Below are 115,343 nucleotides of genomic sequence, written 5' to 3'. Positions count from 1 at the left end.
TATAGGATGCTAAACTAAAATACTCATTTATGATTCGGTAAACAAGATTTTCATATACTTTAACGCCCTTTTTGGTTAAAAATAACATCTCTTTATCGATGATCTGCACTAAGCTATTTCTTTCCTCCAAATAACTTTTTAAGCTAGTTAAAACCGAAGGTAACAATGGTACAAAGCGCTCTTTATTTCTTTTCCCCAAAACCTTAAGAAGTTGATTGGAGGTATCTATGTTATGTAATTTAATATTGATCAGTTCAATTCTTCTTATTCCTGTAGAATAAAACAGCTCAATCATCAATTTATCCCTTAAGCTTTCAAAATCATCCCCAAACTCAAAATCATCTAGCACAACTCCCACCTCCTTTTCTGAAAAAGGGACTTGAATTTTTTTACTTGTTTTTAAAGCTTTGTGTTTGGCCAATGGATTCACTTCTAAATCCCCAACCTTAATTAAAAACTTGTAATAGGTATTTAATGCTGAAATTTTGCGGTTGACACTTCTATTCGAAATACCACTTTCAACCATAAAAACAATCCAACTCCTAATTTGAGAATAATGAATATCTGAAATGTCGGTTGTTTGGTATTCCTTTTCAGTAAATTCTAAGAAACTATTTAAATCCCGATGATAGGCATCAACAGTGTGTTTGGAATAATTCTTTTCCAGAAGTAGGTAGTCTAAAAAGAATTTAAAAGGCATTTAGTTGGGTTTTAGGTAACATTAAATATACTAAATTCTTTCCAACAATCTTTAATGAAATAAAAAATCCCGCAAGTAACTTGCGGGATTTTCAAATATTATCTAACTCAAATTAGATATTCTCCTGATCTCTCAATCTTTGAATATACTGAGCTTTTTGTACTTGAGATCTTTTCTCTACAGAAGGTTTAGTAAACTGCTTACGTTCTTGCAACGCACGTTTAACTCCAGTTCTATCAAACTTTCGTTTGTAACGCTTTAAAGCTCTATCGATATTTTCTCCTTCTTTTACTGGTATAATTAACATAGAAACATCACCTCCTCTCTTTTAGTCATTTCGGTGCGCAAATATACTAACTAAATCTAGTTGCACAACAAAAAAAATATTTTTTTTAGCGCTGACCGCTAACTAGTTACAATTCAAGGCTATTGTTATATTCCTACTCTTTATATAAGGAGTACTTTTGGGTTAAATCTTCTATAAGTTTTTCCTCCTCTTCGCTTTCTAATAAGGTGTTGTAACTTTTCCAAAATGACTTATCATAAGGTTTCGGTGAAAACATATCGGCATCCCAAGATTTACCAACAATTTGTTCTTGCACCTCTTCAGGATCTACAACTATCTCTGTAAACAAGACCTCCTGAACCGTATAATAATAGCGTTCATCATTATTAGCGTTGTCTTGATTTGACTTATCACCCACATTAACCAATTTTGGTGTTTCATAATATATGTAATTGAGATACATTCTTTCGTCATACTCCATATAAGATAATTCCAACTTGTGATTTACATACGTATCAAAAAGCGTTTTACTTCTACTTTTTTGTGCATCTGAGGCAGCAACCAATTCATACTCTATTTTTTTTATAGCATAGTTGTCCCAGTAAACATAGATCCAACCTTGAGCTTGAAACCCGTTATTAAAAATGCCTTTGGTATGGAGGTCTACAAAATCATTCCCTTCCTCTATTTTAATCTTATAGATCTTTCTTTCATTATCTACCAAAATAGTATCTAATTCAAACTGGTGACTTTCCAACATATTTTCACCGAACAATGCCTTGGGATCATGTGAGTTTCGAACCAAATTCAATTTACCTTTAAACAGGTTTTCCAATCCATTCACGCGACCGTCATTCCAGCGAATGGCTTTTACCAATGACGATGTCCTGATGGTGTCTCTTTTTAGGTTCCTTGATTTCATTTTGAAATTCCTAACATGATTTTTCAAGTATGAAGTATAAACCAATAGACTGTCAACATCTCTTAAATCATAGCTCTTTCTTACTTGATCTACATTTATTTTGATGTTCTCATTAGCCGCAGATGGAAAACTGGAATCATACAACGTAATGGCACTTTCAATGAGCCATTTAAATTCCCTCTTATTTCGTTCCTTGTGTCTAATAAAACCCTTTTGAAGATATGGAGATTCTGGCAAATTACGCGGAAGGCGCTCTAGCGCTCTTTCAATAATTTCGTTAGCTGTTTCTGGCCTCGTATCGGCAACCAGCAAGACCTCATTCAAGGAAGCAATATCCTCCTCCAGAATAATTTCCATGGAGTCATCAAATTCGTTTACCGGAATTTTATAACTTTTATAACCGATATTGGAGACAATCAACGTATCAGTCTGATGCCTTTCTGGTATCAATAAAACAAACTTACCATCCTCATTAGTCACAGTTCCTATGGTAGTATTCTTCACATATACACTACAGTTTTCCAATGGAAGGAAGGACTGGAAATCCACCACTTTGTTTTTAATTTCAATTTGGGAATGACCAATAAACCCTATCATTCCTATTACCAAAAAGAGAATCAGTCTTTTCATATTATTTTGGGGCGTGTTCTAAAGCAGGTTTATATTCTATCTTATCGATAATCATTTTTGACAAAACTTCTTTTAGAATTTCGGCAGTTCCTCCACCAATAGGTCCCAACCTACTATCTCTAAACAAGCGAGCCATAGGGTACTCTTCCATATAGCCATATCCACCTAAAAATTGAATACATTCGTAAGCCACTTCATCAGCCATTTTTGTGGATTTTAATTTAGCCATAGTCGCTTCTTTAACCACATACTCTCCTTGATTCATTCTGTAAGCGATACCATAATTAAACTCTTTACAGAAGGTCATGTCAGTATATAGGTCAACAAACTTATGTCTCAACGCCTGAAACTCGGTAAGGGATTTACCGAAAGCCCTTCTGTTATTCATATAATCAAGAGCATATTCCAGAGCAAATTCAGCCCTTGCATGTGCATTGATCCCCATAATTAAACGTTCCAATGCAAAATGCTGCATGATATAAGAAAAGCCCTTGCCTTCCTCACCCATTAGATGGGATACGGGCACCTTCACATTATCAAATGCAATTTCTGCTGTATCTGATGCACGCCAACCTAATTTATCCAATTTGGTTGCTGAAATACCTGGAGTATCTCTATCGATTAAGATGATACTAATACCTTTGTGACCTAAATCGGGGTTCGTTTTTGCTGCAACTACCAAATAATCACTATAAACACCGTTGGTAATAAACGTTTTGGAGCCATTTATGATATAATGATCACCGTCACGAACAGCCGTCGTTCTCATTCCAGCCACATCACTACCTCCAAAAGGTTCTGAAATACAAAGACATCCAATCAAATCTCCATGAATACTACCCGACAAGTATTTTGCCTTTAACTCCGGACTTGCTTCTGCATTTACGTGTGTCATCGCTAAATAGGCATGTGCCCAAATATTGGCTGCAAATCCTCCAGAATTTATTTTCTGCAATTCTTCCAGTAGAATAACAGTATAGAAAAAGTCTAAATTCAATCCGCCGTATTCCTCTGGGGATGCTAACCCCAAATACCCCATATCACCAAATTTCTTCCAGATAAACCTCTCTACGGTTCCTGACTTTTCCCATTTATCTATATGAGGAACCACTTCTTTTTTAAGAAAATCCTTCAGGCTTTCTCTAAATAAATGATGTTCCTCTCCAAAATATAAATTGTTCATTAATTTCTAAGTCTTATTTTTTGTGTTTTTCTAATCTAAAGTCAAATACAATTTAATTATTTCCAATTTCACAATCGGAAAATCTTTAATTTTTAACAATTCATTAAAATTTTTAAACCCATCTCGCAAGGTTCTTTCTTCTATTATTTCATGAGCAATTTCATAATCAATATACTTGATTTGTACCAACTCATTTACCGAGGCCGAATTTAAGGCTATTTTGTCAATATGCCTTGGGGTTTTTATGGTAAAGTGCTTCCCTATTTCCTCAATAACTTCTGAAGATAGACCATAAACCTCAGACAGTTCAACCTGATCGGCAAAGCCATTTATCTTTGTACGGAATTTTATAATCCTTTCTGAAAGCGTTGGCCCAATACCGCGCACCTTTTGTAAATCACCTGCAGTGGCTAGATTCAAATCCTTTTTTTCTGAAGGGTAATTACTATTGTTCGAAAACGAATTGGTCTTTTGTTTATTGTTAGAGCTTTTTGTCCATTCAGGAAACTTGAAATAGGGCGATATTTCTTTTAACAGGGAATCTGAAACTAAGGTTACTTTTTGAAATTCGCTAACAGAATTCACCCATTTATTTTGCTCTCGATACTTTAACAACCGATCTATTTCTTCATTGGTCATCCCCAACACATAGCCTTTGTAATCTGTGATATAATTGGGATTGAAAGGATAAATTTTAGGCTTGCTGTTTTCCTCATAAACCTTAACCAAAGAATCCCTTTCTTTCAAAAAAGCATCAATCTCCTCTTGATTTCCAAAATCAATAGGCTTTGTAAAATCTGACACATAATAAATTGCCTGAACAGCCAACACCACAAGGATCAATAAAAAAATCCCATTTCGTTGTCTTCTTGTAAACAGGAAATGGGATTTCATCATATCTTATTTTAAAAAAATTACATGTGCTTAGTCAAATCTTCAGCCCCTTCATCCAAGGCCTCATGTTTCACATTAATAGCCTTCATATATTTCCTTAATTCTTTGCTAATGATTGGAGATAAAATGACAACCCCAATAATATTAGGTACTACCATGGCAAAAATCATAGCATCTGAAAAGTCAATAACCGCTCCTAAACTAATTGAGGAACCTAATACCACGAATATCAAGAAAAGTATTTTATAAACTAGATCACTTACTTTTCCTTTTCCGAATAAATATACCCATCCTTGCATTCCATAATAAGACCATGAAATCATAGTTGAAAAGGCAAATAAAATAACTGCAATGGTCAAAATAATAGAGAAATGCGGGATAACAGAATCAAACGCAGTTGCTGTTAGCTCTACCCCTTCCTTAATAGGAACACCATATTCCATAAATCCGCCTTCATAATTGGTGATAATGATTACCAATGCTGTCATAGTACAAATCACTACAGTATCAACAAAAGGCTCTAATAACGCTACTATTCCTTCAGATGCTGGGTATTTGGTACGAACAGCAGAGTGAGCAATTGCAGCAGAACCAACGCCTGCTTCATTAGAGAATGCCCCTCTTCTAATACCTTGAATCATAACTCCTACTAAACCTCCCGCAATTCCTAATCCTGAAAAAGCACCTTCAAAAATCAATCCGAAAGCATCACCAATATGCTTGTAGTTAGCTCCTAAAATAATTAGTGAAGCCAAAACGTAAATTCCAGCCATAAAAGGAACTATTTTCTCAGTAACCGAAGCAATCCTTTTAATACCACCTATAATTACCACGGCTACGATAACCGCCATAACCATACCGAAATACATTCCAGCATTATCACTTTGAAAATCAAATAATTTGGTGAATTGTGCTGCAGCTTGATTGGCTTGGAACATATTACCTCCTCCAAAAGAGCCTCCAATCACAAAAATGGCAAAAATAACGGCCAGCACTTTTCCTATTCCCCCCATTCCTTTCTCTCTGAATCCTTTTGTTAGGTAGTACATTGGTCCTCCATAGACTGTTCCGTCTTCACCTACATCTCTATACTTGACACCAAGGGTACATTCAGCAAACTTAGAAGCCATACCTAAAAGTCCGGCAACAATCATCCAAAAAGTAGCCCCAGGACCACCAATCGATAATGCTACGGCAACACCAGCAATATTTCCCAATCCAACGGTTGCGGAAAGAGCAGCTGTTAAAGCTTGAAAGTGAGAAACCTCACCATGGGCACTATCATCTCGTAAGGTCTCAATGATATTATGATCTTCATTTGGTGTTTGATCACCATATAGTGTATCGGCACCATGCTTTTCAATATCCTCATATTTCCCTTGCACCACACGTAAAGCCGTTCTAAACCCAGTAATGTTGATGAACTTAAAATAAATAGTAAAGAATATTGCACCTCCTATCAAAACAATTAAAACCCATGGAATTTGGTAATTTTCAGAAAAAGGAATTTCATAAAAAATACCTTCAACAAACCAGCCAGTATACTCCTTGAAAATTCTATCAAATTTTTCAGAGGCCGATTCTTGGGCAAAGGTGATAAGGGGTAAAATCAAAGTAAAAATTGTAAGAAGATATCTTCTCATGCTATTTTAAGTTTTAGTTAGATTTATATTTCTTTTTTGTAAAGGGCGACAAGATGCAAAAAAAAATGCAGTTATTAAAACATTGATTGTTAAAAACCCTTAGCTCAAGTTGAATTCAGAATTGAGCTTTTGGATCTGCTCTGGCCTTCCCAAAACGATAATTTTTGAGTTGGGAACTAGATTAATATCAGCATCTGGATTAACTATATATTCTCCTTCTGGACTTTTAAAACCAATCACATTACATCCTGTCTTTTTCCTTAGGTCTAAATCTCGAATGGTTTTTACAGTACTGGTATCATAAAGTTTTTCAACCTCTACTTCCTCGATGTTGATATTGGACTTTCCTACAATAGAAAGGTTATCTATAAATTCTATTAAATCTGGAATAACTACTAAAGAAGCCATATGGTCGCCACCAATTCGGTCTGGTAAAATAACGTTATTAGCACCCGCAAATTTCAACTTTTCATAGGAAGTTTCTTGGGACGCTCTACTAATAATTGTCAACTTACTGTTTATTTGTCTAGCAGAAAGAACCACAAATACATTATCTGCATCATTTGGCAAAGCGGAAATCAATGTGCTCGCTCTTTCAATTCCAGCTTCCTTTAATACATCATCTTCATTGGCATTTCCATTGACATACAAAATGTTCTCTTCATCCAATTTCTGTAAAAGTTCCTTATTTCTCTCAACCACCACAAACTGCTTTTTATAAGCCTTTAATTTTCGTGCTGCCTGACTCCCATTGCGACCATATCCACAAATGATAATATGGTTATTAAGCGCTTCCATTTCCTTTTGCATCTTTTTGATCTTTAAATCTTCATAGTTATTTCTACTTAAAATGTATTCCGTAATCACGCTTATGGCATAACCCACAATAATGACACTCGTTAAAATTAAAATGATGGTGAAAATTTTCGAGGCATCATCCAAAGGCTGGACTTCACTGAAACCTACTGTGGTCATAGTAATGACCGTCATGTAAAGGGCGTTTATCCAAGAATAACCGGACAGAATTTTAAACCCTACCACCCCAGTCCCGACCAATAATGCTAGCAGGAACATCGCTGTGTAGATTTTAGATCTAAAAATTCTAAAAAAAGCTACTCTGGAAATCATAGATCGAAAACAGATGAACGCTTTGTATAAACCAAATCTTTAATACGCATCCAAAATGCGATGAACAAATACAAAGCAAAACCAAACCCTAAGGTTACAAATGTCAAGTACATAAAGGAAGTCCTAACCACCTTAGCCCTAATCCCCAATCTATCTGCAATTCGCTGACATACATGATACCCCCGTTTCTGGAAATAAAGTAAGCTATTGTAAAATATATTCATACCGCAAGATAAACATTTATTTGTACTATGAAATGTTGGTTTGCTCAAGATATCCTGAACCAAACCTTAATAAATCATTTAACTATCAATGCATTTCCTATGGCACATTGAAGGCATTTATTTTTATCACAATATTCTGTTTTCAGCTGCAGTAACCCTTGGGTTTGCAAAGAAGAAAAACCCACTTTTTTTAGTTGATCAAAAGCTTGGACTATATGATTTTTTTCAGGTTTAATTTCATGGGCCAATTGAAACAAATCCTCGGAAGGATCTTTTCCTAAAGATTGGTAATATGCAAATTTAAGAGGGATTATAGTATTGATCAAAAGCAAGTCAACAAACGACTTGCTCATTATCTTTTTGGACGTTTTGGATTCCTTTCCAAAACTATAATGAGAGTCCCAATAAGGAGAGGTCGATTTACGCAACAATTTATAAAATACCTCCTTTTTGTTAAGGTCCATCAATTGAGAAAACAAATGTTCCTCTTCATGATATAACGTGGCTAGCTGTGACAATCGCAAAGTTGGAAAATTTTGAGGTCTCAATCGAAAAAACTGAATGGGCAAAACTCCTTGATTAGACAACTGAAACTTTTGTTTCAAAAATTGATATTCCTTATTAAGGCTTTTAAAATAACCATCCTCCTGTTCGCCATCCAATAAACCAGCTTGCCCAAACAGTAATGCTTCAGTGGCCATTTGATTGGATCGTACCTTTCTTACCACATTAAAATCCAATGATTCTGCTAAACTTTGAAAAGCCTCTCCATTAACCTTAAGGCCAAAGTTCTTTGCTAGTAAAACAAATAAAACGGCCTCCCAATTGTTCTTTGTCTTTTCTAGAAGTTTAAATACGGTTTGAGATTTTCTATCCAACCTTTCAACAAACAAGCGCTCCAACCAATTATTAATTGTAAATCCATGAACCTCGGAAAAATGGGTTTCACAATTAATCCATTTATCCTGCTTTGAAAAAAGCTCACGATATCCTGCTACAGTTCTTTCATCTAAGTAAGGTTTCAACTCCACGGTTGGTAACGTTGAATTATCACTACGGAAGACCTCAGTGTCATGTTGATAAACCACATGCAGAATCACATTATTATAGGCGGGGTCATTTTCATGATTATGCTGAAACCAGTCACTGGAATTCATATGAATTTCCACATTTCCAGCCCAAAGCTGGTCCCCTATTTTAATTTGAGCATTAAAAAAATCTGGACCAGAATTATGGTTATGGGTTCCTACATTCCAAATTTCAACAGGCTCATATTGGGTTGTTTCCAATTGCTCCTGATGAAATTTTTTATGTTTCCAGATAAAATGTAGAAAATCCTCTTGCATGGATTAAATTTAGCAGATATTAATCTCAAATGCAATAAATTAAAAATCCTCTTTTAGGATTGCAGTTATATTAAACTGTAAACTTGTCTAGCAATTTCCAATTCTTCATTTGTTGGGACAACCAGAATAGAAACTCGAGAATCTTGACCATGAATTGTCCTAACCTCTCTAGATCTTTTTTCATTCTTATCCAAATCCAATTGAATTCCCAGATAATCCATATCCCTACAAACCAAAGACCTCAACATAGAACTGTTTTCACCTATTCCCGCTGTAAACACAATGGCATCGAGACCGTTCATAGCAGCTGCATAACTACCTATGTACTTTTTAATTCGATACGCATTCATTTCTAATGCCAATTGACAATTTTTATTTCCTTTTTCAGCCTCGGATTCTATATCTCTCAAATCACTAAACCCTGTCAGACCCAACATGCCACTCTTTTTGTTGAGTAATTCATTAATTTCTTTAGAGGAATACCCATACTTATCAATCAAATAGAATATTACCGATTGGTCAATATCTCCAGAGCGTGTCCCCATGATCAACCCATTCATAGGTCCAAAACCTAATGAATGATCGATACAGATTCCATCTTTCACGGCTGATATGCTACAGCCATTTCCTAAGTGCACGGTTACCAATTTGGAGTTTTTTAGTTCCAACACTTCATTTGCTTTCTCTGAAACATATTTATGGCTCGTTCCATGGAACCCATAAAGTCTGATTTTTTTCTCGTAAAACTCGTTGGGAATGGCATATTTGTGTGCCTTTTCAGGAATAGTGGTATGAAAAGCGGTATCGAAAATAGCCAATTGTTTCGCGGATGGGAAAATTTCCTCTGCTACCTCAATTCCTTTAAAATTGGGAACATTATGCAAGGGAGCCAATGAAAATAGATCTTTTATTTTATCCTTTACCTCTTGATTCACAAAGGTTGTTTTGGTGAAATTTGCTCCACCATGAACCACCCTGTGTCCAACAGCATCTATATCATCCTTATTTTCAACGACTCCATTTTCCTTATCCAATAATAGTTGGGAAAGAATATTTAAGGCTTGGGTATGATCAGAAACATTTTCTTCCTTTTCGATAGAAAACGATTCCGATTCATATTTTATATTTGATTGCTCCAGTCCTATTCTATCTACCATTCCAGAAGCTAAAACCTCTTCGTTAGGCATTTGCAATAATTGAAATTTGATTGAAGAACTTCCGGAGTTTATTACTAAAATTTGTTTCATTTGATATCCATCAACAATATTAATACTATAGTTTTAGATCTTGGCAAAACCAATTATAATTGAGCCTGAATAGCAGTTATAATAATGGTATTGTATACATCATCAACTGTACATCCTCTACTTAAATCGTTTACAGGTTTATTTAGACCTTGAAGCATGGGACCTATTGCCAGCGCACCTGTTTCTCTTTGTACCGCTTTATAGGTATTATTCCCTGTATTTAAATCAGGAAATATCAATACATTGGCTTGACCAGCCACCTCAGAATCTGGCATTTTGCTTTTTCCAACAGCCATATCTACTGCGGCATCATATTGAATAGGGCCTTCTATTTTTAGATCTGGTCTTTGTTTTTTCACTATTTCGGTCGCTTCGCGCACTCGGTCCACATCTTCTCCTTTCCCTGAAGTACCTGAAGAATAGGACAACATGGCAATCTTCGGTTCAATACCAAATGTTTTACTACTTTCTGCCGATGTAATAGCAATTTCAGCTAATTCAGCAGCAGTAGGATTTGGGTTAATGGCACAATCTCCAAAAATGGAAACTCGATCTTCCAAACACATAAAGAAAATGGAAGATACCACAGAAACACCAGGCTTAGTTTTAATAAATTGAAGTGCTGGCCTAATGGTATGCTGTGTAGTATGTGCTGCTCCAGATACCATACCGTCGGCATGTCCTTTGTAAATCATCATGGTTCCAAAATAGGAAACATCACTCATCCAATCCCTGGCGATATCCATATTGACATTTTTATGCTTTCTCAATTCATAAAACGTAGAAACATAATCTTCAAAATAATCGCTTTCAACTGGATTGATAATAGAAACTGTATTTAAATCCAATGGAATTCCATGGAGCATGACTAATTCTTCAATTTTATCCTTTTCTCCCAACAAGGTTAAATCAACCAAGTTTAAACCTGATAGTCTTGCCGCCGCTTGAAGAATACGTACGTCATTACCCTCAGGTAAAACAATATGTTTTTTCGTTTTTTGGGCTCTTTGCAACAATCCATATTGGAACATTCTAGGTGTCATTCCTATAGGCTTGAAATTGATTAATTTTTCAACCATGGGATCTATGGGAACATATTTTTCAAAGGCATTAAGACAAGTCTCTATCTTTTGAGAACTACTGGCATAAATTCTTGATTTTATTTGACCTATTTTATTCGTCACAGAAAATGTTCCTCCTTTAACAGAAATGATGGGAACAATTTGAGACAATCCCTCTATTAATTTCAAAATAGGCTCTTCAGGAATCAACCCTCCAGTCAACACGATTCCGGAAACTCTCGGGTAACTAGCAGAAATATTGGCTTGAAGTGCGCCCAAAATTATATCTGCACGATCCCCCGGAGTGATCACCAAGGCATCTTCCCTGAGAAATGTCAAATAATTTCTTAATTGCATTGCCCCAACCGCATAACTTCCTGTTTGATTATTAAGATATCCTTCTCCAAACAACACCGTTCCTTCTAGCTCATCTATTACCTCTTTAATTGTTGGGTTGGCCAAAGTTGGAATTTCTGGGATGGCATAAACTGCTACATCACTACCAAAAAATGCCTGAAGTTCCTTCTTTGTAGGTTTTAAATTGTCCTGCGAAACTTTATTGGCAATTACTCCCAGCACAGGCACCTCTTTTTGAGAGAATGATTGAAAGGCCATTTCCAAACCGTTTAACATCTCAGCTTGCGATTTATCTTGACCACTCCCAATTATAATAGCAGGAATTCTAAGATTTTTAGCCATTAACACATTAAAATCAAACTCAAACACCGTACCGTCAACCAAAAAGTCACTGCCCTCGACCAAAACGAAGTCAAAATCGTTTTCAAGTTGCTTGTATTTGTGAATGATTAAATCTAAAACCTGTCCAGACTTTCCTTGGTTAAGCATTTGTACCAATTGCGGTCTGGTGTAAGCATAAGCCTGCTCATAATCCAATTTTAAGTCAAAATTGGACAAAACCGTATCAAGATGGTTATCAACTCCGGTTTTATGGGTATCTATAATCGGTCTGAAATAAGCAACTCTAGCTACTTTTCCCAAAAGCGAATTCATTAGACCTAATGTAATCAGCGACTTACCACTATGAGATTCCATAGTGGCAACATATAGTCCTTTATTCATGATTAATTTTGTTGTATTAATTTTCAGATACTTCTGATAATGAACGAGTAAAGGTAGAACTTTAATAGTTAAATTTACTGATGTTTGTCATACTTTTGCTTGTAAAATTTGATAAGCAAGTAGGAAAAATTGCAACTTTTCAGGTATTTTCCTTCAAAAAAAAACCACTCCAAAATTTTGGAATGGCCTTAAAATTAAAACGACTGATCACACCATTACTGCCAACCGCCACCTAAATTTCTATATAGGGTAACTCGAGCCAATAATTGTTCTTTTTTGGTTTCTACCAGTTCAATTCTAGATTCCAATGCATCTCTTTGAGTTAACAGAACTTCCATATAATCTGCCCTTGCTGATTTAAACAGTTTATTGGTAATATCTATAGATTGGTTTAAAGCATCTACTTGATTCTCTTTGAGCTCATAGCTCTTTTTTAAATTGTCGATTTTAGACATTTCAGTCACCACTTCTATATAGGCATTTAAAATGGTCCTTTCATACTCAAAAATGGCTTGAATTTGCTTGTCGTTGGCATTGAAATATTCAGCTTTAATAGCATTTCTATTGATTACAGGTGCCACCATATCACCCACCACTGAATACAATAGAGAAGCCGGGGATGTAGTCAAATATTTTAGGTTAAAAGACTCAAATCCCACACCTGCTTTAATAGTGAAAGAAGGATAAAAATTAGCTTTAGCCACTTTGACATCCAACTTGGCTGCAGCCAATTCATATTCCGCCTTTCTAATATCGGGTCTATTATTGAGTAATTGCGAAGGCACACCCGAGAACAAAGTATCCAATTCCTTTTCTACAAACACATCAGAATTTCGAGCAATGTGTTGTGGCGTTCTTCCTATGAGAAAGTTGATTCTATTTTCGGTCTCTACAATTTCTTGTTTGACTGAAAATAGTTCACTTCGGTTCTTATAAACCTCGGCCTGCAATCTTTGCACTCCCAATTCTGTAGCCCGAGCCGCCTGTTTTTGAAGCTCAACTGTTTTTAAGGCGTCGTTTTGAAGTTTTAGGTTTTGCTGAATAATCCCAAGCTTATTGTCCAGAGCTTCCAACTCGTAATAGGAGTCAGCGATTTCGGAAATCAAATTGGTAACCATAAAGTTTTTTCCTTCAACAGTGGCCAAATAATCCATCATAGCGGCCTTTTTGGAATTTCGTAGCTTTTTCCACACATCCAATTCCCATGTAGCAAACGCACCAACTTGATAATTTGGAAGTGGTTCTGGAAATTCCTCACCCGGTCTAATGTCGGTATTGGCATCATTAGCTCCTTGACTTGTGTATCTACCAACTTTCTCAACCTCTCCGGCTGCCTGAATTCCAACAAAAGGTAAGTACTCTCCTTTCCTAGCTCTAATTTCATTTTTAGACATATCCACCTGCATCATTAATATATTTAACTCTTGGTTGTTCACCAAGGCTGTATCAATAAGTGCTATTAATTGATCGTCATTAAAAAAGCTTTTCCAATTAATGGTAGCTACATTTGTGGTATCTCCAGAAATTTCTTCCTGATAACTTTGGGGAAGTGAGGTGTTCTCTTCCCTTAATTCCTTTGTAGGAACACAACTATAAAATAATAGTATCGCTAACCCCAAAAGACTCCAAGATTGAGGTATATTATATTTAAAGATTAAGTTACTTTTCATTTTTTCGATTCTTCATTAATTTTTTCAATTGCTTATTCATCTCATTTAATTTCTGTCTTAAGCCACTTTGCTCCTCTCCATGTCTCATAAATTCCTCTGACATAGGCTCAAGATTTTCGTCCTTGATTAAGCTTCTGCCTTCAGCCATTTTTCCAAAAATGAAATACAATCCAGGAATTACCAAAACCCCAAATACGGTTCCAATCAACATGCCTCCTAAAGATGAACCTCCAATGGTTCTATTTCCAATAGCTCCTGCACCTGAGGCTAGAACCAAAGGAATCAAACCGGCAATGAAAGCAAATGAGGTCATTAAAATAGGTCTGAACCTCATCTTTGCTCCTGCAATTGCTGACTCAAGGATGCTAGCTCCTTGCCTATTTTTTTGCACCGCAAACTCGACAATCAACACCGCATTCTTACTTAATAATCCCACCAGCATAATCATCCCAATCTGGGCATAGACATCATTGGAAAGTCCCATAAGTTTTAGCATTAAAAAGGAACCAAAAACCCCAATGGGTAAGGATAAAAGCACCGCAAAAGGCAACAAAAAACTTTCGTATTGGGCAGCCAAAACAAAATAAACAAAAATGAGAACCACTATAAAGACATAAAGGGCATCATTACCTCGTTGTGCTTCATCATAGGACAATCCTTCCCAAGCAATATCATAACCTCTTGGTAATGTTTCCTTCGCTACTTCTTGAATCGCCTTTATCGCATCATCACTCGTATAACCTTTGGCTGGCAACCCTCTAATTGCAGCCGAATTGTATAAATTATAACGCGTTATTTCGTTAGGTCCCAGCTTTTTTTCCAAAGTCATAAAAGAAGAATAAGGCACCATTTGTCCTTCTTCGTTTTTCACAAAGAGTTTTTCAAGGTCGGTAGGAAGGCTTCTGTATTCTGGAGCTGCTTGGGTATATACCTTAAAGAAGCGACCAAATTTGATAAAACCTTGCTCATAGGTACTACCAATTAAAATGTTCAAATTTTCCATGGCTTTCCCTATTGAAACACCTTTTTGCATAGCCGCCTTATTATTAATCTTCAAATCGTACTGCGGATAATTGGCTGCAAAAAAGGTAAACAGACCGCTCAACTCTTTGCGTTCTCCCAAGGCTTCCAAAAATTCGTTATTGATTCTTTCAAACTCATGGTAATCAGTGCCATTGGTTTTATCAAGCAGTCTCATAGAAAAACCTCCCGAAGACCCAAATCCAGGAACTGCAGGAGGTTCGAAATATTCAATAACCGCCCCAAGATTCTTACCTTCTTCTTCCAATTCCTCCATAATCTCATGAACCGAATGCTTCCGGTCAGACCAAGGTTTTAAGTTGATCAAACAAGTACCTGCATTAGATCCACGTCCTTCTGTCATAATCTCATAACCAGCCAAAGATGACACAGATTCCACGCCTTCTATTTCCTCACAAATGGCTTGAAGTTTACGTGCCACATCATTGGTACGTTCCAAAGTTGCACCTGGTGGGGTTTGGATAATGGCGTAGATCATCCCTTGATCTTCACTTGGGATAAATCCGGAAGGCAATATTTTATTCACCAATCCTGTTCCTACACAAAATGCAATTAGAACTCCAAAAGTAATTACCCTTCTATGCACTATATGCTTCAAAACGCCTACATAGCGCCCCGTCAACCTTTCAAAAAGTCTGTTAAAACTATCGATGAAACGATTCATTAAGGACTTTTTCCTAGGCTGCCCATGAGTATTCTTTAAAATCATAGCACACAACACAGGAGTCAAAGTCAAGGCCACAATAGCCGAAATCACTATTGAACCGGCCATAGTTATGGAAAACTGTCGATAGAATACCCCTACCGGTCCTGTCAAGAAAGAAATAGGAATAAACACGGAAACCATGACCAATGTAATAGCGATAATAGCACCACCTATTTCACCCAAAACCGCCTGAGAGGCCTTATAAGGACTAAGATGTTCTTCTTCCATTTTTATGTGGACCGCCTCCACGACCACAATGGCATCATCCACAACAATACCAATGGCCAAAACCAAGGCAAATAGGGTAATCAAATTGATGGAGAGTCCGAAAATTTGCATGATAAAAAATGCCCCTACCAAGGATACTGGAACTGCAATTATCGGGATCAGGGTCGAGCGCCAATCTCCTAAAAATAGAAATACAACAATGGCCACTAAAATAAAGGCATCCCTTAAAGTATGAAGTACCTGTTCGATGGAAGCATCGAGGAAATTTGACACATCATAACTTATCTTATAGTCAATTCCTGGAGGCAAGTCTTCTTTGAGTTCCTTGAGCTTCTCCTTGACAGCATCTATGACATCACTACCATTACTTCCAAAGGTTTGCTTTAGCACAATTGATGCCGAAGGTTTTCCATCCAAATTAGAATAAATATCAAAAAACTCACTTCCCAATTCCACATCGGCAATATCTCCAAGGGTTATCATCTCCCCTTCCGCATTTGCTCTAATGATAATGTCCTTATACTGTTGTGGTTCACTATACCTATCTTGATAGGTCAACACATACTCCAAGGCCTGGGATTTTTTACCGGAACTTCGACCAATTCTACCGGGACGTGCCAAAATACTTTGGTCCTGCATTGCTTCCAGAACTTCTTCGGCTGAAATATTATAGGCTCGCATTCTGTCTGGCTTCAGCCATACCCTCATGGCAAACTTACGGCTACCTAAAATCTGGGCACTGGCAATACCGTTTATCCTCTGGATTTCAGGTACAATTCTGGTGTAAGCATAATTATAAAGGAATTTTTCATCGGTATTATCCTTCTTGCTATAAAGGTTGACATACATCAACATACTGGGCTGCACAGGAGTTATGATAACCCCTTCCCTTTGAACCAATTCAGGTAGCAAAGGCATCACCTGATCAACCCTAGTTTTCACCCGGACTACCGCATCGTTGGGATCGGTCCCTGGATCAAAAATAATTCTCACTGTTCCTTCTCCTGCACTGGTGGCATCGGAAGCGATATATCTCATACCTTGAACACCATTGATAGCCGTTTCTAACGGAATCAAGGTTGATTTCACCAACACATCGGCACTAGAACCTGGGTAGGCTATAAAAATATTTACCGTGGTTGGTGCAATTTGCGGAAACTGCGAAATGGGCAGTTGTTTTATGGCCAAGAATCCCGTAAAAACAATAATTACAGAGATGACAATGGCCAATACTGGTCTTTGGATAAACTTTTTAAACATTGTCTGATAGTTTTGGGATTTCTACTCGGCGTATATGTCTAAATGAGCTAAAACGTCATCTGCCTTTTCCAGCTGAAATTTTATTTTCTGACCATCCTTTACAAGTCGGATCCCTTCTAACAAAACTTTATCGTTTTCCTCAAGACCTTGAGTGACTTCAAACAAATTGGATAATTCGGCGCCAACCTTGACTTCTCGTTGCCTAACTACATTATCCTGATCAACAACAAAAACGAAATGTTTATCCAACACCTCAAATGTGGCTTTCTGAGGAATCAACAAGGCATGATTCAAAGCCGTTTTCATAAGAACTGTTCCTGTTTCTCCATGTCGTAAAATGCCATCAGGATTGGGGAAAGTGGCCCTAAAAGCTATATTCCCGGTCTCATTATTGAACTCACCTTCAATGGTTTCTACAATACCATTTTGATTGAACTTTTTATTGTTGGCCATGAGCAAGCTTACTTCCTTTTTTTCCTCTTTCTTGGCGCTCATGATATAATCTAAATATTCAGCTTCAGGAACATTAAAATATACCCACATCTGACTGTTATCTGAAAGGGTCGTAAGTAATTCTCCTTCTTCAAGCATACTTCCTTCTCTTACATGCAAATGATCCATGATCCCGTCAAAAGGCGCTTTAATATTGGTAAAACCTAAATGTGTTTCTGCCAGTTTCACTTCAGCTTTCGATTTTTCAAAATTGGCTTTTGCAAGTGCTAACTCATTGGGAGAAACCACTTCATTATCTGCCAAAAGCTTGGTGTTTTGATATTCAATGGAAGCCGCATCGTTTTCTGCTTTCGCTTTTTGAAGTTCAGCTTGATATATGTTTGGCATGATTTGGAACATCATCTGTCCCTTTTGGACTTTTTGTCCTTCATCTACCTTAATTTCTTGAAGGTAGCCCTTTTCCATAGCTCTCAGTTCTATATTCCTGATGGAGTGAACCTGACAAACATATTCTTTGGTGATAGATGTATCTTTGTAAATGGGATTGGTTACTTGAAAAGTGCGTTCTTCGTGCTTCTCCTCTTTGTGGGATTCGCAACCAATACTAGTAATAAACATGACCAACAGGCCCATGTAAATTGGGTATTTTTTCATAGTACAATGAAATTTAAAATGAATAAATGTTGATAAGTAGTAGCCTGACTTATTTCTAGGACAGGCTCATTTTGGGTAATGAAACGGATTCAAAAAATGGTAAATGAGATTTTACCATTGAAGATTTTCAGATTCTAAAAACTTGAAATTGGATATACTTCTTGTATACAGTCCTTGATAAGGATTCTTTTCGATCAAAAAGCGGGTTAGAATGTGCTTCTAATGTTCTTAAACAAGAAAAAGCATATAAAAAGGCAATACTTACCTGGTGGTGAAAAGAAATGGAATTGCCATTTTGATCATGACTACCTTCAACCTCCTCACTTTCCGTGATTTCAGTAAAAAACTTTTCGAAATCGAAATGACCCTGATTGTCTTTTGAAGATAAGGTCAACTGATTTGTATTGGAAGCTTCGGAAACATTTCCTATGATATCCTCTACAGAATCAACATTAAAATTGGAAGTTGCAAACAATTGGGCTATACCTCCTAAAAGGATAGCGATACCAAGCAGATATTTTGCAAAAGTTTGCCTCATGATTTCGCACAAAAGTATTTTGGGGTTTTAATATGCACAAGAAAAATTTGTTAAATTCATGATAAACCTTCGACTTAACAATATAAAGGTTAACATTTCATTTATATGACAATTTAGGGCCCTAATATTTGAATAATTACCAACAAAAATTCTCCAAAAGAGGACTTAACCCACTGACAAAGTTGATTGCTTTTATTTTTTTTAGTATCTTTAAAGGAAATAGTATTCACTTCCTGAAGAGCAATCCGTAGCATGGAATTGTATGATTTGGATTCCTTTTTGAAATTCAAACATTAGTTTTTTTATCTATCCCTAAAATTGGCCCCTAGGTTATTTGTCCCACTTCGATAATTAATGACATATTGAAGACCAATTTCTAACCTTAATTCAAACATTATGAAACGACTAGGGATTTTAATTGTACTCATTTTCGGATTTGAAATGAGTGCTATATCACAAGAAACCAGTAATACCGATCAATTACAAATTAAAGAAGCTATCGACACCTATTTTGTAACTATGTGGGAATTAGATAATGTTACCTATGTAGAAGAATTTAATCACAAAGGCCCCAACAGTTCCTCTTATTTTGAATCAGAAGTTTTAAAAAATTATAGCAAATACCATATTGACAAAATTAACCTCTTGTCTTCTAATAACGTAATAAGTAATTCACAATTGGATCAAGAAAAGGCAGAAGTCAAAGTCTATTTCGACACCTACGAAAGTGGGGGATTCTCTCATTGTGGCATGAAAATATTCAAACTCTCAAAAAGTTTAGGAGATTGGCGAATCAAATCTGTTGAATCTTTTGTACACCCAGAGGTGTGTCCTGAAATTGTAGATTAAAACATTTTTTTATTTCATAGAATTGAAAAATTAAAATGTCTATTAAGGATTTTAGCTGCTTATTGTTCTAGCTTATTCAGTCGTTGATTTTTATTAAACTGCACCATGGCCAATAAATTAAAATGATTATATTTAGCTGAATAACAACCTGCTATTAATCTAAATGCAATACATAAAACAACTTGACAGCTTACGAGCTATAGCTGTACTCTTTGTTATATTTCATCATTGGAAACCTGCCCAACATGTTAATAGATTCTCTTTAGGAGCTATGGGTGTCTATATATTTTTTGTAATTAGTGGATTTCTTATTTCCTCCATTCTTCTATTTGCCAAAAAAGATCACGAAACCAATCATACCTCAAAAAAGACCATTTTAAAAAGTTTCTACCTAAGAAGGGTTTTAAGAATATTCCCTCTATATTATTTTGCAATTACCTTAGGTTATATACTACAAAATCATATCAATCTGTATGTTGATTTTGAAAAGCTTCTTCCCTATCTCGCTACCTTTACTACCAATTATTACTTTTTATTCAACGAAACTTGGGGAGGTTTGTTCTCTCATTTTTGGTCTCTCGCTGTCGAAGAACAATTCTATTTAATTTGGCCTTGGATTTTGGTCTATTGCCACAAAAAATACCTGCCGGTGGTGATCATTATTTTCATCTTTATAGGAATTGGACACCAATATCTTTCTAATTATAAAATTGAACAAGTCGGTATCTCAACCCTTTCTTGTTTTGATGCCTTGGGTTTGGGGTCATTACTAGCCTTTTACTATGTATATCACCCTCCTACATTAATTAAATTTCAAAAAGTACTTGCTCCTTTGGGTATTATTATACTTGTATTATTCTTAATGAAATACCTATTCTTATATGGCGTAATTTTTATCCCAAATTTACCCTTAGGAACCTCAATGACCATTATGACCACTGCTCTAATCAACCACTTCATAGTTAATCATCAGAACAATAATTTTATAGAAGCTTTCTTCTTTAAAAATAAGATTCTAATTTGGATGGGGAAACTGAGTTATGGTCTGTATGTGTACCATTACTTTATTCCAGAAATATTTGGCCCTATTATTTTTGGCCAAAACACACAAACATTCAAAAATCAAAATTTTAGTTTAAATCATTCGCTGCAGTTTGTTACCTACCTCCTTATTTCTTTGTTTATTTCATTCATTTCTTATAGATTCTTAGAGCAAAGATTTTTAAAACTTAAAAACCTATTTAAATATTAGTTCTATTCTATCAAACTACTGAAGTACAAGCAAATATTAACTTTTCAAATTTATATTTAAAGTAAAAAACTTGTATCTTTATTAACATCTTATGATACCTATAAATCATTTTAAATTCATACATCATGTTTGCGGTTATCTATTCTTTCAAAGTAAAACCTGGATTGGAGTCAACCTTTGAAAGAGCATGGAATGAAGTCACAAGATTAATTAAGATGCATGAAGGGGGATTAGGTGCCGTACTGCACAAAAAATGTCAACAACACTATATTGCTTATATGCAATGGCCAGATGAGGATACTTGGCAGCTGGCTGGTAAAAACCTGCCTTTAACTTCCAATAAAATAAGGAAGTTTATGAAAGATTCTTGCAATTCCATTGAAACCTTATTCAAATTAGAGGTTTTAGATGGCGTACAAGGTTCCTTTATTCAACAACATTAATTTTAAGTAAACTCTCATTCTCATTTTCTTTCAATCCATAGGTATCGGCATATACCTTAGTGAATTGCGCTCCAAAAAAGAAAATTAAGGATGCGTAACTAGCCCATAAGAGAACTAAAACCAGTCCTCCTGCAGCTCCATAAGTAGACCCAGGATCTGATTTCCCAAAGTATAGCCCGAGTAAAAATTGGCCCAAAACAAACAAAACTGCTGTAAAAAATGCACCTATCCATACATTTTTCCATTCAATTTTACGGTCTGGCATATATCTAAACATCAAGCCAAACAAAAGAAAAATAATAGCTGATGATAGGATTCCGTCCAAGCCGTAAGCCAAATAAACCACCAAATCTGGAAAAAGAGTTCCCAAATAATCAGTAGTTGCTGATAAAACTGCCGTCAAAGCAAAACTAATCAGTAATAAAAAACCAATGACCAAAATGAACGCAAAGCTTCTTGCTCTATCTGTAATCAATTCCCAAATTTGGTTTTTAAAATGTTTTTTCGTGGATTCGACACGCCACAATTTATTCAATGAAATTTGTAGTTGATAAAAAACACCGGTAGATCCATAAATCAAGGTGGCTGACCCAATCACGGTAGACCAAATACTTTTCTTTTGATCTTGAGTATCTTCTACAATAGCCACAATTGTTTGGGCAGCATCGGCCCCCAAAGCTGATTTTATTTCATTGATCAACCCACCTCTAATTAATTCTGCACCCCAAATCCCACCAATGACATTGATAATAACTACCAACAAGCCAGGTAAAGACAATACAGCGTAATAAGCCACAACCGCACTCATTCTCCAAGGGTCTGAAGCCATCCAAGCCTTAAAGGTTTTGGCAGTTAATTTTGGTAAATGCTTGAATTTAAATTTTTGCTCAGTCATGTTAAAAGGTTGAATAGGATTCCCACTCAAACCTTGAAGCTAATCATTTTGATTTGTAAAGGAAAATTTACTCTTGTTTTTTAAAGATTCATTCAATTCAAGCCTATTCCTCCAAAAAACCCATTTTTTTCATCCAATCATTATTGAACATCTTGCCAACATACCGGCTACCGTGGTCATGAAACAATACCACCACAACATCATCTTTTGAGAAATGTTCCTTTAGCTGTAATACCCCTTTAATGGCGGCACCAGCAGAATTTCCTAAAAACATACCTTCTTCCTTAGCCAATTTTTGCGTAAAAATGGCAGCATCCTTATCGGTTACTTTGGTGAAACCATCAATGATATTGAAATCAACATTCTTTGGAAGAATATCTTCACCTATACCTTCAGTAATGTAAGGATAGATTTCATTTTCATCAAAAACCCCAGTTTCGTGATACTTTTTAAATACACTACCATAGGTATCCACTCCCCATATTTTAATATCTGGATTTTGCTCTTTTAAATATTTTCCAACACCAGAAATGGTTCCCCCAGTTCCTACACCCACCACAAAATGAGTAATTTTACCTTCTGTTTGTTTCCAAATTTCTGGACCTGTACTTTCATAATGTGCCAAAGCATTACTAGGATTATCATATTGATTGACATACCAGGAGTTAGGTGTCTCCTCAGCTAGTCTTTTAGATACTGAATAGTAACTACGAGGATCATCCGGTGCCACAGCGGTAGGGCAGACCACCACTTCTGCTCCCATAGCTCTGAGTACATCCATTTTTTCCTTGGACTGTTTATCGTTTATTACAAAAACACATTTATATCCTTTTACAATGGCAGCTAAAGCTAATCCCATACCTGTATTTCCAGAAGTACCTTCAATAATTGTTCCTCCCGGTTTTAACCTCCCATCCGCCTCAGCATCTTCAATCATCTTTAAGGCCATTCGGTCCTTAACAGAGTTTCCTGGATTAAACGTTTCATATTTGGCTAATACCAAACAAGGTAATTCCTTGGTGAGTTTATTAATTTTCACCAAAGGTGTATTACCTATGGTTTCCAAGATATTTTTAGCGTATTCCATAATGCGGTTTTGGTTGGCAAAAATAGGGAAAAGAAAAAAGTTTCATAAAAATCCATTCTTAAATCCTTGAACTATTCAAATCTAATTGCCTTGACGGGAGAAATTTTAGTGATGATTATCGAAGGTATTAAAAGCATTGCAAGACATAATAGAAATGTCCCCAAGTTAAGGGCTAAAATATATCCCAAACTCATATAAACAGGGGCTTCTGTCACATAATAGACTTCTGGATTTAAAGGAAATAGTTTTAAGTACTTTTGAGCAAATAACAATCCCAACCCAATCAGATTCCCCCAAAACAACCCTAAGACAATTAAATAGGATGCATTGTATAGAAAGATTTTACGGATGCTCCAGTTATCACTTCCCAAAGCTTTTAAAATTCCAATCATTTGTGTTCTTTCTAGAATTAGTACCAATAGAGCCGTTATCATATTAATCCCGGCAACAATAATCATAATACCAATAATTCCATAGATGTTTTTATCAAAAATCTTTATCCATTCAAAAATAGAGGGGAATTTTTCCTCAACACTATAAGTATTCAACATAGAAGGTGTGTTCTGATAGACTTCCATCATTTTCTCATTTATTTGGCTATAGTCATCCAAATAAATTTCAAAATTCCCTACTTCATTTGGCCCCCATCCATTCAATCTTTGTAAGTGACGAATATCACCAACGATATAAGTTTCATCAAATTCCTTAAATCCAGAGTTGTAAATTCCAACCACATTATAAGTAATCATGCTTGGTGGTTTATTAGGATCTTCCTTTCTGAACAGAGTTGTAATCCGGTCCCCCACTTTAAAATGCATTCTATTTGCCAAATAATCTGAAATCAACACCTCTTCATTTCTTCCCTTTGAATAATCAGGGAGACGCCCTTCAAGAAGAAACTCTTTAAAATAGTTCCAATGATAATCCTGCCCAACTCCTTTCACTATGATGGCTTCAAAGTCATCCTCTGTCCTTATAACACCAAATTTGGAAGCCACTCCTTGAATATGTTTGATACCAGAAACCGATTTGAACTCCGGATAAAAATCTTGATCTAGAGAAACAGGGACACCACTTTCTTGGGAATTGTTACTATCAAAATTGGAAATAATAAGGTGCCCATTAAACGCTGAAACCTTTTCTCTTATTTTTTGCTGAAGCCCTATCCCCGTTGCTATAGCAACAAGCATAACGATAATTCCAATGGCAATTGCCGTGATTCCTATTTTTATAATTGGAGCCGAAACGCTACTTTTATACGTTTTACTATCAATTATACGTTTAGCTGTAAAATATTCGAAATTCAAATTATGATTCACGGTTTAAAGATTCTCAAAAATACCATTTTATTCTTTGTCTTGATACTCATTTCCTGTGGAAACATTTCTAGACCAAAAGATTCTTTAAATAATCGAGAAATGTCTTCGTCTAATAACGAAATAGCGGACAAACCTATTATAGTTGGTGCCAACAGAACCGAAATTTATTTACCGGAATTAAAAGGAAAGAAAGTTGGTATAGTAGCCAACCAAACCAGTGTCATTTTTAAAAACGACCAAAGCCATACCCACCTTGTTGATTCTCTTGTTTCCTTGAACGTCTCTATTAAAGCTGTTTTTGCTCCAGAACATGGATTTAGAGGTAAGGCTGATGCAGGTGAACATATAAAAGACGGCATGGATTCAAAAACAGGCTTACCAATCATTTCTCTTTATGGCAACAATAAAAAACCAAAAGCTGAACAACTTGAAGACATTGACGTTCTTGTTTTTGACATTCAGGATGTAGGTGCTCGGTTTTACACATATATATCGACCTTACACTATGTTATGGAAGCTTGTGCTGAACTGAACATTTCTATAATTATCTTAGACCGTCCTAACCCAAACGGACATTATGTTGATGGTCCTATTTTAGAGCCCGAATTTCAAAGTTTTGTTGGAATGCATCCCATTCCAGTAGTTCATGGTATGACTATAGGTGAATATGCCCAAATGATTAATGCTGAGGGTTGGTTAAAAGATAAAATCACCTGTGATTTACTGGTAGTCCCTATGGATAATTACAATCATAAAAAATCTTATGATTTGCCAATAAAACCTTCTCCAAACCTTCCAAATGCACACGCTATTAATTTATATCCCAGCTTGTGCTTTTTTGAGGGCACTAATGTAAACGCAGGAAGAGGAACTGAAAAGCAATTTCAGGTTTTTGGTAGTCCGGATTTAAGCGCTTCCACTTTTTCCTATTCTTATACTCCTGAGCCTAATGAAGGGGCCAAACACCCCAAGCATGAAGGCAAGCTTTGCTATGGTATGGACTTATCCAATATAGAACCTTTAAATCAACTAGATTTATCTTATATCATTAAAGCCTACCAACATACAACTAATCAAGAAGCGTTTTTCAATTCTTTCTTTGATAAATTGGCTGGAACCAAAAAGTTAAAACAACAAATAATGGATGGCCTTTCAAATGAAGAAATAAGAGCCTCTTGGAAAGAAGGATTGGAAGTCTTCAGAATGAAAAGAGAAAGGTATTTGATATATCCGTAAATGAAAAAGGATGGCATCTGCCATCCTTTTTTAAAATATTATTCTACTAATTAAAGCTGTAAGACACTCTTGCATTAAAGGTATTCAACCCTGTTCTGTCTGCAAAGTTTAAAACTTTGGTATTTGCTATATATCTAATTCCAAAATTGAATTGTGATATATCAACACCCACTCCTAATTGCAGACCATAAATTACATCTCTTGCATCAAATACATAATGGTTCTCTACTTCAACATTATCCTTGCGTTGGTCAACCTCTAAAGAACCTGATAACGCATAATTAAAGCTTGGACCAGCCTCCAAGAAAGGAACAATTTTTTGATTATTAGTATTGAAACGGTATCGTACTATTAAATTTAAATAGATTGTAGATAAATCAAATTCCAGGTTTTGGTGGCTTTTATAATCTAAAGCGGGACTATAAACAAAGGAATATTCATACGAATCTTGAACAGAAAAATATCCCAACTCACCTAAAACAGACCACTTTTCAAGACTATTATTTATAAATAACTCATAAAATCCGCCTACGGTATAACTCACGGCATACTCTGGTTCAAATCCTTCAAAAACCCCACTTGTTCTTTCAAATTTTAATTTAGTCAATCCCACACCTGCAAAAACTCCGTAATTACTTTTTACTTTATTCTGCTTTTGATATGTATATTCAGTTTCTCCACAATGATTGTATTTTTCAACCACCTCAATTAAATCATCTCTTTTGTAATCCAGTGAATTACTCACTTTCAAACTTTTACAATCTGAAAACAGCAAGTTCAATTGTCCGATAAAATTTTTCTGTGGCCTCAATTTTGAATCCTTCGTCAACATTTGCCTATAATTCAACTCTCTAAAATCGTCTCCTTTCTCGACAAAATAATGACTTCTACTATCAAAATACTCATAAAGATTTATGGTCCCGCTAACAATTTGTTTCATAAAAATGTGCACATCCATGAACTCGACTGGCGTATCTGCATGCATTTTATCTAAGTTTTGTTCGGTCACATCCAATGATGTATATCGAGAAATATAGGTTTCCTGATTTACAGTAAATTCCTGAAGTAAATCTGGAGTATAAATGATATTTTCATCACCAATACGAAACTCAATTTGCTTGGGAGATCGTTTCCAGTCTTGAAAATTAATTTCCCCATTCCTAGTGGTTCCGTCCATAGTGGTTATACTTCCTGGAATAAAATTATTTTGTGCATGCAATAGCACAGTAATAAATAAAAAGCTTAAAAATGAAATTTTTGTTCTCATGTTGATTTAAAATATAAATAAGTGATTAATTAAAATTGTAGTAAGCTCTAAGCATGAAAGTTTGTATGTCACTGGAATCAGAAAAACTAAAAACTTTAGAAACAAACCCATACCTTAATTCTAGGGCAAATTTGGATATTTCCAAACCAGCTCCAAGAGATAAACCAAAGTTCATCTTCCTAGGCTCAAACTTGTAATGATTTGTTCCTTCAGACCCATCTTTTGTCTGAAATACTTCTAAATTTCCTGTTGTGAAATTTACACCAACACCTCCCCCTACAAATGGAATCAATTTTTGATTATTTGTATTGAAACGATATCTAATTAATAAATTAAGGTCTACAGAAGAAATTTGATAATCAAACTTTTGACGGTTATAATATTCAAACAATTCAAAATATATGTTTGAATATTCTCTTTTACCCTTAACAGAGAAAAATCCCAATTCTCCTAAAACCGACCATTTCTTTAAATCTTTATTGATGAATAATTCATAGAACCCGCCAAAATTGATCGACATATCATTTTCTGCATTATAATTAACAAAAGCTGATTCTGAATCATCTGTATTCAAATTTAGTTTTGTGGCTCCAACCCCAATAAATCCGCCGTAGCCGTTTTCAATTTCTCTCTTTTTTTTGTAAACATAGGTTTGGTCTCCACAATGGTTGTACTCATTTATCAATTTGACCAATTGTTCCTTTTTATAGCTCATTGATTCCTTGATACCAACATCTTTGCAATCAGAAAGCAATAAATTCAATTGGCCAATAAAGGTTTTCTGAGGTTTTAACTTCAAATTATCAGTTAACATTTCTCGATAATTCAACTCTCTAAAAACGTCATCTTTTTCAAAAAAATAGTGAGACCGATAATCAAAATATTCATAAAGATTAATGGTGCCTGCAACCAGTTGTTTTAAAAATATATGAACATCCATAAACTCAACAGGAGTTGAAGGATGCATTTTATTCAAATTTTGTTCGGTAACATCCAATGAGGTTAATCTCGAGATATAAGTTTCGTCCCCTACTGTAAATCCTAGTAATCTCTCAGGGCTAAAAGTAATGGTACCATCACCGTTTCGAAATTCTATTTGTTTTGGAGATCGTTTCCAATCTTGAAAATTAATATCTCCCTTAAGGATAGTTCCATCTAATTTTGTGATACTACCGGGAATAAAATTGTTTTGTCCATGCATAAGCACAGAAAGAAAAAATAAAAATAAAATGGTTCCTGTTTTTCTCATTCTTGTTAAAAAATATATAGTGATTAATTAAAGTTTGCTTATCTATTTGGCAAAAGATTGCCTGTTCAAATAATCTTTGAACACTGTATCTTAAAAAACTCGTAATGAATTAATTAATAAATTTTTCTAGTAAATCTCCCTGTAATGATTGCTGAGATCATATTGATGGGATAAAGTTGAAAGTTGAATCATGTAGGTTAAATATTTTTGGTTTTTTTAATTTATTAGGGCTATTAATCTATCTGGGTAATCGGTAATTATACTATTCACTTCATAAGCTATCATCCGTTCCATGTCCTCTGGATCATTAACGGTCCAGGGAATTACTAAAAATCCTTGATTTTGGTAGGCACTCACAGTTTCTTTGGACAATAGTTCAAAGTAAGGACTTAAAATTTTTGGCGTAAAACTTAGTTCTTTCAGCTTGTCTTCAATTGATTCCTTTTCATCTATCAACAGGGCGACAACCATATCAGGATCTTGTTTTTTGATTTCCTCTAGAACTCTGACATCAAAAGATTGCAAATTACAACGAGAAGCCACACCATATCTTCTAACCTCATCCAAAACTAGGCTAACAAACTCATGTGGTTTAGGAGTATATAGGTCATCAAAATCTGGTTTTGATTTGATTTCAATATTATATTTAATATTTGGATTTAAGGAATCTGATAATTTAAAGACCTCTCCTAACAATGGTTTATGGGTCTTAAAATTCCTTTGATCTGGAAACCTAGGGTGCTGTTTACTGCCGCAGTCAAATTGTTTAATTGAATCATAGGTCATTTGAAAAAAATTGTACTTCATATCCAATCTTCTTGGAATAACCTCTCCATATGAATCCAAGCAATAATAACGACTAATAAAAGGTTCGTGAGACACTACAACTTGCCGGTCTTTTGAAATGGCTAAATCTAGTTCAAGCGTGTTCACTCCCAACTCTATGGCCTTTTGAAACGCGGGCAATGTGTTTTCTGGTAGCAATCCGCGACATCCTCTATGTCCCTGAACACCGATATTTGGATTTGATTCACAACTCATAATAACCAGGGTTGTTAAAATGAAAACAAAGGATTTAATGAGATTCATTCGTTGGTAAAACCGTTGGCTTTTTATATTTCTGAAAGGGCTGAGTCAATAGATTGACTAAATTCCCATTTTCCTTTTCATTAGGGAACACATCTACCCCATAGACTAATTCATCTCTATTTAGCTCCATGTATGTACCAAAGATACGATCCCAAATGGAGAAAATATTTCCATAATTAGAATCGGTATAAGGCAACACATGGTGATGATGTACTTTATGCATATCTGGGGATACAAAAAAATAACTAATCATTTTATCCAATTTGGGCGGCATCTTTATGTTGGCATGTGTTAACTGAGTAAAAACAACTGATAGGGATTGATACATAAAAACTAGCGCTATAGGTGTTCCTACCACCAATACCCCCAATGTTGTAAACGCAAATCTAATAACACTTTCGATAGGATGGTGACGGTTTCCCGTAGTGGTATCCACATGATGGTCTGTATGATGTACTAAATGGACCATCCATAAAGGTTTAATCTTATGCTCCACAAAATGAGCCAGATAAGCTCCAAAAAAGTCCAAAAGCATTACCCCTAATAAAGCATATAACCACAAAGGCATATCGGGCAACCAATTGATTATTCCAAAGTTATTGGCTTTAACCCAATCGGCTGTTTTCAATAAAACGAAAGCCAAACTGAAATTAATCAAGATGGTTGTAAAGGTGAAAAAGAAATTTGGAAAGGCATGACGCCATTTTTTATACTTAAAATGGAATAGTGGGACGGCACTTTCCATAAGCCAAAAACAGGTAATCCCCCCAACCAGAATAAGGCTCCTGTGTAAAGATGGAATGGTTTCGAAGTAGGAAATGATTGATTCCAAACTAATTGCCTGTATGATTAATTAATTGCATGATTTTTTTTAAGTCTAACATCGACATCTTCGAGCGCCATTGAGAAGCATTATCTTCATCATTCAACATTCTGTAAGCCGAAAAGTACAAAAAAGCGAGCAATTTTTCATTGGCTTTATCCAATTCAGTTGTATCAATTCTATTCAACTGCCTTAACACCTTTTTAGGTTTATTTGTCAGTAATGAGGATTGTATTTCAAGTAGCTCAATTCGTTCCAGCATGACTTTTTTATCTTCTTCCTCGGGAATTCCGTTCAAAAATTCCAGAGCCTCCTCCAGATAAATCAAAGATAAATCGGTTACTTCTGGTCTGATATCTTCCTTAAGAAAAAAGGCAAAATCCATATACTTGGCTGCCAAATAAAATGCAGAATAAAAGTTTTTTTCCTGTCTGTAATTAATGTATTCATTTTTTATGAGTGACACATCCAACCCATATTTTCCAATGAACTTGGAAAGATTAGTCAAATAAACGTCTTCATCCATTTTGTTAAGGATGTTGCCATTGACATCCATAATTTTCATACTATCATCATTGAATTTCTGAATATAATCATAGGATCGATCCTTAATCTTGGCATACAAATCTGGGTATGCATCTTCACTTAAAACAACAGGTACAAAATGGGCCCACACAAGACTATCTATAACGGGAGAATTGTAACTGTCTTCAATAAGAACCTCTTTCCCTTGCTCGTTATAAAGTATGGCAGGTGTCTTTTGATAAAAGGCATTTTCCCAAACAACCAACAACAATTTATTCTGAAATAAGGCCAATCGTTCTGCAATCTCTAAGTTGGTCATCCAATCTTGTGATTGTCCAACAAAGCAAACCAAGAACATCAAAATTGTCAATACCTTTCTCATGGTTTTATCATTTACTTTATTCGCTTTTTCATTTCTTCAACAATATTAAAAGCTGCAGGACAAATGGCCACATTCTTTAAAGTCAAATTAGATATTTGCTGAAACTTTTTCCGATCGGTATGTGGATACTCTCTACAAGCCTTTGGTCTTACCTCATAAATTGAGCAATAATTATCTGCCCCCAAAAAGGTACAGGGAACCTGTTGCAGTACATAATCCTGATCTTCATCAATACGCAAATAGGTATCAATGAACTGCTGGGGTTTCATTTTGAAATGCTTTGAAATACGCTCCACATCTTTATCTGTAAACAAAGGTCCCGTGGTTTTACAGCAATTAGCACACTTCAGACAGTCCGTTCGCTCAAACTCTTCTTCATGCAATTCCTGCATGATATAATCCAGATCCTTTGGAGGCTTCTTTTTAAGCTTCTGAAAGAATGATTTATTTTCCTTATGCTTATCTTTGGCCAATTCTGGCAGATGTTTAATGACCTCTTCCATAACACAAAAATAGTGTTTTAATATACAACCTTGACAAGGCCTAAAAACCTGATTCTTTAATAACCATGAAAGATATTTTTGGACTAGCCCTTTTAGATTTTCAAAACGGAAATTATACAGAAGATTTGATTACTTGGACTAACATTTCTGACGAAGATGAACTCCCACTTCCCTATTTGTTCAGAAGCTTTAAAGACATGCCTGCTTTAGAGCAAAAGGCCTTGAAACTATCTAAAGGGACTGTTTTAGATGTGGGTTGTGGAGCAGGTAGCCATAGTCTTTACCTTCAAAAAAAGGGAATTCAGGTCAAAGCCATTGACATTTCTCCAGGAGCTGTCAAGGTTGCCAAGGCCCGAGGTGTCATCTCAGTTGAGAAATTAGATATATTGGCTGAAACCGGAACCTATGACACCATCTTATTGCTCATGAACGGAACCGGAATTTTTAAGGAACTTTCACAAGTGGCCACTTACTTGAAACATTTAAAAAGCCTATTAAAACCCAATGGACAAATCCTTATTGACTCATCAGACATTCAATATATGTATGAAGACGAAGATGGTGGTCTGTGGATAGACACGCACGCCAACTACTACGGTGAATTGGATTATTTCTTGAGCTACAAAGGACAGGAAGAAATTCCCATGACCTGGTTGTATCTGGATTTCAATACACTTTATACGGCGTGTACTGCTCTAGGTTTAACATGTGAATTGGTAGCTGAAGGTGACCATTATGACTATTTAGCCAAACTTTCACTTTCGTAAACTACCTCACCACCAATAACAGTCTGTAAAACCTTAGTCTGCGGAATCTTCGCAACTTCTTCAGTCATCAAATCTTGATCAAGAATGACAAAGTCGGCCAATTTCCCTATTTCAATACTTCCTTTTTCGTTTTCTTCAAAGTTTGAATAAGCTGCCCAAATGGTCATCCCTTTAAGTGTCTCCTCTCGACTCAAGTGGTTTTCCATTTGAAATCCTCCTTCTGGAAAACCTTTTAAATCTTGGCGTCCAACAGCAGCATAAAATGTTAAGAAGGGGTTCACTTGCTCAACAGGAAAATCGGTCCCTAAGGCTATCTTGCCATAAGCATCCAAAAGTTCTTTGTAAGCATAAGCCCCTTTAATTCGCTCCTCACCCAACCGTTCCTCTGCCCAATACATATCACTTGTTGCATGCGTAGGCTGGACAGAGGGCAAAATGTTATTGAATTTAGAAAAATCATCTGGGGCTATTACTTGGGCATGCTCCATTCTCCAACGTCTATCATTTTGTCCCTCCAGGGCCTTCTCATAGGTATTTAAAAGTAAGTGATTGGCAGAATCCCCAATGGCATGGGTATTCATCTGGAAATCAGATTTGGCTAATCGACCGGCAATTTCAGTTAATTCTGAAACTGGAGTTAATAACAACCCAAAATGATTGTCTTTATCCTGATAAGGCGCCCTCAACAAAGCACCTCTAGACCCAAGCGCTCCGTCGGCATAAACCTTAAAGGAACGTACATTAAGACGGTCTGTTTTATAAATGCCTTTGTTTAAATAAAGATCCAAATTCTTTGGACTATTAGACACCATGGCATAAACTCTTGTTTTAAGGCTTCCCTCCTTTTGCATTTGGTCAATCATATCAATAATTGCTGGTTCCAAACCTGCGTCATCCACGGTTGTCAATCCAAATTTTGAACAAATGGCTTGCGCATCCAACAAACCTTTTGAAATTTCCTTTTCGGTTGGCCGTGGCCATTGGTCTAAAACCAAACTTACCGCATTGTCAATTAAAATTCCCGTTAGCTTTCCATCCTTCACTTCAATCTCACCACCATCAACTTTGGTATTGACCGTGATCTTACCCAGGTCTAAAGCAGCTTGATTACAAATAGCTGCATGTCCATCAACACGCCTAAGTATAACTGGCATATCAGGAAATAATCTATTTAAAAGCATATTGCTTGGAAGTGTTTTATCTTCCCAGTCGGTTTCATCCCATCCTCTTGCTTCAATTTGTCGCGGTTGCGTTTGGTTATTGAAATCCAAAACCCGTTTCATGACATCATCAAAATTTCGTGTTCCTACCAGATCAACGGTTTGCTGATTCATCCCCATACCATAGAAATGGCAATGGGCATCAAATAACCCAGGAAAAACAGGTTTCCCTTTAAGATCTATGGTGTTTTGCGACTGGTATGTTTCGTTTATCTTTTTGGTGGTTCCCACATCAACAAACTTACCATCCTTGATTGCAAAAGCCTCTGCAATGGCAAAATCTTGGTTAACCGTATATACTTGGGCATTGAAAATTATGGTATCTACTTCTTCCTTATTTTGGCAGGATAGTGCCAAAATAAGAACAAACAAAAGGGCGATTTTTTTCATTGGGTTGTTAGTTTTATGGAGCATAAAAATAAAAATTATGAATGAATTGGAATTCGGTAAGGCCAAGGAATTAAATGCTCCCTACTTTCAGCAAACCTACCACTTTAATAAATTCAAACTAAAACATTAATTATAAGCAACTTAAAACATCACCTACTTTTTGGATGTTTTGTTCGAGAGTTCTCCGGGAGTTCTTCGAGAGCGCTTTTTAAAAAAGCCGTTTTCACATATAATGAACCAGAATCGAGCACCCCCAGAGTAAAGGGTCTAAAATTGCTTAATACCCCATGGGGAATTATGATAAAAGAGTATATTTGGCACATACAAAGCGTTGTAAACAAGCTTAAAAACGAAAACTATGATACATTTAATTTGGTCAATAATAAACGGAATAATTGTTATTTACTTTCTTTATCTGATTGTTGGATTTATCGCAAAAGGAAGGAAAATATTTAAACCACAATTTAAAGTTGTCTCAATCTTCATAATGGTAATTGGAATTGTTCAAATAATTTCAGCTTCAAATTCTGAGAAAAATTCAAACCGAATTTCAATAGCTAAAGATTACAACAGAAAAGGCAACGCAGCAATAAAACAAGTAAAATTGGAAGAAAATTGGACTTTTGATATAAATATGCTTTTAAAATATTCGATTGAACAAAACCAATATATCCCAATTGAAAGTAACAGTTTTTTGACTGGACTTGTGAGCGGTTATGTGTGGGAATTTAATTCGATTGACACAAGCAACTTGAACTCGAATGGAAAGGCTGAATTTATAGCCGACGGAATATTAAAGTGGAATCTTTTTGGAATCACTGTTTATAGTGAATCCAAAACATTTAATGGAACAATTGAATAAAAGCCATTTTACAACATTGTATCCTGTAAAAAGACCTAGCCCAGTTCTTTAAACAAATCTTTACAATTCTAAAAGCATACAAAAAACCGCCCATAAGGCGGTTTTTATATTAATATCATATTTTTTAAAGACTTTTAAAAATTAAACTTATAGGTCACGCCTCCCAAAACTTGAATGCCTTGAACGGGAAAGTTCATCCATCTTTGGTAGTTTTGACTCGCTAGGTTATTACCTTTTAAAAACACCGACCAACGATCATTAATGTGGTAACCTGCATGCAGGTTCAAATCAAAATAACCATCCAAAGAAACTACCGAAGACTCCATGGGCACTAAGGAATTGGCAAATACCAACTCATCCTTTCTTTCTCCAACAAAAAACATGCTCGCACCTGCAAACCAATGTTCGTCTATTTGGAAATCCCCAAACAATGAGCCTTTAAAATTAGGCAAGTTCCACGCCTCGGTTTGATCATCTGTACCATAGATAAAGTAATCGGCTTTCACTCCCACTGTAATGTTTCTATTTAAATCCACGCTCAGCTCACCTCCAATATTGAACGTATTGACATCGTCATAAACCACATTAAAGGAATTTCCGTTTTGGTAAACTTCCTCGGCGCCCACGACCAAAACTTCATTGCTTTTGAATAACGCTTTACCTCTATCGGCCATATAGCCTCCAGAAATGGTATAACTCATGGTATTGCTTACCTTTCCTCGTAACCCTACATAGGCATTATACTGCTGATCGGTCGGCATAATATTCAACGTTGGTGATATAAATGGGTTCTCTTGGGCAAAATCATAATAAGAGTTCTGGATCAAGCCTCCTTTAATTCCTCCATAAGCAATTAGTACGTCGTTTACAATACGATAGGAAGCTTCAATATTCGGGTAGATATAGAACTTGTTACCGCCATTTTCAAAGTCATTTAAATAATAGGTGCTCACCCCTAAATCAAGGGTTAAATCATCTTGAATCAATCGGTAAGAAGGCGCCAGTCCGATATTGAAATTCCCATATTTAATTTCATCGGAAGTCCAATAATTTCTATCAAAAGAACCTCCTACATAATCAAACATAATATCTGCCGTGATAGCTGCCTCACCAATAGTCACATCTCCTGAAACTTTGGCATTGAATCTATTTTCTCCAGAACCGTTATTATCTCCAAAATGCCTTAACAACACCTTCGCGGTTTTAATATATCCATCTTCAAAGCCTATATCTCCTCCTATATTCCCACCATAAAATGTGTGACTCACGCCAAGAGAACTTTGCTCAGATAGTGGTGTGAAGAATGGTTGTGGCAATCCATACCAATTATAAACTTGATGGATAAATCCAGCATCTACATTCCAAGTTAAATCCCGTAAATATCTCGAATAATTCAAATCAATTTTAGAATCATAAAAATAATGATCCAATAAGGCTTCGTCAATACCGGTTTGGGATGAATGATGGCTTACAGAAGCACCCACATGATCTGTCCTGCTTAAGGCATAATTTAAATACACATCACCTACAAGGGTTGTATAGCTTCCACCTGCTAGTGTGGCATAATTATCAAACAATTTGGCAGGGGTTGTTTTTTCCAAAGTAGCGGCTTTTCCCTTTGCTGGTGTAAACGTAGAAGCTACTGGAACTGATAAAATATTGTATTGTACATCCTTTTTGGTTGTATTGACATCGTCATCCAAATTAGGCGTTTCCTTGACCTTAAAAGCGTCTGAAATAGATGGCGTGTATGGTTTGACAACATTAATGACCCCTGTTTGTAAAGTATCATTGTCTTTATCTTGAGCCCATAGGCTCCCTACCGTTACAAATAAAAATATGTATAAAATATAAATGTGCTTGCGCATAGAATCGTTTTAAAAATGATGAAATTAATTACCTGCCTCTGGTTGAATAGATGAATTTGTTTTAGCTTGCTCTTTCTTGATTTTTGAAAGTTCGGCTTGAGCTTCCTCTACCACGTCTTCAAAATCCTTGAAATTTTCAATAACACTTTCGAGAATATAGGTTGCTTGAAAAGCATCTCCCAATTCATTGAAGTTTTTGGCCATGACAACCAAACCTTTGGCACTGTAATATTTATATCCTGAATAATCCTTAACTAATTTTTGAATGGACTCATTGGAAGCTTCATAGGCTCCTTCCTTATTTTTGAAGAAAGCATTATAAAACAATGCTTCTGCAGCAGCCTCACCTATGGCAGTTTTTTCTACTTCGGCATAAGCCGCCTTGGCTCTTTGCTCATTTCCAGTCTTTATGGCCGAACGTGCTATGATGATTTGAGCATCGCTTTTTATTTTATTATCGATACTGGTTTGGGCCAATACTTTTTCGGCATAGTTTACCGCTTCGTTATACTTATTCAGCTGGTAATTGGCCTTCATAAGGTTTGACTGTGCAAAAACAATATTCTGAGGGAAACTCGATTCGTTTTCAAGTCTTTTTAATACCGGTATGGCCTCCACCCAATTCTTTTTTTCCAAATAAATTTGGGAAACCCTAGATAATGATTCCTCGGTAAACTCACTAGGTGTTGCCTCCAGAACAAATTGGTAATGTGGTAAGGCGTTTTCGCCTAATTCCTTTTTGGTGTACAATTGCGCCAAATAGAAATGGGCCGACAAAGCATTCATTCCGCGAGGAAACTCATTAAGATACTTATTGAACTGACGGATGGCGTCATCTGTTTTGTTATCCAAGTATTTTTTCTCGGCAGATTCATAAGTCGCATTATCCAAATCGGCATCAGTAACATCCACATAATCCAAGGTTCTTACCCACGATGCATAGTCCTCAACTTTACCCATATCGATATAGATCAAACGGGCTGTCGATACAGCTTGATTTGCTTCTGGTGTACCAGGATAATCAGTTGCCACTTCCTTAAACTTCACAAGGGCATAGTCATTTTTCCCTGCATTGTAATGAATCAAACCTTGACGCAGCAACGCCTTAGGAACAAAGGCACTCATTTGATACTCGACTCTTAAGCGGTCATAAATTTTTATTGCGTTTACATCTTCTCCAGCCTTCACATAGGAATTACCCAACTCGTACATGGCATCATCCCTAAGCGGGGAATCTGGATACTTTTGAATAAAGGTTTCCATTTCAGATATTTTTTTAGAAGCATTCCCCATATAACCATAACTGATAGACTTCTGGAAAAAAGCATACCCTGGATCGACATTGTTCATAGCAATGGCTTCAGAATACGCATCGATGGCTTTGTTGTATTCACTAGAAACAAAATAGGCATCACCCAACCTTAAATAGGCATCATTTAACCTGATGTCATCACTAGGATTACTTTGAATATACTGATTGAAAAAAGATAAGGCTTGCGAATAATTTTTTTGTTTAAAATAGGTATAGCCCAAATTGTAATCAATGTTTTGGCTTTCTGGAACTGAAATTCCCGAAGACATACTCTTGAATTGCTTTAATACAATCAAAGCCTCTTCAAAATTGGATAAGTGATAATCGGTTTCTGCCTTCCAGAAGATAGCTCTTGCTGTAAAAGTTTCATCAATGGCCTCTTTGGCAGATTTTTCAAATAAGGCTTGTGCCTCTTTATAATTCCCATCATTATAAAGCTCCAATCCTCTGTAAAAGGCAACCTTCTGGTAAGCCTTTTTATTTTCAAAACTTCTTCTTCCTTCCAACAACAATAAAGCCTCTTCATAATTCTTTGAAGTGATATAAGAATCAATAAGTAAAGTTTCAACTTCTTCCCGATGTGCCGATTCTGGGTAGGATTTCAAATAGCCATCCAAAACTTGTGGAACCGATTGATACGGATTCCCTATCTCATAACTGATTTTTGCATAATTTAAAAGGGCATCTTCCTTTATTTGAGCATCATATTCCATTTGAGAGGCGTTTCTAAAAGCATTCAATGCCTCTTGCTTCTTACCTTGCTCTACATAACTTTCCCCTAAATGATAATAGGCATTCTGGGCAACGAAGTCGTTACCTCCAATGATTTTATTGAATTCAGAAATGGCTTTTTCAAAGTCATTTTGTTTATAGTAAGCATAGCCCAATTGGTAATAATCGGTATTGCTCCATTTACCACGCTTACCTTGGTATTGGGTTAGATAAGGGAGTGCCTGATCATACTGCTCTAAATTGAAATAACTTTCACCTATAATTTTATTAAGCTCTGAAACTTCATTTCTATCGCTTTTTGGAAGTTGTTCCTTTGCTAATTTGATGGCTTCTTCAAACTTCCCCAATTTGAAATTCAAATCGGCTTGATAGTAAGAAAGCTTCTCTTTGTATTTCTCATTATCTCCAACCTGCTCAAAATATTGATTGGCTTGTTGATAATCATCGCCCTGGTAGGCCATATAGCCAATATAATATTTGGCTTGAGCACCATATTTTTTAGAGTTTTCTACCTTACTCAAGTATGATTTGGCATCGTTATAATTTTTTGTAGAAAATGCTACATACCCATTATTAAAATTGAATTTTTCCCTTTCATTAATAGCTAGAGAACCCTCATCTACCTTATCATACCATTTCTTGGCATATGCATATTTGGCATTATTGAAATAATATTCTGCCACATCCACATAAGCAGTATTGCGCTTGGGACTGGTGGGGTATTCCTCCACAAATCGTTCCATTAATTGATCGGCATTCTGCTGATTTAACCTCACAGCACAATTGGCTATGTAAAAAGCGCAATCAGATTTCACCACATCTGTAGAAGCTTGATTTTTAACCTCTTTAAACAATGATTGAGCAGCCAAATATTGATCATTGTTGTACAAGGACAATGCTTTTTGGAAATCTACCAAGTCACTGGTATATGCTGCTGTTTGTTGTGAATATATATGTAGGGAAATACTTAATGTTAGAATGAAAAAAAGGATGCTTTTTCGCGTCATATAACTTGTTTTTATCACCATCAAAGATAATTTAATCTAACTTCTATAACGTAGAATTAGTAGGATAATTATAAACACATTTATTAAAGTTTTGCTTTTGTCTTCAAAGGAGAACAGACAGTCATGCTTTTTAGCTTTTGGTTTTTCTAATTTGGTTTTTAGTGATACATTTACAAATGAAAATTAAAGTTTAGCACATGTCAAATCCCGTATTAAAGTTGAAGGACGTTTCTATTTTTCAAGGAGACAATCTCGTATTATCTGATGTCAATGTAGAAGTCAACAAAGGAGATTTCGTTTATTTGATTGGTAAGACAGGAACGGGTAAAAGTAGTTTGATGAAAACTTTATATGGTGATTTACCTTTGACCAAAGGTGAAGGTCACATTGTAGATTATGACTTGAGCCAACTGAAGGAAAAAGAAATTCCTTTTTTAAGACGAAAATTGGGAGTCGTTTTTCAAGATTTCCAACTTTTATCTGATAGGACGGTAAACGGCAATTTGGAATTTGTATTGAAAGCAACAGGCTGGAAAGACAAAAAAGAAATTTCTGCTAGAATTGAAACGGTACTTGCCAAAGTTGGAATGAAAACCAAGGGTTTTAAATTCCCTCATGAACTTTCTGGGGGTGAACAACAACGTGTCGCTATCGCGCGTGCCTTATTGAATAACCCAGAACTCATTTTGGCCGATGAGCCCACTGGTAATCTAGACCCACAAACCAGTATTGAAGTGATGGAAGTGCTGCAGGATATTAACAAAAATGGTAACACCATTTTGATGGCAACCCATGATTATGCCCTGTTATTAAAATATCCCAGTAAGACACTAAAATGTGATGAAGGACAAGTTTTTGAAGTGGTTCAACGTAAGGCGTCAGCTGGTTAAAAGCATACCTTTGTTTTTGAATTTAGACCAGAGACAAATTCCTCAAGAATACGACATTTAAATTCAGATAAGATGCATTCATGCTTTCCATCTTAATCCCTACATATCATTATAATGCCTTCCCATTGGCTTCTAATGTTGTTTCTCAAGCGGAAAAGGAACAAATTCCCTTTGAGTTATTATGTATTGACGATGGCTCAAATTCTGAGTTAAATAGTGAGAATCATAAAATAAATGATTTAAAAAACAGCTCCTTCATTTCTTTGAAAGAGAATGTAGGTAGATCTTCAGTAAGGCGAATACTTGCTGAAAAAGCCAAATTTGATTGGTTACTATTTTTGGACGCAGACGTTATTCCCAAGTCCAACGACTTTTTAAAAAATTACATCCAATTAATAAATGGAGATTTTGAGGCCATATTCGGTGGATTTGCATATACAAGCAATTATGAAAGTTCGGGTAAAGAACTTCGGATTACTTTTGGAAAAAATCGTGAAGAAGTACCTGGATCAATAAGGAATAAAACGCCCTACAAAGTCATTATTTCTGCCAACTTTTTGATAAAAAGGAATATTTACACAGACGGTTTAAATATCAGTCAAGACAACCTTTACGGCATGGATTATTTATTTGGTGCCCTACTTAAAAAACATCAAATAAAAATAAAACATATTGACAATGAGGTTTATCATCTAGGAATAGATTCCAATGACCTTTTTTTAGAGAAGACCAAGAAAGCGGTAGAAACATTGGCATATTTGGTGCGCGCTGATAAAATGAAAGAACATCAGAATTCACTTTTAAAAACATATAAATTTCTAAAATCCATGCATTTTGACACTTTGTATGGTAAATTGAGTAAAATGATTAACCCCCAATTGGAGAAAAATTTGAGGGGATCCAATCCAAATTTATTTGTATTTGACTTATATCGATTAGGCTATTTGTGCCAAATTATGAATTAAACCTCTTTTGATTTCAAAAAGTTATTAAAATCCCTAATATAATCTCCCTCTTCAAACACATCTGACGCAAGTACCAAACATACAGCGCCAGAAGAAAAATTATCCAATTCTCTCCAGATACCTGTGGGTATTAGCAATCCTTTATTAGGTTTGTTGAGAGTCACACGCCTAGAGCCCATACCATCATTTAAAATCACATCAAAACTACCGCTAACCGCAATCAAAAATTCCAATTGTTCTTTATGAGCATGCCCACCTCTATAAGCGTCACTGGGGACATCATATAAGTAATACACCCGATTAATTTTAAAAGGAATGGTATCCTTTTCTATAACCGAAAGGTTCCCACGAGTATCTGCTATTTTTGGAACCTCCATTATTTTAATATCCTCAAGTGATGTTTTCATACCAAATAAAACTATTAAAAAGACAATTTATTTCTTTTCCAATCCTTTAAAATCTCTGATTCCTTTAAATCCCATGCTCACCTTATTATAAAATTCGTTGGCCTCAATCTCTCCTTTCCTCCAAACTAAATACAAATATTTCAATATCCTTACGTAACCTAAATACCCAGAATATTTATAAAATAAAGCTCCTCGAGCATAAACTATTCGATCACTACCTGCATCTTGACCCGAACTCATTTTAGGATGAGACAAAATAACTTTGGGTTGATAGTAAATTTGAAGGTTGGCAGAGAGGGCGTTCCGTAAAAAAACATATTCATTTGCGGTTTGGAAGGTTGATCCAATACCAAAATGCTCATCAAATTTAACTTCTTTATTTTTGACTGCTTTCAAAAAAAAACTAATCACTACAGAATTAGCTGTGCTTATGCTTTTTTTGTCGTGTTTGCTTTTATTTGGATAATCCCTGAACAAATTCCCCTCATCATCCTCCATTTGAAAAGTTATCATTTCTGCCCTCTCATTTTCCTGATAGGATTCTAAAATACTCTTTTCAAAATCTTTAGCATATATGACGTCGTCATCAGCAATTAAACAGATATCCCCTAAGGCATGCTTCAAGGCTAAGTTCCTGCTGGTCGGCAACCCTTTTTCAAATGTATTTACTACCCTAATTTTTTCGATTTCGGAAATCAATAAATTATCCGGTGAGGTCTGGTTAATAATTAAAATATTATAATCCTTACCTTGATTATTAATAAACATGTCATCCAAGAAGCTCAAAGAACTTCTATTCATTGTAGAAATTAGAATTTCTAAATTGAATGCTTCTATGTTTGGATTAATCATTAACAACTATATTTATGGCAAAAATAAGATAATGAAGATTCTTTTAATAGGAGAATTTAGCCGATTACATAATTCATTGAAAGAAGGTCTAATATCATTGGGCCATGAAGTTACTTTAGCAGGCACTTCTGATGGTTTTAAAAATTTCCCAGTGGATTTAGATTATGGCGTAAAAATTCTATCCAAACCAATCTTCAAACCTCTAGTCAAAGTAACACACAAGTTTTTTGGTTTTGATCTATTTGCACTTGAACCCTATTGTAGATTTAAAAGTTTTCTCCCTGATTTAAAAAACTTTGACGTGGTTCAAATCATCAATGAAAATAGCATTAAAACCACACCTACTTTAGAAAAAAAGCTTCTTCATTCCATATTCAGTAACAATAGAAAAGTATTTCTTCTTTCCTGCGGCACAGATTATATCAGTGTAAAATATGCCCATGACCAAAAGTTTAAATATTCCATTTTGACTCCTTATTTTGAAAATCCTGAATTAAAAAATTATTATCAATTTATCTTAAAAAAAATATCTAAAAAGCAATATCAATTACATCAATACATTTATAACCATATCGCAGGAGTTATTGCTTCAGACATGGATTACCACATACCTCTTTTAGGGCATCCTAAATACCTCGGCATGATTCCAAACCCCATTAACTCTGAATCAATAAAAAAAACCGAATTAGACGTATCTCATAAAATAATTATTTTTCACGGAGTTAATAGAAGCAACTATTTTAAAAAAGGAAATGACATTTTCGAAAATGCTCTCGAGCTACTAAGGGAAAAATATGCTTCCCAAATTGAAATTATTCAAACCGAAGATGTTCCTTATCAAAAGTATATTGAAAGCTACAACAAAGCTCATATCATCTTAGACCAAGTATATGCCTATGACCAAGGTTATAATGCCTTAGAAGCCATGGCTAAAGGCAAAGTAGTTTTTACTGGCGCCGAGGAAGAATGGTTAAATTACTACCAATTAGAAGAAGATACAGTTGCAATTAATGCTTTACCTGACAGCCAACTAATTTTCAAAAAATTAGAATGGTTGGTTACGCATCCAGATAAAATTTTAGAAATTTCGAAGAATGCCAGAAATTTCATAGTTAGTCATCACGATTATAAAAAAATTGCTCAAAACTATGTTGCTATATGGAATTCTAATTAAGCAAATCACTTAACTTGACCAATAACCCTTGCTGGGTTTCCTGCAATAATAACATCATTTGGAAAACTTTTGGTCACCACAGAATTTGACCCGATCACAGAATTCGCTCCAATAACAACACCTTTTAGAATAGTCACATCATTACCTATAAATACATTTCTATCAATGATTACTTCTTGTGGGCTAGGATCTGTTTGGTTTCTTTTTTCAGCATTCAAATCGTGAAAGTTACTATCTGTTATCTTACAATTCAACCCAATAAGTACGTGGTCATTTATGGTAATTCTCTTTTCTGAAACTGCTGAAAAATTGTTGTTAACACTAATATTGTTACCAAAAACAACCTTTGCTTCCTTGTCTCTTGCTTCTAAATAGGCATAACTATTATGATAAAAAGGCGAATTCACCACGCCCATTTGTACATTTTCTCCTATGATGATTTCTCCCTGACCTCTGAAGACAACAGGATACTTACCCTTAAATCTTCCCGACACAAACTTATTGTTGGACCAAAAGGAATATTTTAATTTCCTAAATTTTAAACATAAATCCCTAATCATTTTCATGGTCTAAATCCTCATTATCATTTTGTAATAGTTCCTCTTCTGGTAACACTCCAAAAAGTGAATGATTAAAAATGAATAAAATAAGTGCAAAATGCAAGACTTGGGTTACAAAATGCCCTATCACTGCTCCTTGAACGCCAAAAATATCAACAAACAAAATACTCGAAATATATAGGATTGAAACAGAAAAAGCCTCCACTATCAAATAATGCCAAACCATATTTTTTGCCAAAAATTGATATGCTATGACTATAGATAACACATTAATAAAATCTCCTAAAAGTTGCCATAGAAACAAGCTTTCAACTGGTTTAAACTCACTTGAAAAAATAACAGCTATCAGTATATGCCTCATTAAATAGATAGCCAACAAACCTAAACCAAAAATAGGGAGAACGGTTTTGTAGAAATTAAAAACCTCAGTTCTAAATTCCTTGATGGTATTAATTTCAGAAAATCTAGGAAGGATATAAAGAGACATTAATGAGCTGATGAACATTAAATAATATTTAGAAATCCGGTTCATCGCTTCCCAAAAACCAGCTTCTTTAAAACCTACATGATCTATTAAATAAGTTCTGATTGCTATAGCGACTAAAGGCAGCGCCATAGCCGAAAATATTTTCATTATTGAAAAAGAACTTAACTTTTTTACGAAATCTAATCTGAAATGACTCAACTTTAAAAGAGGCGCCAAAGACCTTTGATTAGAAATACCAACTAGCGTAATTAGAAAAATAAGGGATTCAGAAATAGCTACTGAAATGAGGGCCCCATCTATTCTTTCCTGATAAATCAATAATAATGTAATAGAAGCAGCTAAAATCTGCCCAATTATATTGATGATAATAAGAATCTTAAACTTTGAAAAACCATTTAAAATAGAATATGTAAACATATTCAAAGAATAAAATGGCAAAGCCAAGGCAAAGATTCTTATGATATAGGCGTAATCATTATAAGTTGGAAAAAGGTAATTATTGATTTCATTTGAAAAGAAATAACACAAAAACCCACAAAGCACAGTGGAAATAAAACCCATATAGTAGGCCGTAGACAACATTTTACTGAGTTCCTTGGTGCTATTCTTAAACTCAGCGACATACTTCACTACACCATTATAAAGCCCTAAAATAGAGAAGGATTGCAACGTCCCAACAAAATTTCTAAAATTACCTATCAAAGCCAAACCTTCAGCTCCTACAAACAAGGCAATGGCTTTAGAAGTAAGAAAACCAGCAATAATTCGAGTAATTACCGAGGCAGAATTTAATGAGGCAACCCTTACCAATACATTGTTATTAATGTACTCTACAAACTTTTTCAACTAGTAATGGTTTATGGTTTGAATAACATAATCAATTTCATTCTTTTCAAGAACCGGACTTATAGGCAAACTTACCACTCTCTCATGAATGGATTTGGTAATAGGCAATTCCAATTCTTGAAATTGTAGAAAAGCTTCCTGTTCTGAAGGGGAAATAGGATAATGGATTAAGGATTCAATATTACTATTTTTTAAATACTCAATGAAATTTTTTCGATGATCTACCATCACCACAAACACATGAAACACATGATTTTCAGAACCATCGTATTGGGGGAGCACTAGTTTTTCATTATTTATTTCGTTAAGATACCTTTTTGCAATCTGCCTTCTTCTCATGTTATCTGCATCCAAAGTGGCCAATTTAATATTTAAAATACCAGCTTGAAATTCGTCCAAACGGTTATTGAATCCAGCATATTGATTGATGTACTTTTCTTTATTTCCGTAATTACGAAGTTTTCCTATGACCTCTTTCAACTCCAAATCATTGGTTGTTACCGCTCCAGCATCACCTAATGCTCCTAAATTTTTAGACGGGTAAAAACTGAATCCGGACGCATATCCAAAATTACCAGCTCTAACACCTAAATTATTTTGTGCTCCATGTGCTTGAGCCGCATCCTCTATGACCAATAATCCATTGGCTTCTGCAATGGGCCCTATTTGATTCATATCAGCTAATTGACCATACAAATGAACAACTAGAATAGCCTTTGTTTTAGAAGTTATTTTATCAAGAATATGATTGGGAGAAATGTTATAAGTATGCAAATCTGGCTCAATAAAAATAGGATTTAAACCGGCATGTAAAACGCTTAAGATACTCGCTATATAAGTATTTGCAGGAACTAAAACCTCATCCCCTTCCTTCAGCTTTCCCAATTGTTTTAATGCCTCAAATATTAGGATTAAAGCATCTAGACCATTACTTGTACCCACACAATATTTAGTTCCACAGTAAGACGCAAAGTCTTCTTCAAATTTTAATACTTCTTTACCAAGGATATAATGTCCCGAATCTAAAAAAGACTTGAATTTTTCCTGAAATTCCGTTTCAAAACGAGTATTCAGTTTATGAAGATCTAAAAACTTGATCATATAAAAACTTGTTTCAGTTTAGAATGGTTTGTCACATCAACCCTGTAAAAATCCTGAGTAATGGTTCTAGCCCCAAAACCTTCTTTCCAATATTGCAAACCTTGGTTGACATGTCTTCCTTGACTTTCATTTGAAATTCCAAAGTCAAAATAGGATTTGTTTTGGAATACGTTTTTCAATAAATAATCATGTAAAAAGTCCAAACTACCCAAACTATTTTTATCTGGATTCCCCGAAATATACTGAGAATGAGCGACAAGTTTCGATATAAAAATAGTGGTTCCTGCAACCAATTTATTATTATGGTATACATTGAACTGTTTAATTTGAGCAGGAAATTTTTTCTTTAAGGACTTTATTTCATTCAAGGTGTGCACCGGTTTCGCTTGATGTTTTCCTTTCAGGTTTGGGATAAGTATGGTGTTCCAAAAGTCATCAAACACATCATCTTCCACTATTTGAAGTTCATTTTTAAAACCTCGTTTAATGCCATCTCTTCTATCTTTAGAGTATTTATATGGAATCTGTAAATTCAGAACAGATAAAGAATCCCTTCTTAGCAATTGAGCGTCCAATAAAAACATCAAGTACGAAAGTTCTTCATTCGGGTATTCAGGATAAATAGGAGGAAGCATTTTAAGTTCCAAAAATTTAATTCTTTTAGTTTCACAATACTGCAATACAGAAGCAAATATGTCTAAAACCTGATGAAACTTTAATTTATGATGGTAAATTAAACCACCGTAGGTGAGCCCCTGATGAGAATAAAGCACATCACCCAAAATATTGGCTGGAAGGAGAGCAATTAGAATATCCCCTTTAAAAATCATTAGGGAGTGGTCTTTAAATCTATCCTGATGATAATCCATAAAGTCTCGATAAAACAAAAAAGTACTATTTTTTGCTTTCGAAACGAATTGATCCCATGTTTTCTGGAATCTTGAATTATAAATTACAACTGAAAAAATAGAATTTAGTTTTTAGAGAATTCAACGTAAAAATAAAGTTAATATTTATTTTCGACCAACATTTTTGTTTTTAGATCAATTAGATCCTTGTCTTTACGCATTCGACAAAGCCCTTTCAAGTTATAAATTAGAAAAATGCAAATACCGTTTCGTTTTATTTTTCAGCTTCTCTCTTAATATTCTAGAACTTAGAACGTAAAAATAAGACATTGCCCTTTTAAGAATTCAAATTAACAAAGAAGAAGTCCTTAATAAAAAAGCCAACTCTAAGGAGTTGGCTTTTTTAAATTTATATCGCTTTACTTCGTTTTCTATCAACATCCTTTAATAGGATTTTTCTAATACGTAAGTGGTTTGGTGTCACCTCTACATATTCATCTTTCTGAATGTATTCCAAAGCTTCTTCCAATGAAAATTTAATAGCAGGAACAATTCGAGCCTTATCATCGGCACCAGAACTACGCACGTTACTTAATTTTTTGGTTTTAGTCACATTGACAACCATATCATCTTGACGGGAATTCTCTCCTATTACCTGTCCTTCATAAATATCCTCTCCCGGATCAACAAAGAATTTACCTCTATCTTGAAGTTTATCTATAGAATAAGGAATCGCTGTACCTGTTTCCATAGAAACCAAAGAACCATTTTGTCTTTCTGGAATACCACCTTTTATTGGTTGATATTCCTTAAATCTGTGCGCCATAATAGCTTCTCCGGCGGTAGCTGTCAAAATTTGATTTCTCAAACCAATGATACCTCTTGAAGGAATGATAAACTCACAAACCATACGTTCTCCTTTGGCCTCCATACTTAGCATCTCCCCTTTTCTCATAGTCACCAATTCGATGGCTTTCCCAGATACAACCTCTGGCAAATCAATAGTCATTTCTTCAACGGGCTCACACTTAACACCATCAATCTCCTTGATAATTACCTGCGGTTGACCAATTTGAAGTTCGTAGCCTTCACGTCTCATAGTTTCAATCAAAACAGATAAGTGTAATACACCACGTCCGAAAACCATAAACTTATCGGCGCTATCTGTTTCTTGAACTCTCAAGGCTAAATTTTTCTCTAATTCCTTAGTCAAACGATCCTTAATATGACGAGAGGTCACAAACTTTCCATCTTTTCCAAAGAAAGGCGAATCATTAATAGTGAATAACATGCTCATTGTTGGTTCATCTATGGCAATAGATTTCAATCCTTCAGGATTTTCAAAATCGGCAATCGTATCACCAATTTCAAAACCTTCCAAACCAACCACAGCACAAATATCTCCAGCAGTCACTTCCTCAACCTTAAGTCTTCCAAGACCTTCAAATGTAAACAGCTCCTTGATACGTGATTTGGCAATACTTCCATCACGCTTCACCAAAGAAACAGGCATTCCCGCTTTAAGAATTCCACGTTGAAGTCTACCAATAGCAATTCGTCCTGTAAATGAAGAGAAATCCAAAGAAGTAATCAACATTTGCGGTGAACCTTCAACATCTACTTTTGGTTCTGGGATATGCTCCACTACCATATCTAACAACGGTTCAATGTTTGAGGTTTGATTTTTCCAATCTTCACTCATCCAATTGTTCTTGGCCGATCCATATACAGTTGGGAAATCCAACTGCCATTCTTCTGCCCCTAATTCAAACATCAAATCAAAAACGGCTTCATGTACTTCATCTGGCGTACAGTTTTCCTTGTCAACCTTATTAACGACTACACAAGGCTTTAATCCTAGACTAATGGCTTTTTGCAAAACAAAACGTGTTTGTGGCATTGGCCCCTCAAAGGCATCAACCAACAAAAGCACACCATCTGCCATGTTAAGAACACGTTCTACCTCACCCCCAAAATCGGCGTGACCAGGAGTATCAATAATATTGATTTTGGTTCCTTTGTAAACAACAGAAACGTTCTTTGAAGTAATGGTAATTCCTCTTTCACGCTCCAAGTCGTTGTTATCCAGAATCAAATCCCCGGTATTTTCATTTTCACGGAACAGTTGACAGTGATACATAATTTTATCTACCAAAGTTGTTTTACCGTGATCTACGTGTGCAATAATTGCAATGTTTCTCATATTAGCCATAAGTGAAGCCTTGTTTTAAGCGCGCAAAGGTAAGCTATATTTTAACATCTTGGACAGGTATTTACTAATTTTTAGTTAATTATATGTTAGACCCTTTCCCCTTGAAAATATGGATTGTTATATTTCGTTCACATAAAAAGTGTTTACTAATCAACCAAATCATGTAAACCTTTAAACAAACCCTTATGAATTTAATTAGCAAATACGCCAAGTTCATCCCCTATCTCTATTATATAACGGTTATTGCCTTTTGGTTCACCTCCATCAATAGAGCTGAAGGATTGATAGCTTATCCCATCCTTTTAGCAGGGGTACCTTTTTTATGGCAATTGGTTAAGCCAAATAAAAAACTAAATGCTTTATTGGGTATCACATTTGCCTGTCTTTCATCCTACATGATTATTGCATATGTTTCAGATAAAATACATGTCATACACCTTTCTTATGGTCTTAAGGAATATTTCTTCTACGGAGGTTTCTTTGTCCTGACCAATTTTGTGATGGCTGTTTGGATGATTAAAAATGCTTTAAGGCAAAGCTTTTAATGTCTATCTTTGTGCTTTAAATAAAAGCAAATGACACTTACTGATATACCTCAAATAAAACATACCCAATCCGACAATTTCTTTTTATTGGCAGGCCCATGCGCCATTGAAGGCGAGGAGATGGCGTTAAGAATTGCCGAAAAAATTGTTGAAATAACCAACAAGCTTGAGATTCCTTACGTTTTTAAGGGTAGCTTTAAGAAAGCAAATAGAAGTCGTATTGATAGTTTTACAGGTATTGGTGATGAGAAAGCTTTGAAAATTTTAAGAAAGGTTTCTGAAACCTTTGATATACCAACCATTACAGATATCCATGAAAATAGTGATGCCCAAATGGCTGCTGAATATGTGGATGTCCTTCAAATACCAGCTTTTTTAGTTCGCCAAACAGACTTGGTGGTAGCTGCGGCGGAAACAGCCAAAGTTGTCAACCTTAAAAAGGGACAATTCATGAGTCCTGAAGCGATGAAACATGCCGTTCAAAAAGTAAAGGATACGGGCAGTGATAAAGCATGGATCACCGACCGAGGAACTATGTTTGGCTATCAAGATATGATTGTTGATTTTAGGGGTATTCCAACTATGAAAACCTATGCCCCGGTAGTTATGGACGTTACACATTCCTTGCAACAGCCCAACCAGACTAAAGGTGTTACTGGGGGCAGACCAGATATGATTGAGACAATAGCAAGAGCTGCTGTTGTAAATCATGTGGATGGCTTATTTATTGAAACCCATTTTGATCCGGCAAACGCCAAAAGCGATGGAGCAAATATGTTGCATTTAGACAATTTGGAAGGCCTGCTTACCCGCTTGGTAGCTATTAGAAAAACAATTACTTCCTTCTAAAAATTTAGACAAGAAAAATTTTATATGCTATTGGAAAACTGAAATATAATTACTTACTTTGTTTTTCAAAGTACTTTATATGGAATCATCAAAAGACTATTTGAAAGACATTTCTGAGATCAAAAACCTCATGAACAAATCCTCGCGATTTATCTCACTGAGTGGACTTTCAGGTATTATGGCTGGTATTTATGCCATAGTTGGGGCGGTAATAGCCTACTACCTTGTCATCAATTACAGTAATGGCACCCTATTACTGGATGGAAAAATATTCAGATGGGTCATGTTCGATTTGTTTATGATTGCCTTTTTAAGTGCTGTAACTGCCATAGTCTTGACTACCAGAAAAGCTAAAAAAAATGGAGCCAGCATGTGGGATCCTTCATCAAAACGCTTGATCATAAACTTTTTAATTCCCATGGCTGTAGGAGGCATATACATATTAACCATATTGAGTCAACAAAAGTATGGACAAACAGGAGCCCTCATGTTGATATTTTATGGTTTGGCTTTGGTCAACGCATCAAAATATAGTTTGGGAGATATCAGGTATTTAGGATATTGTGAAATTGTTTTAGGCCTTATTTGTGCCATTTACCCAGGATTTGGATTTTGGTTATGGGTATTAGGTTTTGGCATTTTGCACATAGTATATGGCACTGTGATGTACCTAAAATATGACAGACAATAGTTTTGAGCATTATAAACAATATAAATAAAGCATTTGACCACCGCATCAGACTAGGCATTATGTCTGTTTTGATGGTCAATGAGTATGCCGATTTCTCTACTTTAAAAGAGCTTCTAGGTGCTACAGATGGCAATTTGGCCAGTCACGCCAAAGCCTTGGAAAAAGAAGGATATATTAAAGTTGAAAAGCAGTTTATAGGTCGAAAGCCAAATACTAGATACTCAACAACCAAATCTGGAAGGGAGGCTTTTCAAAAGCACATAGATGCTTTGGAAAAATTAATAGGCAAACCATAATTTTTTTATCAATTCACTTTGAATTTCAAAGTAAAAAAAGATAACATGACACATAAATTAATCTTCAATAAAGCATTAGATTTCAAACGCTTATTAAAACGAACCAAAATTTCGTGGCTTGTGGCCACATCACTTCTAGTTCTATTCTTAATACAAATTTCTTTCAAAGTAGGAAAAATAGAATCATGGATGTGGGTACCTATAGTAACTGTATCAGTTGGCAGTATTGCCGCGGGAATTTTATACTATTTCCTAGTTGACCACCTAGCTTCAACACCTAAAATCAAGTTTCTGATGACATTTGTTTCCGTTTTGGGTTTTATTGTAGCCTGTTGGTTGTCTTTTATTTTCGCCCTTGATCAGGTTGGTTTGTGGCATTAATCAAATAACAATTTACCTATGAAACCTTTTGTAAACAAAAATTCCATCGTTCGAGAAATTTGGGGGAAAAGTGATACCATTCTTTTCGTCTTCGCTGGAGCATCTGCAGAATTCGCCTTAAATAAAGCAGTGGATTGGCTCTATTATACTGGTAAACTTCCTAAAGATCCTCTAGGTCGTTTGTTCTCAACCGTTGCTTATGCCCGTCATATTGTTTTTTCGGATGAGTCTACCGCATATCAATCCATAGATATGATTAATAAAATCCATCAGAATGTAGAATACAGTCGGCAAATGAACATTCCAGATTGGGCCTATAAAGATGTTCTCTTTATGTTGATTGATTACTCTATCAGATCCTATGAAATGTTGGAACGAAAACTGAGTTTGAAGGAAAAAGAAGATGTTCTTGAAGTATTTAACAGGGTTGGAACTAGAATGAACATCAAAGACCTCCCCCCTACCTTTGAAAAGTTTGAAAAAATGCGTCTGCAGCATATGGAATCCGATCTTCAATTTGCTGTATACACACAAGATCTTTACAACCAATACCGAAAACATCTAGGTTGGTTGAGATACAAATTACTATTGGAAGTCCAAATTAAGTTGCTCCCAACCCCAGTACGCTCCAAATTGAACCTAAGAAAACATTCATTTATTGAAATACCTTTAATCGCCTATAAATGGAGCCGATTATTACGAATCGATTGGTTTATAAAAGAGCTCATTTTACCATCAGAATACAAACCTAATATCAAAGCCTTAGATAAAATGGCTGCCTAAAACAAAAATTTTTAACTATACACTTTGTATTTCAAAGCACTTTAACAATTAAAAAAACATTATGGAACATTCATCACCTCAAAACAGCAACAAATTTGGAAACTGGTTTAAAACTTCAATCACTGCACGAATGCTTATGGTTGGTTTTTTAGTCTTAATTTTATTAATCCCTTTAGCTTTTATTGACAACCTAATCTTAGAACGCTCTCACCGACAGGATGAAGTTGTTGATGAAATTAATGATAAATGGGGTAGCGATGTTTTGGTATACGGTCCCATGGTAAAATTGCCTTATAAAACTTATTCTGAAACAAAAACTTATCATGAACCCACAAAAACATACATTAAAGAAATTCAAACCCATATCAACTATGCCTATATTTTTCCTGAGGAACTGGCAGTAGACACCAAGGTTACTTCCAAATCCTTAAAACGAAACAATTATGAATCGGCCGTATTTACTACAAACATGTCTTTTAGCGGCCAATTTTCTCAGATCGATTTATTAAAAAAGGATATAAAAAATGAAGATATTATTTGGGATAAGGCCAAACTACTAATCAAAACTTCTAACTTAAAAGGTATTAAAAATGAAATCATTGCTTCTATCAATGACCATCCCTATCCTTTTGAAACAATTGCAGACAATTCTAATGAATACTCTGGTTCTCTAGATGGTTTGGAAACTTCATTCTTAACCGAAAAAGATTTCTCTAAAGAGTTAATAACCTCTTTTAAGTTAGAAATGAACTTTAATGGTTCTAAAAGCATAAAAATAATCCCAGTGGGCAAAACCACCAAAATGTCCATGACCTCCAATTGGGCCAACCCTAGTTTCACAGGAAACTATTTACCAGATGACGAAACCAAAGAGATTACCCCTCAAGGTTTTAAAGCCAATTGGAAAATTCTACATATCAATAGACCCTTCTCACAAGAATATTTGAATAAAGTTCCTGTACTTAAAAAGTTTGCTTTTGGCACTGACTTTATAGTATTAGTTGATCAATATCAAAAAAGTCAACGGTCTTCAAAATATGGCTTTTTGGTTATCGGATTAACCTTTTTAATTTTCTTTTTAATTCAAACATTAAGTAAAATTTCAATTCATCCGTTCCAATATCTCATGATTGGATTAGCATTAACCATGTTTTACACCCTATTGATTTCAATTTCGGAACATAGTACGTTTCTAAAGGCATATCTAATAGCAGGCATATCAGTCATAGGCTTAATTACCCTTTACTCTAAAACAATTTTAAAGTCCACCAAATTTTCAATTTTTATCGGATTATCTTTAACCTTGCTTTACACCTTTATTTATGTCATTATCCAATTGGAGAATTATGCTTTATTAGTAGGAAGTATAGGCTTATTTTTAATCTTGGCTTCCGTTATGTTTATTTCTAGAAAAATAGACTGGAACCATGATTAATAATATCATCCTCCTTAATGAATTCATTGGGGAGGATATCATTTAATCCAGATTCAATAATAAAACTCACCTAAGATTCCCTAAAAACATGAACCTCACTTTCAACCTAAAATATTTCATGGCATTTTTGGTGCTTTTTATTACAGAGGCTCTCATCGCCTATTTCCTAAAGTCTGGTTTTATAAGGCACACTTTTGGAGACTTTTTGATTGTCATTTTGATGTATTGCTTTTTTAAAAGCTTCTTAATCATAACTCCAAAGAAGGCTGCATTGCTAGTATTAGTAATTTCATTTGCTATAGAAACTTTACAATACTTCAACCAGAATCATTTTTTGGGACTACAAGATTCCCATTTAGCCAAACTCATCTTAGGAAGTACTTTCCAGTGGTCCGACCTGTTGGCCTATTGCCTAGGTGTCCTATTTGTTTTAATACTAGAATCTCTATCAACCAAAACGTCAAAATCATGAAATCTTTCTTATTTAAACATTACTCTATATTATCTCAACTATTCCTATCCATGGGTTTTAGCATTTTCCTATTGATGGTTCGCATGAAACTCAATCAATCCTTTTTCCTATTATTTATGGTCTGGAATTTGTTTTTGGCAATCATTCCTTATGCCATTTCCAGCTACCTACTTAGCAAAAAACAACCGTCAAAATTAACCGTACTAACAGGATTGACTTTGTGGTTGTTGTTTTTACCCAATGCCCCCTACATGATTACTGATTTATTACATTTAAAACACAATGCCACTTCCCTAATTTGGTTAGATATTTTGGTAATTACATCTTTTGCCTTAAACGGACTCGCTCTCTTCTTTATATCAATTTTTGATGTCAAAAAACTTCTTTCCTCCATTCTAAAACCTGTTTGGGTACAGATATTAAGTATTACCATTTTAATTGCTACAGCTTTCGGCATTTACTTGGGAAGGTTTTTAAGATACAACTCATGGGAAATACTCCATAAACCGGGAGAACTGTTACTTGACATCGGAAATATTCTTTTGTTCCCCAAGCAACATACAACCGCATGGTTGTTTACCTTTTGTTTCTCCACTTTTCTTTGGTTTGGGTATAAATTTGCTGGACATTTTCTTATAATTAACAGAAAATACTGACAAAAATAAATGATAGTTTTCTATATTTGACTGAATGTGAACCATTAGCACTTTTAATGTTTTAATCAAATCTCAATCTTTCCATGAAAAATCCAATTATTTATTTAGCCATTTTATGTACCATATTATCTTGTAAAAAGGACGAAAAAGAGGTGGTACTTAAAAAGCAAACATTAGGTCATTTCACCCTATCTAAGGACAAAATACAACCGGGTGACACCCTACAAATATCCTATAACGGAGAAGACTCAGACATGTCTGCCATCTATTATTATATGGTTAATAATACTTATTTCCCTGAAGATATCGAGTTTAAAGAAAAGGAATCTCAAATTATAGTTCCTGATTCGGCTACGGGATTGGCATTCAATTTTAAGGAAAATGGACAATATGATTCCAATAACAAGAAAGGTTATTTACTTCCATTATATACTGAAGATGGAGAAATGCTCCCAGCTAGTCAACCATCTTTATATTATTACACTTTAAACGAAGGAAAAAACTATGATATTGAATTTGAGAAGGAAAGCATCTTAGATTCCTTAAATAAAGCTGTTTCAACCAATTCTGAGTTAAAAGAATTGTGGGGAGATAACTACATATACTTTCTTTATAGACAAGACAAAGAGGCTGGGAAAACGCTTATGGAAGATGAAGTAGTAGCATTAAATGCTAACGATGACCTCACCGAAGATGATGCCATTAGACTCTACGGTTTTAAGAATGCCTTAGGAGAAAAAGAATATGCAGATTCTCTAAAAACTGTGATTTTAGAAAAGTATCCCAATGGAAGTTTTGCCAATAGGCAAATCGTCATGGAGTATAGTAAGGAAAAAGATTTCAACAAGAAATTAGAACTCTACAATTCATACCAAAGCCCAGTTGAAGGAGAGGATAATAAGAAAAATTACATGTTAAGCCAAATCGCCAATTACTATGCTGGTCAAGGAGATTTTGAAAATTTTAAAAAATATGCTCAGCAAATGGATAGCAATTCTTCTAAAGCATCTTTATTTAACAGTGTTGCTTGGGACAATGCTGAAAAGGGACAATATCTAGAAGAGATGTCAGTGATTTCAAAGCAATCCTTAGATCTAATTAAAGGGTTGGAAAACGCCCCAGAAAACAAACCAAATTACCTTACTATATCTCAGTACAAAAAGAATCTTGAAAGAAGCTATGGTATGTATGCGGACACCTATGCCTACATTCTTTATAAAACGGGCAACTTAAAAGAGGCTCTTGAATTCCAAAAAGTGGCTTATGAACAATATGAGGATGTGGAAATTGCCGAGAGATATCTAGAATACCTTGTAGAAGATAAGCAATATGAAAAAACGGAGAAAGAAGCTTCAAACATGATTGAAAATAGTATTTCTTCTGATAAGATTATCAATCTTTTTGAAACAGCTTACAAAGAGACCAAACCTAACGATACTAATTTTAGTGAAACCGTATCCAAACTTGAAAAAATAGCCTTTGACAAAGAAACTGAAGAGATCCGAAATAAGATGGTTGACAAATCTGCTTATGACTTTACACTAAAAGATATATCAGGCAAAGAGGTTTCTTTAGCAAGTTTGAAAGGCAAAACTGTGGTTTTAGATTTCTGGGCCACTTGGTGCGGTCCCTGTAAAGCATCGTTCCCTGGTATGCAACAAGTAGTTAATAAGTATAAAGATGATGAAAACATAGAAATATTGTTTATTGACACTTTTGAAAATGGACCCAAGCGCGAACAGCAAGTAGCTGAATTTATTAAAAACAATAAATATACCTTCCATGTTCTTTTTGATAAATCTGAAGAAAAATCAAATGGTTTTGAAGTAGCAGAAGCCTATGGAGTAACTGGTATTCCCACTAAAATAATCATAGGCCCTGATGGCAAAATAAAATATGAACAGGTTGGTTTTTCGGGAACTGAAAAGTTGGTTCAAGAATTGGAAATCCTTTTTGAAATCTTGAAAAATTCTTAGTTATAAGATAAAATAAATTAGAAAGCCAAAGAAAATTCTTTGGCTTTCTTTTATTGGTTATTTACCATCCACATAATCCTGAAGATAACTAAAACGCTCGGTTAATTTACCATTTTCGGTGATTTTGGCCCTTTCTAAAACACCATCTTTATCACCATTAAAAAAGGCCGGGATGACATGCTCTAAAAACATTTCCCCAAAACCTTCACTGGCATCCTTAGGCAATTCACATGGTAAATTATCCACAGCCATGACTACAATGGCGTGTTCATCCATAAAATCAACTTCGCTTTCAGTTTGTGGATCATATCCATAAACGGGTTCCGCAATAGTAGAAGGCCTGATAGTAGAAGCAACTGGCCCATCTATATCACAACTGATATCAGCCACCAGTTTAATATTAAAATCGTCTGACTTGGCATCTTCCCTAGTAAATAAATAGGGTGAGCCATCTCCATAAAAATGGCCAGCGATAAACATATCAGACACTTTGGCAAAACGCATAAAGTTTGATTCATAAGCCTCAGGATGCTCATAAAAATCTTGATTATCCAAACTTCTTCCATCTTTCCTTTGGTTGTAATCCAACACATCAATCAAACAATATACAGGCTCATTGAAAGATTCCTTTAAATACGCTTCAACAGAAACCTGTCTCACGTTCATGGCATCCAACATTTCTTTGGCTCCAAAGGCCACCTTTCCACTTCCAGTCAATAGCACCTTAATTGGTGGTACTTCACATTGTTTTAATTCTTTAATCAATGCTTGTTGATCCGCCAATGTTTCCGCCTTTGGTAATTTCCAAGATTGGTATTTCAAACCCCAAGCCCGAAAACCATTATAAGCACCCACAATACCAGCGTACCTTCCAAAACCAATCAATCGAGCGCCGTTTGCCTTAACAATGGTTTCATGATCATATAGCTCAATGTTCTTCTCTAAAATGGTTTTTAGCAATTCCCGATTATAGGGCTGTTTTTTAATAGTATGCGAAAAGAAAAAATATTTTTTATTCGGAATGAGTGCCTCTTTAGGCACCTCTTTCACTCCCAACATGACATCACATGAACTCACATCAACTGAAACATGAAACCCTTTTTCCTGATAACTAGCATCAGAAAACACTCTAATATCAGATGATTCCACCTCAAATTCAGCGTCAGGAAATTGCTCCCTAGCTTTCACTAATTCGTCTGGAGAAAATACCACACGTCTATCAGGTGGATTCTTGCGTTCTTTAATGATGGCAAACTTCATGTAAATATCATTTTTATTGAAACCTGACACCGCCAGGTTGGTATGGAATTTGCACGAAAATACATAGAATTGGAAGGTTGCACAACATTTTTTAGTAACTTCGCCATCCATTTAAAAATGGTCTTTGAATTAATGGGGTCGACTGGTTTTGACAGCGAGACTTATTGAACTGTAAGCATGCCGTGTAATGAAATTGAAACACGTTAAAGGCTATTTCAACAGTTAAACGGCGAGAATAACTACGCTTTAGCTGCTTAATAACTGAATTACAGTAAGTTATAGCCTTTGTCCCGCGAGGCGGGAAAGCTAAATGTTCCTGAAAAGCCTTGGTTAGCGGCGTTTCGCCAAGGAGCATCGTAAAAGTTAACATAGAACGGTTCTTGTTTCGATAACCGTTTGAAATTTAAGAAACTAAGCTGGAGGTGGGTTGTTTTTTGCCAGCCTATAGCCGACAATTAAGTTAAAACTAAGCATGTAGAAAGCACTTTGATGGCTTGTTTGGACGAGGGTTCGAACCCCTCCGACTCCACACGAAAAAACCTTGTAAACAAAAAGTTTACAAGGTTTTTTATTTAGAATGGAACTTTCAAATTTAATTCCTACACATCATCTGAAGAATTTACCCAGCTTGTATAAATTTGGTGCATTATTGCCAAGACTACGGTCCCTACAAACAATCCAATAATACCATGAAGCATAACACCTCCTATGGCTCCCAAAAATATTATAACCGTAGGCGTTTTTAGACCTTTAGACAGCATAATAGGCTTTAAGAAGTTATCCAATAAAGAAACCACAACAATATAAATGGTGAAAATAATCGCATGTGTGGTATTATCCATAAGAGAAAAAGCCAAAGCTATTGGAGGGATAACTGCCAATGTTACCGGAACCTGAATAATAGCACAGAAAAGAACTAATAGAGTGAATAATCCAGCCAATGGAATGCCAGCTATTTTAAGGCCAATAAAGCTCAACAGGGCCTGTATAATGGCCACCAACAAAATACCTTTTACAACACTACGAATGGTATTCCTCGAAATTATAACAAAATCCTCGCCATCTTTACCAATGACTTTTTTTGCAAATTTTAGAGCTGTTCCATAGGAGGAATCAGCATTAGACATGAAAACAACTGCTATAATGAATGACACGATAAATAAGAGAAGGGTTCCCATAAGCCCTAGCAAGCTTCCAAAAATATTTTTCCCTTTTTCAAGTAGATATTCTCTATGATCTATAGCATATTCCTTGGTATCTATTGACAATTGATGCCATTCCCGATACAATTTTTCTCCAAATAAAGGCAGCGTTTTCACCTTTTCGGAAGGAGGTGAAATTTCAAAAGTACCAGCCTTTAGGTCCTTTAAAACTTCGGTAGTACTTTCAATAGCAGAACTAAAGACCATATATGACGGCACAGCCATAATAGCTATTACCACAATTGAAAAAATGAAACTTTTCAACTTAGACCCTTCAATCCTTTTTTTATAAAAAGGATAAATCGAAACGGCTAAAATAACAGCCCAAGCAAGTACCCCAATGAATGGCGACAACAATTTAAAGGTCCAAATCAGCAATAGAGAAACAAGGGCAATCCTGATAAAAATGGTTAATGTAGACTTATTCATAAGATTACTTTTTAATTGATTATTATGATTGATTCAAACTCCAACCACCTCCTAAAGCCAGATATAATTTAACAATAGAATGTAATTGCAGTTTATAGCTTTCCGATGCATTTAACTGCGCTTCAAATAGCGAATTTTGAAGGTTTAAAAATTCTAAAAAAGACGAAACTCCTTCATTGTACCTTACCCAAGATAGATTTAAGGCTTCTTCAGACAGCAACAATTGTTCATTACGAATGTCTACCTCCATCTTATAGGTATTGATGGCAATTAAGGCATCCTCTATTTCTTGAAGAGCGACTAAATAAGCCTGTTTATATTCATTCTCCAATTGTTTATAAACTTCTCCCTGTAAAGCAATGGCATTTTTGATTTTATGGCTGTTAAAAATAGGGCCGACTAATTCACCAATTATTGAGGAAAACAACATAGAAGGGTTTGTTAATTGACCTCCCAAATCAAATGAAAGAGTAATATTTGGATATTGTAACGCCTCTGTGGCTCCTACCGTTGCCAGTTGTGATTTCAATCGATGTTCTAATACCATAATTGAAGGGCGACGTTGTAATAATTGAGATGAGACACCAACCGGTAATTCTGAAGGAAAAACTTGTTCTTGCAACAACAATCCTCTTGGGATAGATTTTGGTTCACTACCCAAAGCAATGCTAATAGCATTCTCTAATTGCTTTCTAGCCCGTAAAAGAGTTTGCAGTGCAATTTCAACATCCTTTATTTCAATGGTAATTTGATTTACATCTACCTTAGAAATAAACCCGCCATCATAACGAGCATCTATAATGTTTTTGTAGTCATTCATGGAACTCACCATATTCTCTGCAACTATAATTTTGTTATCCACATCTCGCAACGAAAAATAGAGCGTAGCAATTTGGGTTACTAAAGTTGCTTGCACCTGATAATATGCCATTTCAGTAGTAAGATAGGCTTCAAAAGCAGCAAGGTTTTCATTTTTTATCCTACCCCAAAGATCTATAGTATATGAAACATTGGCAGCTATTAATGCTTGATCTGTAATGTCTGAAGTGATGGAATTGGTGGAAGCTTGGTATGAGGCACCATAATTAATGGCTGGAAATAAATCGGCACGCGCGATGTTATATTGCAGCTGTGATTGTTTAAGAGCAATAATGGTATTTTGTAGTGACAGGTTATTTTCTAAGCCTTCTTCAATAAGCTGGGTTAATGTTGGGTCATTGAATATGTCCCACCATTTTGTATCTGCAAAACTGATTGAATCTGAAGTTTTATCACCTATGACATACGAATCTGCCACTTCAGGTGATACATAGCTTTTTTGAACGGAACACGACATGAATGTTGTCATCCAACCAAAAACACCCAACAAATATGCAGCCCTAAGCAGTTTCATTTTCAAGAAAAGGATTATTTAATGTGTTAACTGTTTTGAAAGCCACTATGAGATATAAGATAGCAAGCCCCAACTGTAATAACCTGTCGGAAATAGTACTGGCTGCTGATGTATCTGAAACGGAAACAGAACCCATAACCACAAAAAAAGTTTTAAAAGCGAGGTCATAAATAGCAGCTGTTTGCTGGCCAGAAAATATTTTTTGCACAAAATAACCTCCTATGGAAATGATTAATAAAATATAAATCAAATAATTTGGTGCAATAACCAATATATTATAGGCCAAAAGCCCTAAAGCACCACCAAGCACATTACCTATAAGCATAACTTTTCCTTTGTTAGAGCGGTACATAAAAGGATCAAATCCCAAAATAACTATAAACACCAGGGTTATTGGAAGAATGTTAAGGTTATAAATTAAGAATATAGCCACTACAGGTAGCATGACCAACATACCATTGAGAGCAAGTTTGTCTAAATTAAGTTTTGGCTTTTCTAATGGCTTTTTCTGTTTTTCAGTTTGGATTGGAGTCGATACGGGAAAAAGAAGGAATGAAAACTGAATGACAGCCAAAGCAATTGCTAAATGCAGCAATAAAAGTTTCACAACAAATGTCCCTAAAAAATTTCCTTGAACATTTACAAATGTCAATAAAACAGCAAGCATTAAAAATAATAACCTAACGGCTGCAGGTATTTTGTCTAGGCGATAGCTCCAAAAAATAATGAGTCCAAGAATGGGAAGAACAACTAATGGCATATCAATTAGATACTTACCAATGGAATTGCCAATAACGCCCAATAGACCAAATGCAATCAAAATTAAGATTGATTTCTTAATTGTTGGTCTTTCCCCTTCCTTTCCCAAAAACATGAGGGTTAGAATAGGAGTTATGTGGGGTGTAAATAAATTAATAGAAGTTGTCAAAATGAGGGATAAACTGACACCGAATAGACATCTTAGTAATGCATTGTCCGTTTTTATTTGGAGCCTTATGTAATTTATCCTATCTAACATAAGAGAGTTTTGAAAGTAGCCATATTCTAAAGGCAGCTAAACCGTTAAGCACAAAGTTATTCCCAGTGTAAACAACAACCTCAGCTTGACTTCCCTGTCGTAGTTCTTTAATGATTTCACTATTTTCTATTTGAATAATTACTGGAAATCGCTGTGGATCTCGCAACCAACCCTGAGACGAGTTTACAGTCGGCAAATCACTGGAATTCGTTCTATCTGTACTGACGCCATAAGCTACGCTACTAACAGCACCCTTATAAACCTTTCCAGGTCGTATATCAAATACAATTGAAACTTCATCCCCAATTTCAATATTCCCAAGATTATTCTCTTTGAGATTAGCTTGGATCCAAATATTCTGATTTGATACCAGAGTTACTAGTGAATTTCCAGCTCTTGCAAAATAACCCTTCTCTATATTAAAGCTTTCAATAATCCCATCAGATGGAGCAACTATGGCAGTATTGGATAAATCCCATTGTGCTTTCTCAATTTGATTCAAAACCGCTTTAATGTTTGGATTGTTTTCATCAGTTGGCCCCAAAGCCGCACGTTGTTGGTCCAAAGCTGCTTGAGCTGAAACCACTTGTTCTACAGCATTTAAATAAGAAGCTTCAGAACGATCTTTGTCTGCCTCAGACAAGGCACCAACATGTTTTGTAATCACTCGCTGGGTGCGTTCCCAGTTCTTGGATGCTCTATCTAAATTAACCTTAGCTCGATTTAAACGAGCCACAGCGGACTTGATTGCAGAGGTTCCCGCATCTACAGATTGGGTTGCGTTTTCTAAGTTACTTTCGGCAATCCTCAGAGCAATTTCAAAAGGTTCTTTATCTATAAGGAAAAGAGTGTCTCCTTGCTTTACCTCACTGTGAAGTCCTACATTTACTTGGGTAACATAGCCGCTCACCATGGGCGCCATAGGTAAAATTAAACCTTTTACTCGAGCCTGATCTGTACTAGGAGTAAGTCTATCTGAGAATATATTCCAAATGAATATCAAAACCGTAAACAACAAAGTATAACGGGTAATAGCCTTGGTGGCACTTCCTTTTTTGGGAGATTTTGTCATCTTTCGGAGTATTTTTTTGTGAATTTTTGTAATAATGAATACATCATTGCTGTTGTCCAACCAATCAGCATAATACCATTAATAGCCTCAAAACCTGATAACAACCGCCAATTACTATTTAAAGTAATATCTCCATAACCTAAGGTTGTAAAAGTGACCATAGAAAAATAAAGTGCCTCAAAATAATCATTAAAACTGGAGGTCGTTAATGGGTTATAGTAATAACCCAACGCCCAAATGGCCGTTTGAACAAAGTGCAAAAGAGAAAAAACCAAAAAAGAAAGAATTAAAAGTTTTAAAACCTCATGCGTATTTAATCTTCTTTCATTTAAATACTTAGAAACTTTTTTTAGCCAAAAAAGGGTACAATAAGCTTGTAGCAAAACACTTATAGCGACCAGAATACATCCAATTAACAGCAGACTAATCATTTAAATTATGTTATTCATAGCAGAATTAAACTTACTTAAAATCGAAGATCGGAAGAAACGCATACAACAGTCTAAACTTCAATTCTATAACTAATGTAAGAAATAAAATACTTAATTCGCCTCTACTTAATAAAAGTTGTTCTTTCTAGAAGAATAATAGGGTTCACTACTATTAATTTCTTTGTAATTATAATCGCAAACATCCTTATTTCTTATTCTAAAATTCGAAATAGAAACCCCTTGATAGTATATTTGAAAAGAAATTACAGATTTAACACACCTCCAATTCACTTTTCTCAAATAGCACTAAACTTTAATTTTTAAGGTTCTACTAATTAAAATTCAGAGGTTTTCTCTATTCTGCTCTAATTCCTTTAGCCTGTATTCCATTTTAAATTGCGGTTCGGCGACCATGGTTTCTGGATCAAACTGATCAAGAATCTCTAACTGAATGGCGGTATTGGGTACGACTGTAGCTAGATAGGTTTTCATTTGACGCATAAGTGCCTCTCCATATTGATTGACCAAAGAATCAGATGTGGCAGTCATTTCTGAAGGGATAGTCAATTCATTAATAGGCCTGCCCTCTACATTTTCTTCTCTAGAAGCATTGTTTTGCTCCTGCACTGTAGATGCCTGAGAGGTTTGCAATATCAGCTTTTTTAGTTCTAGTGGGTCAACAGCATAACTCATTGTAATTTGCAATTCGGGCTTGAGTTGTTCCAGTTCCAAAATCTTTTTGAGCTGTTTTTTATGACCCTCTGTCAGTAAGGTATCGGGGTATTGGAATACCAATTGTTGCAATTCCTCGGGTTTAGCATCTACCAACTTGGCCAATCTTTTGGTAGGGTTATCTGTAGCTCCAAAAATGATCTTTTTTAAGGTAGTGCCCACCAAAGACCATACGTCCACCTCGGGTTCGTTTAAGTTACCTCTTACGGGTACTTCCAACTCTATATCGCCGTTTTTATCCTTCAGCAGAAAAATGGCAAATTTCAACGGCAAAGACATCAAACCATTTTTATTGTTCTCTACAGACACATCCTTGATCAACAGTTGGTTTTCACTTTCAATATTTCCCTGCTCAAACTCAGTCTGCGAAAAATAATACATGTCTCCCTGCAAGATGGAATGCCCGGTATAGTAATTGGAATAAATATTCAGGTCAGACAACACAAAGTCTTTAATGGCAATATCGATTTTGGCATTTAAAGGATCAACTGGGTTGACACCAACCTTGGCTTTTAAAGTTCCCCTATTGTTCAATAACATATCAGAGGTGACATCTACCCACTGGCTATCGCTAGTGATGCTATCGGTGTCCACCTTGATGTCAATGAGGTGATAACTGAAAGGCTTCCCAGTTAAATTATCGGTATAATCCATCACGCCTCCCGTGACTTTTAGATTGTTAATTGCATAGTAAAAAGCACTGCTATCAGCCACCTGTGCATTTGCAGCACCTACTTCCTCGGTATCACTTTCGGTATCAATATTAAAAATACGGAACCAATTGTTGGAAACCGAATCCAGCTGAAACTCTATAAAAGGTTGTTCTACAAGCACCTTCTTGATGTTGACTGCTTGCTTTAAGGCTTTGATCTCACCATACTCGGCATACATTCGTTCTGCGGCATAAAATTTGGCGTCACTTTGGTCAGTCATTGAGAAATTGAGCACTTCGGTATCTCCGGTAATCACCATGTCTTCCAGCTTATCCATATTCCCAGAGAGATTGATATGGGCATTTAAGGAACCCGCCACACTATTTATGTTGGCATAAGAAGCCACGTGTTTGATAAAGGATGATAGACCTATTTTATTTAGAACAAACTGGCCTTCAAAATTCAAAGTCTTGGGATGGGCATTAAAAGCGGCTTGCAGGCTGCCGCCTCTTTCAAAATTTAAGGTCATGTCTGCCTTACTATCATTTTCTTGATCCCAAGCCACATAGGGAATAGCAAAAGAGATATTTTGCAATCTGGTGGTGTTGTCTATATCGGCCTCATAGAGATTGATGGCCGCTTCTTTTAATTCGATATTTTGCAACAGGTATTTAAATTCCTCGGCTTTTTCTGGATCTTCTGGAATGGAATCCGCCTGGGTATAAAACCGAACCAAATCATCAAAATTGTATGTGCTGTCCTTTTTTATAATTTGAACTTGAAGCCCTTTGAGGTAGCATTGATCAAGTGCTTTTGTATTTGAAAAATATTTATAGGGAATGGTATTTACAAGCAAGGTATCAAAGGAAGTAAACACGTCTGTTTCATTGCTTTCATACATTTTAAATCCAGTAAGCTGTATGGAGCTGCGCCAGTAATTGATAGAAATGTCGTCTATATGGAGCTTGCGGCCCGTTAGTTCTTTTCCGTGCTTGATTAGATAGTTTTTTGATATCCCCGGAAGCAACACCATGGCTAGAACAACCAATAAAATTATTGTTCCCCCTATAAAAAACAGCCATCTTTTTTTTTTTCAAATTCACTAGTTACATTATTTTGAGAACTAAAATTAAAGAAAAATAATTAGTTGATTTCAAGGGCTTACCCAGATTATTTTCATTGTTAACCTAAAAATAAAACGGCTTTATTTTAATTGATATTGACTCACCATTTTTGTTATCTTCAATCAATAATTCTTAAAAGCACTTAAATGTTCACAACAGAAGTAAAAAATAATAAATCGTCTTCAACAAATTTTTTTTACTTGACACTTCAAATTTTAGGGGTTGCTTTTTCACTCCTATTTACTACTTCTTGCAATCAAAAAGGATACAACAAAATCCCTCAAAAGCCCTCTGAAACTTCTCCCCAAGCAAACAACCCAGAATTCGCTCCCTTCCCAGACTATGCAGAGAAAACAAAAAAGCATGCGACTTTTAATGGTAAAGTAAGTGAGTTTATTTGGCAAATTTTCCAAGACAAAAACGCACATTATTGGTTTGGAACAAACCATGATGGCATCTTATTCTATGATAATAACTCACTAAAACACTACACATCAAAAGATGGCATAGGTGGAAATGCCGTAAGAGCCATTTTAGAAGATCAAGAAGGCAACTTATGGTTTGGAACCTCTAATGGCCTGACCAATTACAACGGTAATATCTTTAAAAATTATACTGTAGCAGACGGCTTGATAGATAATGAAATTTGGTCCTTATCAATTGATAGAAATGGGCTGATTTGGATTGGAACAGTTGGCGGTGTCAGCGCCTTTAATGGTAAAACCTTTAAAACATTTGAGGTGCCAAAGCCTCAAATATACAATGCAGAACCCATGCTATCACAAAATAGAGTTAGTGATATTTTAATTGATAAAGACAATAAGATATGGTTCGTAAATGATGGTTATGGGGTGACCAAATACAATGGTCATACTTTTGAATTTTACAGCGAAGAAAATGGACTAACAGACAATAGTGTAGCTGACCTATTTGAAGACAGTAATGGTACCATTTGGATTGGCACGTATTATGGTGGGGTTAGCACTTATGACGGCAATGACTTTAGCAACTTCACCGAAAAAGGTATCATTAAAGGAAACGAAACCTATAATTTTTTTGAAGACAAGCAAGGTGACATTTGGTTTTCAGCTGAAAATCTAGGGGTCTATTGTTACAATGGTAACGAATTCAAACTATATACAATGGCAGACGGATTGGCAACCAATGGCATTCAAAGCATCTTCCAGGATCATAAGGGGCAAGTGTGGTTTAGCACCTGGGATGGTTTAAGCCTTTTTGATGGCAACCAAATAGTTAATGCTTCTGAAAGAGAGCCTTGGACAGATTAATAAATCATTTGTTTTTGATTTTTCTATCAGAAGTGTGAAAGCATTTTAATAGTATCTACAAAAAACCCTGCAACATAGTTACAGGGTTTGAGTATCATAATTCCTTTCAGTTTTATTAATCATCATCAGTCATATATGTAACAGCTCCTTTGGGTTCCAAGATTCCGTCCACAACTAGCCAATATATAATCATTCTTCTTCCAACCATGATGCTTAAGGCATGTCTACCTATAGGCATTTTATCTATTGGTATATCAATTTTATTGGCATTGACTTGTACCTCATAATTAAATTCGTCACTAAAAATTTCTACATCCTTGATTTTGGTAAGACTTGTAATTTTCAAGGTATCGTTCATAACATCAGTCGTTATCCCCTTACCGTTTACATTCGGCATGACATAACTTTGTCCGCATACCCAAAAGGGTATTAACAAAAATAGTAGGTTCTTCATTTGGTAGTAGATTTGGGTTAATCTTCATTAAAAACGTCTCATTCTGGAATTTATTCTATTCCAGATTTTTTATCATCTAATAAACGTACTTTTCAATTCGGATTAACTTCTGGGTAAGGATAAATATAGGTTAAAATTTTTAATATGGAGCATTTTCAATTAATTTAACGACAAAACGATTATCTAAAAAATACATATTATCATTTAAAAATCAATCATTTACAATCGATATTTTGTCGCCATCAGTTTGAAGTCGTTCTATTTTCCAAACTCTTTTTCTTTTTTCTTTTTCCCAAAAAGACGTTTAAAAAACCCATCTCGCTTTTCGGGATTACAGTCCAAAGATTCCAAGACTTCTTTTGAAGGAGCATTAAATTGAGCCAAAGTATAAGTTCGATAGTCTCGGCCATTATTCAACTCAACTAAAAAATTAGCAACAATAGGCAAAGCCGAGTTGGCACCTTGTCCTATAGCTGTTGTTTTAAAACCTATTTGATGGTGGTCATTTCCTACCCAAGATGCCATAATTAAATGGGGCGTAATCCCAACAAACCAACCATCTTTATTATCCTGTGTAGTTCCCGTTTTACCTGCGATATCATTCTTTAAACCATAGGTTGAGCGAAGACGTCTGGCGGTCCCTTCATTTACAGTAGACTTCATAAACTCTATCATGGTTTCTCTGGTTCTGTCTGAATAAGCCGGTTGAAAAGAAGCTTCAGGCCTATACTCATATAAAACAGTTCCTGATCTATCTTCTATTTTATTAATAAAATATGGTTTCACCGAAACATTGGAATTTGCAAATCCGGTATAGGCAGTAGACAACTCAAGAAGTGAAAGTTCTGCTGTTCCTAAGGCCAAGGAAGGGACTTCTGGCAATTCGGAGGTTATTCCCATATTTTCTGCAAGCTGCACTACAGGCAGTATACCCACCTCATCCAAAACTTTAACGGCAATCGTATTAACCGAATGACTTAAGGCTTTTTCTAAAGAGTAATTCATATGAGGATCATTCTCATCTTTAGAGGCATTTGAAGGAGTCCATCCTTCTTGATCCGTATATGTTACTTCCTTAATAGAGAAATAAGTGCACGGATCCATTCCATTTTCTATGGCTGCCGTATAGACAATTGGTTTAAAGGTAGAACCCACTTGTCGCTTTCCCATACTCACATGATCATATTTAAAATGCTCAAAGTTGATACCCCCCACATAAGCCCTTACTGCTCCCGTATGTGGATCTAAGGCCACAAAACCAGCATTTAAAAACTTGAGATAGTGTTTTAAACTATCAATGGTTGACACCTCCATAATGGTATCTCCCTCAAGGGTGAAAAGAGATTTCTTTTCCTTTCTTTTCAGAGAATCTAAAATTTGTGATTCAGATAATCCTTTTTTCTGAAGTTCCTTATACTTGGGAAGATTTTTCACCAATTGATTTAATAGCTTTTCATCCGTAATCCAAGGTGCTGAATTTCCATAAGAAGCCTCAAACTGTTGTTGCAATTTTCCCATGTGCTTATCTGTAGCCCGTTCTGCATAGGTTTGCATGCCATTATCCAGGGTGGTAGTAATTTTCAACCCATCTGTGTACAAATTATAAGATGATCCATTTTCGTTTTTGATAGAATCCAAAATAGCTTCCGCCTCAAGCCTTACATGCTCTCTAAAATAAGAGCCTAAGCCTTCATTATATGAAAATTTATGATAATCAATTTCCAGCGGTTGGTTACTAACTTCCTGTCTCTTGATTTCATCGATGTAACCGTATTTTTCCATTTGCTGAAGAACAACATCCCTTCTCAGCTGACTTCTTTCTGGAAACAATCTAGGGTTGTAGCTGTGATTAGCTTTTAAAGTACCAACTAATGTAGCTGCCTCTGATAAGCTAAGGTTTTGGGTATTGGTATTAAAGAATTTTTGGGAAGCACTCTCAATACCAAAGGTATTCTCACTAAACGGGACGGTATTCAGGTATAGTTCAATAATTTCTTCTTTACTGTAAACCTCTTCAATGCGAGAGGCAGTAATCATCTCCTTTATTTTATTAACTGGCATTGAAAATGGCCCATAGCTCTTGCGACCAAATAAATTTTTGGCTAATTGTTGTGTGATAGTACTACCTCCACCACTCGATGCATCTTGCATCAAAATACTTTTGAAGGCCACCCTAAAAAAACTGGTGTAGTCAATACCATGATGGTCGTAGAATCTAGCATCCTCGGTCGCTACCAATCCATCCACTAGATATTTTGGCAAGTCCTCATATTTGACAATCTGCCTATCAAAAACAAAATATTTCCCAAGGATTTTTTGATTGTGATCAAATACAATACTAGCCTCTGCTTGTTTGAAATTCTTTAAATCCTTCTTTGAGGGTAAGCTACCCCATAATCCCACATAAATACTTAGAAAAAAAAGTAATGAAAACAGTGCCAAGGCACCAATTATCTTAAGAAGTTTGGAAAGCCATTTTTTTTTGTTAGCTCTAGTTTTTTTATTCACAAAATAGGATTTGAAATCTTTAGTTCCTGTTAACTAATAAGTTTATACGTCTAAAAGGTAAAAATAGATTTCAAAATAGGCATTAGAATTAAGAGTTTCTTATGAAATGTAGTATCCAAAAAATACATGTATGATTTACAAACTATTTTCCATTCTATAAATCAGGGAAAAAATTATTCTGGTAAAATGACTTTTAAGCCTTCGTGCTCCCATGCCGAAATACCGCCGTCCAAATCATAGACTTTTACAAATCCAGCTTCAATCATCTTTTTGGCACATCTAGCGCTTCTGCCTCCGGTGCGGCAATAAAGAATTACAGGTTTTGTTTTGTCCAGTTTTTGAATATCCTCATTAAAGGTTTCCGATTCAAAATCAATATTTTGGGCACCAGCAATAAAGCCCTCGTCAAACTCCTCCGGTGTTCTGACATCCAATAGTTGCACATCATCCATTTCCAGTAAAGTTTGCATTTCTTCCGTGCTAATTTCCTCTATTCCGTCATAATTTTCATTAATACAGCTTGACACTGCCAACAAAATTGACATCAGGAAAAGGAATACCCATTTTTTCATAACCAATTACTTTGTTACTACATCACCTTCCCATTCTATAAAACCACCCAAAAGGTTGTAGGCTTTATCAATGCCTATTTGGTTTAAAATGGAACAAGCTTGCCCGCTTCTAACCCCAGAACGGCAATAGATATAGTAGGATTTATTTTTATCAAATTTTTGAATTTCATCCATGAATTCCTGTGACTCGTAAATATCCAAATGTAGAGCATTAGGAATCATACCTAACTCCTCTAATTCTTCTTCGGTTCTTACATCTAAGATCACTGCATTTTCATCATGTGATAATTGCTCCATCCACGTTTCTTGTGATAGATCTGCCATATGTTTGTTTAAAAAGGTTTGGAACAAAATTAATGTTTCTTCCGAAATATTAACGAAAAAATCCGAAGAGTTAGTACCCCTCGGATTTCTTAAAACTCACTAAACATTCACTTTAGTTACACCTTAATGGTACAACCAATAGCTCTTGTGGTCTTTTCTTTAATTTCTTTTCCAGCTAAAAGAGCATCAACTGCATCTTCAACATACTTTTGGTTCACAGCGTTCGCGTCTTGGAAATTATCATCTATAGCTCCAATATATTTAACTTCATTTCCTTTTGAAGTTTTTTGTAGCACATAAACATGAGGTGTTTTGGTAGCGCCGTATTGTGGATAAATTTTTTGTCCTTTATCCATTAAGTAAGGAAAGGTGTAGCCTTTGGCTTTGGCTCTTGCTTTCATTTCTTCCATACTATCTCCTGGTTTCACATCGGTATTGTTGGGCATAATAGCAATAACAGGATACCCTTTTGATGCATATTTCTTGTCTAAAGCGATAATTCGATCTTCATAAGCGATGGCATATGGACAGGTATTACAAGTAAAAACAACAATAAATCCTTTTGCGTCTTTGTAATCAGATAAAGAGACCATAGTCCCATCAATATTCTCTAGTTCAAAATCGGTCGCCATATCGCCAATTTTATAACCATCGCTATCACTCTTTATAGTGAAAGCAGATAAGGCGACGAAAACCACCATTACTAATAAAGTTTGTAAAGTTTTCATAGGTATTTTAGTTTAAAAAAGGTTTTAGTTCATTCTCCAATTCTTCAAGCGTAAATGATTTCTCAAAGAATTTTCTGGTTTCCTTATTATAGATAACTGTTGCGGGAATAGCGCCAGACCAACCTTCATCCACTTTAGGAATCCATGTGTTCATATCAGGGTCGTTCAAAGCAACCACTTTAGAGGTCAGCTTTTTCTCTTGGATAAACGGCTTCAATTTACTATCATATTGGTTTGGAAAATCCAAGCTCACCAAAAGCACTTCCACATCCTCATCTTTATATTTTTGATTTAATTCCTCGAAATGAGGAAGCTCTTTGACACAAGGCACACACCAAGTCGCCCAAAAATTTACCACATACGTCTTTTCATCCTTTTTATTCAAAAGACTCTCGAGACCATCAAAATCGTAGATCTCCAAAGCCACTTCTGGACTTTCAACTTTAGTTTCTTCAACCGCCGGAACCTCATCGACAGAAGATTCAGGATGAGACGATTGGTTCTCCTTGCAACTGAAGGCAAGAAGCAACGCAATCCATAAGATCATTTTATTCATAAGTTAAAGTTAACAAGGGTATTTAAAGAGGCTTTGGTTTTTAACAAAAGATTATAAAATACCCATAATATATGAATTATAAGATCCCTTAACAAGTATTCCCCCCATCATAAAAAAATCAAAACTATTTGAAAATCAATTTAGGATTTCTATCTTTGAACTCTATTTCAAACAGAATGAAACATTTATTAAATAACAATTGGTGGTGGAGCTTCCGAAAATCAAACTTCGTGAAGTAGATTTCCTATTGTATATTTATCTAAAAATATAAAGGCTTGTCTTCACGACAAGCCTTTTTTAATTGAAAAAAATGAAGAAATTCAGCCTTTACACCCATTACAAAAAAATCCTCGCAGACACCATTACCCCTGTGAGCATTTACTTAAAGCTTAGGGATAAATATCCTAAAAGCATTTTATTGGAAAGTAGTGATTACCATACCAATGACAACAGTTTCTCATACATCTGTTGCAACCCAATCGCCACCTTTAAAATTAAGAATCACGAAATCACAGAAACCTTCCCAGATGGTAGTCAAATGTCTTCTAAAATTGACAAAGAAACCCAAGTTTCTGAGAAGATCCACAAATTCACTAGACGTTTTCGAGTCAACTCTGATGCCCATTTTAAATTTATTAATAATGGCATTTTCGGATATATGGCTTATGATGCCGTCACTTATTTTGAAGACGTTGATATTTCAAAAAAAGAAGGGACGTTAGGTATTCCCGATGTTTTTTATGCTGTTTACCAAAATATCATTGCAATCAATCACTTTAAGAATGAGGCCTATATTTTTGCTCATTGTTTTAATTCAGAAAACAACATTGACGAAATCCATCATGCCATACAATCTAAAAACTTTACCTCTTTTTCATTCCAACCAGACGGTGAAACGCAATCCAATTTAACTGATGACGAATATAAAGGTCATGTGGAACTGGCAAAAAAACATTGTGCGCGAGGTGACGTCTTTCAGCTTGTCCTATCCAAAAAGTTCACTCAAAGGTTCAAGGGTGATGAATTCAATGTGTATCGCGCTTTAAGAAGTATAAACCCTTCCCCTTATCTCTTTTATTTTGACTATGGTGACTTTAAGATCTTCGGAAGTTCGCCAGAGGCGCAACTTATCGTTAAAGAAGGAAAAGCAGAAATTCATCCCATTGCGGGAACCTTTAGAAGAACCGGAAATGATGAACAAGATGCCGAGTTAGCCAAAAAGCTATCAGAAGACCAAAAAGAAAATAGCGAACATGTGATGTTGGTAGATTTGGCCAGAAATGACCTAAGCCGACATGGTCGTCAAGTGCAAGTTGAAACCTATCGAGAAGTTCAGTTTTTCTCCCATGTGATTCATTTAGTAAGCAAGGTAACTAGTATGAAAGATAAAGAATCAACTACCATGGAGGTAGTCGCCGATACTTTTCCTGCTGGAACCCTTAGTGGTGCTCCTAAACACCGCGCTATGCAATTAATAGAACAATATGAAAAAACAAGCAGGGAGTTCTATGGTGGCGCTATTGGTTTTATGGACTTCCAAGGTAATTTCAACCACGCCATCATGATCCGGACCTTTTTAAGCAAAAACCATGAATTACATTGGCAAGCTGGTGCTGGCCTGGTATCAAAATCCAATCCAGACCAAGAATTACAGGAAGTGTATAACAAACTTGGTGCTTTAACAAAAGCCATCGAACTAGCAGAAACCTTATAAAATGAAAAAGATTTTAGTCATAGATAATTACGATAGTTTCACTTATAACTTGGTGCACTATTTAGAGGATTTGGATTGTGATGTGACAGTCATAAGAAATGACCAATTAACATTAGAAGAAGTAGAACCCTTTGAAAAGATCCTATTATCCCCTGGCCCAGGTATTCCGAATGAAGCAGGCCTATTAAAGGATATTATTAAGACTTATGCCAACTCCAAAAGTATTTTCGGGGTTTGTTTGGGACAGCAAGCCATAGGCGAGGTTTTTGGGGGAAGTTTACAAAATTTGGACACCGTTTATCATGGTGTCGCTACTACTATTGATGTTTGTGTAGATGACGAACCTATTTTCAAGAATCTACCAAAGCAAATGGAAGTAGGCCGGTATCATTCGTGGGTGGTCATCAATGAGCTTCCAGATGAATTGGAAGCTACTTCATTTGATGAAAACGGACAAATCATGTCTCTAAGACACAAAACGCTAGATGTTAAAGGGGTCCAATTTCACCCCGAATCCGTATTAACACCAAACGGTAAAGACATGTTGAAAAACTGGATAAATAGTTAAGATGAAAAACATTTTAAATAGATTGATCAACCAAGAGAGCATCTCAACAGAAGAGGCCAAACAAGTCTTGGTGAACATTTCAAAAGGTGATTACAACCAAAGCCAAATTGCTTCCTTCTTGACCGTTTACATGATGCGCACCATCACAGTTGAGGAGCTGCAAGGGTTTAGAGACGCCTTATTAGAGTTGTGCATTCCAGTAGAATTGGAAGGATACAACACCATTGATTTATGTGGTACTGGTGGTGATGGAAAAAACACATTCAATATCTCAACACTGGCGTCCTTTGTAACTGCTGGCGCTGGAATTCCTGTGACCAAACATGGTAACTATGGTGTATCATCTGTTTCAGGATCCAGTAATGTGATGGAATACTTCGGAATTAAATTCAGTAGTGATATTGATTTTTTAAAAACCTGTTTAGACAAAGCGAATATTTGTGTTTTGCATGCCCCACTTTTCCATCCCGCTATGAAACATGTAGCGCCCATCAGACGGGAATTAGGCGTCAAAACCTTTTTCAATATGCTAGGTCCTATGGTGAATCCAGCCTTTCCAAAGAACCAATTAGTAGGAGTTTTTAGCTTGGAATTACTAAGGCTGTACAGTTACCTTTATGAAAATTCAAATAAAAATTACTGCATCGTTCATGCCATGGACGGCTATGATGAAATTTCACTGACCAGTGATGCCAAAATAGTCAAAAATCAAGAAGAACTGATTCTAACACCAGAGCATTTTTATTCTCCAAGATATGACCAATCAACAATTCATGGTGGAGAAACCATAGAAAGTTCAGCGAAAATCTTTGAACATATTATCATGGGACAAGGTACCGAAGCCCAAAATAATGTGGTCTGTGCTAACGCCGCTTTGGCTATTTCAACCGCCAAAGGATGCTCCATCCAAGATGGCTTTGGTGAAGCGGTTGACTCCCTATTAAGCGGCGCAGCTAGAGAACAATTTGAAACCCTAATTGAATTAAGCAAATGACCATTTTAGACCAAATCATTAACGATAAACGCCAAGAGGTCAGTCTTAAAAAAGGTTTGATTCCTTTATCCCAATTGGAATCCTCAGTTTTATTTTCAAAACCCACATTTTCCTTGTGTTCAGCCCTAAAAAAAAGTGCTTCAGGTATTATTGCCGAACACAAAAGACGTTCGCCCTCAAAAGCAGTTATAAATCAAAACTTAGACGTTGAAGCCGTAGCCAAGGGATATGAAAAAGCTGGCGCTTGTGGGATGTCTGTTTTAACGGATGGAAAATATTTTGGGGGTTCTTTAGATGATTTGTTACTTGCTAGAGCCTCATGCCAACTTCCTTTACTTCGGAAAGAATTCATCATCGATGAGTACCAAATCATCGAGGCTAAAGCTTATGGTGCGGATGTGATTCTACTTATTGCTGCTGTTTTAACACAACAAGAAATCAAGAAGTTTTCAGAACTAGCCAAATCCCTAAACCTAGAAGTCCTTTTGGAAGTTCACAATTTAACTGAATTGGAAAAATCCATCATGCCAAGTTTGGATATGATTGGCGTTAATAATCGCAACCTTAAAACCTTTGAGGTAAGTTTGGAGATCAGTAAAGATTTGGCATCGCAAATTCCAAATGATTTTGTTAAAGTGTCTGAAAGCGGTATCAATTCGGTTGAGGCTATCAAGGCATTGCAGCCTTTTGGATATAAGGGATTTTTGATAGGCGAGAATTTTATGAAAACAGATGAGCCAGGTGAAAGTGCTCTGGAATTTATTAAACAACTTGAGTCATGAAATTGAAGGTGTGCGGCATGAAATATGGGGAAAACATCCAGGCAGTTAGTCAATTGCAACCTGACTATATGGGCTTTATTTTTTATGATCAATCTGCCCGTTATTTTGATGGTGACATCCCTGAGATATCGGAAAGCATCAAAAAAGTGGGGGTCTTTGTAAATGCCTCTTTGGACGAAATCACTTCCAAAATAAACACGTATCAATTACAGGCGGTCCAACTGCACGGGGATGAATCTCCTGACCTTTGTAAAGCGTTGAAGCATTATTTTCCCAAATTGGAAATCATTAAAGTGTTCTCTATTTCTAATCATTTTGATTTTAAAAAATTTCAACCCTATGAAACATATGTTGATGCCTTCCTTTTTGACACTAAAGGAAAACTCCCAGGGGGAAACGGCTATACTTTTGATTGGAACGCTTTGGAAGGATATCCTTCCGAAAAGCCGTTCATATTAAGTGGTGGTATTGGCTTGGATGAAGCACCCCAATTGAAAACCTTCTTAAAATCGCCCCTATCCAAACACTGTTTGGCAGTTGACGTCAACAGTCAATTTGAAATCGAGCCTGGACTAAAAAACGTTCAAAAACTTAAAGAATTTAAATCTGAATTATGAGCTATCACATCGATAAAGACGGATATTATGGAATATTTGGCGGCGCCTATATTCCCGAAATGCTCTATCCGAATGTGGAAGAGTTAAAACAAAACTATATCCAAATCATGGAAGACCCTTCGTTTCAAGAAGAATTCCATCAGCTATTGAGGGATTATGTTGGTCGACCCTCTCCATTATACTTTGCCAAACGTCTTTCAGAACATTACGGCACCAAAATCTATCTAAAACGTGAAGATCTCAATCACACAGGTGCCCATAAAATCAACAATACAATTGGACAAATATTGGTTGCCAAAAGATTGGGTAAAAAAAGGATCATTGCCGAAACAGGTGCCGGACAGCATGGAGTGGCTACTGCCACAGTTTGCGCCCTAATGGGTATTGAGTGTGTGGTTTATATGGGAGAAATTGATATTGCCAGACAAGCACCCAATGTAGCCAGAATGAAGATGTTGGGAGCGACTGTGATTCCGGCTACTTCGGGAAGTAAAACGCTTAAAGACGCTACCAATGAAGCCATTAGGGATTGGATTAACAATCCGGTGGACACCCATTACATCATTGGCAGTGTGGTGGGCCCCCATCCGTATCCCGATATGGTCGCTCGATTTCAAAGCATCATTTCTGAAGAAACCAAAAAGCAGTTATTAGAAAAGGAAGGCAAAGAAAACCCCAATTATGTCATGGCTTGTGTAGGTGGCGGCAGTAATGCAGCCGGTGCTTACTATCATTATTTAGATGATGTCGATGTAAAGCTGATTGCTGTTGAAGCCGCAGGCCATGGTATTGATTCAGGTGAAAGTGCTGCTACGTCGGTATTGGGTCACGAAGGGATTATTCATGGTAGTAAAACCCTTTTGATGCAAACCCCGGACGGTCAAATAACCGAACCCTACTCCATTTCCGCAGGATTGGATTATCCTGGGGTGGGTCCGTTACATGCTCATTTGCACCAATCAGGACGTGCCGAGTTTATTGCAATTACGGATGACGAGGCCATGAAATCTGGTATGGAATTGTGTCAATTGGAAGGCATCATTCCCGCTATAGAAAGTGCGCATGCTTTGGCGGCCTTAAACAAAAAGACGTTTAATCCCGACGACATTGTGGTATTATGTCTCTCGGGACGCGGAGACAAAGACTTAGAAACGTATATCAACTATTTTAATCTATAAGATGGCAAACCGAATTCAAAACAAATTACTGGAAGATAAAAAACTCCTTTCCATTTACTTTACGGCAGGTTACCCCCATTTGAATGATACCGTCAATATCATAAAAGATTTGGAACAGGCTGGTGTGGATTTTATAGAAATCGGATTACCGTTTAGTGATCCCTTGGCAGACGGCCCTACCATTCAGGAAAGTTCGACTCAAGCGTTAAAAAACGGAATGACTACGGAAGTTCTTTTTGAACAACTCAAGGACATTAGAAAATCGGTTTCCATTCCGTTGATTTTAATGGGATATTTCAACCCGATGTTACAGTACGGCATTGAAAAATTCTGCCAAAAGTGTTCGGAAATAGGTATTGACGGACTCATCATCCCCGATTTACCTGTGGATGTTTACCACAAACAATACCAAGCTATTTTTGAAGCCCATGGCCTGACTAACATTTTCTTGATTACACCACAAACTTCAGAGGAACGCATTAGGTATATCGATTCCACATCCAACGGATTTATCTACATGGTTAGTTCGGCGAGCACCACCGGATCACAATCTGGATTTGGAGAGGAGCAACAAGCCTATTTTAAACGGATTGCAGATATGAACCTCAACAATCCACAAATTATTGGTTTTGGGATCAACAATAAAGAAACCTTTCAAACCGCGACCCAATTTGCTAAAGGCGCCATCATAGGAAGTGCGTTTATAAAGCATGTAACTGAAAAAGGAACACAAAACATTTCTGAGTTTGTAAACAAGATCATTGACTGATTTTAGGATAGTTTTAATAAAATTAGAGTTTCTATTGCTTATCTTATTTATAAACCCAAAAAACAAAAATGATGAGTATTACAGAAGACAAAAGAAAGTTTAAACGTAAAAAAGAGCAAACTAATCCTACCAACCCAACTGGGAATAGGAATATCGATACCAACGATTTTGATATTGATAAAAAAACCATCAAAGATCAACAAAACAAGAAATAATTACCTATTAATGTATTGAAAATAAAAAGGGCACTGTAAATTACAGTGCCCTTTTTATAATATTTAAAGCAGGATTCTACATTCTATCAGGCACCTGAATCCCCAACAAACTAAACCCGTTTTTAATAATCTGTCCTACCGAATGCGCCAATTGCACTCTAAATATTTTTTCGTTGGCATCATCAGCGCCTAAAATGGATACATTTTGATAGAACGAATTGAACTCCTTCACCAAGTCGTACACATAATTAGCAATCAACGCCGGACTTAAATTTTCAGCAGCCTGTTGAATCACTTCTGGGAACAGTTGCATTTGTTTCAGAAGTTCCTGTTCTTTTTCGTGAAGTTCGATGTCTGTAATTTCAGCTGTTAAATCCAAACCATCCGCTTTTCTAAGAATGGATTGAATTCTCGCATAGGTATATTGAATAAAAGGTCCGGTATTCCCTTGGAAATCGATAGATTCCTTAGGATCAAAAAGAATACGCTTCTTAGGATCGACCTTTAAGATATAATATTTCAAAGCCCCCAAACCAATGGTTTGGTACAGGTCTTTTTTCTCTCCTTCAGAATAACCGTCCAGTTTACCTAATTCCTCTGAAATCTCCTCGGCTGTATCGGCCATTTCTTGAATCAAATCATCGGCATCTACCACGGTTCCCTCTCTACTTTTCATTTTCCCACTAGGAAGATCGACCATTCCATAACTCAAATGGTACAGGTGTTGCGCCCAATCATATCCCAATTTCTGCAAAATCAAAAACAGCACCTTAAAGTGGTAATCCTGTTCGTTCCCTACGGTATAAACCAAGCCACCCACATCTGGATAATCCTTGATTCTTTGTATAGCCGTACCAATATCTTGAGTCATGTAAACAGCTGTTCCGTCTGCTCTCAACACCAACTTTTCATCCAAGCCTTCATCCGTCAAATTACACCATACTGAACCATCCTCCTTCTTGAAGAAGACCCCTTTTTCCAGTCCAATTGCGACAACTTCTTTTCCAAGCAAATAAGTATCGCTTTCATAATACAAGCAATCAAAATTGACACCCAAATTCTCATAAGTAACATCAAACCCTTTATATACCCAACCGTTCATGGTTTTCCATAAAGTAACTACTTCTGGATCACCTGCCTCCCATTTTCTGAGCATTTCCTGGGCTTCCAATAAAATAGGTGCTTCCGCTTTAGCCTCCTCTTCGGTTTTTCCGGCAGCCATTAATTCTGTAATCTCCTTCTTGTATTCCTGGTCAAATTTAACGTAGTAATTCCCTACCAATTTGTCTCCCTTAATATCTGAAGACTCTGGAGTTTCACCATTTCCGAAGCGTTTCCAAGCCAACATACTCTTACAAATATGAATCCCTCGGTCGTTAATGATTTGTGTCTTATAAACCTTTTTACCAGATGCTTTTAGAATTTCAGAAACACTATAACCCAACAAAATATTTCTGATATGCCCCAAGTGTAGTGGTTTGTTGGTATTGGGAGAAGAATATTCTACCATCATGGACTTTTCACCTTCCTGAACCGGAACAAATCCGTAATTGGTTTGTCCTTTCATTCCATTAAAAAAGTCCAAGTAAAATTGTGGATCAATTTCTACATTCAAAAACCCTTTGACCACATTGTATCCCTTTACGGTCTCAACATGTTTCACCAAGTGTTCTCCAATGGCTTCACCAATCTGCACCGGATTTCCTTTTACCACTCGCAGCATGGGAAATACAACAACGGTAATATCGCCAGCAAATTCCTTTCTGGTGGCTTGAAATTCTACAGTTTCCAATTCTTGGCCGTAAATATTTTTTACTGCTTCCTTAACGTGTTGAGCGAGGGTGTCCTGAAGGTTCATTGTCTTAACTTTAAATGAATGTGCAAATTTAAAATTTTATGTAGGGAAATTCGATAAACTTTAGAAGAATTTATCTGTTTAAAAAATGACCAAAAGCGAATCCATTTCATGAAAAAAATCGACGAAATGCATCAGCTAAATCCATTTTTAAAATTGTGCATTTCATCGACAAAAGTGCCGTTATTCCTATATATTTGCCTTTTGTCGAAGTTCAAAAATCGGGCGAAAAAATAAGGCATCCTTTCGTCTAATTTTTTGGCAATAAAACGCATAAATTAGTTAAAGAATAGCCTTTTTACAAAATTTGTTTGTCAATGCTATTTAGACCCCAAATGAATTTTCTTAAACTAACTAAAGACTTTACACTTGTAATTAGAGTAAGCTAACTTAGCTTAAACATGTTGCGGTGACCGTTATAATGAAAAAGTTAACTACTTTAATTGCCTTTCTATTGGTAAGTAATTTTTGTTTCTCACAAACAAGGGAACAAGATAGTCTTACTATTCAGTTAGCTTTTCAAAAACCAGATACGGCAAAGGTTAAAACGTCTTTAAGGCTTATTCAATCGCTATACGATTCCCAAGAATATACAAAGGCTCTACAATATATTTCCCAAAGTGAGAAGCTATCAAACGATTTAAACTTTGAAGTAGGTATTGCTGAAATCACTTATTTCAAAGCTCTTATATATGCCGAAAAAGGAGACTATATCAATGCTGTCAATAACTACCTAAAATCAAAAGAACTTTATTCCAAACTACAGGATACTTTAAGTTTAGCTAAGGTGAACAACCGTATCGGTTTGATTGAGATAGAAAGAGGCAATTATGAAAAAGGGTTAGAATTTTCACTTTCAGCCATTGATATTTTTGAAAAACGAGGACTCACAAAAGACCTGCTGTGTGCCTATAATAACTTAGCAAATGCCTATCATAGTATTCACAACTATGAAAAGGCCATTGAGTTTTACGAGAAAACTTTGGAGCTTGAAAAACAGCTTAACAAACAAGGTTCCATTAATACTTTACAAAGGTTAGCCGAATTGTATTCTCAAAAACGTGAAAACCGTAAAGCAATAGACTATTACGAAAAAGCTTTGATAGTTGCCGCTTCCAATGATTCTGTAAGAGGTGAAATTCTTCCCAAACTTGGTGGAGAATATTTACTTTTTAAAGACTATGAGAAATCGGCAGATTATTTGGTTGAAGGATTAAAACTGAACAGACGCACAAAGAATGAAAACGGTCTCCTTATCTCTTTAAATGCCTTAGGTGACCTAAACTTGCAAAGAAGTTATTTGAAGTATGCTGAAGATCAATTGATGGAAGCTTTAAGCATTGCTGAAAAAGTTGACAATAAAAGCGAGCAATTAAAAAACTACAAACTTTTAAAGGCTTTAGATTCGACTAAAAAGAAATACGACCGTGCTTTCGTTTGGCAGAGAAAATATTACGATCTCAAAAGCGACATAGATGATGAAAACCGTCCTAATTTTGAGAGGTCATATACTAGCAATTTATTATTTACTCCAGACTTAACTACTAAAACAAAGGAGCCTACCCCTGAAACAGATTTAGTTACTGAGCAACAAGTTCTGGACAGTCAAAAAGAACTTAATAGATTAAAGCTTATTTTCTATGCTTTGATAGGAGCACTTTTGGTAGTATCTACATTTTTGGTACTCATTTACATGAAACGAAACAATCGCATTAAATACATGCGTGAGTTAGAGGAGAAAAACAAAAAAATTGAACTTCAAAAGGAAGCGCTCTCAGAACAGGCGCAACACCTAGAAGAAATAAATAAAGTTAAGGACAAGTTATTTTCTATTGTTTCCCATGACCTAAAAGACTCTTTGACATCCATCAAAGGGTTTATTGATTTACTTAGGGATGGTTCTTTGACCAAGGAAGAATTCAACAACCTAATTCCTGAACTTAGTGAAAACGCAAACAATGCCTCCCTTCTACTTTTCAATCTATTGAATTGGTCCAAATCACAAATGCAATCTTTGGAGGCCAAACCTACCTTGTTTGATGTTCAGGAGGTATTTGAGGAAAAAGTACAGTTATTGGAGCAAAAACTTCAGAATAAGTCCATTAAATTGAGAGATAAAACGTTAAAGGACTTTATTTATGCCGACAAGAGTATGGTAGAAATCATTATTCAAAATTTAATGACTAATGCCATCAAGTTTAGCCGCCCAGGTGATACCATCACTGTTTCAAATCATATCAGTGGAGGAAAAGCCATTATAAGCATTTCTGATACCGGCGTTGGTATTTCCAAAGAGAATATTGACAAACTCTTTAAAAATACTTCCTTCACAACAACGGGAACCAACAATGAAAAAGGAACTGGTCTTGGTTTGACGATTTGTAAAGAATTAGTCGAGCTAAACCATGGACAAATTTGGGTTGAGAGTGATTTGAATGTAGGAACTACTTTCTATGTGGAACTCCCTAAATCAAAACCACAGCACTTAGACTAGGCTTTTGGTAAAAACACCTCTGCCATCATACATCTGGCACTTCCGCCTCCGCATGCTTCTATAGTATCTAAAGAACTTGTAATAATTTCACAGTGTTTTTCTATAGCCTTTACTTGTTCTGGTTTTAAAGAATTATAGGCCGCCTGACTCATTACCAAATATTTTTGGTTTTCTGTCCCAGACACTTGTAGCATATTACCGGCAAAATTATTGACTTGTTCCTCTGAAATAGAAATAAGCTCCAAACCGTCTTCTTTCAAACTATTTGCTACAGCTTTTCGCTCCTTTTTATCGTCAATACAATCCAAACAAATAACAGCAAACGTTTCTGCAACACACATCATGACATTGGTGTGGTAAATCAACTTTCGCTCATTATTAAACGTTTGGAATGCGTGAAATATAATGGGAGTATATTCAAAATCTTCACAAAATTCTATAAAAAGGTCTTCGTCTGCTCTTGGTGAAAGTGCGCAATAGGCTTTCTGATGTTTTCTATCTAAAACAATACTGCCTGTTCCTTCTAGAAATATATCTTCTTCCTCTGCCGAAGTATAATCAAAAACTTGATCAATATGGAATCCATCATTCTCTATTTGCTCCAAAATATCCTCGCGACGTTCCAATCTTCTGTTTTCAGCAAACATAGGATATAGCGCAATATTACCAGACTGATGGAATGAAATCCAATTATTAGGGAAAATGGAATCTGGGGTATCAAATTCGCTTGAATCTTGAGCAACAATCACTTGAATTCCCTTAGCTCTCAATTTATCTACATAGGTATCAAATTCTTGTTGAGCCTTGGCATTCACCGTTTGTGGCATTAAATTATCCAGTACTTTTTGGTAATAATTGTTAACGGCCGTTTGTTCGTTCATCCTAAAATTAATAGGGCGAACCATAAGTATGGTATTAGTTGTTTGTTGCATCCTGAGTTATTTTCCAGGCACAAAATTAATCCAAATATTAGGAAAGATATGTTAAAAGAAAAAAATCTGTAGTTACTCTTTGGCGACCAGCATAAATTCTATAGGACCGCCATCTATCATAGCACACTTCAACATGCCGTTGTCATAAACATATTTATTGCCACGTTTTCGAAGATCCATTTTCACATAAGTATGCTCCCCAACCTGTTTAATTTGATTAAACTCACCTAATTGTTCTGAGTAACAAATATCTTGATCCTTCGGCTCAAAGAAATAAAGCATGATTGCGGTAAAAGGAATATCAGTTTCAACCCTTATGCGATCCTCATCTTTATGAATAATGTAACCATCATGCTTTTTAACCGTGACAGTCTCTGTATGAGATTTCCCATCAAGATCTACCTGCACCTCTGATCTCTCTAATACACCATCTTTGTAGACAACCTCATAGTGGTAATCTATTTGCAACTTTTTAAAAAACACATCAGCCAATACTGAAGTCTCACATGAATAATGGATTTCATTTTGATTTTCGGTCATGGTAATACCCAAAGTGCCATAAACCTTATTCTCATAAACAATGTCAAAATCAACAATTTTCTCTTGGGACAAAAGCCCGATTGGAACCACAATACTTATCAATAAAAGCATGTATGGTCGTGTAAATAGGGCTACAATTCTCATAAGCGTTAAGGTGTTGAATTAGATACCTGTAATAATTTTCCGTTATAAAATTTATTGCTATTGAGGGAGAATTCAACTATATAATCGGCCATTTCTATAGCCGTAATTGGAGCTTGATAACCTGGAAAGGCCTCCTGCAGCATTTCTGTTTGGACCGCTCCAAGAGCTAAAACATTAAAAGAAATTCCAGAGTCCTTATATTCTTCGGCAAGTAATTCAATTAGGGTTATAACAGCTCCTTTGCTTGAACTATAGGCTGATAAACCTGCAAATTTCATACTACCTTGTACCCCTCCCATTGAACTTATAGTAACGATATGGGCCTTAGGTTTCATAAAAGAAATAACTGTTTGAATCATTTTTGCAACACCAAACACATTTGTAGCATACACCCTTTCAAAATCTTTCATAGACGTTTCAGAAAAGGGTTTATTCACCAAAGCACCCGCGTTGTTTATTAGAACATCAACATGAGACCAATTTTCACTTACAAAGTGATTGACTTTCTCAAAATCATCCTCTTTTGAAAGGTCAAAAGAAAAGCTAGTTACACCTTTTAGCTCTAGTATATCAATGGGATTTGAATTTCTTGACAAAGCCAGAACGTTATGTCCCATCCCTGATAAAATTTTAACCATTTCAAAACCAATGCCTCTACTTGTACCTGTAATGATGATGTTTTTTGACAAATCTTAAATTTTAAAGCTTATTAAATATAAAAAAATCCTGCTTGTTGCAGGATTTTAATATTTGTTTTTAATGAATTCTTGCGAATTCATATTTAAAATTTTTATTCTTTTAATTAATTAAGTCTCTATTTAATTTTTAACAATAACTTTCTCTGAATGATTATTCCAATTCAAAATATAAACACCAGCAGAAACAAATGAAGGTATCGTAATTCGTGCTATTCCATTACCTAAATCATAGCTCACTTTTTGAATTTGAATATCTCGACCACTTAAATCATATAATTTAAACTGGGTTTCACTATTTATTTGGGTTACTAAAATTTCTTGACCAGATTGTACAGGGTTTGGATATAATTTAGAATAAACCATAAAATCAGGCACACTTAAAGTACCGTAGAAATATGGTACGGCAAAATCATAAGCTTCCACTCCAATATCAGCCCCCATCAACCTACCCGGAACATCATCTGATGGTGGGTGAATACCACCCCAAATACGAGACAAACTACATTGATCTGAAGCATCTCTATAAGTCGCCCATTGCAAAATAACATCCACAGATGGTCCTTCTTCAAATACTAAAAATTCATTTTGTCTGGCCACAAACTCACCCATTCCTCCAGGAAAATATTCATCCCCAGTAATTAAGGTCATCACTTCAGCTGCCGCCCTCGAGAATGTAGAATGACCCGAAACATATCCCGCAAATGGTGGAGTCACGAAAGATGGTCTTTGATAAGGCCACCAATTTTCTGATAGAATCCAACCTACTCCGGCCGTATCTGTATTTGGATCGTAAACAGCGCTATGTCCCAACCAAGAATACAATTTTATTTTTCCTGCAAATTGGTTTTCTGCTCCTGCTAGAGGGTCTCCTTCTTGAACCAATTCTACATAACCTGGAATTAATGGAATGCCTTGAGCATTATAACTAGGAAGGTTCTCATCGCTACTTTGTCCCATGCTGGCCATATAGCGTATGGCTGATATGGGTCTGATGTAATCATACCACCCTTTTACACTCCAAGCACTGATGGCTGAATCATGCATTGCACCTCCCAGAATGAAATAGGTTTTAACATCCCATTCTAAACTTGGAAGTACGTCTCCCTGTCCGTTTAACTTCTTTTCCAATAAGGGATGATCGGACACATAGTTTAAGATAGTAAACCAATGCCCGGGAGGTGTTTCAGAATGAGGTCCATCTGCCCAAAACTCGGCCAGTACTCTTGTATAATCACCTCTAGGCACCAATTGTTCTTCATACGGCATTCCTGTAGATGGATTGATGTCATGGCCTGTTCCAGGGTCACCTCCATCAAAAAAATCATAAAAATTAGGATGCTCTAAATAACTTGTTGGCAACGACTCCAAAGTCAGTCCACCGATGCTATTTGGTGAAACATCCCACATAACCCCATCGGTTGGATCTAAATGAGAACCCCAAACCGACACCATTTCAAATGCCCACTTGTAAGCCTCACTAGAAGTACCTATACCATCTTCAGATAAATACGGAGGATCTGAAGGGTCGTGAAATACATAATAAATATCTCCATCCCGTTGGTAAGTAGATTGATCTTCATCTGAAAGTGAAAAACCATGAACATTACCCCATTCTGGCCCTAAAAAATCGATCATATCTCCCTCTATCAAATTACCACTCTGATCTATATAAACATCCAAACTTAATGGCTGCCAACGATTGGGATTCAATACCGTGCTATTTTCATACTGTGGTGAAAGTGGGGGGTTTACTGATTCATAATACTCATTGGCATAACCTCCAGATTCATTAGATCCATCTCCTAACCCATAATTAATAATCGTTTCAGCTATATAATTTCCTAAAGCGGCTGGATCGCCGTTAATGTAATCAGTGGCTGTATTATTTATATCATAATTCAGTTGATCCATGAGATAATCAAACCGAGCCTGTGTTTGGGCATGATTAGGAGACTCCTGGAATCTATGAGTTAAAAGTCGATACATAGCAAAACTAATAGCCTTATTTCTGGAGTCTGGAATGTCTTCATTGGACACAAAATCCTCAAGACCACTACTAAAACCATGAACTGTCTTACCCACCAAATAAGTTGTAGCTTCTTCATCATAGGCCGCCCATGCGTCATACATTGCGACACTTGAATGAAATAAGTTCCTAGCATGTACTGTAGGTCTAGCATAATCTTTTCTTATGGCCGCCAATAAAGCTTCATTCCATAATCGCGCTACAGATACATCTTCTGGAACCCCTTCGTTACCTAAAACAATTGACAAAGATGTTGATTGACTTACACAATCTCCATTATTTTCAATGACTGAAATTTCACCAGCTTGATTTAACCCCCATTTCACAAAAATACTTCCGGTCCCCTGTCCTTCTAGCAATTCTCCTCCAGTTACTTGCCATTGTGCGGAAGACCCAACCGATATTGGATATACATAGGTCTCTTCAGACAAAAAGCCTACTGCACTAGGCCCTGAAATTTCTTGAGGTGTTAAATAAATACAACTATCATCACTCAAAGTAGCTTCTGGATTATAATTACAAGAACTAGGATCTGTACATCCGTAAATTTTAGGACTTGGAGCAATATTCAAATTGACTATTCCCTCTCCTTCTGTGGCCTTAAAGAATGAATTAATTAATAATTCTTCAGAATAAATTTCTTCAAGTCCAGAAGGCCACTTAATAATTAACTCCTGAATAGTTTCGTCGGCTTGAAGCCCAAAATGTAAGGGCTTGATACTTTGGCCTAAAAAACCAACTCCTGAAAAATACCGATGAATGGTTCTATTTTCAGTGATAAGAATAGTAGTCGTTCCTATAGCATTCCTGTTTGATTCGGTTCCTTCCAAAGAAAGTTTAAACCAGTTAGCATTGCTAACTTCAGAATCAAAATTCAATAATTTATTTTCATAGAAAAAAGAAAAGGTATCAGAATTAGATAGAAACAAATCCAAATCACCATCATTGTCATAATCAAAATCAACAGTACTGATACTAACAGTTGATTCTGAAAACCCAACCTCATTTGCTTGGTTAGTAAAAACATTTTGTGGTGCATTAGGATCATTCACATAATAGAAGTTGTTATATGAACCAGAATTATAATAGCCATTGGCAACAAACAAGTCCTCATCACCATCACAATCAAAATCGGCAAAAATAGGAGCCCATGCCCAACTATTATTAAAAACTCCCTCATCAGAAGCCACATTAACATAAGATCCTTGATCTGATTTCAAAAGAGCTGACTCTCCAATACCTGTGACAAAAAAATCAAAATTCCCATCTAAATTAAAATCACCCACAGCTACTCCCATATCATCAATCATACTGTTTACACCATAACTAGAAGCTCCTTCTGCAAATGATCCATTTCCTTGGTTCATGTACAAATAGTTAGGGGCATCAAAATCATTGGTAACATATAAATCCATCCATCCATCAGCATTAAAATCAAAAGGCACCGCCACAAAACTGTATCTAGAATTGGTTTCTAAAATGTTAGATTCTTCTGTAACATTGGAGAAAGTACCATTGGCATTATTTTTAAACAAGAGATTTGAATCACAATTACCCCACTCACTGATATAGATATCCAAAAACCCATCGTTATTATAATCAAACCAAGTGGCACCTGTGTATTGGCAATCAGTGGCTAGAGAAAAACCAGCGGATTCGGTCACATCAATAAATGTTCCATCACCTTGGTTTTTAAATAGTAAAACATTGTATGTGTTTGTTAAAAAAAGGTCTAGATGACCATCATTATCGTAATCGCCCCAAAAAGCACCAACTTTAGGTCCATCAAAAACATAAAAGGTATTGTCTTGACTGTAATCTTGATCCAACATATTGCTTAATCCAGCCTCCTCTGTCACATCTGTAAAAGCTCCATTATTCTCATTTCTAAAAAGTCGACTACGAGACCATTCCAAACCATTTTGATCTAGAGCTTTTGCAACAACAAAAAGGTCTAAATCGTTATCCCCATCATAGTCAGCGACAGAAACGCCATGGTTTTCTTTGAGAATCCCTAAGCCAACTACATTATCGACCCTTTCAAAAGTTTGAGACCATGAATTAAAAACAGAAAAAGTAAAGGAAATGAATAAAAAACAAGGAAGTAATTTTTTTACCATAAGCTATTGTTATTGGAAAAATGCTATTAGTTAATTAGAGCGGTAATTTAACATAATTTTAGCAATTCACTAACATTTTAACAACAATCCTTTCAATCCTACGGATTGAAAGAAAAAACCTTCATAAAATAAAAAATCCCACCTTTTAAAGGTGGGATTCATATTATAGAAAATATTTTGACAATATTCTTAAACCAGCATGGTTACAGGGTTTTCTATGTACCCTTTTAACGTTTGTAAAAACTGTGCTCCCGTAGCCCCATCAACAGTTCTATGATCACAAGCCAAACATAATTTCATTGTGTTTCCTGGTACCACTTGACCATTCTTAACAACAGGCTTTTGGACAATAGCTCCCACAGAAAGAATCGCAGAATTCGGTTGGTTGATGATTGAAGTGAAACTTTCAATTCCAAACATTCCTAAATTAGATACAGTGAAGGTACTTCCTTCCATTTCCTGCGGTGTTAATTTTTTATTTCTTGCTTTAACTGCAAAATCCTTAACTGCAGCTCCTATTTGAGGTAAGCTCATTTCGTTAGCAAACTTAACTACAGGAACAACCAAGCCATCAGGAACAGCAACAGCCACACCCACATGCACATGATTATTCATTCGCATTTTATCTGCAAACCACTGAGAATTTACCTGAGGGTGCTGTTTTAATGCCAAAGCACAAGCCTTAACAACGATATCATTAAATGATATTTTGATATCTGGCAATGAGTTATACTGCTCACGGAATGCAATTGCATTATCCATATCAAATTCAACATTCAAATAATAATGTGGAGCTGTAAACTTAGACTCTGCCAAACGCTTAGCTATTGTCTTGCGCATTTGAGAATTTGCTACTTCATCAAAATCTTCTTGTCCGGCTGGAACAAATTTACCTACCGAAGCAGCAGAAGCAGCTGGTGTATAATTTTCAATATCACGTCTAATGATACGACCGTTCTCACCACTTCCTTTAACTTGAGATAAATTTATATTTTTCTCTTCAGCCATTTTTTTGGCCAATGGTGAAACAAATATGCGTTCTCCACTACTTGCAGTAGCAACTGTTTCTTGTACTTGAGGCTTAGCTACCTCTTGTTTAGGTGCTTCTTTTGGCGCCTCCGCTTTAGGAGTCGCTGCTTTCTCAGCTTTGGGTTCATCTACTTTTTGAGAAGCCCCACCAACTTTAAAGTTTTTGGCAACATCAGAAACATCAGTTCCTTCTGGGCCAATGATAGCTAATAAAGAATCTACTTTTGCAGATTGTCCCTCTTCAAGTCCGATAAATAGTAAGGTACCCGATTGAAAAGATTCAAATTCCATAGTAGCTTTATCTGTTTCAATTTCAGCTAAAATATCTCCTTCCTCAACAGCATCACCTACTTTCTTTAACCAAGTGGCAACAGTTCCTTCTTCCATGGTGTCACTTAATCGTGGCATGGTTACAACAGTTACGCCATCAGGTAATTCGGCAGTCTCATTAGAAGTTTCTTCCTTTGAATTTGATTCAGCTTTTTCTTCCTTTTCTTCTGAAGTTTCTGGCGATGCTTCTTTTTTAGTCTCTACAGGCGAACCATTTACCAAATCAGAAACATCTTCTCCTTCCTCCCCTATAATAGCTAATAACTCATCTACTTTAGTTGTCTCTCCCTCCTGTACCCCTATGTACAATAAGGTCCCTTCATGAAAGGACTCAAATTCCATAGTTGCTTTATCTGTTTCTATTTCAGCTAATATATCTCCTTCTTCAACCTTGTCACCTACTTTTTTTAACCAAGTAGCAACAGTTCCTTCCTCCATGGTGTCACTCAAACGAGGCATGTTAATTACTTCTGCCATAACTATAGTTTATGTTGTAAAAATGGATAATCTTCTTGCTCGTAAACTGAATCATACATCACATTTAGCTCTGGGAATGGAGATTCTTCTGCAAATTTTTCGCATTCGCTTACCAAATCTTTTACACGCTTATCAATCTTTTTGATTTCAGCTTCAGTAGCATATTTATTTTCAAGAATAACTTCTTTCACCTGGGTAATAGGATCGATCTTTTTATATTCTTCAACTTCTTCTTTGGTTCTATAATGTTGGGCATCACTCATAGAATGACCTCTGTATCGGTAGGTTTTCAATTCCAAGAAAGTTGGTCCATCACCTCTTCTTGCCCTTTGAATGGCTTCATCAAAGGCCTCTGCTACTTTCACAGGGTTCATTCCGTCTACTGGTCCACAAGGCATTTCATAACCCAAACCTAATTTCCAAACATCTGTATGGTTTGCAGTACGTTCTACCGAGGTACCCATGGCATAACCATTGTTTTCACAAACGTATACTACAGGAAGTTTCCATAACATGGCCAAGTTAAAAGACTCATGCAACGCCCCTTGTCTAGCAGCACCATCACCAAAACAGCAAATAGTTACGGCTTCTTTTCCTCCAAACTTATCTCCAAAAGCCATTCCGGTTCCTAAAGGAATTTGACCTCCAACAATACCATGACCGCCATAAAAACCGTGCTCTTTAGAAAAGATATGCATAGAACCTCCTAAACCTTGTGAAGTCCCTGTGGCTTTACCATAAAGCTCAGCCATAACCCTTTTGGGATCAACTCCCATACCAATAGGTTGCACGTGGTTACGATAGGCCGTAATCATTTTATCCTTACTTAAATCCATAGCGTGTAAGGCACCAGCCAACACCGCTTCCTGACCATTATAAAGGTGAAGAAATCCTCTAACCTTTTGTTGAATATAAACTGCAGCTAGTTTGTCTTCAAACTTTCTCCAGAATAACATGTCCTCGTACCATTTCAGGTATACTTCTTTCGTTATTTTTTGCATCGATTACATTATAAATTATGAACGGGATAACAAAAATACTACTTTGTTTACTAATGGAAAAACTGTAAATAGTAAAAAATTACCGAAATCGTTATAGAACGGAGCGATCGAAAATAAGTGGAAGCAAATTTGCCAAAGATTTTGATTTCACCACCTTACCAGTCTCACCCATAAAATAAATTTCTATCGATTCTTTTTGATTTACCTCATACTCTGCAATGGCTTGTCGGCAAGCCCCACACGGTGGAATGGGCTCTGTAGTGGGATGCAAATTGGACCCTGCAATTATGGCCATCATTTTCATTTTGGAATGGGGAAACTTGGCTCCAGCATAATAAATTGCAGTTCTTTCTGCACATAAGCCCGAAGGATAGGATGCATTTTCTTGATTGCTCCCAGTGACGATCTCTCCATTTTCCAATAGCAAAGCGGCTCCCACACTAAAATTGGAATAGGGGGAATAGGAATCCAGACGAGCTTCTTTGGCTCGATTCATAAGCTCTTGAACGGGCTTAGGAAGCTCATCCAGTTGCTCGTAAACCTCTAGTACGGTCTCAATTTTAATTTCTTTCATAGACAAATATTATATTAAATGTAACCATTTTAAACAAAAAAGCCATCGTTTCTTCAACAATGGCTTCTTTAATTTTTATATAGACAGTTTTAATATTCGCGGTATGCTTCCCTATCGATATTAAATGACAAGGAAAACCTAAGGGTATTTTCTAAAGGACTAGGAACCTTTGAAGCCGAAAATAAATAAGAAATATCCAAGCCTACAATATTGTAATTAAAACCGGCGCCTAAAGCAAAGAATTTCCTTGCTCCCTTATCATCACTTTCGTTAAAATAACCTGCTCTGAAAGCAAACGAATCCTGATAAGAATACTCTGCTCCCAATGCCCAAGTTATTTCTTTCATTTCTTCACTGAATCCTCCCGGGGCATCACCAAAAGACTGAAACATCCCTTTTACAAATCCCACATCATCATCTTTTCCTTCTACAATATAATTGGGATCATAGGCCAATAAATTATCTTCATCTGAATCAAACTCACCATTTCCATTTATATCTTCATATTGCCTGTAGGTTCCTCTAATTGGTGGTGTAGGCACTAAAAGTTTAGTAACCTCTGCGGTCACTCCTAATTTATTATAATTATCAAAGATGAAATCAAATCCACCTCCCAATCTTAGGGTTGTTGGTTGAAAATTTTCACGACCCTGTTCGTCATATTTAAATTTAGGTCCTACATTTTGAATAGCGAATCCCAATCGGGTTCTTCCGTTAAAGCTATTGAAAGCCTCCTCTTCACTTTGATAATATCCTGATATATCCACTCCAAACGTACCTGCTGCCTTAGTATCTGTAAATTCAGAAGGAATTCTTAAATCGGAATTCAGATACCTCATGGTCACTGCCATTGAGAATTGTTGACTTAATTTTAAGGCATAAGAAACGTCAACTGTAAACTCATTAGGTCTTTGTACTAGAGGAATTGAAAATTCATCTTGCACAAACTCAATATCTCCCAATGAAAAATATCTAAAACTAGCTGCAAAAGCACTCTTTTCATCAATTCGATTAAAATAAGTAATGCTCCCCAAGAAAATATCTTTCACCAACTTGGTTAAATAAGGTGTATAACTTACACCCACCCCCTGTTTAGTTTCTGAAAACGCATATTTTGAAGCATTCCATTGTTGAGAAAAGGCATCAACTGATGTGGCTACCCCCATATCTCCCAAAGAACCTGCACGGGCATCAGCAGCAATCAAAAGAAACGGCACTCCAGTTGTTATCACCCTTGTATCAAAGGGGTTTGGAGTAATTTCGGTGATGACTTCCTGGGCCTTTATGTTTAAAGTTAAAAGAAAAAATCCAAGAATTAAAATCTGGTGTCTCATGTGTTATTTTTAGTTCGACAAATATAATGCTTTATTAAAGTATCACAAGCTTTTCAATCTTCTCAACCGTTTTATTCAGGCTAGGAGAATGTACTTTAAGCTTATAAATATAGACTCCCTTCCCTATACGGTCTCCGAAATCATCTCGTCCATCCCAAATCATATCTCTTGAAAGGGATGAATTCCCATTATTACAGCAATTTGAGGTGTTGGTTTGTCCGTTAATCGTTTTAACCAATTTACCTGAAACAGTAAATATTTGTACTGAAACGTCTAAAGGCTGTGAACTATTGTGGTTAAACCAAAATTCTGTGTAGTTTACAAAAGGATTTGGATAATTAAGAACTTTATCGATAACGAGTTCTTGATTTTCGTTCTGCACCATGAATTGTATTTCTGCGGTGGCCGAATTGTTATAAACATCCCATGCTTTTACCGTTAACGTATGTAAACCATTTTCTAGATCTCTAAATGGATAGTTTACAGTACCTCTTTGGTAATCATCAAGCTCCGTTTCATAATAATCATTAAGTACATATGGAGAAGTTTCATCACCATCCAAAATAGCTACAATATCATGTCCAATACCACTTGCCGTATTTATACCATTGTCATCTTGAAGCTTCAGCAAAAGGGCCGGAGAATTATTGGTAAGGCCTCCAGACACAAAACTTTCATCATTCATGAAAACTTTAATCAAAGGTCCCTGTTCATCCGTTTCAGCATTTGGGTTCAATCCCCCTATTTTTACTGTTTCTACACTTGCTCCTGATCGATCAAAAAGGACTCCATCTTGTTTGGCATAAAAACTTACCTTGCCGTAGCCTTCGGGGATAGCGATATCTCTAGGAACAACAAACTCCATTTCAAACTGACCTTCTGTAATGGTAGATTGCCCTTTAAATATAGTGGGACCCAAAGTTTCAAAATCCATAATAATCAAACCATTTGAGCCAGTGACACCATTGTTCCCAAGAGTTTGCCTCTCTATGTTTTTATCAAATACCGTAGTAGATAAAACACCGTTAAAATTGGAAAGTAAATTTCCTGAACCATCGATTACTTCACCCGCCAATTTAACTTTACTGAGAGCTTGTAATACGTCTGTATTTCCACTAATTGGCTCATCATTAATAGTTGTCAATTGAATATTGGGTTTACCAAAGGTTAGCTTCATTGCTGGGTCACCTATAAAAAACACCAATCTTCTTTGATCATAACCAGAAATTTCGGGATCAATTTTGGTTAACCTAAGTGCTTCGGCCATAGATGGGTATTCGCCTTCTGCAAAACTATCATCATAACCAAAAAGGAACTTCTCCAAGTGGACATTAAAGTCGATACCCACGTTAACAATTACCTGTCTTGTGGTGGTTATCAAACCAATTGCCCCTCCTTGCGTATTCCAGAAAGTATATTCTCCTGCTGTTGGCCTTAATGGATTATCAAACCGAGTGAATTCACAAGTAACTGTAACAAAGCAATTCAACTGACAAATATTATTTAAACTCTGAGCATCTGATCTTTCAAAAATCCGTTCTCGGGCCAATCCATCCTCACCTCCATGTCCAAAATAATTAACAACCAAAGCTCCTTTTTCCAAGGCATTAACTATTGCGGTATTTACTGTAGGGTAACGATCTCCTCCAGAAGAGGATTCCTGCTCAAAGGCATCGGAATGTATTTTTACTACATTGATAAATGGTTTTTCCTCAGATATTTCATCTGATATATTATCAGTGGTTTGCTGCAATTGAGCCTCCCAGGCCTCATCCACATCATCAGAAATGAAAACAGCAGTATTTCTCCAATTTCCAAAGGATGCTTCTGAATGATAGTTTTGAATTTTATCCACCATTTCTTTAGCTTGTTGTGGTGAATCAGCCAATACTCTACCAACAGCAATATCCAACAAATTACTAATTGACATATCCCCTTCGTTTTCATCCATCATTCCAAAAAAATCATCGGACACATATGAACTAGTTAAATTAAAACTTTCATAGGCATGCCAACTCGGAACAAAATTGGTATTGTTTGGAAGTCTGTTTTTATAATCAAATGAGGCATCTCCAAACAGACATAAATATTTCAAACGTTGACTTGGACTACTGGCATTATCATATATATATTTCACAAAATTCCTAATGGCACCAATATCTGGATTTCCAGTACTAAACTCATTATAAATCAAACCCAATGGAACCACTTTAACATTCAATCCGTATTGGTCTCTATTGATTTGAGCCAATCTATTAGCTTGTCCCAAAAATACTTGAGGTGTTAAGATTAAATAATCAATATCTTGAAAATTACCTAGGTCATTATTAAAAATAGTCCCTTTTAAATTTTGGTTAAAAACTTGTGAGTTGGACTCCCGGAGGGGCGTGTAAAAATCAGAAGAAGTCACCAAAGTATAAGATTTCTCAGAGCCCATTTGAGATTTAAAGCTCAAAGTTGAATTACCGTCACCATTAACAAGGGTCGTCACGTTATACAAATCGCTTACATCCCAAATTTCAGAAACTTGGGAAGTATTCGTCACGGTATATTGAGCGATACCTGTCTCGTTGGTAGTTTCTAAATTCCTAAATGTATATTGGTTACCTGAAAAATTTAAATTCCTTTTCGCTCTTACAGCAACGTAATCCACATAAGCCAATGCTGAGGGACTGCCATTATTATTGTATTGCAGAGTTACATTGATGTTAGATGATGTAATTGGCACATAATTAGCAAAAGTAGCACCTACAGCAAGATTATAATTTGAAGTTGCAGGGAGGTTAAGCGTCGTTACATTAGTGCCATTTACTGTCAAGCCCATGGTGCTCGTAGCTGGAGATGTAGAAGCAACAACTACATTTAAATAAATAGGTTCTGATTCTATCCTATCTGGAAACGAAAATTCAAAAGATTTTGTATCCTCAATATCAAAGCGATCTCCAAACCACCTTCTACCTACATTTACGAGATTATACTCATCCAGTTCATGAAATTTATAATCATCAAATGTACTTATCTCCATATCTACGGATCCAGAAGGCTGAATAAAAGGCTGAACCCGCTTACCATTACCCGGACTTATATTTATATAATAATAAGTCTTATCTGTGTAACTATTAATATGTGTACGCTTTTCAGAATCCCATCCTCTCGGTCCTTGGGCATAGAATAAGATATAATCGGAATCATTAAATTGTGCATCGCTCTCACCAACCACCCTAATAGCATTTTCAACCACATCAAAAGGATAGTCTTGGTCATTCCCGAAAGGAATCATCTTACCGCCATTACCATAAAGTTTAATGGTACGGGGATCAACCTGATTGACATTAACTCCCAGATCAGCCAAAAACGATTTGGATATTCTATGCACTCCTGATCTTTCTACATAAAACTTATACCAACTTCCACTACTTAATGCAGAATTGGTGATTTGCTGCATTTGAAATGAGTTGGATGTTCTAGCGCCAGGATTACTATTATATATTAAGGTAAAAGAGATCAATTTTTTGTATCCATTATTCTCCTTTATAATAGGTGTAACCTCCAAAAGGGCAAACTGCTCATTTCTGGCCCTAGAATTTTTTAAGGATACTTTGAGCTGGTTTGGAATAAGCTGAGCATCTAAATCCTTTAAATCAGAAATCGAAATGGGTTCAAAAACTTGGTTTTGAATGACAACTGATTGTTCATTTATTGGATTGGAAACCGACCATCTAGAAACAAAAGTCATTCCATCAGTTGGATTATAATTTAATATCCCTCCTGAAAATGAAGGTATTTCTCTTTTTACAAAATTTGTAGAAACATCCTTGACCCCATCCCAATTAAGATTAAACGTTTTTTGTTGGGAAAAGATACTGAAGGAGGTAATTAAGATGGTAAGTAAGATAATTTTCTTTTTCATTGATAAAATAACGGCAATAAAAAGGTGTTATTATTGATAATCCAACAATTTTTAAAAAACGTTTCAAAATTACAATAATATTTTATAATTATGCGCGTTCTAAGAAACACTATTAACCGGTAAAAAACGCAAAAATCATCGGTGTAACGTTCAATAAATAGGACGAAATGCATATTTTTTCATCAAAATTTGTTCTTTTCTCTTGTTTTGTAACCGATAATTACTATATTGCGTCACCAAAAATATTATAAGCTTACTTAAACGTATGGATATGAAAAAAGTAACAGCACTAAAGTTCTTGATGATTTTCGCCGTCGGATTGACGTTCGTCGGTTGTAAAAGGTCATCAAACGCTAACAGCTCCAGAGCTACTGGATGGGATATCAATTCCAAGGACGGTGGTTTTCAATACAACACCGACTTTAAAGAGCAAGAAACTGCTCCAGGATTGGTATTTGTAGAAGGAGGAACTTTTACCATGGGTAGAGTTCAAGATGATGTCATGCACGATTGGAACAATACTCCTAACCAACAGCACGTGCAATCCTTCTATATGGATGAGACCGAGGTTACCAATAAAATGTATTTAGAATACCTAGATTGGATCAAGCGTGTTTATCCTCCAACTGAAGAAAATTACAGAGGCATTTATGATGGTGCCCTTCCTGACACTTTGGTTTGGAGAAACCGATTAGGATTTAATGAAGTTATGACCGAAAACTATTTACGTCACCCTGCATATGGAGAATATCCTGTGGTTGGTGTAAGTTGGATTCAGGCGGTAGAATTTGCCAACTGGAGAACTGATCGTGTCAATGAGTTATACTTAGAAGAATCTGGATATATTGTTCGCGATGCCAAAATTGCTGTTGAGGCAGGTGAAACCTTTAGTACCGATACTTATATCAATGCACCTACACTAACCTATGGTGGAAATGATAGTATCACTAACCCAGAAAATTCAAGAAGAAGAGTTCAAACTACTGCTTCAGGAGACACTATTAACGTTTACGCAGGAAGAGAAACTGGGGTTCTTACACCAGATTATAGACTTCCTACCGAGGCAGAATGGGAATATGCTGCTTTAGGATTGACTGAGTTAAGATCTTATAATATCTATAGAGGAAGAAAAAAATATCCTTGGGATGGTCAATATACACGTTCAGGAAAACGTAAAACAAGAGGTGACCATTTAGCAAACTTTAAGCAAGGTAAAGGAGATTACGGCGGAATCGCTGGTTGGTCTGATGATAACGCTGATATCACAAACAAAGTAAAATCTTATGAGCCAAACGACTTTGGATTATATGATATGGCTGGAAATGTGGCCGAATGGGTAGCTGACGTTTACAGACCTATAGTTGATGATGAATTCAATGACTTCAACTACTATCGTGGTAACGTTTACACCAAAAATCAAATTAATGACGATGGTACAGTTAAAATCGTAACTCCAGAAGAAATTGTATTTGATACATTACCTAATGGTAAATTAATCGCGAGAGATTTACCAGGAGAAATTGCTCAAGTACCAATCGACGAAAATGAAACTTATCTAAGAATCAATTTCGACGGAAGTGACAACAGAAACTTTAGAGACGGAGATAAAAGCTCTTCTAGAATGTATAGAGAAAGCTTTGATGAATTTAGTGATGAGTCTGCTGAAGATGCTACTACCAGTAAAATGTACAACTCTCCAAAACACCATATTTCTGTAGATTCTACAGGAGAAATGATCAGAGAGTATGATAAATCTGATAAGAGAACTTCTTTAATCAATGATGAAGTAAGAGTTTATAAAGGAGGTTCTTGGAAAGACAGATCTTACTGGTTGGATCCAGCACAAAGACGCTACTATCCACAAAATATGGCAACAGACTATATTGGATTTAGATGTGCTATGTCTAGAGTTGGTTCTAAATCAAAATCTCAAAACAAAACTAAGCACTAAAAGAATTCTAGTGATTATACTTTAAAGTCCTGATGAAAATCAGGACTTTTTTTATACATTTAATTTTATGGAAATAGCTAAAATACATGAACTGTTTCTGGAATGTCATGCCGTTTGCACAGATACCAGAAAACTAGAACCTCAAGATTTGTTTTTCGCTTTGAAAGGAGACAATTTTGACGGACATAAATTTGCCGAAATGGCATTAGAGATGGGCGCTAACTATGCCATTATAGACGATCCCGCTTATCAGGTTTCAGAAGCATATATTTTAGTTACAGATGTTCTTAAATGTTTGCAGGACTTGGCAGCCTTCCATAGAAGATATCTTGAAATACCTATTCTTTCTTTAACAGGAAGCAACGGTAAAACAACCACCAAAGAACTTATAAACGCTGTTTTATCAAAAAAATTCAAAACAACCGCCACACAAGGTAATTTAAACAATCATATTGGCGTTCCGTTGACCTTGCTTTCCATGAACAAAGAAACAGAACTCGGTATTGTTGAAATGGGCGCCAACCACCATCATGAAATTGACTTTTTATGCCAAATTGCACAACCTGACTTTGGGTTGATAACCAACTTTGGGAAAGCCCATTTAGAAGGATTCGGTAGCTTGGAAGGAGTTGTAAAAGCTAAATCAGAACTCTACGATTACTTAAAATTTCATCACAAAACTATTTTTGTAAATACAGATGACCCAAAACAACTAGAACAGGTTGGGAGCTACGAAAAGATTGTCACCTTTGGAAAACACGACAAGCATACCAAAATAGAGCTGTTTGATGCGCAACCATATGTTTCAATATCCTTTGACACCTTGCAAATTACTAGCGCCCTTACGGGTATCTATAATTTCAATAACATTGCAGCATCTATTGCTATTGGTTCTTATTTTGGTGTTCCACATCACGAAATAAAAGAAGCTATTGAAACTTATGTCCCGACTAATAATAGATCGCAAATTATTTTAAAAGGTTCTAATAAAATATTAATGGATGCCTATAATGCCAATCCAACTAGCATGATGGCTGCTTTAAATAATTTCAATAGTTATGAGGAAGTTAATAAAATGGTCATATTGGGCGATATGTTTGAATTAGGTGATGATGCCCTACAAGAACACCAAACCATTGTAAATTTCCTTGAAAACACTAGTATTCCACACATCTTTTTGTTAGGCAATACTTTTTCACATACCCGTTTTAATTCGGAAGCAATTAGAGCCTTTAGCACCTTTGAAGATTTTGAAATCTTTGTGAAAGAAGAGAATTCAATGCTAAAAAATCAATTCATTTTAATTAAAGGGTCTAGAGGAATGAAATTGGAACGCGTTTTAGACCTAATATAAAAAAAGTGTTTACAAATTTTACATTTTAATGCAAAACCGTAAACACTTAACATCCCTTTGATTAATAATAGCTAATACAAATGTGCTTAAAACATCACTTTCTTACAATACTCAAATTGAGTATTTTTAAAAGAGTCCCTTGTTTGATTTATAGAGCCCTATAAGCTCACCTGTTGAATTGATTTTCAATTTTCTTAGAATATTTCGCCTATGGGTATCTACGGTGTTTGGACTAATATTCAACTTTAAAGCAATTTCTTTACTACTCTTTTTGAGTACCAACAACCTTATGATATCTCGCTCTCTATTACTAATGTTAGATTCTAACAACTTTTGTGAAAAGGTATTGAAATACTTGGTTTCATAAGTATTGGAATCATTCAAATACTTGGCAGTAGCAGTCACTTCAAACTTTAATCCGGGCTCTACTATGGTATAGTGCGCCAATCCAATAATAGGTTTCTTAAAGGCATCAAATGCAAGCGGTGTGGTATTTTGTATAACATTGACATATTCGTCCTGCCCATTCTTAAAACGATAGTTCCAAGTATAACTCATTCTGTGCCTTTCTTCTTCTGAAATCTCATTCATGGTATACTCCATTAGAGAATTTAACGCTTCCAGCCATTGCTCCACATCATCTGGATGAATTCTACTCCAAAAATATTTCATAGCTTGGGTTTTAAACAAATGAGGCTCTATTCCAATGCAGGAATACATATTTTTACTCACATACTCAAAACCTAATTCCTGGGTATTCGTTATACAAAAAAATGTCGAGTTATGTGGAAGAAAGGCATCCAGTTCGATAATCTTTTTTATATGCTCTTCAATGGAAGGTGTTTTATAGGACTGAAAGATATCCTCATATAGCTTTTTGATATTTTTTAAAATCATGTAGTTAAAGTAGTGTGGAATAAATCTACTAAAAAAGCTATAAATATCAGAAAAATTGTGGGTCATACTGGATTCGAACCAGTGACTTCTACCCTGTCAAGGTAACACTCTGAACCAACTGAGTTAATGACCCTTTTTAAGTTACAAGGTAAAAAAAATCTCAACACTTCAGTATTGAGATTTTTTACTCTTGTGGGCGCTGAGGGATTCGAACCCCCGACCCCCTCGGTGTAAACGAGGTGCTCTGAACCAACTGAGCTAAGCGCCCTTGCTAACGGAATGCAAAGATAAGGCAGTTTTTGATATGGCAAAACTTTTTTTGCAAAAAAAATTAAATTATTTCTGCCACCACAAAAGTACTCCCACCCACAAAAATAAGGTCCTTTGAATTCGCCTGATTTTTAGCTTTTGTTAAAGCCTGATTTACACTATTATACGCACTTCCTGTATAACCTTTTGCATGAAATTGCTTCATTAAAAGATCAGCATCCAATCCTCTAGGAACATCCGGTTTACAAAAATAATACGTGGCTTTTTTAGGAAGCAATGTCCAAACATCTGTCAAATCTTTATCATTTACTACTCCAAACACTATATGAAGATGCTCAAATTCCAGATTATTTATTTGACTCATAGAATAGGTCAACCCCTCTTTATTATGACCTGTGTCACAAATCACCAACGGATCGTTGCCAATTATTTCCCATCGCCCTCTTAATCCTGTATTTTTAACCACATTTAAAAGGCCTGCTTGCACATGTGCTTCGGAAATAGCATACCCCTTAGATCGAAGAACTTTTACAGTAGCAACAACCGTTTGAATGTTCTTTTTTTGATATTCGCCTTTCAAATCACTCTCATATAAGTGACTATCTGTTTGATCAGCAAAATAAATATCCGATTCACAATTTTCAGCCATTTCAATGAACACCTGTTCTGTTTCCGATTGGGTTTCACCAATGATCACCGGAATATGAGCCTTAATAATCCCTGCCTTTTCCGCCGCTATCTTTTCCAAGGTATTCCCCAAGAACTGTACATGATCCTTTCCTATATTTGTTATCACAGAGGTCACTGGCTTAATAATATTAGTGGAGTCCAATCGCCCACCCAGACCAACTTCAATTACAGCGATATCGACTTTCTTTTGGTAGAAATACTCAAATGCCATTCCTGTTGTCATTTCAAAAAAAGACAGGCTTTCTTGTTCGAAAAACGAACGGAATCTTTGTATAAATCCAATCACAAATGCCTTTGACACAACCTGCCCATTGATCCTTATACGTTCCCGGAAATCCTTCAAATGTGGCGATGTAAATAAACCTGTTGTATATCCTGCTTCCTGAAGTATGGAAGCTAACATATGACTGGTAGACCCTTTACCATTGGTTCCCGCCACATGAATCGTTTTGATTTTTTGTTCGGGGTGGTTTAAATGTTTGGCTAGTTTTTGAATATTGGCTAAATCTGCGCGAAATGCAGACTGACCTTGACGTTGGTACATAGGCAATTTACCAAACATCCATTTTAAGGTTTCTTGATAGGTCACAACTTTATTGTCCTAAAGTAAAATTAACTCTTACAAATCCGATTTGCTTTGCTGGAGCCTTACTATCTGGGCGCCATTTATGGGATAAAGCTATTTTCCTTGCTGGCTCCAATAAACAAGAAGCCGTATTAGTGGTTCCTTTAACCCCTGGAGTTGCCTCTATCACATCTCCATTACGGTTAACTACAATTTTAACAATGACCATTCCGGCCTCATTACAATCTTGTCTTAAGGTTTGGTAGGTTGCTTTTCCCCTTCCATTCAAACCGTATCCTACACCACCACTTCCGCTACCTGGACCACCGAAATAACTTGGCGCATAGGGATCACCATCCAATTGACCTTTATCTCCGGCCCGATTATCATCCCCTTCACTACTTGAAGACGTCCCATCAGATTTACTGACACCTCCAATCAAGGCATCCAGTTTTTTCTTTTTGGCCTCCTGTTCTGCTTTTTCCTTGGCTACCCTTTCTGCTTCGGCTTTTGCTTTAGCGTCAGCCTCTGCTTGAGCTTTTGCCTTGGCTTCGGCTTCTGCCCTTGCTTTCGCATCAGCCTCCTTTTGTTTCTTTATAGCAATCGCATCTTCTGTGTTTTGCGTTACAACTTCTTCTGCTTTAGCCTGTTCAGCAGCTGCAGGCTGGGATTCAACTTGCTCGGGCTGTGCTGCTTCCTCGGGTTGCCTATTAACCTCTCGAGGTTCGGATTTAACAGGTTCCTTTGGCTGAATATTACCCGAACCAAAATCTAAATTACCAAAGTTGACGGCAACTCCATATTCCTCAGGAGGATCCATATAAGGTGGACCAACAACAAACAACAACAGCAAGATAATCACCACTATCAATGTGGTAATCTTAGCTGAATCCTTCTCGTGTTTGGTCTCTAAATATTTCATCTTAGTTAGGGCGAACTGCCAAAATAACTTTATACTTATTTCTGTTGGCTATATCCATAACCTTCACAACATTATCCACCGGCACCGACTTTTCAGCACGTAAAACAATAACAGGATTGTCTTGGCTAGAAAGTGCTTTCTTTAATTCACCCTCAAGCATACTTTCTCCCACAACGCGTTGGTCTATGTAATAGGTCAAATCTTTTTTAATGCTAACAGCTACGGTTCTTTTATTCTCAGTTTTACCACTCGCTTTAGGCAACAAAATATCTATAGCATTAGTGGTAACCAAGGTAGAAGCCAACATAAAAAAGATGAGCAACAGAAAAACAATATCCGTCATGGACGACATATTGAATTCTGGTGTTACTTTATTTCTTCCTCTAATATTCATATTAGATAGGCTCGTTTAAGTGATCTAAAAACTCCAAGGAATTTGCTTCCATTTGATAAACAACCTTGTCTGTTTTAACCACTAAGTGGTTATAAGCCATATAGGCTACAATACCAACAATTAAGCCTCCAACTGTGGTGGTCATTGCAGTGTAAAGTCCATCAGCCAAAAGTTTAATATCGATATTTCCTCCAGAATTGGCGATTTCGAAAATAGATAAAATCATACCGATTACCGTTCCCAAGAACCCAATCATAGGAGCCGCACCCGAAATTGTTGCCAGTACACTCACATTTTTCTCTAGGTTATAGATTTCCAAGCGACCTGCATTTTCCAGTGCCGTGTTAATGTCGGCAAGCGGTTTTCCAATTCTTGTAATTCCTTTAGAAATCAATCGGGAAACTGGGGTGTTCACCTGAGCACATAACATTTGTGCTGAATCAATTTTGCCATGAGATACATGGTCTTTTATTTGATTCATAAAATTGGCATCAATTTTTGAGGCAGCTTTGATGGCCAAAATACGTTCAAAGTAGATATAGATAGCACCAACCAGTAAAATAAAAAGTACCAAAATGATAAAGATACCAGCGCTTCCACCACTGGAAATCAATTCGATAATTGAAAGTGTTTTTTCAACAGACTCCTGATCGGTTAGTACTTCAGCGCCTTCCTGAACGTCTTGTAAAAGTAGGTTTAACATATAAATTGGTTTTGGATAGCTTAAACGCTAATTATATAACAAAATTGTATTTAAAAAATTGTTCTTGTAAACATAAAGGTAATGGCTCCTGCTAAAAAGCCCACTAGAGCCAACCATGAAATCTTTTTTAGATACCAAAAGAAATCAATCTTCTCCATACCCATAGCTACCACTCCAGCAGCCGATCCTATAATTAGCATACTTCCTCCAGTACCCGCCGAATAAGCTATAAAATGCCAAAGTTCATTATCCATCGGTTCAGAGAACATTCCCAAACTGGCGGCTACCAATGGAACATTATCAATAACTGCCGATCCAACACCGAGTAATAAAACTACCAAATCGGATACTCCTGCATGGTGTAATTCCGTTCCCAACATGGGGGTATTAGCCTGTAGGGACTGAGCAAATTCAAATAAAATCCCTAAAGATTCTAAAGCAGCTACAGCCATTAAAATACCCAAGAAAAACAAGATACTTGGCATTTCAATTCGTGACAAGGAATGATGCACGGGACTATGATGTCCTTCATAATCGTTTCCTTCTCCTTCTGCTTGCGTAATGCTAAATCTAGTACTACTGTAAATCTCGGCAAAAATCGCTACAACACCCAACGCCAGCATCATTCCGACATAAGGGGGCAAATGAGTGATAGTTTTAAAAATTGGAACAGATACAATCCCTCCCAATCCTAAATACAACATGGTAGAACTGAATCTATTTTTTGGTTTATCTTCAGTTTCTTCTTCCTCAATTTCACCTTTAAAAATAGGCAAGAATGAAGCTATAAAAGTTGGCACGACCATACAAATAAGAGAAGGCAAGAACAAATAGACAAACAAATGCCCTGAAGATACTTTTTTACCAATCCAAAGCATGGTTGTTGTTACATCTCCAATTGGTGACCAAGCCCCACCAGCGTTAGCTCCAATGATTATTAAACCTGCAAACCAGATTCTTAATTCTCGTTCCTTAATTATTTTTTGAAGAATCGATATTAATACAATCGTAGCGGTTAAATTATCGATGATAGCTGAAAGACCAAAAGCTAAAAAGCCAAACATCCATAGAATACGTCTTTTGCTTTTGGTTTTAACATATCCCTTTATGGTAGAAAAACCATCAAAATAGTCTATAATTTCAACTATAGTCATCGCTCCCAATAAGAAGACAACAATCTCTGCAGTTTTACCCAAATGATGGAGCAAGGTTTCCTCCATCAGTTCGATTTTTGCTTCATGACCCAAAGTCCCAAAGGCTTCCATCAAATGATGCTCTGCAGAATCAAACCAATGCGGAAAAGCATCTATTCCCAACGCAATAATAGCCCAACAAATGGCCATCATAAGCAATGCTGGAATTAATTTGTCAATTTTTAAATTGTGCTCCAAGGTTATGGCCAAATAGCCAAGAACGAATGTGAGAACGATAATAGTTTCCATAAATATGTTTATTAAATAAGCTGGCTCAAGGCAATCTCAAAAGCGGTCTCGCTTATACCAGTCTTGTTTTGATTTTTCTCATAAACTTTTTCCAAAGCTCTTCTAATTGTGTCTGATGTATCAGAAAAAATGGATTCGTCAGTCATTTGTACACGACGTTCCATAAAATAAGCAAATACTCGAGCCATTCCACAATTGGAAATGAAATCTGGAATTAAACTTACTCGGTTATCTGTATGCTCCATAATAGGACCAAAGAAAATTTCTTTATCGGCAAATGGCACATTAGCTCCACATGAAATTACTTCAAGTCCCGTATCGATCATTTCATCTATTTGTCCTTTAGTAATCAATCTAGAAGCGGCACATGGTGCAAAAATCTCGGTTCTTAATGACCATACCCTCTGATTCATTTCTTCAAAAGGTATTAAATTTTCAGCGATTAACTTATTACCCTGTTTAGCCAAAAACAAATCGGTGATTTCTTCAAAGGTAAATCCTTCCTCTTTAATTAATCCACCTGCGATATCGATAATTCCAACAATTTTGGCTCCCATCTGAGACAGATAAAAAGCAGCTGCTGATCCTACATTTCCAAATCCTTGCACAATGGCACGTTTGCCTTCTACTGTACCTCCGTATATGTGATAATATTGCTTGACTGCTTCTGCTACACCAAAACCAGTTATCATATCAGCAATGGTATACTTTCTCTGAACACTTGGCGAAAAATAAGGATTCTCAATAACCTTAATAACTCCTTGTCGCAATTGTCCAATCCTATTAATCTTATCGGCTTCTGTTGGCTTAAAATGTCCACTAAAAACCCCTTCTTGAGGATGCCATACGCCACTCTCTTCAGTAATAGGAATCACTTCATGAATTTCATCAACGTTCAAGTCTCCTCCAGTACCATAATAACTTTTCAACAAAGGAGATACTGCTTGATACCAACGCTCTAAAACGCCTTTTTTTCGAGGATCATTTGGATCGAAATTAATACCTGATTTTGCACCTCCGATAGGTGGTCCAGACACAGTAAATTTCACTTCCATGGTTTTAGCCAAAGACAACACTTCATTCATATCCAATCCCTTTCTCATTCGGGTTCCACCTCCGGCAGCACCACCTCTTAGGGAGTTAATAACTGTCCATCCTTCTGCCTCGGTTTCTGGATCTTTCCAATTAAAAATAATTTCTGGTTCTTTAGCTTCGTACTTTTGAAGTAATTCTTTCATTCTAGGTTAGTAATTGAAGTTAACAAATATAAAAAACTTGCTATCCTTAAAAGTTAATTTTGCAATAATTTTAAGGATAATATATCATTCCGGAACTATGGTCTTTCCTAGCTCCCGTAACACTTTTTAAACAATTGATTTCATTCTGCATTTTTAACACACCCAAAAAGCCGAATACAATAGCTTCTTTAAAATCAACGATTAAGGTTTCTGGTATAATAACGGATGGTTTTGCATGAGATTTGATGCGCTCCATTAAGAATTGGTTGTGCGCTCCTCCCCCAGTAACCAAAATATTTTGAGAAGATACTCCATGAAGATTTTGTCCAATTTGAAAAGCGATATGCTCTACAAAAGTCCTTAATATAATTGGTAGTTCTATGCTACAACTATCTATTCTAGGATAAACCTCTGTATTCACCCATTCCAATCCCAAAGATTTTGGATAGGATTCGCCATAGAATGGTATTGCATTTAATTCTTTCAACAATTCTTGATCAACATCCCCAGACTTGGCTAATACACCACCTGCATCAAATTCCTTCCCTACTTTACTCATGTAATGGTTCAACACAATATTTACTGGACATATATCATAGGCAATTCGGTTACCATCAACCTGCATCGACACATTTGCAAACCCTCCTAAATTGAGACAATAATCATAAGATCCAAATAACAATTGGTCGCCAATGGGTACCAGAGGAGCTCCTTGCCCACCCAGAGCCACATCCTCGATCCTAAAATCACACACTACGGGCAACCCTATCTTCTTGGATATTTCTGGTAAATTTCCAATTTGATAAGTCAAGCCCCTTTCAGGTTGATGTAAGGCGGTATGACCATGGGAACAAACCATATCAATTGTTCCTTTGGGATACCGTTCAACAAAATCTACAATAATATGAGCTAAAAAATCGGTGTATTCAACATCCAAATCCAATAAATCATCCTTAGAAAACCCGACTAACCCCTGAAGTTTACGCTTCCAATTTGGGGGGTAAGAAACAGTCACTGCATCATGACAATCAAATTGCCAAGTTCCGTTTAATTTAGTGAATGTAACATAGGCCAAGTCTATTCCATCTAAAGAAGTTCCAGACATCACCCCTACAACATTAAATGTTTCCATTATCATATGGCGTAAAAATATAAATCATTATTGAAAAAATGATACTAAAAGGTTATATTTGGCAACAATTTTTATCAAATCATTAATAAACAATCGTTTCTATGGATTTTTCATTAACTGAAGAACATATCATGATTCGTGATGCCGCTCGCGATTTTGCGAATACCGAACTTTTACCTGGCGTCATTGAAAGAGATGAAAAACAACAATTCCCGAAGGAATTGGTCAAAAAAATGGCCGACCTTGGTTTTATGGGAATTATGGTCGATCCCAAATACGGAGGAAGTGGCATGGATACCATTTCATATGTATTGATCATGGAAGAATTATCTAAAATTGATGCCTCGGCATCTGTAATGGTTTCTGTTAACAATTCCCTAGTTTGCTACGGTCTTGAAAAATATGGAAGCGAAGAACAAAAACAAAAGTATCTGACCAAATTGGCCTCAGGTGAGTTTATAGGAGCGTTTTGTCTTAGTGAACCAGAAGCAGGAAGTGATGCCACTTCACAAAAAACAACAGCCATTGACATGGGAGATCATTACCTTTTAAATGGTACCAAAAACTGGATCACCAGTGGAGGACGTGCCGATGTTTACTTAGTCATTGCTCAAACAGACAGAGACAAGGGACACCATGGAATCAATGCCCTAATTGTTGAAAAAGGAATGCCTGGATTTGATGTGGGCCCTAAAGAAGACAAATTAGGAATCAGAGGTAGTGACACGCACACGCTTCAGTTTAATGATGTAAAAGTTCCTAAAGAAAATAGAATAGGAGAAGATGGTTTTGGATTTAAGTTTGCCATGAAAACGCTTTCTGGAGGTCGTATCGGTATTGCTTCTCAAGCATTGGGAATCGCCTCTGGAGCTTACGAACTGGCAAAAAAATATTCTAAAGAAAGAAAAGCCTTTGGAACAGAGATCTGCAACCATCAGGCCATTGCCTTTAAATTGGCAGATATGGCAACAGAAATTGAAGCTGCCAGACATTTGGTTATGAAAGCTGCTTGGGATAAAGACCAAGGAAACAACTATGATACATCCAGTGCTATGGCCAAAGTGTATGCCAGTAAAGTTGCCATGGACACAACTGTTGAAGCGGTACAAGTTCACGGTGGTAATGGTTTTGTAAAAGAATACCACGTAGAAAGATTAATGCGTGACGCCAAAATCACCCAAATCTATGAAGGGACTTCAGAAATTCAAAAAATAGTTATTTCAAGAAGTATTTTAAGAGATTAAAAAAATCATTTTATAAATGAAAAGGCCCAAACTATGTTAGTTGGGCCTTTTTCCTTTATCGCTTATTGTGTTTTAAATTAACAGTAAGAATATACCCTTCTGCCAAAAAATACTTCTCTGATTTAATAACGTTAAGTAACCAATCCAAATGGTTTTTTGTACGTCTTTTAAAAGTGTAGTTGAGTGTGGGTTTCATAGGTTGTTGGTTTTAAAGTTCAACAAATATTTCACCGGCTAGTATTTAAATTTAGGCACGAAACAGTTAACTAGTTGATTGCCAATTGAAATTTTAGTTAAAAGGAAGAAATAATCCCTTCTACCGTTAGATTTTGCTATTTTCTTCGATTAAAAACATAATGAAAATCATATTTTGGGGATCTTTCACCAAACAAAAGACATATCTTATCTTTAGTTTTATGCTTAAATAAAAGAAAACAAATAAATTAGCAAATGAATTCTACCTAAAGGTCGATTCGAAAAATATCATTCTATTTCAATGAAAGTTAAAAGCCTTTTCTTATGCCTTATGTTTTCAAACCTTTGGATGTTTGCCCAAAACTGGTGCCTCACAACACAGTTTGAAAATCAGCTTAAAGAAATAGATTCCTCATATTTAAAATCCCTTCAAGAACAAAATCTAAAATGGGCTTTTTATAACGGTAAAAAGCTTTATAAAAAAGAGTTTTCTACCAATGACATTTACCAAATCCCCATTGTCATTCATGTCATTCATACAGGTGAAACCATTGGCACACCTAAAAACCCAAGTGATGCCACCTTATTTGCATTGGTTGATGAATTAAACCAAGAATATGCCGCCACTTGGTTTGAAAACCCCAATCAAGATGAAGGAGGGACACCGATTCCTTTTGAATTCATTCTAGCACAAAGAACACCTGATTGTGAAGAAACAAATGGCATTGTCAGAATAGACGGCAGTGCTTTGGATGGCTATTCGGAATATGGCGTAGCATACCCGGGAGAAACCACTGGCGCCCTCGACTCAGATTTAAAAGCTTTGAGCATCTGGCCTAATACGGATTATTTAAATATTTGGATTGTTTCAAATATTCAAGGCGGCTTGGAGGGCAGCGGTGTAGCGGGATACGCCTATTATCCAGGGGTGGACCCAAGTATTGACGGCGTGGTACTTCACCACAGTTATACCAATTGGGCCATTACTCATGAAGTTGGTCACTCCTTCGGACTTCGACATACTTTTGAAGGTGCAGAAGGTGACATTTGCCCAATTAATGACGACTGTACTACCCAAGGTGATTTGGTATGCGATACCGACCCACATCTACTGGTAAGTGGATGTCCTACCAATACAAATACATGTACTGGAACCTCCTTTGATCCCGTCAATCACAATTTCATGAACTATTCTTGGTGTCCCGACAGGTTTTCTGAAGGGCAAAAGGAGCGACTGATATTTATACTTGAAAACTATCGTCATGGTTTAATTACTTCCTTAGGCACTACCTTACCAGAAGAGAATCCAAATGTTCCTTCAGAACCCATAGCCGCCAATTGTGAACCTTCTAGCATTTTGGTTCCCAATAACGAATTCAACGTTGGGATATTCAATGTCAATTTATCCGATTTACAATATACATCCTCAGGCTATACAGGTGATGGTTATCAATTCTATATAGACCACACGTTACAACAAGACTGCTATACACAGTTACCCCTTATTGCTAACTTAGCAGTAGAAACAACCTATACTATAAGTATTACCACAGGCTTCAACTCTGAAAACGTGAGAGGCTGGATTGATTTTAACAACAACGGTATTTTTGAAGTTGAGGAATTAATCATATCAAGTGATGCAACGGGAGGTAGTTATGAAATACATACAGCAAACTTTGAAGTACCCAATAGCGCCATTCTTTCAGAAACCTTGAGGATGCGTATTGCCAGTGATTATCAAGATTCCGCTATTCCTCAACCCTGCTCATCTCCAACCTTTGGGCAAACAGAAGATTTCATGGTCATTATTCAAGAAACTTTGAGTGTTGCATCGTTTCAAGTCTCAAATTTCAAGATATATCCAAATCCAACCAAACACATGATACAGGTCAGCAAAGATTTG

At 36.1% G+C, this 115,343-nt stretch carries 99 protein-coding genes, 2 tRNA genes and 1 other RNA gene (2 of these 102 cut by a window edge); 34 read left to right on the top strand and 68 right to left on the bottom strand.

Annotated elements, in window-relative coordinates; translation table 11 throughout:
* The 15 genes from ZA07_RS13815 to ZA07_RS13750 all read right to left on the bottom strand — a co-directional run.
* A protein-coding gene (locus ZA07_RS13815; protein ID WP_053972358.1) for a tyrosine-type recombinase/integrase crosses the window boundary here: on the bottom strand, window positions 1–700 show its 5' portion. It extends 191 nt beyond the left edge of the window; the window shows 700 of its 891 coding nt (coding positions 1–700); the start codon lies at window positions 698–700; its stop codon lies beyond the left edge, outside the window.
* Window positions 701–812: 112 nt separating this feature from the next.
* Entirely contained in the window at window positions 813–1,007 is a 195-nt protein-coding gene (rpsU, locus tag ZA07_RS13810) for a 30S ribosomal protein S21 (protein WP_053972357.1), read from the bottom strand.
* Window positions 1,008–1,140: 133 nt separating this feature from the next.
* Window positions 1,141–2,538: a carboxypeptidase-like regulatory domain-containing protein gene (locus ZA07_RS13805; protein WP_053972356.1), complete on the bottom strand. Its 1,398-nt coding sequence runs from the start codon at window positions 2,536–2,538 to the stop codon at window positions 1,141–1,143.
* A 1-nt stretch (window position 2,539) separates the two neighbouring features.
* Window positions 2,540–3,721, bottom strand: coding sequence for an acyl-CoA dehydrogenase family protein (locus ZA07_RS13800; RefSeq protein ID WP_053972355.1), 1,182 nt, complete (start codon window positions 3,719–3,721; stop codon window positions 2,540–2,542).
* A 30-nt stretch (window positions 3,722–3,751) separates the two neighbouring features.
* A complete protein-coding gene (locus ZA07_RS13795; protein ID WP_231628688.1) occupies window positions 3,752–4,618 on the bottom strand; it encodes a helix-hairpin-helix domain-containing protein in 867 nt (288 codons plus the stop codon).
* A 17-nt stretch (window positions 4,619–4,635) separates the two neighbouring features.
* Window positions 4,636–6,258 carry a sodium:alanine symporter family protein gene (locus ZA07_RS13790; RefSeq protein ID WP_053972353.1) on the bottom strand — a complete coding sequence of 541 codons (1,623 nt, stop codon included), beginning with the start codon at window positions 6,256–6,258 and terminating at the stop codon, window positions 4,636–4,638.
* Window positions 6,259–6,357: 99 nt separating this feature from the next.
* Window positions 6,358–7,332 carry a TrkA family potassium uptake protein gene (locus ZA07_RS13785; RefSeq protein ID WP_231628687.1) on the bottom strand — a complete coding sequence of 325 codons (975 nt, stop codon included), beginning with the start codon at window positions 7,330–7,332 and terminating at the stop codon, window positions 6,358–6,360.
* A 50-nt stretch (window positions 7,333–7,382) separates the two neighbouring features.
* The gene (locus tag ZA07_RS15930; protein ID WP_082316613.1) at window positions 7,383–7,610 is read right to left on the bottom strand and encodes a PspC domain-containing protein; all 228 of its coding nucleotides are present in this window, start codon (window positions 7,608–7,610) and stop codon (window positions 7,383–7,385) included.
* Window positions 7,611–7,684: 74 nt separating this feature from the next.
* A complete protein-coding gene (locus ZA07_RS13780; protein ID WP_053972351.1) occupies window positions 7,685–8,956 on the bottom strand; it encodes a DUF2851 family protein in 1,272 nt (423 codons plus the stop codon).
* Between the two features lie 65 nt (window positions 8,957–9,021).
* On the bottom strand, window positions 9,022–10,203 hold the full coding sequence (locus tag ZA07_RS13775) for an acetate/propionate family kinase (RefSeq protein ID WP_053972350.1): 1,182 nt from the start codon (window positions 10,201–10,203) through the stop codon (window positions 9,022–9,024).
* Between the two features lie 53 nt (window positions 10,204–10,256).
* On the bottom strand, window positions 10,257–12,344 hold the full coding sequence (pta, locus tag ZA07_RS13770; RefSeq protein WP_053972349.1) for a phosphate acetyltransferase: 2,088 nt from the start codon (window positions 12,342–12,344) through the stop codon (window positions 10,257–10,259).
* A 215-nt stretch (window positions 12,345–12,559) separates the two neighbouring features.
* Window positions 12,560–14,014, bottom strand: coding sequence for a TolC family protein (locus ZA07_RS13765; protein WP_053972348.1), 1,455 nt, complete (start codon window positions 14,012–14,014; stop codon window positions 12,560–12,562).
* Window positions 14,004–17,249, bottom strand: a complete 3,246-nt coding sequence (locus tag ZA07_RS13760) for an efflux RND transporter permease subunit (RefSeq protein WP_053972347.1) — start codon at window positions 17,247–17,249, stop codon at window positions 14,004–14,006. The genes ZA07_RS13765 and ZA07_RS13760 overlap by 11 nt, the downstream gene beginning before the upstream one ends.
* A gap of 21 nt (window positions 17,250–17,270) precedes the next feature.
* Window positions 17,271–18,356 carry an efflux RND transporter periplasmic adaptor subunit gene (locus ZA07_RS13755; RefSeq protein ID WP_053972346.1) on the bottom strand — a complete coding sequence of 362 codons (1,086 nt, stop codon included), beginning with the start codon at window positions 18,354–18,356 and terminating at the stop codon, window positions 17,271–17,273.
* Window positions 18,357–18,483: 127 nt separating this feature from the next.
* A complete protein-coding gene (locus tag ZA07_RS13750) occupies window positions 18,484–18,894 on the bottom strand; it encodes a hypothetical protein (RefSeq protein ID WP_053972345.1) in 411 nt (136 codons plus the stop codon).
* Window positions 18,895–19,290: 396 nt separating this feature from the next.
* Here ZA07_RS13750 and ZA07_RS13745 point away from each other — a divergent pair, with 396 nt between their 5' ends.
* From ZA07_RS13745 to ZA07_RS13735, 3 genes are all read left to right on the top strand, one after another.
* A complete protein-coding gene (locus ZA07_RS13745) occupies window positions 19,291–19,743 on the top strand; it encodes a hypothetical protein (protein WP_157492156.1) in 453 nt (150 codons plus the stop codon).
* Between the two features lie 163 nt (window positions 19,744–19,906).
* The gene (locus tag ZA07_RS13740) at window positions 19,907–20,995 is read left to right on the top strand and encodes an acyltransferase (RefSeq protein ID WP_053972343.1); all 1,089 of its coding nucleotides are present in this window, start codon (window positions 19,907–19,909) and stop codon (window positions 20,993–20,995) included.
* A gap of 125 nt (window positions 20,996–21,120) precedes the next feature.
* Window positions 21,121–21,438 carry an antibiotic biosynthesis monooxygenase gene (locus ZA07_RS13735; protein WP_053972342.1) on the top strand — a complete coding sequence of 106 codons (318 nt, stop codon included), beginning with the start codon at window positions 21,121–21,123 and terminating at the stop codon, window positions 21,436–21,438.
* On the opposite strand, the gene ZA07_RS13730 is transcribed toward ZA07_RS13735, so the two are convergent.
* The 3 genes from ZA07_RS13730 to ZA07_RS13720 form a co-directional block, all read right to left on the bottom strand.
* Complete coding sequence (locus tag ZA07_RS13730) at window positions 21,422–22,333, bottom strand: YihY/virulence factor BrkB family protein (RefSeq protein ID WP_053972341.1); 912 nt, start codon at window positions 22,331–22,333, stop codon at window positions 21,422–21,424. The two genes, ZA07_RS13735 and ZA07_RS13730, sit on opposite strands and share 17 nt — an antisense overlap.
* A gap of 103 nt (window positions 22,334–22,436) precedes the next feature.
* Window positions 22,437–23,420, bottom strand: coding sequence for a PLP-dependent cysteine synthase family protein (locus ZA07_RS13725; protein WP_053972340.1), 984 nt, complete (start codon window positions 23,418–23,420; stop codon window positions 22,437–22,439).
* Between the two features lie 71 nt (window positions 23,421–23,491).
* Window positions 23,492–24,727: an ABC transporter permease gene (locus ZA07_RS13720; RefSeq protein ID WP_053972569.1), complete on the bottom strand. Its 1,236-nt coding sequence runs from the start codon at window positions 24,725–24,727 to the stop codon at window positions 23,492–23,494.
* A gap of 3 nt (window positions 24,728–24,730) precedes the next feature.
* On the opposite strand from ZA07_RS13720, the gene ZA07_RS13715 reads away from it, so the two are divergent.
* Window positions 24,731–25,975 (top strand): exo-beta-N-acetylmuramidase NamZ domain-containing protein, encoded by a 1,245-nt coding sequence (locus tag ZA07_RS13715; protein ID WP_053972339.1) that lies wholly within the window; start codon window positions 24,731–24,733, stop codon window positions 25,973–25,975.
* Between the two features lie 46 nt (window positions 25,976–26,021).
* On the opposite strand, the gene ZA07_RS13710 is transcribed toward ZA07_RS13715, so the two are convergent.
* From ZA07_RS13710 to ZA07_RS13685, 6 genes are all read right to left on the bottom strand, one after another.
* Window positions 26,022–27,242: a porin family protein gene (locus tag ZA07_RS13710; protein ID WP_053972338.1), complete on the bottom strand. Its 1,221-nt coding sequence runs from the start codon at window positions 27,240–27,242 to the stop codon at window positions 26,022–26,024.
* 25 nt (window positions 27,243–27,267) lie between these two features.
* Window positions 27,268–28,491, bottom strand: coding sequence for an outer membrane beta-barrel protein (locus tag ZA07_RS13705; protein WP_053972337.1), 1,224 nt, complete (start codon window positions 28,489–28,491; stop codon window positions 27,268–27,270).
* Between the two features lie 216 nt (window positions 28,492–28,707).
* Window positions 28,708–29,532 (bottom strand): glycerophosphodiester phosphodiesterase, encoded by an 825-nt coding sequence (locus ZA07_RS13700; RefSeq protein ID WP_053972568.1) that lies wholly within the window; start codon window positions 29,530–29,532, stop codon window positions 28,708–28,710.
* Between the two features lie 34 nt (window positions 29,533–29,566).
* A complete protein-coding gene (locus ZA07_RS13695; protein ID WP_053972336.1) occupies window positions 29,567–30,412 on the bottom strand; it encodes a sterol desaturase family protein in 846 nt (281 codons plus the stop codon).
* Window position 30,413: 1 nt separating this feature from the next.
* A complete protein-coding gene (locus tag ZA07_RS13690; RefSeq protein ID WP_157492155.1) occupies window positions 30,414–31,310 on the bottom strand; it encodes a hypothetical protein in 897 nt (298 codons plus the stop codon).
* An 11-nt stretch (window positions 31,311–31,321) separates the two neighbouring features.
* Window positions 31,322–31,813 carry a YkgJ family cysteine cluster protein gene (locus ZA07_RS13685; protein ID WP_053972334.1) on the bottom strand — a complete coding sequence of 164 codons (492 nt, stop codon included), beginning with the start codon at window positions 31,811–31,813 and terminating at the stop codon, window positions 31,322–31,324.
* A gap of 65 nt (window positions 31,814–31,878) precedes the next feature.
* Here ZA07_RS13685 and ZA07_RS13680 point away from each other — a divergent pair, with 65 nt between their 5' ends.
* On the top strand, window positions 31,879–32,580 hold the full coding sequence (locus tag ZA07_RS13680) for a bifunctional 2-polyprenyl-6-hydroxyphenol methylase/3-demethylubiquinol 3-O-methyltransferase UbiG (RefSeq protein ID WP_053972333.1): 702 nt from the start codon (window positions 31,879–31,881) through the stop codon (window positions 32,578–32,580).
* On the opposite strand, the gene ZA07_RS13675 is transcribed toward ZA07_RS13680, so the two are convergent.
* Window positions 32,553–34,190, bottom strand: coding sequence for an amidohydrolase (locus ZA07_RS13675; protein ID WP_053972332.1), 1,638 nt, complete (start codon window positions 34,188–34,190; stop codon window positions 32,553–32,555). The genes ZA07_RS13680 and ZA07_RS13675 overlap by 28 nt on opposite strands.
* 358 nt (window positions 34,191–34,548) lie before the next feature.
* On the opposite strand from ZA07_RS13675, the gene ZA07_RS13670 reads away from it, so the two are divergent.
* Window positions 34,549–35,052, top strand: coding sequence for a hypothetical protein (locus ZA07_RS13670; RefSeq protein WP_053972331.1), 504 nt, complete (start codon window positions 34,549–34,551; stop codon window positions 35,050–35,052).
* Window positions 35,053–35,186: 134 nt separating this feature from the next.
* On the opposite strand, the gene ZA07_RS13665 is transcribed toward ZA07_RS13670, so the two are convergent.
* Both ZA07_RS13665 and ZA07_RS13660 read right to left on the bottom strand, forming a co-directional pair.
* Window positions 35,187–36,920: a TonB-dependent receptor gene (locus ZA07_RS13665; RefSeq protein WP_053972330.1), complete on the bottom strand. Its 1,734-nt coding sequence runs from the start codon at window positions 36,918–36,920 to the stop codon at window positions 35,187–35,189.
* Window positions 36,921–36,944: 24 nt separating this feature from the next.
* A complete protein-coding gene (locus ZA07_RS13660; RefSeq protein WP_053972329.1) occupies window positions 36,945–39,971 on the bottom strand; it encodes a tetratricopeptide repeat protein in 3,027 nt (1,008 codons plus the stop codon).
* A gap of 197 nt (window positions 39,972–40,168) precedes the next feature.
* Between ZA07_RS13660 and ZA07_RS13655 the strand changes: the two genes are divergently transcribed.
* Together ZA07_RS13655 and ZA07_RS13650 are read left to right on the top strand one after the other, a co-directional pair.
* Complete coding sequence (locus ZA07_RS13655) at window positions 40,169–40,861, top strand: cell division ATP-binding protein FtsE (RefSeq protein ID WP_053972328.1); 693 nt, start codon at window positions 40,169–40,171, stop codon at window positions 40,859–40,861.
* 80 nt (window positions 40,862–40,941) lie between these two features.
* Window positions 40,942–41,826 carry a glycosyltransferase gene (locus ZA07_RS13650; protein ID WP_053972327.1) on the top strand — a complete coding sequence of 295 codons (885 nt, stop codon included), beginning with the start codon at window positions 40,942–40,944 and terminating at the stop codon, window positions 41,824–41,826.
* Here ZA07_RS13650 and ZA07_RS13645 read toward each other — a convergent pair.
* Window positions 41,823–42,233, bottom strand: coding sequence for an FdtA/QdtA family cupin domain-containing protein (locus ZA07_RS13645; protein ID WP_053972326.1), 411 nt, complete (start codon window positions 42,231–42,233; stop codon window positions 41,823–41,825). The two genes, ZA07_RS13650 and ZA07_RS13645, sit on opposite strands and share 4 nt — an antisense overlap.
* Window positions 42,234–42,260: 27 nt before the next feature.
* Window positions 42,261–43,085 carry a glycosyltransferase family 2 protein gene (locus tag ZA07_RS13640; RefSeq protein ID WP_053972325.1) on the bottom strand — a complete coding sequence of 275 codons (825 nt, stop codon included), beginning with the start codon at window positions 43,083–43,085 and terminating at the stop codon, window positions 42,261–42,263.
* A gap of 31 nt (window positions 43,086–43,116) precedes the next feature.
* Here ZA07_RS13640 and ZA07_RS13635 point away from each other — a divergent pair, with 31 nt between their 5' ends.
* Window positions 43,117–44,259: a glycosyltransferase gene (locus tag ZA07_RS13635; protein ID WP_053972567.1), complete on the top strand. Its 1,143-nt coding sequence runs from the start codon at window positions 43,117–43,119 to the stop codon at window positions 44,257–44,259.
* A 5-nt stretch (window positions 44,260–44,264) separates the two neighbouring features.
* Here ZA07_RS13635 and ZA07_RS13630 read toward each other — a convergent pair whose 3' ends face one another.
* From ZA07_RS13630 to typA, 5 genes are all read right to left on the bottom strand, one after another.
* Entirely contained in the window at window positions 44,265–44,753 is a 489-nt protein-coding gene (locus tag ZA07_RS13630) for an acyltransferase (RefSeq protein ID WP_231628686.1), read from the bottom strand.
* 58 nt (window positions 44,754–44,811) lie between these two features.
* Window positions 44,812–46,152, bottom strand: a complete 1,341-nt coding sequence (locus ZA07_RS13625; protein WP_053972323.1) for an O-antigen translocase — start codon at window positions 46,150–46,152, stop codon at window positions 44,812–44,814.
* On the bottom strand, window positions 46,153–47,253 hold the full coding sequence (locus ZA07_RS13620; protein WP_053972322.1) for a DegT/DnrJ/EryC1/StrS aminotransferase family protein: 1,101 nt from the start codon (window positions 47,251–47,253) through the stop codon (window positions 46,153–46,155). It abuts the gene before it with no gap.
* Window positions 47,250–48,122, bottom strand: a complete 873-nt coding sequence (locus ZA07_RS13615) for a GNAT family N-acetyltransferase (RefSeq protein ID WP_231628685.1) — start codon at window positions 48,120–48,122, stop codon at window positions 47,250–47,252. Before ZA07_RS13615 ends, ZA07_RS13620 begins: the two co-directional genes overlap by 4 nt.
* Before the next feature lie 388 nt (window positions 48,123–48,510).
* On the bottom strand, window positions 48,511–50,313 hold the full coding sequence (typA, locus tag ZA07_RS13610) for a translational GTPase TypA (protein WP_053972320.1): 1,803 nt from the start codon (window positions 50,311–50,313) through the stop codon (window positions 48,511–48,513).
* 185 nt (window positions 50,314–50,498) lie between these two features.
* On the opposite strand from typA, the gene ZA07_RS13605 reads away from it, so the two are divergent.
* The 10 genes from ZA07_RS13605 to ZA07_RS13560 all read left to right on the top strand — a co-directional run bounded on the left by ZA07_RS13605 (window position 50,499) and on the right by ZA07_RS13560 (window position 58,397).
* Entirely contained in the window at window positions 50,499–50,858 is a 360-nt protein-coding gene (locus tag ZA07_RS13605) for a hypothetical protein (RefSeq protein WP_053972319.1), read from the top strand.
* 30 nt (window positions 50,859–50,888) lie between these two features.
* Window positions 50,889–51,707: a 3-deoxy-8-phosphooctulonate synthase gene (gene kdsA, locus ZA07_RS13600; protein ID WP_053972318.1), complete on the top strand. Its 819-nt coding sequence runs from the start codon at window positions 50,889–50,891 to the stop codon at window positions 51,705–51,707.
* A gap of 79 nt (window positions 51,708–51,786) precedes the next feature.
* Window positions 51,787–52,398, top strand: a complete 612-nt coding sequence (locus ZA07_RS13595) for a hypothetical protein (protein WP_053972317.1) — start codon at window positions 51,787–51,789, stop codon at window positions 52,396–52,398.
* A gap of 2 nt (window positions 52,399–52,400) precedes the next feature.
* The gene (locus ZA07_RS13590) at window positions 52,401–52,694 is read left to right on the top strand and encodes a transcriptional regulator (protein WP_053972316.1); all 294 of its coding nucleotides are present in this window, start codon (window positions 52,401–52,403) and stop codon (window positions 52,692–52,694) included.
* A 45-nt stretch (window positions 52,695–52,739) separates the two neighbouring features.
* Window positions 52,740–53,075, top strand: a complete 336-nt coding sequence (locus tag ZA07_RS13585) for a hypothetical protein (RefSeq protein WP_053972315.1) — start codon at window positions 52,740–52,742, stop codon at window positions 53,073–53,075.
* A gap of 18 nt (window positions 53,076–53,093) precedes the next feature.
* Window positions 53,094–53,858 (top strand): oxygenase MpaB family protein, encoded by a 765-nt coding sequence (locus ZA07_RS13580; protein ID WP_053972314.1) that lies wholly within the window; start codon window positions 53,094–53,096, stop codon window positions 53,856–53,858.
* 61 nt (window positions 53,859–53,919) lie between these two features.
* Window positions 53,920–55,293, top strand: coding sequence for a cell envelope integrity protein CreD (creD, locus tag ZA07_RS13575; RefSeq protein WP_053972313.1), 1,374 nt, complete (start codon window positions 53,920–53,922; stop codon window positions 55,291–55,293).
* Between the two features lie 88 nt (window positions 55,294–55,381).
* Window positions 55,382–55,765 carry a DUF2809 domain-containing protein gene (locus ZA07_RS13570; protein ID WP_053972312.1) on the top strand — a complete coding sequence of 128 codons (384 nt, stop codon included), beginning with the start codon at window positions 55,382–55,384 and terminating at the stop codon, window positions 55,763–55,765.
* Window positions 55,762–56,421: a DUF1361 domain-containing protein gene (locus ZA07_RS13565; protein WP_082316612.1), complete on the top strand. Its 660-nt coding sequence runs from the start codon at window positions 55,762–55,764 to the stop codon at window positions 56,419–56,421. Before ZA07_RS13570 ends, ZA07_RS13565 begins: the two co-directional genes overlap by 4 nt.
* An 83-nt stretch (window positions 56,422–56,504) precedes the next feature.
* Window positions 56,505–58,397 (top strand): TlpA disulfide reductase family protein, encoded by a 1,893-nt coding sequence (locus ZA07_RS13560; RefSeq protein WP_053972310.1) that lies wholly within the window; start codon window positions 56,505–56,507, stop codon window positions 58,395–58,397.
* A gap of 57 nt (window positions 58,398–58,454) precedes the next feature.
* Here ZA07_RS13560 and ZA07_RS13555 read toward each other — a convergent pair whose 3' ends face one another.
* Window positions 58,455–59,657: an NAD(P)-dependent oxidoreductase gene (locus ZA07_RS13555; protein WP_053972566.1), complete on the bottom strand. Its 1,203-nt coding sequence runs from the start codon at window positions 59,655–59,657 to the stop codon at window positions 58,455–58,457.
* A gap of 134 nt (window positions 59,658–59,791) precedes the next feature.
* Here ZA07_RS13555 and ssrA point away from each other — a divergent pair.
* Window positions 59,792–60,189: a transfer-messenger RNA gene (ssrA, locus tag ZA07_RS15925) on the top strand.
* A gap of 67 nt (window positions 60,190–60,256) precedes the next feature.
* On the opposite strand, the gene ZA07_RS13550 is transcribed toward ssrA, so the two are convergent.
* The 6 genes from ZA07_RS13550 to ZA07_RS13525 all read right to left on the bottom strand — a co-directional run bounded on the left by ZA07_RS13550 (window position 60,257) and on the right by ZA07_RS13525 (window position 67,635).
* A complete protein-coding gene (locus ZA07_RS13550; RefSeq protein ID WP_053972309.1) occupies window positions 60,257–61,288 on the bottom strand; it encodes an AI-2E family transporter in 1,032 nt (343 codons plus the stop codon).
* 22 nt (window positions 61,289–61,310) lie between these two features.
* Complete coding sequence (locus tag ZA07_RS13545) at window positions 61,311–62,681, bottom strand: efflux transporter outer membrane subunit (protein WP_053972308.1); 1,371 nt, start codon at window positions 62,679–62,681, stop codon at window positions 61,311–61,313.
* The gene (locus ZA07_RS13540) at window positions 62,668–63,555 is read right to left on the bottom strand and encodes a hypothetical protein (protein ID WP_053972307.1); all 888 of its coding nucleotides are present in this window, start codon (window positions 63,553–63,555) and stop codon (window positions 62,668–62,670) included. Before ZA07_RS13540 ends, ZA07_RS13545 begins: the two co-directional genes overlap by 14 nt.
* A 133-nt stretch (window positions 63,556–63,688) precedes the next feature.
* Window positions 63,689–64,771 (bottom strand): HlyD family secretion protein, encoded by a 1,083-nt coding sequence (locus tag ZA07_RS13535; protein ID WP_053972306.1) that lies wholly within the window; start codon window positions 64,769–64,771, stop codon window positions 63,689–63,691.
* On the bottom strand, window positions 64,768–65,202 hold the full coding sequence (locus ZA07_RS13530) for a potassium channel family protein (protein ID WP_053972305.1): 435 nt from the start codon (window positions 65,200–65,202) through the stop codon (window positions 64,768–64,770). Before ZA07_RS13530 ends, ZA07_RS13535 begins: the two co-directional genes overlap by 4 nt.
* A 342-nt stretch (window positions 65,203–65,544) precedes the next feature.
* Window positions 65,545–67,635, bottom strand: a complete 2,091-nt coding sequence (locus ZA07_RS13525) for a DUF748 domain-containing protein (protein WP_082316611.1) — start codon at window positions 67,633–67,635, stop codon at window positions 65,545–65,547.
* Between the two features lie 222 nt (window positions 67,636–67,857).
* Here ZA07_RS13525 and ZA07_RS13515 point away from each other — a divergent pair, with 222 nt between their 5' ends.
* On the top strand, window positions 67,858–69,000 hold the full coding sequence (locus ZA07_RS13515; RefSeq protein WP_053972302.1) for a two-component regulator propeller domain-containing protein: 1,143 nt from the start codon (window positions 67,858–67,860) through the stop codon (window positions 68,998–69,000).
* Between the two features lie 115 nt (window positions 69,001–69,115).
* Here ZA07_RS13515 and ZA07_RS13510 read toward each other — a convergent pair whose 3' ends face one another.
* From ZA07_RS13510 to ZA07_RS13485, 6 genes are all read right to left on the bottom strand, one after another.
* Window positions 69,116–69,454: a hypothetical protein gene (locus ZA07_RS13510; RefSeq protein ID WP_157492153.1), complete on the bottom strand. Its 339-nt coding sequence runs from the start codon at window positions 69,452–69,454 to the stop codon at window positions 69,116–69,118.
* Window positions 69,455–69,712: 258 nt separating this feature from the next.
* Window positions 69,713–71,962 (bottom strand): penicillin-binding protein 1A, encoded by a 2,250-nt coding sequence (locus tag ZA07_RS13505; RefSeq protein WP_053972300.1) that lies wholly within the window; start codon window positions 71,960–71,962, stop codon window positions 69,713–69,715.
* A gap of 173 nt (window positions 71,963–72,135) precedes the next feature.
* Window positions 72,136–72,534 carry a rhodanese-like domain-containing protein gene (locus ZA07_RS13500; RefSeq protein ID WP_053972565.1) on the bottom strand — a complete coding sequence of 133 codons (399 nt, stop codon included), beginning with the start codon at window positions 72,532–72,534 and terminating at the stop codon, window positions 72,136–72,138.
* Window positions 72,535–72,540: 6 nt separating this feature from the next.
* Window positions 72,541–72,858, bottom strand: coding sequence for a rhodanese-like domain-containing protein (locus ZA07_RS13495; RefSeq protein WP_053972299.1), 318 nt, complete (start codon window positions 72,856–72,858; stop codon window positions 72,541–72,543).
* 116 nt (window positions 72,859–72,974) lie between these two features.
* Window positions 72,975–73,586: a thioredoxin family protein gene (locus ZA07_RS13490; protein ID WP_053972298.1), complete on the bottom strand. Its 612-nt coding sequence runs from the start codon at window positions 73,584–73,586 to the stop codon at window positions 72,975–72,977.
* 7 nt (window positions 73,587–73,593) lie between these two features.
* On the bottom strand, window positions 73,594–74,142 hold the full coding sequence (locus ZA07_RS13485; RefSeq protein ID WP_053972297.1) for a TlpA family protein disulfide reductase: 549 nt from the start codon (window positions 74,140–74,142) through the stop codon (window positions 73,594–73,596).
* Between the two features lie 310 nt (window positions 74,143–74,452).
* Between ZA07_RS13485 and ZA07_RS13480 the strand changes: the two genes are divergently transcribed.
* The 8 genes from ZA07_RS13480 to ZA07_RS16045 all read left to right on the top strand — a co-directional run bounded on the left by ZA07_RS13480 (window position 74,453) and on the right by ZA07_RS16045 (window position 80,979).
* Window positions 74,453–75,856 (top strand): anthranilate synthase component I family protein, encoded by a 1,404-nt coding sequence (locus ZA07_RS13480; protein ID WP_053972296.1) that lies wholly within the window; start codon window positions 74,453–74,455, stop codon window positions 75,854–75,856.
* A 1-nt stretch (window position 75,857) separates the two neighbouring features.
* Window positions 75,858–76,424, top strand: a complete 567-nt coding sequence (locus tag ZA07_RS13475; RefSeq protein ID WP_053972295.1) for an aminodeoxychorismate/anthranilate synthase component II — start codon at window positions 75,858–75,860, stop codon at window positions 76,422–76,424.
* A 1-nt stretch (window position 76,425) separates the two neighbouring features.
* On the top strand, window positions 76,426–77,418 hold the full coding sequence (gene trpD / locus ZA07_RS13470) for an anthranilate phosphoribosyltransferase (RefSeq protein ID WP_053972294.1): 993 nt from the start codon (window positions 76,426–76,428) through the stop codon (window positions 77,416–77,418).
* Window positions 77,415–78,200, top strand: a complete 786-nt coding sequence (gene trpC, locus ZA07_RS13465) for an indole-3-glycerol phosphate synthase TrpC (RefSeq protein WP_053972293.1) — start codon at window positions 77,415–77,417, stop codon at window positions 78,198–78,200. The genes trpD and trpC overlap by 4 nt, the downstream gene beginning before the upstream one ends.
* Window positions 78,197–78,817, top strand: a complete 621-nt coding sequence (locus ZA07_RS13460) for a phosphoribosylanthranilate isomerase (RefSeq protein ID WP_053972292.1) — start codon at window positions 78,197–78,199, stop codon at window positions 78,815–78,817. Before trpC ends, ZA07_RS13460 begins: the two co-directional genes overlap by 4 nt.
* Window positions 78,814–79,995 (top strand): tryptophan synthase subunit beta, encoded by a 1,182-nt coding sequence (gene trpB / locus ZA07_RS13455; protein WP_053972291.1) that lies wholly within the window; start codon window positions 78,814–78,816, stop codon window positions 79,993–79,995. The genes ZA07_RS13460 and trpB overlap by 4 nt, the downstream gene beginning before the upstream one ends.
* Before the next feature lies 1 nt (window position 79,996).
* Complete coding sequence (gene trpA / locus ZA07_RS13450) at window positions 79,997–80,764, top strand: tryptophan synthase subunit alpha (protein ID WP_053972290.1); 768 nt, start codon at window positions 79,997–79,999, stop codon at window positions 80,762–80,764.
* 68 nt (window positions 80,765–80,832) lie between these two features.
* Entirely contained in the window at window positions 80,833–80,979 is a 147-nt protein-coding gene (locus ZA07_RS16045) for a hypothetical protein (protein ID WP_157492152.1), read from the top strand.
* A 76-nt stretch (window positions 80,980–81,055) separates the two neighbouring features.
* On the opposite strand, the gene argS is transcribed toward ZA07_RS16045, so the two are convergent.
* Complete coding sequence (argS, locus tag ZA07_RS13445; RefSeq protein WP_053972289.1) at window positions 81,056–82,837, bottom strand: arginine--tRNA ligase; 1,782 nt, start codon at window positions 82,835–82,837, stop codon at window positions 81,056–81,058.
* 418 nt (window positions 82,838–83,255) lie between these two features.
* Here argS and ZA07_RS13440 point away from each other — a divergent pair, with 418 nt between their 5' ends.
* Window positions 83,256–85,328: a tetratricopeptide repeat protein gene (locus tag ZA07_RS13440; protein ID WP_053972288.1), complete on the top strand. Its 2,073-nt coding sequence runs from the start codon at window positions 83,256–83,258 to the stop codon at window positions 85,326–85,328.
* Here ZA07_RS13440 and ctlX read toward each other — a convergent pair.
* The 9 genes from ctlX to porU all read right to left on the bottom strand — a co-directional run bounded on the left by ctlX (window position 85,325) and on the right by porU (window position 100,443).
* Entirely contained in the window at window positions 85,325–86,260 is a 936-nt protein-coding gene (gene ctlX, locus ZA07_RS13435) for a citrulline utilization hydrolase CtlX (RefSeq protein WP_053972287.1), read from the bottom strand. The genes ZA07_RS13440 and ctlX overlap by 4 nt on opposite strands.
* Before the next feature lie 72 nt (window positions 86,261–86,332).
* Entirely contained in the window at window positions 86,333–86,944 is a 612-nt protein-coding gene (locus ZA07_RS13430; protein WP_157492151.1) for a DUF6134 family protein, read from the bottom strand.
* 5 nt (window positions 86,945–86,949) lie between these two features.
* Window positions 86,950–87,633, bottom strand: coding sequence for an SDR family oxidoreductase (locus ZA07_RS13425; RefSeq protein WP_053972285.1), 684 nt, complete (start codon window positions 87,631–87,633; stop codon window positions 86,950–86,952).
* A gap of 129 nt (window positions 87,634–87,762) precedes the next feature.
* Window positions 87,763–91,788: an FG-GAP-like repeat-containing protein gene (locus tag ZA07_RS13420; RefSeq protein WP_053972284.1), complete on the bottom strand. Its 4,026-nt coding sequence runs from the start codon at window positions 91,786–91,788 to the stop codon at window positions 87,763–87,765.
* Between the two features lie 189 nt (window positions 91,789–91,977).
* Window positions 91,978–93,624 carry a pyruvate dehydrogenase complex dihydrolipoamide acetyltransferase gene (locus tag ZA07_RS13415; protein WP_053972283.1) on the bottom strand — a complete coding sequence of 549 codons (1,647 nt, stop codon included), beginning with the start codon at window positions 93,622–93,624 and terminating at the stop codon, window positions 91,978–91,980.
* Between the two features lie 2 nt (window positions 93,625–93,626).
* On the bottom strand, window positions 93,627–94,625 hold the full coding sequence (gene pdhA, locus ZA07_RS13410; RefSeq protein WP_053972282.1) for a pyruvate dehydrogenase (acetyl-transferring) E1 component subunit alpha: 999 nt from the start codon (window positions 94,623–94,625) through the stop codon (window positions 93,627–93,629).
* A gap of 91 nt (window positions 94,626–94,716) precedes the next feature.
* Window positions 94,717–95,199: a cytidine deaminase gene (cdd, locus tag ZA07_RS13405; RefSeq protein ID WP_053972281.1), complete on the bottom strand. Its 483-nt coding sequence runs from the start codon at window positions 95,197–95,199 to the stop codon at window positions 94,717–94,719.
* Window positions 95,200–95,288: 89 nt separating this feature from the next.
* Complete coding sequence (porV, locus tag ZA07_RS13400; protein ID WP_053972280.1) at window positions 95,289–96,533, bottom strand: type IX secretion system outer membrane channel protein PorV; 1,245 nt, start codon at window positions 96,531–96,533, stop codon at window positions 95,289–95,291.
* A gap of 34 nt (window positions 96,534–96,567) precedes the next feature.
* Window positions 96,568–100,443: a type IX secretion system sortase PorU gene (gene porU, locus ZA07_RS13395; RefSeq protein ID WP_053972279.1), complete on the bottom strand. Its 3,876-nt coding sequence runs from the start codon at window positions 100,441–100,443 to the stop codon at window positions 96,568–96,570.
* Window positions 100,444–100,708: 265 nt separating this feature from the next.
* Between porU and gldJ the strand changes: the two genes are divergently transcribed.
* Both gldJ and murF read left to right on the top strand, forming a co-directional pair.
* Window positions 100,709–102,394 carry a gliding motility lipoprotein GldJ gene (gldJ, locus tag ZA07_RS13390; protein ID WP_197276743.1) on the top strand — a complete coding sequence of 562 codons (1,686 nt, stop codon included), beginning with the start codon at window positions 100,709–100,711 and terminating at the stop codon, window positions 102,392–102,394.
* Window positions 102,395–102,461: 67 nt separating this feature from the next.
* Window positions 102,462–103,748 (top strand): UDP-N-acetylmuramoyl-tripeptide--D-alanyl-D-alanine ligase, encoded by a 1,287-nt coding sequence (gene murF, locus ZA07_RS13385; protein WP_053972278.1) that lies wholly within the window; start codon window positions 102,462–102,464, stop codon window positions 103,746–103,748.
* A 126-nt stretch (window positions 103,749–103,874) separates the two neighbouring features.
* On the opposite strand, the gene ZA07_RS13380 is transcribed toward murF, so the two are convergent.
* The 10 genes from ZA07_RS13380 to ZA07_RS13335 all read right to left on the bottom strand — a co-directional run bounded on the left by ZA07_RS13380 (window position 103,875) and on the right by ZA07_RS13335 (window position 112,001).
* Window positions 103,875–104,645 carry a response regulator transcription factor gene (locus ZA07_RS13380; RefSeq protein WP_053972277.1) on the bottom strand — a complete coding sequence of 257 codons (771 nt, stop codon included), beginning with the start codon at window positions 104,643–104,645 and terminating at the stop codon, window positions 103,875–103,877.
* A 58-nt stretch (window positions 104,646–104,703) separates the two neighbouring features.
* A tRNA-Val gene (locus ZA07_RS13375) sits at window positions 104,704–104,778 on the bottom strand.
* 60 nt (window positions 104,779–104,838) lie between these two features.
* Window positions 104,839–104,913 (bottom strand) — tRNA-Val (locus ZA07_RS13370).
* A 63-nt stretch (window positions 104,914–104,976) separates the two neighbouring features.
* The gene (locus tag ZA07_RS13365; RefSeq protein ID WP_053972276.1) at window positions 104,977–106,194 is read right to left on the bottom strand and encodes a folylpolyglutamate synthase/dihydrofolate synthase family protein; all 1,218 of its coding nucleotides are present in this window, start codon (window positions 106,192–106,194) and stop codon (window positions 104,977–104,979) included.
* A 4-nt stretch (window positions 106,195–106,198) separates the two neighbouring features.
* Entirely contained in the window at window positions 106,199–107,092 is an 894-nt protein-coding gene (locus tag ZA07_RS13360) for a hypothetical protein (RefSeq protein ID WP_053972275.1), read from the bottom strand.
* A 1-nt stretch (window position 107,093) separates the two neighbouring features.
* A complete protein-coding gene (locus ZA07_RS13355; RefSeq protein ID WP_053972274.1) occupies window positions 107,094–107,486 on the bottom strand; it encodes a biopolymer transporter ExbD in 393 nt (130 codons plus the stop codon).
* 1 nt (window position 107,487) lies between these two features.
* Window positions 107,488–108,189 (bottom strand): MotA/TolQ/ExbB proton channel family protein, encoded by a 702-nt coding sequence (locus tag ZA07_RS13350; RefSeq protein ID WP_053972273.1) that lies wholly within the window; start codon window positions 108,187–108,189, stop codon window positions 107,488–107,490.
* A 50-nt stretch (window positions 108,190–108,239) separates the two neighbouring features.
* Complete coding sequence (gene nhaD / locus ZA07_RS13345) at window positions 108,240–109,631, bottom strand: sodium:proton antiporter NhaD (RefSeq protein WP_053972272.1); 1,392 nt, start codon at window positions 109,629–109,631, stop codon at window positions 108,240–108,242.
* A gap of 11 nt (window positions 109,632–109,642) precedes the next feature.
* Complete coding sequence (locus tag ZA07_RS13340) at window positions 109,643–110,869, bottom strand: Glu/Leu/Phe/Val dehydrogenase dimerization domain-containing protein (RefSeq protein ID WP_053972271.1); 1,227 nt, start codon at window positions 110,867–110,869, stop codon at window positions 109,643–109,645.
* A 70-nt stretch (window positions 110,870–110,939) separates the two neighbouring features.
* The gene (locus tag ZA07_RS13335; RefSeq protein ID WP_369793539.1) at window positions 110,940–112,001 is read right to left on the bottom strand and encodes an anhydro-N-acetylmuramic acid kinase; all 1,062 of its coding nucleotides are present in this window, start codon (window positions 111,999–112,001) and stop codon (window positions 110,940–110,942) included.
* Between the two features lie 101 nt (window positions 112,002–112,102).
* Here ZA07_RS13335 and ZA07_RS13330 point away from each other — a divergent pair, with 101 nt between their 5' ends.
* Window positions 112,103–113,245 carry an acyl-CoA dehydrogenase gene (locus tag ZA07_RS13330; RefSeq protein ID WP_053972269.1) on the top strand — a complete coding sequence of 381 codons (1,143 nt, stop codon included), beginning with the start codon at window positions 112,103–112,105 and terminating at the stop codon, window positions 113,243–113,245.
* A 55-nt stretch (window positions 113,246–113,300) separates the two neighbouring features.
* On the opposite strand, the gene ZA07_RS16310 is transcribed toward ZA07_RS13330, so the two are convergent.
* Window positions 113,301–113,441 carry a hypothetical protein gene (locus tag ZA07_RS16310; RefSeq protein ID WP_157492150.1) on the bottom strand — a complete coding sequence of 47 codons (141 nt, stop codon included), beginning with the start codon at window positions 113,439–113,441 and terminating at the stop codon, window positions 113,301–113,303.
* A gap of 300 nt (window positions 113,442–113,741) precedes the next feature.
* On the opposite strand from ZA07_RS16310, the gene ZA07_RS13325 reads away from it, so the two are divergent.
* Window positions 113,742–115,343: the 5' portion of a GEVED domain-containing protein gene (locus ZA07_RS13325; protein WP_082316610.1), read on the top strand. The gene runs 156 nt beyond the window's last position; 1,602 of the gene's 1,758 nt are visible here — the first part of the coding sequence; it begins with the start codon at window positions 113,742–113,744; the stop codon falls past the right edge of the window.

The organism is Mangrovimonas sp. ST2L15, from assembly GCF_001280515.1.
GTDB lineage: Bacteria > Bacteroidota > Bacteroidia > Flavobacteriales > Flavobacteriaceae > Mangrovimonas > Mangrovimonas futianensis.
Note: the sequence above shows the minus strand (reverse complement) of the source record. Positions and strands in the feature narration are given on the sequence as shown.

Coding starts and splice junctions, on each gene's coding strand:
- typA (WP_053972320.1), bottom strand. CDS start 50,313: ATGGCTAATATGAGAAACATTGCAATTATTGCACACGTAGATCACGGT.
- ZA07_RS13795 (WP_231628688.1), bottom strand. CDS start 4,618: ATGATGAAATCCCATTTCCTGTTTACAAGAAGACAACGAAATGGGATT.
- ZA07_RS13335 (WP_369793539.1), bottom strand. CDS start 112,001: ATGGAAACATTTAATGTTGTAGGGGTGATGTCTGGAACTTCTTTAGAT.
- ZA07_RS13350 (WP_053972273.1), bottom strand. CDS start 108,189: ATGTTAAACCTACTTTTACAAGACGTTCAGGAAGGCGCTGAAGTACTA.
- ZA07_RS13640 (WP_053972325.1), bottom strand. CDS start 43,085: ATGATTAATCCAAACATAGAAGCATTCAATTTAGAAATTCTAATTTCT.
- ZA07_RS13690 (WP_157492155.1), bottom strand. CDS start 31,310: ATGAGAAAGGTATTGACAATTTTGATGTTCTTGGTTTGCTTTGTTGGA.
- ZA07_RS13800 (WP_053972355.1), bottom strand. CDS start 3,721: ATGAACAATTTATATTTTGGAGAGGAACATCATTTATTTAGAGAAAGC.
- ZA07_RS13430 (WP_157492151.1), bottom strand. CDS start 86,944: ATGAGAATTGTAGCCCTATTTACACGACCATACATGCTTTTATTGATA.
- cdd (WP_053972281.1), bottom strand. CDS start 95,199: ATGAAAGAAATTAAAATTGAGACCGTACTAGAGGTTTACGAGCAACTG.
- rpsU (WP_053972357.1), bottom strand. CDS start 1,007: ATGTTAATTATACCAGTAAAAGAAGGAGAAAATATCGATAGAGCTTTA.
- ZA07_RS13755 (WP_053972346.1), bottom strand. CDS start 18,356: ATGAAAAAATACCCAATTTACATGGGCCTGTTGGTCATGTTTATTACT.
- gldJ (WP_197276743.1), top strand. CDS start 100,709: ATGGATATGAAAAAAGTAACAGCACTAAAGTTCTTGATGATTTTCGCC.
- ZA07_RS13480 (WP_053972296.1), top strand. CDS start 74,453: ATGAAGAAATTCAGCCTTTACACCCATTACAAAAAAATCCTCGCAGAC.
- ZA07_RS13585 (WP_053972315.1), top strand. CDS start 52,740: ATGACACATAAATTAATCTTCAATAAAGCATTAGATTTCAAACGCTTA.
- ZA07_RS13510 (WP_157492153.1), bottom strand. CDS start 69,454: ATGAAGAACCTACTATTTTTGTTAATACCCTTTTGGGTATGCGGACAA.
- ZA07_RS13460 (WP_053972292.1), top strand. CDS start 78,197: ATGAAATTGAAGGTGTGCGGCATGAAATATGGGGAAAACATCCAGGCA.
- ZA07_RS13535 (WP_053972306.1), bottom strand. CDS start 64,771: ATGACAAAATCTCCCAAAAAAGGAAGTGCCACCAAGGCTATTACCCGT.
- ZA07_RS13775 (WP_053972350.1), bottom strand. CDS start 10,203: ATGAAACAAATTTTAGTAATAAACTCCGGAAGTTCTTCAATCAAATTT.
- ZA07_RS13665 (WP_053972330.1), bottom strand. CDS start 36,920: ATGCGCAAGCACATTTATATTTTATACATATTTTTATTTGTAACGGTA.
- creD (WP_053972313.1), top strand. CDS start 53,920: ATGGAACATTCATCACCTCAAAACAGCAACAAATTTGGAAACTGGTTT.
- nhaD (WP_053972272.1), bottom strand. CDS start 109,631: ATGGAAACTATTATCGTTCTCACATTCGTTCTTGGCTATTTGGCCATA.
- ZA07_RS13500 (WP_053972565.1), bottom strand. CDS start 72,534: ATGAAAAAATGGGTATTCCTTTTCCTGATGTCAATTTTGTTGGCAGTG.
- ZA07_RS13475 (WP_053972295.1), top strand. CDS start 75,858: ATGAAAAAGATTTTAGTCATAGATAATTACGATAGTTTCACTTATAAC.
- ZA07_RS13740 (WP_053972343.1), top strand. CDS start 19,907: ATGCAATACATAAAACAACTTGACAGCTTACGAGCTATAGCTGTACTC.
- ZA07_RS13730 (WP_053972341.1), bottom strand. CDS start 22,333: ATGACTGAGCAAAAATTTAAATTCAAGCATTTACCAAAATTAACTGCC.
- ZA07_RS13515 (WP_053972302.1), top strand. CDS start 67,858: ATGTTCACAACAGAAGTAAAAAATAATAAATCGTCTTCAACAAATTTT.
- ZA07_RS13805 (WP_053972356.1), bottom strand. CDS start 2,538: ATGAAAAGACTGATTCTCTTTTTGGTAATAGGAATGATAGGGTTTATT.
- ZA07_RS13555 (WP_053972566.1), bottom strand. CDS start 59,657: ATGAAGTTTGCCATCATTAAAGAACGCAAGAATCCACCTGATAGACGT.
- ZA07_RS13605 (WP_053972319.1), top strand. CDS start 50,499: ATGAATTTAATTAGCAAATACGCCAAGTTCATCCCCTATCTCTATTAT.
- ZA07_RS13745 (WP_157492156.1), top strand. CDS start 19,291: ATGAAACGACTAGGGATTTTAATTGTACTCATTTTCGGATTTGAAATG.
- pta (WP_053972349.1), bottom strand. CDS start 12,344: ATGAATAAAGGACTATATGTTGCCACTATGGAATCTCATAGTGGTAAG.
- ZA07_RS13660 (WP_053972329.1), bottom strand. CDS start 39,971: ATGACGCGAAAAAGCATCCTTTTTTTCATTCTAACATTAAGTATTTCC.
- ZA07_RS13420 (WP_053972284.1), bottom strand. CDS start 91,788: ATGGTAAAAAAATTACTTCCTTGTTTTTTATTCATTTCCTTTACTTTT.
- trpC (WP_053972293.1), top strand. CDS start 77,415: ATGACCATTTTAGACCAAATCATTAACGATAAACGCCAAGAGGTCAGT.
- ZA07_RS13765 (WP_053972348.1), bottom strand. CDS start 14,014: ATGAAAAGTAACTTAATCTTTAAATATAATATACCTCAATCTTGGAGT.
- porU (WP_053972279.1), bottom strand. CDS start 100,443: ATGAAAAAGAAAATTATCTTACTTACCATCTTAATTACCTCCTTCAGT.
- pdhA (WP_053972282.1), bottom strand. CDS start 94,625: ATGCAAAAAATAACGAAAGAAGTATACCTGAAATGGTACGAGGACATG.
- ZA07_RS13725 (WP_053972340.1), bottom strand. CDS start 23,420: ATGGAATACGCTAAAAATATCTTGGAAACCATAGGTAATACACCTTTG.
- porV (WP_053972280.1), bottom strand. CDS start 96,533: ATGAGACACCAGATTTTAATTCTTGGATTTTTTCTTTTAACTTTAAAC.
- ZA07_RS13565 (WP_082316612.1), top strand. CDS start 55,762: ATGAAATCTTTCTTATTTAAACATTACTCTATATTATCTCAACTATTC.
- ZA07_RS13415 (WP_053972283.1), bottom strand. CDS start 93,624: ATGGCAGAAGTAATTAACATGCCTCGTTTGAGTGACACCATGGAGGAA.
- ZA07_RS13700 (WP_053972568.1), bottom strand. CDS start 29,532: ATGAGTTGTGAATCAAATCCAAATATCGGTGTTCAGGGACATAGAGGA.
- ZA07_RS13380 (WP_053972277.1), bottom strand. CDS start 104,645: ATGATTTTAAAAAATATCAAAAAGCTATATGAGGATATCTTTCAGTCC.
- ZA07_RS13685 (WP_053972334.1), bottom strand. CDS start 31,813: ATGGAAGAGGTCATTAAACATCTGCCAGAATTGGCCAAAGATAAGCAT.
- ZA07_RS13580 (WP_053972314.1), top strand. CDS start 53,094: ATGAAACCTTTTGTAAACAAAAATTCCATCGTTCGAGAAATTTGGGGG.
- ZA07_RS13675 (WP_053972332.1), bottom strand. CDS start 34,190: ATGAAAAAAATCGCCCTTTTGTTTGTTCTTATTTTGGCACTATCCTGC.
- ZA07_RS16045 (WP_157492152.1), top strand. CDS start 80,833: ATGATGAGTATTACAGAAGACAAAAGAAAGTTTAAACGTAAAAAAGAG.
- ZA07_RS13635 (WP_053972567.1), top strand. CDS start 43,117: ATGAAGATTCTTTTAATAGGAGAATTTAGCCGATTACATAATTCATTG.
- ZA07_RS13545 (WP_053972308.1), bottom strand. CDS start 62,681: ATGAAACTGCTTAGGGCTGCATATTTGTTGGGTGTTTTTGGTTGGATG.
- ZA07_RS16310 (WP_157492150.1), bottom strand. CDS start 113,441: ATGAAACCCACACTCAACTACACTTTTAAAAGACGTACAAAAAACCAT.
- ZA07_RS13595 (WP_053972317.1), top strand. CDS start 51,787: ATGGAATCATCAAAAGACTATTTGAAAGACATTTCTGAGATCAAAAAC.
- ZA07_RS13570 (WP_053972312.1), top strand. CDS start 55,382: ATGAACCTCACTTTCAACCTAAAATATTTCATGGCATTTTTGGTGCTT.
- ZA07_RS13560 (WP_053972310.1), top strand. CDS start 56,505: ATGAAAAATCCAATTATTTATTTAGCCATTTTATGTACCATATTATCT.
- ZA07_RS13750 (WP_053972345.1), bottom strand. CDS start 18,894: ATGAGGCAAACTTTTGCAAAATATCTGCTTGGTATCGCTATCCTTTTA.
- ZA07_RS13355 (WP_053972274.1), bottom strand. CDS start 107,486: ATGAATATTAGAGGAAGAAATAAAGTAACACCAGAATTCAATATGTCG.
- ZA07_RS13540 (WP_053972307.1), bottom strand. CDS start 63,555: ATGTTTTTGGGAAAGGAAGGGGAAAGACCAACAATTAAGAAATCAATC.
- kdsA (WP_053972318.1), top strand. CDS start 50,889: ATGACACTTACTGATATACCTCAAATAAAACATACCCAATCCGACAAT.
- ZA07_RS13550 (WP_053972309.1), bottom strand. CDS start 61,288: ATGAATAAGTCTACATTAACCATTTTTATCAGGATTGCCCTTGTTTCT.
- ZA07_RS13440 (WP_053972288.1), top strand. CDS start 83,256: ATGAAAAAGTTAACTACTTTAATTGCCTTTCTATTGGTAAGTAATTTT.
- ZA07_RS13670 (WP_053972331.1), top strand. CDS start 34,549: ATGATACATTTAATTTGGTCAATAATAAACGGAATAATTGTTATTTAC.
- ZA07_RS13710 (WP_053972338.1), bottom strand. CDS start 27,242: ATGAGAACAAAAATTTCATTTTTAAGCTTTTTATTTATTACTGTGCTA.
- ZA07_RS13340 (WP_053972271.1), bottom strand. CDS start 110,869: ATGAAAGAATTACTTCAAAAGTACGAAGCTAAAGAACCAGAAATTATT.
- ZA07_RS13620 (WP_053972322.1), bottom strand. CDS start 47,253: ATGATCAAGTTTTTAGATCTTCATAAACTGAATACTCGTTTTGAAACG.
- trpB (WP_053972291.1), top strand. CDS start 78,814: ATGAGCTATCACATCGATAAAGACGGATATTATGGAATATTTGGCGGC.
- ZA07_RS13760 (WP_053972347.1), bottom strand. CDS start 17,249: ATGTTTAAAAAGTTTATCCAAAGACCAGTATTGGCCATTGTCATCTCT.
- ZA07_RS13785 (WP_231628687.1), bottom strand. CDS start 7,332: ATGTTCCTGCTAGCATTATTGGTCGGGACTGGGGTGGTAGGGTTTAAA.
- ZA07_RS13485 (WP_053972297.1), bottom strand. CDS start 74,142: ATGAATAAAATGATCTTATGGATTGCGTTGCTTCTTGCCTTCAGTTGC.
- ZA07_RS13650 (WP_053972327.1), top strand. CDS start 40,942: ATGCTTTCCATCTTAATCCCTACATATCATTATAATGCCTTCCCATTG.
- ZA07_RS15930 (WP_082316613.1), bottom strand. CDS start 7,610: ATGAATATATTTTACAATAGCTTACTTTATTTCCAGAAACGGGGGTAT.
- trpD (WP_053972294.1), top strand. CDS start 76,426: ATGAAAAACATTTTAAATAGATTGATCAACCAAGAGAGCATCTCAACA.
- ZA07_RS13705 (WP_053972337.1), bottom strand. CDS start 28,491: ATGAGAAAAACAGGAACCATTTTATTTTTATTTTTTCTTTCTGTGCTT.
- ZA07_RS13735 (WP_053972342.1), top strand. CDS start 21,121: ATGTTTGCGGTTATCTATTCTTTCAAAGTAAAACCTGGATTGGAGTCA.
- ZA07_RS13780 (WP_053972351.1), bottom strand. CDS start 8,956: ATGCAAGAGGATTTTCTACATTTTATCTGGAAACATAAAAAATTTCAT.
- ZA07_RS13645 (WP_053972326.1), bottom strand. CDS start 42,233: ATGAAAACATCACTTGAGGATATTAAAATAATGGAGGTTCCAAAAATA.
- ZA07_RS13530 (WP_053972305.1), bottom strand. CDS start 65,202: ATGATTAGTCTGCTGTTAATTGGATGTATTCTGGTCGCTATAAGTGTT.
- ZA07_RS13790 (WP_053972353.1), bottom strand. CDS start 6,258: ATGAGAAGATATCTTCTTACAATTTTTACTTTGATTTTACCCCTTATC.
- ZA07_RS13495 (WP_053972299.1), bottom strand. CDS start 72,858: ATGGCAGATCTATCACAAGAAACGTGGATGGAGCAATTATCACATGAT.
- murF (WP_053972278.1), top strand. CDS start 102,462: ATGGAAATAGCTAAAATACATGAACTGTTTCTGGAATGTCATGCCGTT.
- ZA07_RS13360 (WP_053972275.1), bottom strand. CDS start 107,092: ATGAAATATTTAGAGACCAAACACGAGAAGGATTCAGCTAAGATTACC.
- trpA (WP_053972290.1), top strand. CDS start 79,997: ATGGCAAACCGAATTCAAAACAAATTACTGGAAGATAAAAAACTCCTT.
- ctlX (WP_053972287.1), bottom strand. CDS start 86,260: ATGCAACAAACAACTAATACCATACTTATGGTTCGCCCTATTAATTTT.
- argS (WP_053972289.1), bottom strand. CDS start 82,837: ATGAACCTTCAGGACACCCTCGCTCAACACGTTAAGGAAGCAGTAAAA.
- ZA07_RS13615 (WP_231628685.1), bottom strand. CDS start 48,122: ATGGATTATCATCAGGATAGATTTAAAGACCACTCCCTAATGATTTTT.
- ZA07_RS13490 (WP_053972298.1), bottom strand. CDS start 73,586: ATGAAAACTTTACAAACTTTATTAGTAATGGTGGTTTTCGTCGCCTTA.
- ZA07_RS13330 (WP_053972269.1), top strand. CDS start 112,103: ATGGATTTTTCATTAACTGAAGAACATATCATGATTCGTGATGCCGCT.
- ZA07_RS13715 (WP_053972339.1), top strand. CDS start 24,731: ATGATTCACGGTTTAAAGATTCTCAAAAATACCATTTTATTCTTTGTC.
- ZA07_RS13655 (WP_053972328.1), top strand. CDS start 40,169: ATGTCAAATCCCGTATTAAAGTTGAAGGACGTTTCTATTTTTCAAGGA.
- ZA07_RS13680 (WP_053972333.1), top strand. CDS start 31,879: ATGAAAGATATTTTTGGACTAGCCCTTTTAGATTTTCAAAACGGAAAT.